The 115268-nt window shown below is 43.3% G+C and carries 90 protein-coding genes, 30 pseudogenes and 2 riboswitches; of the genes and pseudogenes, 52 read left to right on the top strand and 68 right to left on the bottom strand.

The genetic code is table 11. The features are described 5' to 3' along the window. From TT11_RS09220 to TT11_RS09200, 5 genes are all read right to left on the bottom strand, one after another. On the bottom strand, positions 1-372 hold a 372-nt coding region (locus TT11_RS09220; protein ID WP_261870157.1), incomplete at its 3' end, for a PD-(D/E)XK nuclease family protein. A gap of 36 nt (positions 373-408) precedes the next feature. Next, positions 409-861 (bottom strand): DUF1810 domain-containing protein, encoded by a 453-nt coding sequence (locus TT11_RS09215; RefSeq protein ID WP_261870156.1) that lies wholly within the window; start codon positions 859-861, stop codon positions 409-411. 38 nt (positions 862-899) lie between these two features. Then, positions 900-1586, bottom strand: coding sequence for a hypothetical protein (locus TT11_RS09210; protein WP_261870155.1), 687 nt, complete (start codon positions 1584-1586; stop codon positions 900-902). Positions 1587-1610: 24 nt separating this feature from the next. Continuing rightward, positions 1611-2705 carry a YafY family protein gene (locus TT11_RS09205; RefSeq protein WP_261870154.1) on the bottom strand — a complete coding sequence of 365 codons (1095 nt, stop codon included), beginning with the start codon at positions 2703-2705 and terminating at the stop codon, positions 1611-1613. 54 nt (positions 2706-2759) lie between these two features. Continuing rightward, entirely contained in the window at positions 2760-3539 is a 780-nt protein-coding gene (locus TT11_RS09200) for a PP2C family serine/threonine-protein phosphatase (protein ID WP_261870153.1), read from the bottom strand. Positions 3540-3852: 313 nt separating this feature from the next. Between TT11_RS09200 and TT11_RS09195 the strand changes: the two genes are divergently transcribed. The 8 genes from TT11_RS09195 to TT11_RS09165 all read left to right on the top strand — a co-directional run bounded on the left by TT11_RS09195 (position 3853) and on the right by TT11_RS09165 (position 10503). Continuing rightward, complete coding sequence (locus TT11_RS09195) at positions 3853-4458, top strand: hypothetical protein (protein ID WP_261870152.1); 606 nt, start codon at positions 3853-3855, stop codon at positions 4456-4458. A gap of 141 nt (positions 4459-4599) precedes the next feature. Continuing rightward, positions 4600-5670, top strand: a complete 1071-nt coding sequence (locus TT11_RS09190) for a WG repeat-containing protein (protein ID WP_261870151.1) — start codon at positions 4600-4602, stop codon at positions 5668-5670. Between the two features lie 221 nt (positions 5671-5891). Further along, positions 5892-6548, top strand: a complete 657-nt coding sequence (locus TT11_RS09185) for a WG repeat-containing protein (protein WP_261870150.1) — start codon at positions 5892-5894, stop codon at positions 6546-6548. Positions 6549-6561: 13 nt separating this feature from the next. Next, positions 6562-6846 (top strand): WG repeat-containing protein, encoded by a 285-nt coding sequence (locus TT11_RS17265; protein WP_370587832.1) that lies wholly within the window; start codon positions 6562-6564, stop codon positions 6844-6846. A gap of 91 nt (positions 6847-6937) precedes the next feature. Beyond that, positions 6938-7714 (top strand): hypothetical protein, encoded by a 777-nt coding sequence (locus TT11_RS09180; RefSeq protein ID WP_261870149.1) that lies wholly within the window; start codon positions 6938-6940, stop codon positions 7712-7714. Between the two features lie 35 nt (positions 7715-7749). After that, positions 7750-8418, top strand: coding sequence for a hypothetical protein (locus TT11_RS09175; RefSeq protein ID WP_261870148.1), 669 nt, complete (start codon positions 7750-7752; stop codon positions 8416-8418). Positions 8419-8514: 96 nt separating this feature from the next. Continuing rightward, positions 8515-9792, top strand: a complete 1278-nt coding sequence (locus TT11_RS09170) for a CAP domain-containing protein (protein WP_261870147.1) — start codon at positions 8515-8517, stop codon at positions 9790-9792. Positions 9793-10191: 399 nt separating this feature from the next. Beyond that, positions 10192-10503, top strand: a complete 312-nt coding sequence (locus TT11_RS09165) for a DUF1244 domain-containing protein (protein ID WP_261870146.1) — start codon at positions 10192-10194, stop codon at positions 10501-10503. 75 nt (positions 10504-10578) lie between these two features. On the opposite strand, the gene TT11_RS09160 is transcribed toward TT11_RS09165, so the two are convergent. From TT11_RS09160 to TT11_RS09115, 10 genes and pseudogenes are all read right to left on the bottom strand, one after another. Continuing rightward, entirely contained in the window at positions 10579-10998 is a 420-nt protein-coding gene (locus tag TT11_RS09160; RefSeq protein ID WP_261870145.1) for an SRPBCC family protein, read from the bottom strand. Between the two features lie 106 nt (positions 10999-11104). Further along, a complete protein-coding gene (gene rluF / locus TT11_RS09155; RefSeq protein WP_261870144.1) occupies positions 11105-12109 on the bottom strand; it encodes a 23S rRNA pseudouridine(2604) synthase RluF in 1005 nt (334 codons plus the stop codon). Positions 12110-12441: 332 nt separating this feature from the next. After that, positions 12442-12621, bottom strand: coding sequence for a hypothetical protein (locus TT11_RS09150; RefSeq protein WP_261870143.1), 180 nt, complete (start codon positions 12619-12621; stop codon positions 12442-12444). Continuing rightward, a complete protein-coding gene (locus TT11_RS09145; protein WP_261870142.1) occupies positions 12615-13148 on the bottom strand; it encodes a hypothetical protein in 534 nt (177 codons plus the stop codon). The genes TT11_RS09150 and TT11_RS09145 overlap by 7 nt, the downstream gene beginning before the upstream one ends. Positions 13149-13447: 299 nt before the next feature. After that, positions 13448-14562: pseudogene (locus TT11_RS09140) on the bottom strand (CaiB/BaiF CoA transferase family protein). Position 14563: 1 nt separating this feature from the next. Continuing rightward, the gene (locus TT11_RS09135) at positions 14564-15337 is read right to left on the bottom strand and encodes a 3-hydroxyacyl-CoA dehydrogenase family protein (RefSeq protein WP_261870140.1); all 774 of its coding nucleotides are present in this window, start codon (positions 15335-15337) and stop codon (positions 14564-14566) included. Beyond that, positions 15324-15638 (bottom strand): 3-hydroxyacyl-CoA dehydrogenase NAD-binding domain-containing protein, encoded by a 315-nt coding sequence (locus TT11_RS09130; protein ID WP_261870162.1) that lies wholly within the window; start codon positions 15636-15638, stop codon positions 15324-15326. Before TT11_RS09130 ends, TT11_RS09135 begins: the two co-directional genes overlap by 14 nt. Beyond that, on the bottom strand, positions 15544-16635 hold the full coding sequence (locus TT11_RS09125) for an enoyl-CoA hydratase-related protein (RefSeq protein WP_261870138.1): 1092 nt from the start codon (positions 16633-16635) through the stop codon (positions 15544-15546). Before TT11_RS09125 ends, TT11_RS09130 begins: the two co-directional genes overlap by 95 nt. 191 nt (positions 16636-16826) lie before the next feature. After that, a pseudogene (locus tag TT11_RS09120) lies at positions 16827-18036 on the bottom strand (acetyl-CoA C-acetyltransferase). Positions 18037-18099: 63 nt separating this feature from the next. Next, entirely contained in the window at positions 18100-19251 is a 1152-nt protein-coding gene (locus tag TT11_RS09115; RefSeq protein WP_261870137.1) for an acyl-CoA dehydrogenase family protein, read from the bottom strand. Positions 19252-19707: 456 nt separating this feature from the next. On the opposite strand from TT11_RS09115, the gene TT11_RS09110 reads away from it, so the two are divergent. After that, positions 19708-20055, top strand: coding sequence for a TetR/AcrR family transcriptional regulator (locus tag TT11_RS09110; protein WP_261870136.1), 348 nt, complete (start codon positions 19708-19710; stop codon positions 20053-20055). 11 nt (positions 20056-20066) lie between these two features. After that, on the top strand, positions 20067-20294 hold the full coding sequence (locus TT11_RS09105; protein ID WP_261870134.1) for a hypothetical protein: 228 nt from the start codon (positions 20067-20069) through the stop codon (positions 20292-20294). Positions 20295-20680: 386 nt separating this feature from the next. Here the strand turns inward: TT11_RS09105 and TT11_RS09100 are convergent, their stop codons facing one another. From TT11_RS09100 to TT11_RS09070, 7 genes are all read right to left on the bottom strand, one after another. Beyond that, positions 20681-21247 carry a hypothetical protein gene (locus tag TT11_RS09100; protein ID WP_261870132.1) on the bottom strand — a complete coding sequence of 189 codons (567 nt, stop codon included), beginning with the start codon at positions 21245-21247 and terminating at the stop codon, positions 20681-20683. Positions 21248-21643: 396 nt separating this feature from the next. Continuing rightward, positions 21644-21895: an alcohol dehydrogenase catalytic domain-containing protein gene (locus tag TT11_RS09095; RefSeq protein WP_305079977.1), complete on the bottom strand. Its 252-nt coding sequence runs from the start codon at positions 21893-21895 to the stop codon at positions 21644-21646. Between the two features lie 131 nt (positions 21896-22026). Beyond that, the gene (locus TT11_RS09090; protein WP_261870131.1) at positions 22027-22371 is read right to left on the bottom strand and encodes a TetR family transcriptional regulator C-terminal domain-containing protein; all 345 of its coding nucleotides are present in this window, start codon (positions 22369-22371) and stop codon (positions 22027-22029) included. Continuing rightward, positions 22358-22579 carry a TetR/AcrR family transcriptional regulator gene (locus tag TT11_RS09085; protein ID WP_261870130.1) on the bottom strand — a complete coding sequence of 74 codons (222 nt, stop codon included), beginning with the start codon at positions 22577-22579 and terminating at the stop codon, positions 22358-22360. Before TT11_RS09085 ends, TT11_RS09090 begins: the two co-directional genes overlap by 14 nt. A gap of 177 nt (positions 22580-22756) precedes the next feature. Next, positions 22757-23329: an alpha/beta hydrolase gene (locus TT11_RS09080; protein WP_261870129.1), complete on the bottom strand. Its 573-nt coding sequence runs from the start codon at positions 23327-23329 to the stop codon at positions 22757-22759. A 71-nt stretch (positions 23330-23400) separates the two neighbouring features. Then, positions 23401-24024 carry a hypothetical protein gene (locus TT11_RS09075; protein WP_261870127.1) on the bottom strand — a complete coding sequence of 208 codons (624 nt, stop codon included), beginning with the start codon at positions 24022-24024 and terminating at the stop codon, positions 23401-23403. After that, complete coding sequence (locus tag TT11_RS09070) at positions 24021-24314, bottom strand: hypothetical protein (RefSeq protein ID WP_261870126.1); 294 nt, start codon at positions 24312-24314, stop codon at positions 24021-24023. Before TT11_RS09070 ends, TT11_RS09075 begins: the two co-directional genes overlap by 4 nt. A 739-nt stretch (positions 24315-25053) precedes the next feature. On the opposite strand from TT11_RS09070, the gene TT11_RS09065 reads away from it, so the two are divergent. From TT11_RS09065 to TT11_RS09035, 7 genes are all read left to right on the top strand, one after another. Continuing rightward, positions 25054-26253 (top strand): sugar transporter, encoded by a 1200-nt coding sequence (locus TT11_RS09065; protein WP_261870124.1) that lies wholly within the window; start codon positions 25054-25056, stop codon positions 26251-26253. Positions 26254-26611: 358 nt separating this feature from the next. Next, positions 26612-26830, top strand: a complete 219-nt coding sequence (locus TT11_RS09060; protein WP_261870122.1) for a hypothetical protein — start codon at positions 26612-26614, stop codon at positions 26828-26830. A gap of 222 nt (positions 26831-27052) precedes the next feature. Further along, positions 27053-27601 carry an MFS transporter gene (locus TT11_RS09055; protein ID WP_261870161.1) on the top strand — a complete coding sequence of 183 codons (549 nt, stop codon included), beginning with the start codon at positions 27053-27055 and terminating at the stop codon, positions 27599-27601. Then, positions 27585-27890: a YbfB/YjiJ family MFS transporter gene (locus TT11_RS09050; RefSeq protein ID WP_261870121.1), complete on the top strand. Its 306-nt coding sequence runs from the start codon at positions 27585-27587 to the stop codon at positions 27888-27890. Before TT11_RS09055 ends, TT11_RS09050 begins: the two co-directional genes overlap by 17 nt. Positions 27891-28303: 413 nt before the next feature. Further along, a complete protein-coding gene (locus TT11_RS09045; RefSeq protein ID WP_261870120.1) occupies positions 28304-29575 on the top strand; it encodes an SGNH/GDSL hydrolase family protein in 1272 nt (423 codons plus the stop codon). Next, complete coding sequence (locus TT11_RS09040) at positions 29572-29838, top strand: autotransporter domain-containing protein (RefSeq protein ID WP_261870119.1); 267 nt, start codon at positions 29572-29574, stop codon at positions 29836-29838. The genes TT11_RS09045 and TT11_RS09040 overlap by 4 nt, the downstream gene beginning before the upstream one ends. Beyond that, positions 29774-30205, top strand: a complete 432-nt coding sequence (locus TT11_RS09035; RefSeq protein WP_261870118.1) for an autotransporter outer membrane beta-barrel domain-containing protein — start codon at positions 29774-29776, stop codon at positions 30203-30205. Before TT11_RS09040 ends, TT11_RS09035 begins: the two co-directional genes overlap by 65 nt. 150 nt (positions 30206-30355) lie before the next feature. On the opposite strand, the pseudogene arfB reads toward TT11_RS09035, so the two are convergent. The 8 genes and pseudogenes from arfB to TT11_RS08995 all read right to left on the bottom strand — a co-directional run bounded on the left by arfB (position 30356) and on the right by TT11_RS08995 (position 36761). Next, positions 30356-30767 (bottom strand): annotated as a pseudogene (gene arfB / locus TT11_RS09030) (alternative ribosome rescue aminoacyl-tRNA hydrolase ArfB). 357 nt (positions 30768-31124) lie between these two features. Beyond that, a complete protein-coding gene (locus TT11_RS09025; RefSeq protein ID WP_261870115.1) occupies positions 31125-31967 on the bottom strand; it encodes a CoA ester lyase in 843 nt (280 codons plus the stop codon). A 236-nt stretch (positions 31968-32203) separates the two neighbouring features. Next, positions 32204-32964 (bottom strand): annotated as a pseudogene (locus tag TT11_RS09020) (SDR family oxidoreductase). 174 nt (positions 32965-33138) lie between these two features. Beyond that, a complete protein-coding gene (locus tag TT11_RS09015; protein ID WP_261870160.1) occupies positions 33139-33744 on the bottom strand; it encodes an SDR family NAD(P)-dependent oxidoreductase in 606 nt (201 codons plus the stop codon). Beyond that, entirely contained in the window at positions 33695-33922 is a 228-nt protein-coding gene (locus tag TT11_RS09010) for an SDR family NAD(P)-dependent oxidoreductase (protein ID WP_261870114.1), read from the bottom strand. Before TT11_RS09010 ends, TT11_RS09015 begins: the two co-directional genes overlap by 50 nt. Before the next feature lie 3 nt (positions 33923-33925). Then, entirely contained in the window at positions 33926-34204 is a 279-nt protein-coding gene (locus TT11_RS09005; protein ID WP_261870113.1) for a hypothetical protein, read from the bottom strand. Next, on the bottom strand, positions 34165-34932 hold the full coding sequence (locus TT11_RS09000; protein WP_261870112.1) for an NADP-dependent oxidoreductase: 768 nt from the start codon (positions 34930-34932) through the stop codon (positions 34165-34167). The genes TT11_RS09005 and TT11_RS09000 overlap by 40 nt, the downstream gene beginning before the upstream one ends. A gap of 22 nt (positions 34933-34954) precedes the next feature. Beyond that, positions 34955-36761, bottom strand: a pseudogene (locus TT11_RS08995) (acyl-CoA dehydrogenase). Positions 36762-36942: 181 nt separating this feature from the next. Between TT11_RS08995 and TT11_RS08990 the strand changes: the two are divergent. Further along, positions 36943-37965, top strand: coding sequence for a GlxA family transcriptional regulator (locus TT11_RS08990; protein WP_101205632.1), 1023 nt, complete (start codon positions 36943-36945; stop codon positions 37963-37965). A gap of 110 nt (positions 37966-38075) precedes the next feature. Here the strand turns inward: TT11_RS08990 and TT11_RS17260 are convergent, their stop codons facing one another. Both TT11_RS17260 and TT11_RS17255 read right to left on the bottom strand, forming a co-directional pair. Next, positions 38076-38615 carry a hypothetical protein gene (locus TT11_RS17260; RefSeq protein ID WP_370587831.1) on the bottom strand — a complete coding sequence of 180 codons (540 nt, stop codon included), beginning with the start codon at positions 38613-38615 and terminating at the stop codon, positions 38076-38078. Further along, positions 38612-39259 (bottom strand): LD-carboxypeptidase, encoded by a 648-nt coding sequence (locus tag TT11_RS17255; protein ID WP_370587830.1) that lies wholly within the window; start codon positions 39257-39259, stop codon positions 38612-38614. Before TT11_RS17255 ends, TT11_RS17260 begins: the two co-directional genes overlap by 4 nt. 203 nt (positions 39260-39462) lie before the next feature. Here TT11_RS17255 and TT11_RS08980 point away from each other — a divergent pair, with 203 nt between their 5' ends. Next, a complete protein-coding gene (locus TT11_RS08980; RefSeq protein WP_261870110.1) occupies positions 39463-39942 on the top strand; it encodes a YkvA family protein in 480 nt (159 codons plus the stop codon). Between the two features lie 121 nt (positions 39943-40063). On the opposite strand, the gene TT11_RS08975 is transcribed toward TT11_RS08980, so the two are convergent. Together TT11_RS08975 and TT11_RS08970 are read right to left on the bottom strand one after the other, a co-directional pair. After that, complete coding sequence (locus TT11_RS08975; protein WP_261870108.1) at positions 40064-40231, bottom strand: hypothetical protein; 168 nt, start codon at positions 40229-40231, stop codon at positions 40064-40066. Between the two features lie 243 nt (positions 40232-40474). Continuing rightward, complete coding sequence (locus TT11_RS08970) at positions 40475-41020, bottom strand: hypothetical protein (RefSeq protein WP_261870107.1); 546 nt, start codon at positions 41018-41020, stop codon at positions 40475-40477. Positions 41021-41370: 350 nt separating this feature from the next. On the opposite strand from TT11_RS08970, the gene TT11_RS17250 reads away from it, so the two are divergent. The 10 genes and pseudogenes from TT11_RS17250 to TT11_RS08920 all read left to right on the top strand — a co-directional run bounded on the left by TT11_RS17250 (position 41371) and on the right by TT11_RS08920 (position 50648). Further along, positions 41371-41859 carry an RNase H family protein gene (locus tag TT11_RS17250; RefSeq protein ID WP_370587829.1) on the top strand — a complete coding sequence of 163 codons (489 nt, stop codon included), beginning with the start codon at positions 41371-41373 and terminating at the stop codon, positions 41857-41859. Next, positions 41757-43013, top strand: a pseudogene (dnaQ, locus tag TT11_RS08960) (DNA polymerase III subunit epsilon); the annotation flags it as partial. The gene TT11_RS17250 and the pseudogene dnaQ, both read left to right, overlap by 103 nt. Before the next feature lie 147 nt (positions 43014-43160). After that, on the top strand, positions 43161-44567 hold the full coding sequence (locus tag TT11_RS08955) for a hypothetical protein (RefSeq protein WP_261870106.1): 1407 nt from the start codon (positions 43161-43163) through the stop codon (positions 44565-44567). Further along, positions 44561-44842, top strand: a complete 282-nt coding sequence (locus tag TT11_RS08950; RefSeq protein WP_261870104.1) for a hypothetical protein — start codon at positions 44561-44563, stop codon at positions 44840-44842. Before TT11_RS08955 ends, TT11_RS08950 begins: the two co-directional genes overlap by 7 nt. 267 nt (positions 44843-45109) lie before the next feature. Beyond that, positions 45110-46048, top strand: a complete 939-nt coding sequence (nudC, locus tag TT11_RS08945; protein ID WP_261870102.1) for an NAD(+) diphosphatase — start codon at positions 45110-45112, stop codon at positions 46046-46048. Between the two features lie 257 nt (positions 46049-46305). Further along, positions 46306-47152: pseudogene (locus TT11_RS08940) on the top strand (RnfABCDGE type electron transport complex subunit B). Between the two features lie 120 nt (positions 47153-47272). Next, positions 47273-47969: pseudogene (gene nth, locus TT11_RS08935) on the top strand (endonuclease III). Between the two features lie 488 nt (positions 47970-48457). Next, positions 48458-49625: pseudogene (metK, locus tag TT11_RS08930) on the top strand (methionine adenosyltransferase). Between the two features lie 76 nt (positions 49626-49701). After that, on the top strand, positions 49702-50058 hold the full coding sequence (locus TT11_RS08925) for a DUF3144 domain-containing protein (protein WP_261870101.1): 357 nt from the start codon (positions 49702-49704) through the stop codon (positions 50056-50058). A 341-nt stretch (positions 50059-50399) separates the two neighbouring features. Then, a complete protein-coding gene (locus TT11_RS08920) occupies positions 50400-50648 on the top strand; it encodes a hypothetical protein (protein WP_261870100.1) in 249 nt (82 codons plus the stop codon). A 143-nt stretch (positions 50649-50791) separates the two neighbouring features. On the opposite strand, the pseudogene TT11_RS08915 reads toward TT11_RS08920, so the two are convergent. From TT11_RS08915 to TT11_RS08865, 9 genes and pseudogenes are all read right to left on the bottom strand, one after another. Continuing rightward, positions 50792-52442, bottom strand: a pseudogene (locus TT11_RS08915) (BCCT family transporter). Between the two features lie 243 nt (positions 52443-52685). Next, positions 52686-54335 (bottom strand): annotated as a pseudogene (locus TT11_RS08910) (BCCT family transporter). Positions 54336-54579: 244 nt separating this feature from the next. Continuing rightward, a pseudogene (locus TT11_RS08905) lies at positions 54580-56224 on the bottom strand (BCCT family transporter). Positions 56225-56390: 166 nt separating this feature from the next. Then, positions 56391-57675, bottom strand: a pseudogene (locus tag TT11_RS17245) (PQQ-dependent sugar dehydrogenase). 207 nt (positions 57676-57882) lie between these two features. Next, positions 57883-60480 (bottom strand): annotated as a pseudogene (gene clpB / locus TT11_RS08885) (ATP-dependent chaperone ClpB). A 309-nt stretch (positions 60481-60789) separates the two neighbouring features. Then, the gene (locus TT11_RS08880) at positions 60790-61371 is read right to left on the bottom strand and encodes a murein L,D-transpeptidase family protein (RefSeq protein WP_261870095.1); all 582 of its coding nucleotides are present in this window, start codon (positions 61369-61371) and stop codon (positions 60790-60792) included. A gap of 111 nt (positions 61372-61482) precedes the next feature. Further along, a complete protein-coding gene (locus TT11_RS08875) occupies positions 61483-62274 on the bottom strand; it encodes an SDR family NAD(P)-dependent oxidoreductase (RefSeq protein ID WP_165597207.1) in 792 nt (263 codons plus the stop codon). Between the two features lie 72 nt (positions 62275-62346). Beyond that, positions 62347-64050, bottom strand: coding sequence for an AMP-binding protein (locus tag TT11_RS08870; RefSeq protein WP_261870093.1), 1704 nt, complete (start codon positions 64048-64050; stop codon positions 62347-62349). Positions 64051-64457: 407 nt separating this feature from the next. Next, positions 64458-65498 (bottom strand): DNA topoisomerase IB, encoded by a 1041-nt coding sequence (locus TT11_RS08865; protein ID WP_261870092.1) that lies wholly within the window; start codon positions 65496-65498, stop codon positions 64458-64460. A 180-nt stretch (positions 65499-65678) separates the two neighbouring features. Between TT11_RS08865 and TT11_RS08860 the strand changes: the two genes are divergently transcribed. Beyond that, a complete protein-coding gene (locus TT11_RS08860; RefSeq protein ID WP_261870090.1) occupies positions 65679-66131 on the top strand; it encodes a GNAT family N-acetyltransferase in 453 nt (150 codons plus the stop codon). An 84-nt stretch (positions 66132-66215) separates the two neighbouring features. On the opposite strand, the gene TT11_RS08855 is transcribed toward TT11_RS08860, so the two are convergent. The 4 genes and pseudogenes from TT11_RS08855 to TT11_RS08840 all read right to left on the bottom strand — a co-directional run bounded on the left by TT11_RS08855 (position 66216) and on the right by TT11_RS08840 (position 69215). Next, positions 66216-66500, bottom strand: a complete 285-nt coding sequence (locus TT11_RS08855) for a pyrimidine/purine nucleoside phosphorylase (protein ID WP_102091166.1) — start codon at positions 66498-66500, stop codon at positions 66216-66218. A gap of 77 nt (positions 66501-66577) precedes the next feature. Then, positions 66578-67674 (bottom strand): annotated as a pseudogene (gene prfB, locus TT11_RS08850) (peptide chain release factor 2). Between the two features lie 124 nt (positions 67675-67798). Next, positions 67799-68499 (bottom strand): annotated as a pseudogene (locus tag TT11_RS08845) (HAD family hydrolase). A gap of 179 nt (positions 68500-68678) precedes the next feature. Then, positions 68679-69215: a gamma carbonic anhydrase family protein gene (locus TT11_RS08840; RefSeq protein ID WP_261870088.1), complete on the bottom strand. Its 537-nt coding sequence runs from the start codon at positions 69213-69215 to the stop codon at positions 68679-68681. A gap of 504 nt (positions 69216-69719) precedes the next feature. Between TT11_RS08840 and carA the strand changes: the two genes are divergently transcribed. From carA to TT11_RS08820, 4 genes and pseudogenes are all read left to right on the top strand, one after another. After that, entirely contained in the window at positions 69720-70961 is a 1242-nt protein-coding gene (gene carA / locus TT11_RS08835) for a glutamine-hydrolyzing carbamoyl-phosphate synthase small subunit (RefSeq protein ID WP_261870086.1), read from the top strand. Positions 70962-71114: 153 nt separating this feature from the next. Beyond that, positions 71115-74368: pseudogene (gene carB / locus TT11_RS08830) on the top strand (carbamoyl-phosphate synthase large subunit). Positions 74369-74721: 353 nt separating this feature from the next. Then, positions 74722-75197 (top strand): annotated as a pseudogene (gene greA, locus TT11_RS08825) (transcription elongation factor GreA). 471 nt (positions 75198-75668) lie between these two features. Beyond that, entirely contained in the window at positions 75669-76562 is an 894-nt protein-coding gene (locus TT11_RS08820; protein ID WP_261870085.1) for a hypothetical protein, read from the top strand. Positions 76563-76792: 230 nt separating this feature from the next. Here the strand turns inward: TT11_RS08820 and TT11_RS08815 are convergent, their stop codons facing one another. Further along, complete coding sequence (locus tag TT11_RS08815) at positions 76793-77026, bottom strand: hypothetical protein (protein ID WP_261870083.1); 234 nt, start codon at positions 77024-77026, stop codon at positions 76793-76795. Positions 77027-77554: 528 nt separating this feature from the next. On the opposite strand from TT11_RS08815, the pseudogene TT11_RS08810 reads away from it, so the two are divergent. From TT11_RS08810 to TT11_RS08775, 6 genes and pseudogenes are all read left to right on the top strand, one after another. After that, a pseudogene (locus TT11_RS08810) lies at positions 77555-78824 on the top strand (putative DNA modification/repair radical SAM protein). 76 nt (positions 78825-78900) lie between these two features. Beyond that, on the top strand, positions 78901-79773 hold the full coding sequence (locus tag TT11_RS08805) for a TIGR03915 family putative DNA repair protein (RefSeq protein WP_261870082.1): 873 nt from the start codon (positions 78901-78903) through the stop codon (positions 79771-79773). A gap of 151 nt (positions 79774-79924) precedes the next feature. Continuing rightward, a pseudogene (locus tag TT11_RS17240) lies at positions 79925-81276 on the top strand (glycosyltransferase family 4 protein). Between the two features lie 123 nt (positions 81277-81399). Continuing rightward, positions 81400-81519 carry an agmatine deiminase family protein gene (locus tag TT11_RS08785; RefSeq protein ID WP_261870076.1) on the top strand — a complete coding sequence of 40 codons (120 nt, stop codon included), beginning with the start codon at positions 81400-81402 and terminating at the stop codon, positions 81517-81519. 120 nt (positions 81520-81639) lie between these two features. After that, a complete protein-coding gene (locus tag TT11_RS08780) occupies positions 81640-82326 on the top strand; it encodes an aldehyde dehydrogenase family protein (protein ID WP_261870075.1) in 687 nt (228 codons plus the stop codon). Positions 82327-82328: 2 nt separating this feature from the next. Next, positions 82329-83015 carry an aldehyde dehydrogenase family protein gene (locus tag TT11_RS08775; protein ID WP_261870073.1) on the top strand — a complete coding sequence of 229 codons (687 nt, stop codon included), beginning with the start codon at positions 82329-82331 and terminating at the stop codon, positions 83013-83015. A gap of 79 nt (positions 83016-83094) precedes the next feature. Here TT11_RS08775 and TT11_RS08770 read toward each other — a convergent pair. The 3 genes and pseudogenes from TT11_RS08770 to TT11_RS08760 form a co-directional block, all read right to left on the bottom strand. Continuing rightward, positions 83095-84510 (bottom strand): annotated as a pseudogene (locus tag TT11_RS08770) (APC family permease). Positions 84511-84859: 349 nt separating this feature from the next. Further along, positions 84860-86122: a 4-aminobutyrate--2-oxoglutarate transaminase gene (gabT, locus tag TT11_RS08765; protein WP_261870071.1), complete on the bottom strand. Its 1263-nt coding sequence runs from the start codon at positions 86120-86122 to the stop codon at positions 84860-84862. Between the two features lie 201 nt (positions 86123-86323). Then, a pseudogene (locus tag TT11_RS08760) lies at positions 86324-87807 on the bottom strand (NAD-dependent succinate-semialdehyde dehydrogenase). Positions 87808-88009: 202 nt separating this feature from the next. On the opposite strand from TT11_RS08760, the gene TT11_RS08755 reads away from it, so the two are divergent. Next, the gene (locus tag TT11_RS08755; protein WP_261870070.1) at positions 88010-88780 is read left to right on the top strand and encodes an IclR family transcriptional regulator; all 771 of its coding nucleotides are present in this window, start codon (positions 88010-88012) and stop codon (positions 88778-88780) included. A gap of 53 nt (positions 88781-88833) precedes the next feature. Here TT11_RS08755 and TT11_RS08750 read toward each other — a convergent pair whose 3' ends face one another. Together TT11_RS08750 and TT11_RS08745 are read right to left on the bottom strand one after the other, a co-directional pair. Further along, entirely contained in the window at positions 88834-90039 is a 1206-nt protein-coding gene (locus TT11_RS08750) for a CaiB/BaiF CoA-transferase family protein (protein ID WP_261870158.1), read from the bottom strand. Positions 90040-90245: 206 nt separating this feature from the next. Further along, positions 90246-91431 (bottom strand): annotated as a pseudogene (locus tag TT11_RS08745) (acyl-CoA dehydrogenase). A 176-nt stretch (positions 91432-91607) separates the two neighbouring features. Here TT11_RS08745 and TT11_RS08740 point away from each other — a divergent pair. The 4 genes and pseudogenes from TT11_RS08740 (at position 91608) to TT11_RS08725 (ending at position 95327) form a co-directional block, all read left to right on the top strand. Further along, on the top strand, positions 91608-92435 hold the full coding sequence (locus TT11_RS08740; RefSeq protein ID WP_261870069.1) for an IclR family transcriptional regulator: 828 nt from the start codon (positions 91608-91610) through the stop codon (positions 92433-92435). A gap of 163 nt (positions 92436-92598) precedes the next feature. After that, positions 92599-94410 (top strand): annotated as a pseudogene (locus TT11_RS08735) (FMN-binding glutamate synthase family protein). Between the two features lie 105 nt (positions 94411-94515). Next, entirely contained in the window at positions 94516-95166 is a 651-nt protein-coding gene (locus tag TT11_RS08730; RefSeq protein ID WP_261870068.1) for a phosphodiester glycosidase family protein, read from the top strand. After that, on the top strand, positions 95163-95327 hold the full coding sequence (locus TT11_RS08725) for a phosphodiester glycosidase family protein (RefSeq protein ID WP_261870067.1): 165 nt from the start codon (positions 95163-95165) through the stop codon (positions 95325-95327). The genes TT11_RS08730 and TT11_RS08725 overlap by 4 nt, the downstream gene beginning before the upstream one ends. Positions 95328-95543: 216 nt before the next feature. Here the strand turns inward: TT11_RS08725 and TT11_RS08720 are convergent, their stop codons facing one another. The 8 genes and pseudogenes from TT11_RS08720 to TT11_RS08685 form a co-directional block, all read right to left on the bottom strand. After that, positions 95544-96014, bottom strand: coding sequence for a hypothetical protein (locus TT11_RS08720; RefSeq protein WP_261870065.1), 471 nt, complete (start codon positions 96012-96014; stop codon positions 95544-95546). Next, positions 96015-96074 (bottom strand): annotated as a pseudogene (locus TT11_RS08715) (hypothetical protein); the annotation flags it as partial. A gap of 7 nt (positions 96075-96081) precedes the next feature. Next, positions 96082-96738: a globin domain-containing protein gene (locus TT11_RS08710; RefSeq protein ID WP_261870064.1), complete on the bottom strand. Its 657-nt coding sequence runs from the start codon at positions 96736-96738 to the stop codon at positions 96082-96084. A gap of 311 nt (positions 96739-97049) precedes the next feature. Further along, a pseudogene (locus tag TT11_RS08705) lies at positions 97050-98273 on the bottom strand (VWA domain-containing protein). A gap of 146 nt (positions 98274-98419) precedes the next feature. Then, entirely contained in the window at positions 98420-99283 is an 864-nt protein-coding gene (locus TT11_RS08700; RefSeq protein WP_057760758.1) for a MoxR family ATPase, read from the bottom strand. A gap of 312 nt (positions 99284-99595) precedes the next feature. Next, the gene (locus TT11_RS08695) at positions 99596-99853 is read right to left on the bottom strand and encodes a hypothetical protein (RefSeq protein WP_261870063.1); all 258 of its coding nucleotides are present in this window, start codon (positions 99851-99853) and stop codon (positions 99596-99598) included. Then, positions 99835-100104: a hypothetical protein gene (locus tag TT11_RS08690; protein ID WP_261863157.1), complete on the bottom strand. Its 270-nt coding sequence runs from the start codon at positions 100102-100104 to the stop codon at positions 99835-99837. Before TT11_RS08690 ends, TT11_RS08695 begins: the two co-directional genes overlap by 19 nt. Positions 100105-100453: 349 nt before the next feature. After that, a complete protein-coding gene (locus tag TT11_RS08685; RefSeq protein ID WP_057760762.1) occupies positions 100454-100774 on the bottom strand; it encodes a YcgL domain-containing protein in 321 nt (106 codons plus the stop codon). A 249-nt stretch (positions 100775-101023) separates the two neighbouring features. Next, a riboswitch (glycine riboswitch) is annotated at positions 101024-101163 on the top strand. Positions 101164-101234: 71 nt separating this feature from the next. Further along, positions 101235-101382: riboswitch (glycine riboswitch) on the top strand. Between the two features lie 168 nt (positions 101383-101550). Here TT11_RS08685 and gcvT point away from each other — a divergent pair. The 5 genes and pseudogenes from gcvT to TT11_RS08660 all read left to right on the top strand — a co-directional run bounded on the left by gcvT (position 101551) and on the right by TT11_RS08660 (position 108218). Beyond that, positions 101551-102745 (top strand): annotated as a pseudogene (gene gcvT / locus TT11_RS08680) (glycine cleavage system aminomethyltransferase GcvT). A 117-nt stretch (positions 102746-102862) separates the two neighbouring features. Beyond that, positions 102863-103243 carry a glycine cleavage system protein GcvH gene (gcvH, locus tag TT11_RS08675; RefSeq protein WP_057760766.1) on the top strand — a complete coding sequence of 127 codons (381 nt, stop codon included), beginning with the start codon at positions 102863-102865 and terminating at the stop codon, positions 103241-103243. Positions 103244-103582: 339 nt separating this feature from the next. Then, positions 103583-104343 (top strand): annotated as a pseudogene (locus TT11_RS08670) (nitroreductase family protein). A gap of 85 nt (positions 104344-104428) precedes the next feature. Next, positions 104429-107319: pseudogene (gene gcvP / locus TT11_RS08665) on the top strand (aminomethyl-transferring glycine dehydrogenase). Positions 107320-107528: 209 nt separating this feature from the next. Beyond that, complete coding sequence (locus TT11_RS08660; RefSeq protein WP_261870061.1) at positions 107529-108218, top strand: triacylglycerol lipase; 690 nt, start codon at positions 107529-107531, stop codon at positions 108216-108218. 50 nt (positions 108219-108268) lie between these two features. Here TT11_RS08660 and TT11_RS08655 read toward each other — a convergent pair whose 3' ends face one another. The 6 genes and pseudogenes from TT11_RS08655 to TT11_RS08630 all read right to left on the bottom strand — a co-directional run bounded on the left by TT11_RS08655 (position 108269) and on the right by TT11_RS08630 (position 112186). Further along, positions 108269-108628 (bottom strand): hypothetical protein, encoded by a 360-nt coding sequence (locus TT11_RS08655; RefSeq protein WP_261870060.1) that lies wholly within the window; start codon positions 108626-108628, stop codon positions 108269-108271. Further along, the gene (locus TT11_RS08650; protein ID WP_261870058.1) at positions 108598-109212 is read right to left on the bottom strand and encodes a hypothetical protein; all 615 of its coding nucleotides are present in this window, start codon (positions 109210-109212) and stop codon (positions 108598-108600) included. Before TT11_RS08650 ends, TT11_RS08655 begins: the two co-directional genes overlap by 31 nt. After that, the gene (locus tag TT11_RS08645; RefSeq protein ID WP_261870057.1) at positions 109127-109624 is read right to left on the bottom strand and encodes a hypothetical protein; all 498 of its coding nucleotides are present in this window, start codon (positions 109622-109624) and stop codon (positions 109127-109129) included. The genes TT11_RS08650 and TT11_RS08645 overlap by 86 nt, the downstream gene beginning before the upstream one ends. Positions 109625-109751: 127 nt before the next feature. Further along, positions 109752-110354, bottom strand: coding sequence for a recombination mediator RecR (recR, locus tag TT11_RS08640; protein ID WP_261863152.1), 603 nt, complete (start codon positions 110352-110354; stop codon positions 109752-109754). Between the two features lie 117 nt (positions 110355-110471). Beyond that, positions 110472-110801 carry a YbaB/EbfC family nucleoid-associated protein gene (locus tag TT11_RS08635; protein ID WP_045445429.1) on the bottom strand — a complete coding sequence of 110 codons (330 nt, stop codon included), beginning with the start codon at positions 110799-110801 and terminating at the stop codon, positions 110472-110474. A gap of 111 nt (positions 110802-110912) precedes the next feature. Next, positions 110913-112186 (bottom strand): annotated as a pseudogene (locus TT11_RS08630) (O-succinylhomoserine sulfhydrylase). A 420-nt stretch (positions 112187-112606) separates the two neighbouring features. On the opposite strand from TT11_RS08630, the gene TT11_RS08625 reads away from it, so the two are divergent. Beyond that, a complete protein-coding gene (locus tag TT11_RS08625) occupies positions 112607-114241 on the top strand; it encodes a phospholipase D family protein (protein ID WP_261870055.1) in 1635 nt (544 codons plus the stop codon). 318 nt (positions 114242-114559) lie between these two features. After that, positions 114560-115003 carry an MFS transporter gene (locus tag TT11_RS08620; protein ID WP_261870054.1) on the top strand — a complete coding sequence of 148 codons (444 nt, stop codon included), beginning with the start codon at positions 114560-114562 and terminating at the stop codon, positions 115001-115003. Between the two features lie 82 nt (positions 115004-115085). Here the strand turns inward: TT11_RS08620 and TT11_RS08615 are convergent. Then, positions 115086-115268, bottom strand: a 183-nt coding sequence (locus TT11_RS08615; RefSeq protein ID WP_261870052.1) for a hypothetical protein, incomplete at its 5' end; no start/stop codon positions are given.

Below are 115268 nucleotides of genomic sequence, written 5' to 3'. Positions count from 1 at the left end.
GTAGCTGTGATCACCTACCTGACATCTTAAGTAAATATCCATACGACGCTGGGTATTACTTTTCCCCGTTATTTCTTCAAGAAAAACCTCTGTTTTCTCAAGGTTATTAAGAAAAACCTGCCAGTTATCATCTTTATATATAACAGGCAAACAATGCTCAACAAATAACCTTAAAAAGCTTTCTTGCTGAGCATGACTTCCTTTAGGATCAAGCAGAGCTGCCAAAATACGACTAAGTCCTAATTCATCGGTATTAATATAATCAAAAGTACTGAAGTCTGGAGAAAGTTGACGGCTATAGAGTGCTTGCGCTGTCTCTAATGCGTTAATCTTTTGGCTCACATCATTTATCAAACTTTGCACGATACTCATACTCATCTATCCTCTTAAAATCTCACTCGGTTTCATTCACTTATATTTCTGGTCATTGATTTGCTTTAGCATTTCTATAGTGCTTATATCGTAACTGCCCTCATAGAACTGGTATAAAAGCTGCTCAAATACATACTTATTACCAGCGGCAAAGGCAAACAACGTTAGCGAAGATTGCAGCTTCAGATTATCTGGTGAACCAAAGATATCTAAAGCACTTTTATCAGGATGCAGTTGCAATAATTCAGCGCACTCTATTAGCCGTGCTCCAAGCACCTCATGCTGCAAATACGCTTTCGCTTGCTCCAGACTCCCTATTGCAAATCGTCGAGACATTTTACTGTGCCCTAACCCTTTCACCTGTGGAAAAATAAACCACATCCAATGCGTACGCTTATGACCTTCGGTCAGCTCTTCAATCACTTGTGAATAGATAGTATCTTGAGCTTGGATAAAATCATCAAATAAATCTTTATCTATCGTTGTCATTTTCTACACTCCTTACGATTTAATTAATGAGCGTTTGCCTATCTGCCATGATAACCAGCCACATATATCGCCTTCATCCAGCAATAGTCAGGTTTATCAATTATCCTATTGCCGTAAAACACTTCTGAATCATCAGCAATTCGGTTTTCAACCGCAGTTGTGATACTAAAAAACTCATCAAGAGATAGTTTATGATCGCTTTCAATATCAAGCATCATATACTCGATACTAAGATCTTCAGGAATTTGATTGAGCAAATGATTAACGTTACTCTTTATTTGTTCTGAATCTGGTATGCCCGTTACCCTAGCTTGTATAAATTTAGCAGTCTTTTCAGCCCCGCAGGATCTTTTGATATCATTAACATCTATACCAACCTTACCCCGATCAGATAGTACCGATTCAAATACAGTTATTACCTGCCCGACTTCATCCGCTTTGCAAATAATAATCCCGTCTATTACTTCGAATCTATCAATTTGCTTATCTGTGGTTTGTAGCGCAAACAATGTGCAACCGACTTGTTGTTGTAGATTTAGCAATGACTGTTCATCCCAACCATCTTCGATAACGATAAACCCAACCTCAGACAAGAGGTAGCTATCTGATTGTGGCCTATACAAAGTAGCTAAAGGTATGGGCTCTATCTGAAGCTCATTATTACGTTCTTCGTTAATGTCGCTTTTTAGAGTCTGTTTATCTTTAACACTACTATCTACTGTCATACTCGGCTCCTTTTTAAAGTGAAATTATTCATCGGTTTTATAAAGCTGCACTCCACTTTCTAGACGCTCAAGAATAACTGCCTTTAGCTCTAATGGTTCAATGACGACGGACAATTGCGACATACTTACCAACCAATCTTGCAGACGAGTAGTATTAGCAACTGTAGCGCTGACTTGACGCCAAGTGTCGTCGATAATCGTAATCTTCTGATCTATTGATAATGGACGCTCATAAAGATGCTGACAGGCATATTTCTGTACTTTTAAAACCAAGTTGATTTTAATATTTTTACCAAACTCTAGCTTGCCCAGCTCCTGTAAGCTATCTAATGTAAAAATGTCACGCCCTACCCAGTCAGGTATTGGCTTATCTATGACTACTGCCTCCGTAATACGGTTGACCGCAAAGTTGCGATGCTCCTCTAGCAATACGTCATCATTGATATGATCATCAGTAGGATTAAAGCCTGCGAGATAGACCATATTGTCAATAAAGATCAGTCCTTTGGGATACACCATTCTTTGAACTGGTTTTTCTTCCCATTTGTTTTGATAACTTATTCGTAATTGACGATTCTGTAGCAGAGCCTGATGAATACTTTCAAGCACATCACTATCAAGCGTTGGTGCTTGCACGATACTAGGTAAGGTGATGAGATGATCTTGCCATTGCCCTAGCGGACTTTGATGAAAGTCATCTTTGTCCTGTCGACGTAATTGAGTGAGCTTGTCTGCGATTTCTTGTTTAAAAGATACTGGTAAGTAGTTTGCGGTATATTTATCCAGCATCTCCCAAAAGAACACGGTTTGCTCGTTAATGACATCGATGCTAAAGCTGGGGTCAATATAAAACCGTGCCGTCTTGCCACTGATATTCTTGCCCCATGCTGGCACCCGAATTAAGGCGTCACTATAGAAAATATCGTTAAATATTTGATTTAGGCCAATCAAATCGTTCTCTAAGTTTTTACGCTCATTTGTATAATTGTCATCATTATCACCATAGTTTTGCATAAGCTCTGTCAATGACACAGCATCAGCTTCACTCCGAGGCAGGCTTTGATATAAAGCAAATAGACGTGCTGACTTTGTATAGCTGGCAATTTGATGTGCTGGCATAGTATCTTCTCTATTAGACTGATGAAGTAATTAACTCGTTATTAAAATACAGGTTCAATCAAAACGAACCAAAATCGCGGTACCATTATCATAAGCATTGCCATCGGAATCATAAACTTGGTTCTTAAGAGAGATGAGCCAAGCTTGTAAATCGGTTTCATCATTGACAAGTTGCCATTCATGGCTTGGCACCAAGTCATGAATACCATCCGTACAGACCAAGATACAATCGCCGCTATTAACCTTAATGTTGCAAGAGTTGCCTTCTGGTGCTTCACTGCTTGTATAACTGTCATCAGCCGTTAATGCAAAGCATTCAGTAATACTATATAAACTCCCTGCCATACCTTCTCGGTTATAGTCAGCGAACTTCGCTTGGCTACCTTGCTCTTGTGCCCTTTGGTCAATAAGCTCATTCAATAGATTATGATCTCGAGTCAGGCACTGCCACTGTGACGTCCCTTTAGGCAGCCAGTACACACGGCTATCACCTACATGCATTATCGTCGCCTTTATGGTTCCATCGCCCTTTAACTCACAGGTAACCATCGCGAGGGTTGCCGCCGCGCCATGACGCTTAGATGAATGCTTGGTTTGATTAATCAGCTGATGAATAACCTCTGAAGTAACACTCTTCTGATTAACCCATAACCGTCTGACTGCTTTTACCACTGCTTTTGAGCAGTGCTGCGAGTGATTAGAGCTTGCCACGCCATCAGACACTGCTAAACTAAATGGTAATGCAACTGGTGTCACTACCATTACCCCTAAGTCTTCTTGATACCAATTATCTAAAAAGAAAAAAAGCGTCTTGCTGCAGGTTATTACTGGCATTTCCGAGAAAGGTAATTGCACAGGCCTGTGCAATAGAAGGAGTTTCTTTTAAAGGACAATGGTCAAGAGGAGCAGGAGCAGTCATGATGGTAAGCCTATATGTTTGTCATAGAGGCTAGTATATCTGACTACCTATAAAATAATTTTCTAAGTTACATTTGCTGAGGTTTTCGTTCAAATAAACTTCATTTTTATATTGAACTAATGTTTGTATATATAATATATTGTTGCTAATATGTAACCATTTTATTTCATCGGACATATGTTATGTATCAGAACAAATTTTTTTCTTTTGAGTGCTAGCTTAGTAGCCATGGCAAATTTATCAGGCTGTGCAGAAGTAAGCACATTAACAAAGGATTTTAGTACATCTGTTGGTCAAGGCGTCTCTACCATAGTTAGAGATATGAACACCAGTATAAACACATCTACTTCAGTACAGTCTCAAAATCAGAATGCTGCTTCGATTCCTCCGACAGATATCGTTTTTTTAATGGGTTGGATGGAAGATGGTTGTCAAGGTAGCATCGCACCATATAACAAAATTTCAGATCGTTATTATACCTTTAAAGACACCGTGATTGATATGGATAACTCACGTGCCCAGCCTTATTCACAATGGTCACCAGAATATCGTGATCAGATTCAAAATGTTATAAAAAGTACAGATGGATCCTATGTAACTTTCTCACTGCCATTGAAGAATGCCTATTATAGAAAACAACCCTTAAAAGCTATAGAGATTGGCTACCGTGAGGGAACTGAAGGCGCTCATGCAAAATTAGTCTTTGCTCAATCTGCGAACGTTACCGCAGTTGTCTCAAACTTTAAAACTCGCAAAGTCGAAGGTATGGGAGGTATGTACAATAGTGGCGCTACCTATAACGCTAAAGAAAGAAGTCTAAACTGTGAACTTTAGGCCAGTACTCATTAAAACATACAACAAGTAATTCTAATTTCTGACGTATCTTCATTAAAAATTTGTTTATTAAAACATATATTCCTACATCATTACTGTGTTTTGAACAAACAATATTAGAAAGTAAAAAGGACCACTAGGATGTTACGAAAAAAGGTGATTACCTTAACAGTTATAACAAGTCTCTTATTTATTGGTTGTAGTAAAAGCGAGTCTGTTCCAAATACTAGAAATGCTAACGACGATATCAGTATCAAATCAACCAACGTAGAAGATGCGTCAAATATAGAGCCAAATATAGAAGTAGCATCAGGAACGGAAGAGACATCAACCACAGATTCTGTTTCTAAACTGGTTCAATACGTAGTCCCCAATGGTGAGTACTCAGAACAATGCGGGTTCAAAAACAACGAAGGTAAAATCGTTGTAAAAGCAGAATATGATTTCTGCGGTACGTTCCATGAGGGCATGGCCTATCTACTCAAAAAGAATCTAAAGTCTGACTCTGACGGAGGCTATTACCTTGGATACAGTAATAGCTCAGGTGAGCTTGTGATTCCAGTGAATATTGAAGCAGATTATGGGTGGATGTTAGATGCTAGAAACTTTAGCGAAGGCTTGGTCGCTATTTTAAATAAAGACCAATGGGGATATATGGACAAAGAAGGCAAAACTGTAATTCCCTTTGACTTTGACAGCGCTAGTGACTTTATTAATGGCATTGCCACAGTATCCAAAGACTATAAATATGGTGCGATTGATCGTTCTGGTAAAGCGGTACTTGAGTTTAAATATAGCCACCTTGGTGACTTTAAAGAAGGCCTAGCATCCTTCAGTCCAATGAATTCAGATAAGCAAGGTTTCATCAATACGAAAGGTAAAGAAGTCGTTGCCCCAATTTGGGATCAAACAATGTATTTCTCTGAAGGACGAGCTGCTGTTGCTAAAGGCGACTATGAAAATGCCAAGTGGGGATTTGTTGATACCTTAGGCAAAGTCATCATTGAACCTAAATATGATGGCGTCTTTATTGATCCAGGTGGAGATTCTCCCGATGTCATCGGTGGCTACTTTGAGAATGGCACTATAGATGTTTATCAAGAGGGCGAAAATGGACAAGTAACGGCTATTACTATTGATAAGAATGGCAAAGAGCTGAAACGTAAAGACTATGCGAGCACCTTAGATGTACTAGAGTCAATGTATAACTAGACTACAAGAAAAACTCTAAAGTATTTAGTTGTTTAGAGCTCTATTCTCATTCAATAGGAATAGTCATCTAAACCTTTTCTGATTTAAGCCCTTATTTTCTAAGGTTTTATCAGAAACTACCGTTCGTCGGATCGATATTTAGAAGCTGAATTAGTCGATATAATTTCAAATACAAATCAAGTCCAATAAAAACTTTAATTTAATTACGAGGAACGTAATTCATGATTCTACCCCCTACCCGTTTGCTACCTGTAGCCGCTGTACTAACCTTTGCTACGTGTACCCTTCCTGCTCAGGCTTACGTAGATAACTGTAAACCGCCTAAGACAAATTATGCTGAAATTGCTTGTACCGCAGATAGCAAATACTTTGTCGGGTACAACTCTGATTACAGTGTTAGAACCTTATTAGATGAGCAAGGCAAAGCGCTAGTAAGCTCAAAAGGCTATGACGATGTAGACTACTACGGTATTAGTAATAGCGTCTTTGCAGTGATGAAAAATAATAAAGTCGGCTATATGAATACCCGAGGTAAGCTTGTGGTACCAACCATCTACGATACTATGCGAGACCCTAATGATAAATACGATGAGTCATGGTCTGAGCCCGTATCTGACGGTCGTATATTAGTCTCTAAAAACGGCAAACTGGGTCTTATCGATACATCAAACAAAATTGTCATGCCCTTCACGAATAAATATCCTTCTATAGAGTCATTTAGTGAAGGTATGGCACCAGTAATGTCAAAATCTTATAAATGGGGCTTTATTGATAAAGATGGTAAGGAAGTTATTAGGCCTCAGTATGACGGTATAAATGGTAATTTTGGCGGCGTCTATGGTTTTTCTCAAGGCTTAGTTGGCATGAAAAAAAGGTAAGAAATGGGGCTATATTACTAAAACTGGTAAAGTCGCTGTACCTTTCGTATACGATGAAATACGTCCGTTTAGTGAAGGTCTCGCCGGGGTATTAAAAGATGGTAAATGGGGGTTTATTAATGGTGCAAATAAAACTGTGATTCCTTTTAAATACTCTGATAGTAATGTCGAACGATATAGTTCTAACTTTATGGGGGCCACTTATTTTATCTTTAATGAGGGTACAGCCCAAGTTGCGACCATCAATCAGAAACAAATATGCATCAATAAATCAGATAAAAAGATAGCCTGTCAATAGATTGATACTGCTTTAGCAGCCCAAACCACTTCTATCAATCTGTGTCTTTAGCATCACTATTTAACATCTTTTTAATTTTAAGGAACTTTGCATGCAGGCCAATCATATTTTATCTATATTCGCAATAAGTAGCTTAATGGCTATAACGGGATGTTCTGAAACCACTTCAGTAGAGGAAACGACAAAGGTCACTACTCCTGAAGAAATAGCTCCTACGACAGTAGTCGCCACTGATTCAACGGCTATTGCTGAACCTGTAGTAGAGACTGAAGAAATAGAAACTATCGAAGCTATTGACGAAAATCCTCCTAGATTTGCTAACGTTACTGACTATTTAGCATTGAAATCTAATACAGACTGGAGTTGGGAATCGCTAGCAGATACTCCTGATATTAAAGAGTGGTATAGCAAAGCGCCTACCAAAAACGAATACTCACCCGAGGATCCTAGTTACTCTATTAGAGGAGGTCTTGACGATTATGGTGGCATGGTAGTTTATGGTACCAAAAAGCAGCCAGAGATAATAACTATTGGTTCAGGTCAAGCGGTTATGGAAGATGAGACTGGGAGTGCTGTATATAAACTCGGAGACATATTTAGAGCCAGCGAGCTTACCCGAGTGAAATCGAACTGTGATACGGGCGAAAACGAGCTATTCTCACAACAGTTTTATAAATGGCAAAAGCCAGGGTATCAACCGCTTTATATCTACTCAATCATAGATCATGCAAATGCAGGTACTTCAAGTAATGTTGGTATTGCCAAAAGCTTGGATAAGTTCTTTGAATCTGATTATAGTAGCGCCCTTATGGACTTAAGAGCTTTAGATGCTGACTATAAAGATATTACTTGCACCTTTGATCTTTAATATTTTTTTTAATTTTAAACTTAACGGAATGAACTATGAAATCAAAGAATACGTTATCTGTGTTGGTTATTAGCAGCTTTATAGCCTTATCTGGCTGTGCCGAAAGCAAAACGATAGGTAGTACCGTAGGGAAAGGGGCCTTGAGTCTTGTTGATAGTTTTGCTACAGGTGTACAAAAAGGTATCGATGAATCCTTCTTAGGTAACAACAGTAAAGCAGCAAACTCTACTAACAAAGTCAAAACCGCTACCACCATTGCCACAAAAACATCAAATGCTATTACAGGTAAGGATATGGTTTACTTATTCGGCGGGATGGAAGATGCTTGCTCAGGTGAAAACCCAGCTTACAACGGTGTAAGGAAAAACTTGTCTGCATTTACCGAGAGTTTTCAAGGTCAAAAAGGCTATGATAATTTCGTCAAACCTAGATCTGAATGGTTACTAGAATATCGTGACATGATCAAAGAGATTAAATATAGAGATTTTTACGATAACGAACTGTCCGGTGATTTCGGTGAGTACAAAGTGATATTTGAGAACGGTGTGAAATATCGTGGTCAACCTTTAGAGCAGTATATTTACAAATATAGAAGGGAGTCACACGGCAGCGTTGAAAGCCTTAAATTCTCATCTAGCGCCAATATGATGCTATATGGCCAAATTTCAAAAGTCGCCCATTTGATAGTTATGGCGATATCATAGATATGGGCGCAGTCTATACACCACAAACAAGAACTATTGCCTGCGAATTTGAATAATTGTAATTTGAAAAAAACTGTTTCTATTAAGGATAGTATAATGAAAAAGATTTTGGCAGGCAAAGGTTTAAGCAGTGTTGTATTCCTAAGTTTATTCCTTGCGGCTTGTGGCGGAGGCGGTGGTTCTGATAGTGATTCTGATAGTGATGCTGATAAAAATACGACAACGCCACCGCCAGTAGTAGAAACTCCAACTGACCCAGCGCCGACCAATCCAAAACCCATTGATCCCTTACCTACGGATCCAGTTGACCCAAAACCTACTGACTCAATTGATCCAGTTGAAACGGATTATACGCAGGTGACTATTAGCTCTTTAGGCAACCAAGAGCAGTTGGGTGCTAGTTTATTAGCATCTAATATGATTAGCCTTAACCGTCAATCGTGTGGTCTTGGAGGTGTTTCTCATGATGAAGAATTAGCAGCCATCTCTCGCAAACATGCGATGTATTTACAATACTTGTATTCAAATGGCAAAGTAAATTACAACCCACATTACGAGCACAAACTGGTAGGATTTGAATCAATATCAGGTGACGCTAACCCTTACTTTACAGGCGGTACACTTACTGAGCGCATCAAAACCGCTGGTTACACAGCGCCAGGTCTTATAATCGCTGAAAATATCACTCAGAAAGAGTCGTTTAACTCCAATGGCATGGTTAACACGCCAAATCGAGAAGCTAAAGACTTTATCAAGGCTTTGTTTGCTGCACCTTATCACTTGCAATCGCTCGTTAACCCGAGCTTTGATAAGACAGGCACAAGTGTTATCACTTATACGCCATTTGGAAAAAGTCCGGCTTTGAATAATGGATTTATATTAGTCAATAGTTCATCTGGAACAACAGCCAATACAAACTACCCTAAAAGTGGGTTAATAACATATCCTTGTGAGGGTGTTATAGACACCTCTACAGCGTTATGGACTGAATCCCCAAGTCCAGTAGCAGGTACAGGTCGTAACTTGCGTACAGACCCTATTGGGCAACCAATTTATATATTCGCTCCAGAAGCAGACAAAATCAAAGTTAGTAATATTAAGTTTTATGACACCGTTCGGAAGACTGATGTGCCTATTGATTTGATTGACGATGAAAATGATCCTCAAAAAGGCACGGTATACGATCTTCCAGAGAACAAAGCGTTCATTTTACCGATTACCGATAGCTTGAATAGTTGTGGCGTTACCTCTTCTAAAACAAACTGTGGTCTTTATGCTAATACCAAGTACACAGTAAGCTTTGACTTATTGGTCAATGACAAGACTTTGCAAAGGAAGTCATTCAGCTTCACAACAGGCGATACAAATTACTAAAACTGCCACTGATAAAAAACAGGTACTAAAGAGCACCTGTTTTTTGGCAAAAGAATCGGCGAATAATCTTTTCACCATTGCATGATGTTTAGCTATGCTGAAGAAACCATATAGATAGAATTTATAAACTAACGACTTGCTGAAGCGTTTAGTATGACTAAAAAAAGCAACGCTATAGTACGAAAACCAAAGGAAAAACTGACTCATTCTTGACGACAGAATATATAGAAATAAAGCATGGTTTAATATTATGATTAGGAAATTTTAAGATGATAAATTATTACTATGCTTGAGTTTGTTGTACGCGTTTTTAATATAGAACAACATCGGTTGCGCAATATTTATGTCGTTAGTATCATGTTGGTTTAGAAGTAGCTCAATTACAATTAGGAAAATATTATGGCAAAATTAGAATCAAATATTGAATTAGAAGCAGCAGCATTTCGTCGCTTACTAGCTCATTTAGACGAGCGTAAAGATGTACAAAATATTGAACTGATGAACCTTGCTGACTTTTGTCGTAACTGTTTATCCAAATGGTATAAAGCGGCTGGTGAAGAGCGTGGTATTGAAATCGAATACGAGGATGCGCGCGAGCTTGTTTATGGCATGCCTTATGCTGAATGGAAACAGAAGTATCAACAGAAAGCAACGCCAGAGCAGTTAGCGCGTTTTAACGAGATTGAAGCTGCTAAGAATAAAACGGATTAAAACTGACAGTGATAGCTCAAATAAAATAAGCCATCACTAGAGAGTGATATCAGAAAATCCAACATTGCCGCTAGATTAGCGGCTTTCTATAGATTTGAGTATGCTACTAAACCCTATGGTTCCTTGTTTCTGCATTTGACGGTCAAACAGGCGACCGACTAATGGCAATGGTACCGTCAATCGACCCTCAGACACCCAAGTCACGTGTGTGGTGCCATCGCCCAAGTCTTTTAAATCAATGATGCCTTTATCATGCTGCATTTTGATAGGCTTAGATTTTTCGATTTGGTATTGCATATGAGTAGGACGTTCAAACGCTGTAATCCGCTCCCAGAACTTAACGGGTCCCGTTTGAATGCTACGTAAAGCCCCGACGCCATTGCGCTCTTCGTTACCTTCGGCTACTAACTTAGCAACCCCCACCGCTTTAAATGAGCCATAACTGGCATGATCACTCAGTGCTTCAAATACCTCATCAATCGGTTTTTTTGACAATGCGCTCTACTTTTATTTTAAACATAATATGATCTCATTAAGACTAAAGTTATTTAGCTTACGGCTATTTCAGCAATAAATATAGCCGTCACATTGTGAAAAATCATTACCGTGAAGAGCCGCGTCCCTTTGAAGGACGCCTGCCATTGGTAGCAGGTTTGCCACTGCCTCCAGACTTACCATTACCCCCTGACGGCTTACCACGACCAGTAGGACGTCCATCCCTACCTTTAGAACCTGCTGGTTTTCTAGCATCATCTTTGGCGTATTTGTTACGCCCCTTTGCTGCACCTGCTGATTTTGTAGATGGTTTTGACTTTGATGAAGCGTCCGCACGAGGTTTCTTTCGTGGCGCATTGCGGGATTTCTTGTTTGAGTGATTATCTTGCGAAGAGGAATCTTCTACAGATTTAAGCAACACAGACAGCTCTTTTGGGGTTAAGTCTCGCCAGTCACCAACGGGAAGACCTTTGAGACTTACATTCATAATCCGCGTACGTTCAAGCTTGACGACCTCGTAGCCAAAGTGCTCACACATACGGCGAATTTGACGGTTTAAACCTTGAACGAGCGTGATGTTAAATATATTAGGCGCTACTTTAGTCACTGGGCATTTTTTGGTCATCTTGCCAAGCATCGGCACACCGCCCGCCAAACCTTCGATAACACTATCAGTTAACGGCTTATTTACTGTAACTAGATACTCTTTCTCGTGATTATTGCCAGCACGTAGTACCTTATTGACCAAATCACCGTTATTAGTCAAAAAGATCAAACCTTGAGAATCTTTGTCCAAACGGCCTATCGGAAAAATACGCAAACTATGTCGCACAAAATCGACAATATTATTCTTCTCAGAGCTTTCCGTGGTGCTCACAATGCCCACTGGCTTATTTAATGCAATAAAAATAAAATCATCAGGCTCTCGTGGCTCAATAAGCTGCCCGTTGACTTTTACCGCATCACCAGCGACCACCTGATCACCGACCGACGCACGTTTGCCATTGATGTATACATTACCTTGTTCAATAAAGCGGTCAGCGTCTCGCCTAGAGCAAATACCACTTTCGCTGATGTATTTATTTAAACGAGTCGAGGAAGCGTTGAACATAAAGCACCGTTTTACCTGATAAGAAGCGTTTTTTTTGCTAAGAAAAAAGCCTAAATTGAATGGATCAACAATAACGAAATAGCTCACATTATATATGAAATCGACTGACCCTTTGAGGAGAGATGGGTAAAAACCTAGAAATGTATCGCGTCATGTAATTTTGGATGATGTCGAAAGAACTTATTTATGAGGTTGTAAATTTAAAAAGCCTCACCATTCATCATACGAGCAGTGGGGCTTTTTTTCTAGTTTTTCAGCTATATAATTTTTCAAATCTGTTCTTTTGCTGATTACTCACTACTCACTACTCACTACTCACTACTCACTACTCACTACTCAGCATCATCCAACAGTTTATTAAGCTCGTCCACCATGGGATCGTCAATGATACTGCCTTCTACATAGCTAATTATCTCATCTACAGTCGTTAGATCCATTTCACGAATACCTAAACTGGCCAGTTGCGCATTAATCGATTCTAAGCTGTCGTTATCTTCAGCGTCATCTAGCAAATCCTCTTCAAATCTACCTCTGACAAACCAGTACATTTTTTTCTAGTACAGTTTCTTTTTTTGGTTAAAGTAGAATAACCATCACCATAAATGAACAGATTGAAATGATAAGGTATTTCTACGTCATTAATGAAGAAAGTACGTTGGCACTCTAATGTATAGGCTTGAATCTCTTCATTTTCCGCGCTTTCATCACTTTTGTTGTCTTCATCATATTCAATCGCCTCTTCTATCAACTCACCTAATATTTGATAGTTACCGACTTTGATTTTATGATTATAAATGATAGCAGAGTCTGCGATTGCATCAAAAATAATAGCACTGACATCTAAGGTATGGTTATCGATATCATAAAATGCTTTTAACGCTGGCAAAAACTCGGTTAGCTCTTCTTCTGGCACTTGAATGAGAAACTGCTGCTCGTATATTTTAATCATATCTTCAGGAGCATAGGTATTAGCAGTATTGGTCTCGTTTCTACCTGTTGGCTGCAAAGGTAAAAAATTATACGGGTTATGTTTGGTCATTCAGAACTGCCTTTTTACTTAAGTTGAATTTATTAAATGTCTGTGTTGCTCAATCTCTAAGGGTCTTTGAACGTACTACTATTTTTCAGTACCGTAAGACTTTAAGATTTATGGGCGTATTGTCTCTTATTCAGGCAATTTTAGATAGACAGTTATAAATATACAAGTTCAATCTACTTTAGACAGGCAGTCAGAATAATACAGACTAAAGAGACGATACTAGCCAGTAGCAGCTTGGTATCGCCTTCAAGTGCTAATCCAATTTTCACTCTTCTTCAGAGCTAATCACATACCAATTATCAACTTACTTGCTGCCACCCTGACGTCGCGTGATGTTCATCTTGATGTGCAAATAAAGGGTGAACTTTGGCTTCATGTAAACTCAACACAGGGGTCACACAGACATCCGTTGCTGCAAATACACGTTGCCAATGCTCAAGCGTTTGACTGGCGAATTTTTCCGCGATTGTGTTGGACGCAGCTTCACTCTCAGGTCTATTGGGCATGATACCAAGTTGCCAGTGTATTTCTTTAAGCGACGGTAGTTCCAATACCTCACATAGCCCTTGCCAAAATTTTAGCTCTAAGGAACCAACGGCCATATGCCGCTTATCAGCGGTTTGGTACAATCGATAGCATGGCAATGCACCGCCCAAAAAGTCATGCTGCGGCAGTAGAGTGTCGTTTAAGCCATTTCCTGAAAGGCTATTAATCAGTTTGCCTGTGACCTTTGGCATGACCATATGATTATAAAGGCTGTGCGTCATACTAACAGCAACGTGTCGTCCCCTGCCCGTAGCTGCGCGGCAAATACGGCAGCCAACAGTGCTATCACTGCTGTATCACTACCACCTGCCAAATCCGCAAACTGGATATTAGGCATGGCCTGCTCACCCTGCGCTGTTTTTAGCTGGTCAAGCACACCACTCATAGCCATAAAGTTAATATCGTGACCTGCCTTATTGGCCCAGTCATGATTCACTTGAGAGCCATCTTCTGAGTCAGCATCTTCTGTTGAATGACAATCTGCTACGCCATAGCCAGTGATTGACACTATTACTAGTTTTGGGTTGATGACATGCAAGGTCTTAGCATCTAGTCCCATTTCTGCCAAGACACCTGGGCGAAAGCTATCTAGCATCACATCAGCCTTTTTCAGATGTGCTTTTATCGCCTCAATCGCTTTGGGATCATGAAAGTCATGCTTTTCGGTCATCTTACCGTGGTTTAGAGCTGCGAAGAGCTCACCAAATACTCGAGCAGGGTCACCCTGTTTGGGTTCGATTTTAAGGACGTCTGCACCCAAGTCCGCAAGCAAACGCGTAGCAAAAGGCCCAGGTAGATTACGAGTCAGATCGATCACTCGTAACCCTTGTAGACAGTCTGCCATTTGATCATGATTTGATAAATGCATGTCAGTCATCGGAGAACGCCTCGCCTTTGGCTGCCATATCTAGCAAGATTTGAGCAGGCTCAAAACGCTCACCATATTTCGCAGCCAGCTCACGGCTACGCTCAACAAACGCACTCACGCCCATTGCATTGATAAACTGTAGCGTGCCCCCGTGCTGCGGAGCAAATCCCCAACCAAAGATAGAACCTATATTGGTATCGGCAACTGAGCGCACGACATTTTCCTCATAGCATTTGGCAGATTCATTGGCTTGAATAAACATTAGCCGATCAACCAAATCTTGCTGCGACGGTTGCTCTGATTTTGGCGGATATAGATTTATCAGCTCAGGCCATAGATGCTTATCACCCTCTGTTGGATAGTCATAGAATCCTTTGCCATTTTTCTTACCTTCGCGCCCATGCTCATTGACCAGTGTTTTTAGTATCTCGTAAGAAGGACGCACTACGATTGGCTTACCTTCGGCTACCATATCCGCTTGCTGCTGTTCGCTGACATGCAATGCGAGGCTTAATGACACTTCATCTTGCAATGCTAAGGGCGGCATCGGCATACCTGTTTTCAGTCCGGCAACTTCAATGCTACGCGGATGCACACCCTCTCCTAGCATCGCAATGCCCTCTGAAACATAGGTACCAAATACCCGCGAGGTATAAAAGCCATGACTATCATTGACGACGATAGGCGTTTTACCTATTTGCACAACATAGTCGAAAGCTTTGGCCAATGTCGCATCGTCGGTTTGCTCGCCCATGATAATTTCAACCAGCGGCATCTTGTCTACTGGCGAGAAAAAAATGCAGACCGATAAACTGGTTTGGTCGCGTACTGGCTTTTGCCAATCCAGTAATCGGTAGCGTTGAGGTATTAGAAGCATATACGGCCGTGTTTGAAATCACTACTTCACTTTGCTGAGTACACTTGGCTTTAATTTCTCGGTTTTCAAACACTGCTTCGATAATAAGATCACAATCTGACAAATCATCGTAAGAAACTGTTGGCGTGATACGTTTTAGGAGAGCTTGTTTTTTTCTCTTCGGTAGCGCGCTTTCGGCTGATCGCTTTGTCCAAAATATTGGCAGAGTACGCTTTGCCTTTTTCAGCGCCTGCCATGTCAGTGTCTAGCAGAACGACATCGATACCAGCTTTGGCAGTGACATACGCAATGCCAGCACCCATCATGCCAGCGCCCAAGATACCGACTTTCTTGGTGGTTGTTCGTTCAAACCCTTGAGGACGAGACTGACCTTTTTTGATGCTATTCAGCTGAGTCCATAAGGTGTTAATCATGTTTTTAGATTCAGTCGACAGCACACAAGCGGCAAAATAACGCGACTCGATTTCAAGTCCCGTATCGATATCTACCAAGCAGCCCTCAAACACACAAGACATAATGTGAGTAATCGCTGGATAGTTGCCATGAGATTTTTGATTGGCCATGGCTGGGGCGATAGAGAATATAGGCACTACTTTTGGATGCTTACTATCGCCGCCAGGGATTTTAAAGCCTTTCTTATCCCATGGCTGCTGCACGCTTGGATTATTTTGAATCCAGTCTTTTGCTTGCTTCAGCATATCCGCTTGAGCAGTGGCCGTTGCATCAATAAGTCCAATGTCTTTTGCAACTGCTGCGCGAAGCTCCTTGCCTTGCGTCATCAACTCCAACGCCACCTGAATACCGACCAATCGCGGTAAGCGCTGAGTACCGCCGCCACCAGGTAGCAAGCCCAGTCTCACCTCAGGCAAACCAAGCTTGGTCTTCGGCGTGTCAATGACAATACGATAATGACATGCCAATGCAAGCTCCAAACCGCCACCTAATGCGGTTCCTGTCATAGCAGCGACGACAGGTTTACCTGAGGTTTCAAGCTTACGCAAACTACCTTTTAGTTCTTCGGTCAATGCAAACGCTTGCTCGGCTGTCTTTATCTGGTTCAATTGATCAATATCTGCGCCAACCACAAAGGTTTCTTTGGCCGATGTAAGAATTAAGCCTGTGACTGCGTCATCATTGATGAAACTATCGACTATTGTGGCGAACGACTCTGTAAAGCCATCACCGATGACATTCATTTTGCGTTTGCTTTGGTCAATCGTGACCGTGACGATACCATCGTCATCACGTTGGGCAGAGAAGTTTTCTAATTCATTAATGGCTGTTACGCATCTGCTGTCTGGTTATTTGTCATCATTTTTATCCCTTAAATGATTCTTTGTATATTGCGTTTTAGTCTAATTGGTTTTCAGTCTATTTTAGAGAAAGGTTAAATACGCTCGATAATAGTGGCAATTCCCATACCACCGCCCACACATAGCGTAATCATAGCAGTCTGTAAGTCGCGGCGTTCCAACTCATCAAGGACTGTCGTCATGAGCATCGCGCCAGTTGCCCCAAGCGGATGACCCATAGCGATTGCACCACCATTGACATTGACGATATCAAGCGAGATGCCAAAATCATCAGCAGTATTCATCGGCACAGCAGCGAAGGCTTCGTTAATTTCCCAAAGGTCTATATCAGAAGCTTGCATGCCCGCTTTATCAAGGGCTTTTTGGCAAGCTGGCGTTGGACCTGTGAGCATAATGGCAGGCTCTGAGCCAATGACTGAGGCCATTGTGATCTTGGCGCGTGGTTTTAACCCTGCTTTTTGACCAGCCGCCGCGCTGCCAACCAAACAGATAGCTGCCCCATCAACGATGCCTGAAGAGTTACCCGCATGATGCACATGACTCACGGTTTCTATCGTGGTGTATCTGTCCAAGATAACGCTATCAAAGCCCATTTTTCCCGGCATGATAAAGGAAGGTTTAAGACCCGCTAAGGTCTCGACATTGGTATTAGATCGGATAGTTTCATCTTTATCTAACAGCATCATGCCATTGATATCGGTAACAGGGACAACAGACTTATCGTAATAGCCTTTCTCCCAAGCCTGTGCCGCGCGGCGATGCGACTCGGTGGCAAAGGCATCGACATCACTACGACTAAAGCCTTTGAGCGTCGCGATGGTATCCGCGCCCACGCCTTGCGGTACGAAATGCGTGGCTTCATTGACCCGTGGATCCATGTACCAAGCACCACCATCAGATCCCATCGGCACACGGCTCATAGACTCCACACCGCCTGCCACCACCATGTCTTCCATACCTGACATGACTTTGGCCGCCGCTAAATTGATAGATTCTAAACCAGAGGCACAAAAGCGCGACAAGGTAAGACCTGCCACATTTTGTGCCCAACCAGCATCAATCACAGCGATACGGGCAATATCAGAGCCTTGCTCACCCACCGGTGTTACGCAGCCAAGTACCACATCATCTACCAAACTGGTATCCAAGTTGTGGCGCTGTTGCATCTCCTGTAATAAGGTGCGTGTCAGCCAAATTGGTGACGCTTGATACAAGGAGCCGTCCTTTTTTTCCTTTGCCCCGTGGCGTGCGGATAGCATCATAAATATAAGCAGTCTCAGTCATAAAAAAATCCTTTTTTTATTTTTTAAATAAACAATAGTTATTGTAGTCTTATAATATAAGCATCTATATAAAGCGTGACGCCAGCTCTTTCATAATTTCATTGGTGCCGCCATAGATTTTTTGCACACGGGCATCGGCATATAAACGGGCGATAGGGTATTCTGTCATATAGCCATAGCCACCAAATAGCTGCACGCATTCGTCGATGACTTCGCACTGTTTTTCGGTAACCCAGTATTTGATTAATGAGGCATGCGGTACTGATAATTTACCCTCAAGCATCGCATCGACTGCCGCATCACACATGGTACTGGCAGCGAGATAATCGGCATAGCATTCCGCCATCTTAAAGCGGGTATTTTGAAACTTCCAAATAGGTTTGCCAAAGGCTTCGCGCCCTTTTACGTAGTCTAGCGTTAAGTTGATAGCAAGCTTCATCGAGCCAACTCCTGATAGCGCAATGATTAAACGCTCACGCGGCAACTCCTGCATCATTTGGATAAAGCCCATACCTTCTACCGTACCCAGTAGATTTTTTTGTGGCACACGTACATTGCTAAAGAACAACTCTGAGGTATCCTGCGAGGTCAGACCAATCTTGTCGAGATTGCGTCCACGCTCAAACCCTTCTACTTTGTCCGTTTCTACGATGATAAGTGAGACGCCTTGTGCGCCTTTTTCACGGTCTGTTTTGCATGCTAATAGGATAAGATTGGCGTGTTGACCATTGGTGATAAAAGTCTTAGAACCATTGATAATGTAGTCATCACCATCTTTTACCGCATAGGTTTTGATGTTTTGTAGGTCGGAGCCAGTACCAGGCTCGGTCATGGCGATAGCGCCGATATATTCGCCCGTTGCCATTTTGGGTAGCCACGCTTGTTTTTGCTCTTCAGTACCGTGGTCTAAAATATAAGGCGCGACAATGCCTGAATGCACCATACCGCCAAATCCCGATTGATTGGCTTCGGTCTGTGCGTAGATAAGCGCCGCTTCGTGACCGAAATCGCCGCCGCCGCCGCCATATGCAGCTGGTATCGCCGCACACAAAAACCCCATCTCGCCCGCCTCTTCCCACGCAGCACGATCGATCATGCCGTTTTTGCGCCACTGCTCATCTTTAGAATCCCAAGATTGAAACATTTTTAAGGCGCTGTCATGCACCATCTGATGCTCTTCGGTCATCCAGTTTGGGGTAAGTTTTTCGATACTCATGATGTCTATCCTTGACAAGGTGAAGTGAAGAACAACTATATAGTCAAGTCTATATAAATCCGCTACATCGTCATCCTCGCTAAGCATACTAATGTATAACTTGCACTCGGTTTCCTTGTATCGAAATTATATTAACTGACTATAACTAAGTCGTTTTAAAAAAAATTATGGTAATATATATTACGTTATAGATATGCCATAAATTCTTTATATCTATTAATATACGAGTCTTATACTAGGCTATGAAAAACCACTTCGCAATCTATTAAATAAAAATGGTAATTCAAATTACTCATTAATTTAATGATGAGAATTAGTCAGCAATTTATTCAATTGGTAGGACGTATCAAATAACCAATACTTTAAGAAGCAATAAATATGAAAACCTTTAGTCAGTCAGATAGCCTCATGCAAACTCGATCTCTAGCACCCCTATCCGATATGCGGCCCGCAACTTTGGATAAAATTGAACAGGCCGTTCGCAAAGTCTTTGCAGGATTTGACGCTAACGAGGTGACGATGGCGCAGATTGCAAAGTCTGCAAATGTCTCTTTGCAAACGCTCTACAAGTACTTCGGGGATAAGCAAACGCTGTTTTATACCATTATGGATATTGTGCTCGGCAGATTAGCCGCTCGCATCATGGATCATCTGCAAGGGATTGATAGCGTACAAGATCGTCTACGTAAGACGCTGTGGGTATGCTTTGATTTTGTAGACTCGCATCCAGATGCGGTGATGGTGCTGTCTTCTGTGTCGGCCTCGCGTATACGTAATATCGCAATCTATGAAACAAAGAGTTAATTGGCGCGTTTTTGGCGGTATTAGAAGATGGTCAAAATCGTGGGGTGCTCAATGACACTGTCCCTCTGCACATACTCTTCGATGTGTTTATGGGATTTATCAGTCGACTTGGCTTAATGCATACCATTCGCCAGACAGAAACACCGTTAAATGCAGAGTTTGACGCGCTATTTGTGATTTTATGGCGCGCCATCTCTAAACCTGAGGCCCAAAATGAGTTTCATAAAACTGACATTTAGCAGTATCTGACTCTTACAAGAAAACATAACGTAAAAAACCAAAAAGCCCCACGATAAAGTGAGGCTTTTTTTATATTTTTTTTAGGGCGTGTCCTCATTTTAAAAATGGTGATAAAAATGAGATAAATCGCAGTCAAACAAGGAAAATAGCGCAGATAATATCGAGATATTAGTCAGCTATTTGACGCCATTTGGCAAGATTTAGCCATTTTTAACCCATTTAGATGACTATCGATTGAATTGAAGACACGCCCTAGTCAATATGATTATTCAATCAATGTAATTAACAACTCGCGCTACTTACCTATTTAAAATATTTTAGATACTGCTGGATTTTGGTAAGCCATAATCTGCATGATCAACCACATGGTTATTTTGCTCAATAGTCAATCGATAACCTTTGATAACACCATCGTATGGCAAACTGCCTCATACTGCTGATAATGCTCGCAGATGCTGTCTTGAATCGCTGATTTACGGGCAGCATCGTCTAATTTGGCAAAACCGCTAGGTAAATGCACTTGGGCAAAACGTGAAGCCGCGCCACGAGACATCCAATTATCAGCACTCGTAAATGCAAAATCTACTTCCGCTCGTAAGCTATATCTAGGTAGCGTATTAGAGTGATTCGCCAAGTCGTATTTAATCTGCGCAATATCTTCTGCGAATGGCTGATACGGTATTTCAAGCACGGCAAACAATTTTGCTAAAAACTCATCAGCGGTAAAGTGTTTATCCATATAGCTACCATCAAGCCCAAGGAATTTGCTTGACAGTACATGGCGCAGGCGGTCATAGGCAGGTATGGTGTGTTTAAGAGGATAGCCCATTTGCTTGACGATATCTTGCGGGCGCAGCTCAAGCGACTCTATTTGATTGATAATATATTGCGCTAGAGAATGGCGTGGGTGATAACGACGGGTATATTTAGATGGGTTAGCAATGTGGCTCATGATATTGAACACCTTAGACTCCTGTAACTCCGACGAAAAAGTATGATATACGCCCAAATAGGCAAAAAAATCAGGCACAAATGAGGTTGTCGGAGTACAGGCTCATGCGCTTTACCAGAGTTGTTTTATATCGTGCTGGAAGTTGCAAGGTTTGTCACGCCGCCATTAGACTATTGTCATGGTCGGCAATAACAAAACTGTTAAACCCACGATAGTTCGTTCAATGATGATAGCACATCAGATGACAAAAAATAAATACCGATATTTGTGACCGTTTGTGAATAATTCTTTTTCACGTTGCCATTCAATCTTAGACGTTTCGATGCACCATTTATTCATGTGCTAACACGAGGTTCAACATTGAAATATTAAGGTTGAAGTCTTAAAAATTAACGCTTAGCGATTGACATCAACAACTATTCGACCACGAACCTTGCCATCCAACAACACTTTGTCGCCAGCTTTGTAACGCGGATGGCTGCTTGTTTCCACAGTTCCCGCTAAATCAATCCCTGGAACCATAGGAAATGTGCGTACCACAGGGCTACGACCCGTGATGGCCAATCCATCTTTGTAGTTGAGCGTGCTATATGCCACACGAACCGTAACGTCCCCTTCTGGCAATTGCGTGTCCTGTATCTCAGTCAAATTGGACTGATAAACATCGTCATTTTTTTCAATTAATATTGCATTAAACATAGTAGCTCCTATTTAGACCAATCGTCTATAAATGAGTAAAAAATAATTTAGACCGGTCGTCTAAAAATATAAATAAAAAATTACTTCTGTATTCCTGCTACAAAACCTCGGAAAAAAGTATCTAATGGACCGACATCTTGCACCAACTTAGCACGCAAAACCGCACCTTCCCAACCAATCCAAAAGAAAGCAGCCAGCTCATCACAATCACTATGAGAAGGTATTTGTTCTTGTTGTACTGCCAGACGCAAGCAAGCCGCTAAGCGCTCTTGCCAATCAAGCAATATATTTTCTAACTCACAACGAAAACTGTCAGGCAACACGACAATCTCTTGACCCAAGTTACCTACCAAACAACCGCGGCGAAATTCATGCTTGATCATTCCCGACTTAGCATCTTCAACAAAGTCACTAATACGCTGCATAGGAGACACTTGCTCGTTTAAAAAAACAATGATCTAGCTTGCGAGCAAAATATAACGCGTACTGCCGTAATACTTCCTGGCCAAACGCTTCTTTGTTTTTGAAGTAATTGTAGAAAGAGCCTTTAGGCACATTGATACGTTTGAGTATGGCATCGATACCAGTAGTCGCAAAGCCTTGCTCTGTCAGCATCTCCATCCCAGATCTCAAAAGAGCTTCACGGGTATCCGTAAACTCTCGTTCAACATTAGGTGGACGCCTCGACGGGCTTTTGGCTTAGTAATCGTCATGCATAGATATTATGACCGATCGTCTTTAATGTCAATCAATTGTTTTAAGCGGTTTATTTATCCATCAGTCGCGACGGTTTTTTTGACTATCCTGCTATCAGTCTTCACCATGATACGTTGCCTCATCCATCCAAACGATGGGATCTTCGCACAGATGAGTTACGTGATACCAGATATCACTGCTACGGGCGATACGATGATGGCCTCCTTCGAAATAATCGACTTCCCAGCTATCAGGTAGATTCACTAAGGTTCGTCTAGCCACTGCCACATCTAAGCTTTCATCATCGACTTCTACCATAACTCGTACTATCTCGGTATTGGTCGTGGGAAAAGACAGCTTCATATCAACTACGTCAGGGATACGGTCCGCCAATACCTCATTTGGATAGATACAAGGCGCAATCAATAGCGCGCGCAAGTTGTATTTATGGGCAAAATGATTGGCAAACCAACCACCAAGCGAATGCCCTGCCAACACCACTCGTGGGTACTGTGCGATTTTCTCGCGAATCAATGCATCATAAATCGCAAATATTTCTGCAAAACTCTCGCGGTAATTGACCGCTTGACAGTATTTGGGCTCACGCGTGATACACGTATATTTACTGGTCTCATTGCTTGAATCGAGACCATGAAAAAAACAATAAAAACGTATCGTTGTTTTCAATAGGAAACATCATAAGGTTCTCCTTTTTTTAATTGTTATTTAGGCTTATTCTTGGTAATTTAGTTTATGAATTAAACCGATTTTTGACTAGCAACCTGCGCTTGGTACAAGCTTAAAAGCTCCTCACAAGCCTGCATTGAGATATTTTTTGCAAAGCCTTCGTTAAACCAAAAGTCATAAACCGCTTGGACAATAGCTTTCACCGCTTCTGCATTTTCTGGCTTTTGTTCTGTTAGTTTCATCCCAATGTCTTGCGCTTGTATATCCGACTCACTATAGGGCGCGCTCCAACCCACACCATAACGATAAAGCACATCATTAATCGCCAGTATGAATATGGCATTGGACACCCCAAATGAACCGATAAGCCTGTCAAGCATTGCACAGCGCTCTTCATAAATACTGACCTCTATCAGCATATCAGCTTGCTCAAACAGACAATCACAACTCACCATATGCGAGGGTTGACTAAAATCATCCCATAGCAATGGATAAGTTCCGCGAATTCCGCCTTTTTCCACTACATTAAATTGCCAAATCGCATAATGAGTATCTGGCCCCTTATAAGGCACATGTATAAACCACTGCATCATCGCATCACTGTCATACATAATATGAGTGCTACCAATCCGCACGCCCTGCTTAGGCAGTACATCCTGATATGCGCTATTTATATCATCACTATAGAGCGTCACTTTACGTAAGTTTCATCACTGGTATCGCCTAGCTTTGCTCTGGCTTCTTTCATGCTTCGATAGGGTTTAAATGGCGCTACCCATCTGAGCATCTCATCGGTATTGTTCACGAAGTAAATATCATCTTCATAACTGTCTACAGAAACCGTTTCGAGGTAAAACAATGGCTGTTTTCGTATTCGGCCTTTCTCATCATTTGCTAGTGCCTTTATACCAGATAGCTTTGAGCCACCCGACCACTCGAAATTATCTATACGCTTTTGTTCAAACTGATATGTTAATATCGTCATATTTATATCCTTATTATTTTGACTGGTTGTTTAGCTGCAGTTTTTCGTTGTTGTTATATTCTAAATTCCGATTTTAAGCCAACCGAGCCTATTCGCCATTGTTTAAATGACGTCATTATCTCTAAAGTTAAGTAAATTAATCGACTTGGTAAGGTAGTAGCTTTTAATTCTGATAGACTTTTTAGCCACAGTTTTTCGCTGTCACATCACTAATATTTTTGCAATGCTAACGAGCTTTTTTTCTGCTAGGTTTTTTGTTTATTAATAAATATAGTTTTTTAGGTTTGTACAGGCGTAGAAGTTTAAGATTAAACGTAAATAACACTACTAGAAAGACTTCGCTAAAATAGCGCTTTAAAAACTTAGTTAAAAAGTGAAGCGTTGCGCTCCGAGGGTTAACTGGTTTTTATCTCATGTCATTTTGCCTGACCTAATAACTATAGTATAAGCTCACATAAAAATAAAGCTGTTTAAAACCTTCTACGACAACTGGTGTCGCTTCTTTTTAAATGAATTGTAGTTTAGTCGTTAGCAAGTATCCCAACGCATTAAGTATAATTAGCGACAGTTTCATATTGCTTAAGTATCCTCAATAAACGTCCAATTAACAATCCTTATCAAAAAAACACCTTTCACGATTGACGTGGGCTTGCTATCTTGCCCCGCAAACCTTGTATTCTAATTAAGCCTGCCCCACTTTGACCTATCACACGTAATATTCGCATCTGTATTGGATTTTATGACACATAACCTTGAGGCCAGCTCAAACGCTCGCCGAACTCAGTATTTTCAAGTATTTTTGATGGGCGTTAGTGCCTTTATTATGAACACCACAGAATTTGTCCCTGTGGCGCTGTTGAGCGACATTGCCCAAGACTTCTCTATTACGACGGCAGAAACTGGCTGGATGTTGACACTCTATGCTTGGATTGTCGCAGCGATGTCATTACCACTAATGCTACTGACCAGTCGATTTGAGCGTAAGCGCTTGCTCTTGGGTCTTTTTGCCGTATTCATTGCCAGTCACGTACTGTCCGTATTTGCATGGAGCTTTGACGTGCTGCTCATTAGCCGAGTTGGGATTGCGTTATCGCATGCGATATTTTGGTCCATCACAGCTGCAATCGCGATACGCGTCGCGCCTGAAGGCAAAAAAGCCATGGCGCTTAGCGTACTGGCAACGGGTACGTCGTTAGCAATGGTACTGGGTGTGCCGCTAGGACGCTTAGTTGGACAATGGTTTGGTTGGCGTGCGACCTTTGGCGGTATTGGCGTCATCGCCTCAATTGTATTTATTCTACAAGCGAGACTCTTACCAACGCTACCTAGTATGTTTGAAGGGTCTTTTAGAAAGATTCCAGAACTACTTAAAAACCCCCTATTAGTCTGTTTGTACCTGCTTATCTTATTGGTCTTTACAGCGCACTACACGGCTTATTCTTACATAGAACCATTTATGCGCCAAGTTGGCAATGTCAGTGAAAACGCTGCGACTTTTGTACTGTTGCTATTCGGTGCAGCAGGAATTGTGGGCAGTGTGATTTTTAGTCGTTGGGGCGATCGATTCAATACTAGATTGATGCTGATATCGACCATACTGATGCTCGTATCTATGCTTGCGCTGTTGCTAGCAGTGACCTCTGTATGGGCGCTCAGCTTTATCGCCTTACTGTGGGGCGCGGCACTCATGCTACTGATTATCTCAATGCAGGCCAAAGTCATCATGGTCGATGCCAATGCGCAAGACATGCTGATGTCGATGTTCTCAGGTATTATTAATTTGGGAATTGGTACGGGTGCGCTATTCGGTGGTTATGCCGTGACGCATATTTCACTATCTAGCGTAGGGTACACAGGTGCGGCTATCGCAGTTGTGGCGTTACTCTTAATGCTATTTATGATCAAGCGTTTTCCTGAATTGAGTAAGCGACTTGGCTAGCTGATAAGTCGCTATTAAAGGATAGCCAAAAATAGCAGTCGGGAAGGAACCGTTAGAAATAATAAGCAGAATGCCAGCCATATAAATGGGCTGGCATTTTTTGTTATGATCTATGAAAGCTTTACGAGGATTGCTTATATACTCATTGAACGAACGTTCAGGTGCAGTTATACTAATTTTATTGGACATGAGTATGCTTAGGCTATAAGTATATTTAATAAAGGACTGATAGGGATTTAGCACAAAAGGATGAGTGTGAAATGGATACTATTCAAAACAAGGAAATGGCTCGCTATAATCTACAATTAAAATCAATTACGATAGTTATTATGAGTTCTCGAATTATGGGAGATTTATGATGCCTAATGGAATAAACCAACAAGACAGTCAGGTTCAAGGAAATCAAGATAACACTGCGCCCCTTAGATTGGGTAAATTGCATTACGCTTGGATAGTCGCAGCGACAGGTTCTGTGGCCATGTTCTGTGGGCTTGGGTTAGGTCGATTTGCATTTGGTATGTTACTACCTTCCATGTCATCTTCTTTGGGATTAAGTTATACCAAAGTGGCTTATTAGGCTTCGCTAACCTGATAGGATATCTTGTTGCAGTTATGCTTAGCCCATTAGTTCTACCTCGATTGGGTACTCGTAATACTGCGACGGTAAACCTTGTTTTGATTGCTGTCTCGATGCTCGGCATGGCTTTTACCACGAGCTTTCCTGTACTGTGCGCACTCTATGTGTTGACGGGTATCGGTAGTGGTGGCGTGGTCTTACCAATGATGAGCGTCATGTCACATTGGTTTTTTTCCTTCACACCGCGGGCTTGCTCTAGGGCTAGTCATGGCTGGTCCTGGATTTGGTATCATTCTATCAGGCTTTGTCGTACCCAAACTCTTACCTATCTCTACCCTACTGTCTTGGCAGACAGGCTGGCTAATTTTTGCCGTGATTAATATTGCGGTAGCTTGGCTTACTTTTACTTTAATTCGCAATCATCCAGACGATGTTAGTCAAAATCCTTTAGGGCGCGCACCCACCTTACCTGTTAAAAATAAGAAAAAACTAGAACGTAGTAATATTAAGCTGCTCGTACATTTGGGTGTCATCTTTGCCATTTATGGCGCCACTTACATGGTTTACGTCACCTTCATTGTCACCAGTATGGTTGGCTCGTATCAACTGAGTGAAGCAACTGCGGGTGGGGTTTGGGCATGGATTGGCCTACTCAGCATGTTCTCAGGTATATTATTTGGCTGGATCTCTGACCATATTGGTAGACGCCTTGGTCTGGCGCTGGCTTTTTTTCTTCCTTGCCATCGCTTATCTGTTGGTCGGACTGACTGACTGGGATTTCGGACTGTATTCGTCCATTATTCTGTTTGGCTTAGTGGTTTGGAGTGTTCCTGTCATTATGTCTGCTTCGGCGGGAGACTATTTTGGACCCGCTGCAGCGGCAAGTGCGCTTGCGGCGCTAACTTTTGCCTTTTCAGGTGGACAAGCTCTCGGACCAGTGGCCGCAGGCTATCTTGCAGAAATCACTGGGGATTTTAGTATCAGTTATATGATATCTGGTATCGCAGCTTTTGTAGCACTTGGACTGGCCTTATTATTGCGTCCACAAAAACAAGCTTAATTTCAGTTTCTATAGTATTGATACTGCTAGCTATACTTTGCTATTGCCGCCAGTGACATCTTTATACGCATTTAGTCTGACTATCTTATTGTGGAGTGCTGCTTTGATACTATTTACGATTGGGCAGTTAGTTGAGTTAAACAAGCAATGTCGACAGATAAGCCTTATACTTTTCAATAAAAATAACTGAATAGAAATCAGGTGCTTACAGCATAATTACATAGAAGGAAACAAAATATTATGTGAGCGAGACAGTATGATTTTTTAATACTTGCTCCCCCCTTTTTATGCTCTAAAAACTTACTTAAATCAGGCAATATTCTTGCAATTTTGCAATCAAAACGATTGCTAGCTTTCTAAAAAGTGGTTACACTCGGTTGACAAACTATTACATTGATGACAAGGAAGTCGCTATGCCTCGTAATACTTCACGTTCTAAAATTAGCCATACCACTCTCAAAACTTTTACCAAAAGCATACTGGCTGTCAGCCTATCTATCGCTGGTATTGCTCACGCGAATGCTTATGACAGTGTCACCTTTTTTGGTGATAGCCTGACCGATGGGGGATACTTTAGTCCTCTAACTCAAAATAATTTTGGGCTTCCAGATTCAGGTCAGTTTACTACCAATCCTGATAATACATGGGCGACCTCATTCGCTGAGCAATTGGGTACAACCTCTGTCGCCAATACTTATGACGGTAGTCAAACTGGGGATAATTATGCCATTGGCGGTGCAAGAGCTGGCGTAGATGTTGCTGCTTTCGGTATTCCAGTAGCTTCTGCCAATAGCCAAGTGAATAGTTATCTCGCTAATAACAAAGTAGACCCTAATGGACTCTATGTCGTATGGGCAGGGGCAAATGACCTGCTTGCTGCAGGTGAAGCTGAAAATCCTGCTAGTGCCCAAGCGACCATCCTAGGTGCAGTAGCTAGCCAAACCGAAACGATTAAGGCACTAAAGGACAATGGTGCCAAATATATCTTAGTACCCAATATTCCTGATGTCGGTCTGACGCCTAGGTTTGTTCCAGACCCTGATCTAGAAGGTCAAGAACTTGCAGAGGCTTTGGCAGCCCAAAGAGCGGCAACTGATGCAGCCAGTCTCTACAATCAGTTTATGCTTAGTGGCGTCGCAGGTACTGGCGCTAATATCATACCGCTAGATATGTTTAGCTTAACTCAGGAGATCATTGCGTCGCCTGCTCAGTATGGTTTCACTAATGTCACCGATGAAGCTTGCGGTGACAACAATAGCTCTCTAACTTGTGGACCTGATACTCTTGTAGAAGCAAATGCCAACGAAACCTACTTCTTCGCTGATGGCATACATCCAACAGGTGCTACCCATCAACTGATTGCTGACTATGCAAATGCTGTAGTCACAGCGCCTAGCTTAATCGGCGTCTTGCCACATATTGCAACGACAACCGGACTTGCAACCAATGAGCGCTTACAGTCACACGTCAACCAAATCCAGAGCAGTGAGCAAAAACCTGATCGTACACTATGGGCTGTCGGTGAAGTCGCTAATCAAGAAATTGCAGGGTTTGATGGTGATAATAATACCCAAGTATTGCTTGGTGTAGATTTTGCTCATCCTAATTCAGCCAATGCAGTGACAGCTTATACGGTAACATCACTCAGAAGGACTTTGAAAACTCAGATGTCGGTACAGGTTTGAGTGATATTAATCTGGGAGAAGTTGGTTTTGGTGTCTATCATAGCAACAAGTTTGGCGGTTTACAGATCAATGGTGCTGCAGGATTTAGCAACATGGATGTCGATGTCACACGTGCTGTCACACTTGGTAGTAACCAACAGCAGTTTAAGTCAAATGCTGATGGCAAGCGCTTTTATGCCAACTTGCAGGCAGTACCCAATGCAAGTGAGCAATATTGCCGTTACGCCTTATATCGGTGCCACAGCGAGCCGCGTAAAAATTGACGGACTCAAAGAAAAAGAGACGTCTGGCATTGCTATGCAGTTCGATGAGCAGAAATACTCTACGACATATGGCAAGCTTGGTCTCAAAGCCAATCATAGCTTGATGGAGAACCTCAACTTATTTGGTGATATTCATTACCAAAAGCAGCTGAGTGACAATCGCGAAGCGGTAACCGCACGTTTAAATACGCTACCAAATATCAGCTTTGAAACGCCTATGGTCGAAACTGATGATGATAACGTTGCTATGACACTTGGCCTATCTAGAAGCTTTGGCCTATTGAATGCCAATGCTGGTGTCACACATTCACAAGGTAATGACGACGACTCGACCAGCCTATTTATTGGACTTAATGGTGCATTCTAAATAAGTCGTTAACTTAGAAGAATGGTATAGGTGATAGTTAATTGCCTATACCATTATAAATTCGAAAATTGCCATAACCTCTACGATTTTTGTTCTATAAGTTTTCTGCCGCACAACTTCTCAACGACAAAACCTACTATCACAAACTCTCTAAAAATCTACTTTACCGCGTAAAGCCTTTGTCTTACCGCGCTGGGTCTTTTTATCTACGTTTACGTTTGGCATTTCTGCTTGGCTTGGTAGGCCTTCTGGTTTTATTAACGTAAGTGGCTTTGGTGATAAAACTTTGTAAACGCTCAAGCGCATCTATTTTATTGCGCTCTTGCGTACGAAACTGCTGCGCCTTGATAATTAGCACACCTTCCTTGGTTATTCGGCTATCTTTGCTATTTAGCAGTCGCTGCTTGTACTCATCACTCAGACTTGAGTTGTTAATATCAAAACGCAGGTGAATGGCAGAAGATACTTTATTGACATTCTGGCCACCTGCGCCTTGCGCTCGTATGGCGCTGATCTCTACCTCATTATCATTGAGGCTGATATTATTATTAATGAAAATCATAGTTTGCTTTTATCGAATGTGAATGGATATGGTTTGTGATAAAGCATTATATAGTCAATCCTCTATAAATTAGGTACGGTGTCAGTCTCGCTTAGTATACTACTTGTAATACTTTCACTCGGCTTTCTAGGGTGTGTCCTCATTTTAAGAATGGCGATAAAAATGAGATAAATCGCAGTCAAACAAGGAAAATAGCGCAGATAATATCGAGATATTAGTCAGCTATTTGACGCCATGTGGCAAGATTTAGCCATTTTTAACCCATTTAGATAACTATCGATTGAATTGAGGACACGCCCTAGTATCTGAATTATATTGAACCGATTACTTATATTTAACTGAATACGGATTGGTCTGCTACTTTGCCAACAGTTGACGACAACGCTCAATCACTGGTGCATCGACCATCTCTCCATCTATTTCGAATACTGCCTGCCCGCTGCGCTCGTACTCCTCGACTACACGCTGTGCAAATAACAAAGTCTCATCTGTTGGTTGCAATGCTTGTTGGACGACTACCACTTGCTTGGGATGGATACACAGCATTCCAGACATACCCATCTGTGACCATAATTGCACTCGGGCGCTTAGCCCTATTTCATCATTGAAATCAGGATAAATGGTATCGATGGGCGGCGATAATTGATGCACTGTTGACGTCAGGATTAGTTGATAGCGAATTCGATTGGCTATGATATCTGCAGCAGGCGTTCCTACTTGTACTTGCAAATCATTGCACAAATCTAAAAATCCATAACTAAACGCGGCCAAGCCGACTGCTTTTGCCATACTATCGATTTGATACAATCCTATCGCACTCTCAATCAGTGCAATCACTGGTAAATTGGTAAGCTGATGTACGTTATTAATATCTTCTGCTTGCTCGGCTTTAGCCAATAACACGCCAGCCAAATTAGGCATCTTCTGACAGAGCACTATATCTTTAAAGAATTCTTCGCTACCTGCCTTATTAATACGTACCCAAATCGGCTGATAATCTGCACTGTCATAATATTGCTGCAATGCTTCGCGTGCGAATGCTTTATCTTCTGGCGCAACGGCATCCTCTAAATCTACAATAACCGCATCTGCACCACTAGCAAAGGCTGTCGCCACTCTATCGATGCGAGTCGCTGGCACAAACAGCCATGTTTTATTTTGAGAAATCGTTTTTATTTTATTGTTGATAACTGAATTCATGCTTAATTCCTATATTGTCCAAGTAGCTATTAGCATATTTATTATGCCACTATACAGTTGTTGCTCATTTAAAATTAGCAATTTATTCGATAGTGAAAAACCAAGATTACTTAGACATTCTATTAAAAAACCAAGTCAAAAAAACCGCATGAAAATTAATCTCATGCGGTTCTTGAGTCTCATGCAGTTTTAAACAATTACTTTCTTATCTAACCTATGTCTTATAGATTGTCTAATTAAGCTAGCATGCCACCATCGACAACGATAGTCGCGCCTGTGGTATAGCTTGAGGCGTCCGACACTAGATACAATACGGTACCAGCCATTTCATCAGGCTCAGCCACACGTCCTAGCGGAATCGAATGTAGCGCCATTTTTAAGACTTTATCATTGGTCGTCAATGCAGAGGCAAACTTAGTATCCGTTAAGCCTGGCAATAGCGCATTAACACGGATGTTAAGTGGGCCACATTCTTTAGCAAAGGCTTTGGTCATGCTAATGACTGCCGCTTTGGTAATTGAGTAGATGCCTTGCTTATCGCCTGCTACTAAACCATTGACCGATGCGGTATTCAATATGACACCGCCGCCCTGCTCTTTCATCATTTTGCCAGCGGCCGTCGACATAAAGAAGTAACCACGGATATTAACTTCAACCGTTTTATCAAAAGCTGCTAAATCTGTATCTAAGATATGGCCATAGTAAGGGTTGGCTGCAGCGTTATTAACTAAGATATCGATTTGACCAAATTCACTTTTGATATGCTCAAAAATTGCGTCAATTTGCTCCATGTCTCCTACGTGACAAGCAAAAGCACTGGCCTTATGACCGTCAGCTTTGATGCTATCAGCGACTGCTTGGCAAGCATCAATCTTACGACTAGAGACAATCACATGTGCGCCTCTTGATGCCAATAAACGAGCAATAGACTCACCAATACCACGCTAGCACCAGTTACTAGAGCCACCTTACCGGTTAAATCAAATAAATCTTTCATCGTTGTTCCTTATATTTTTATAAACTTTATATTTTCGATAATTTTTGAGCGCTAAATTCATGTATCTAAAACGTGTATCTAAAATCAGATAACTAAACGCAGATAATCGCTGTCAAAACTAACAGCGATTATCGAGCACTAATAAACTGAACAAAGAGCGCTCAACGATCACGGTTACGCTAGCATACCACCATCTAAGGTGAAGGCATGACCATTCATAAAGCTGCTTTCATCGCTGGCAAGCCATGCAATTGCACTAGAGATTTCACTGACGTTTCCTAGGCGGCGCAGTGGACTGGCCTTAATTGTTGCTTGCTGCGTACGCTCATCCATCGTTGCCATGGTATTGCGTACCATTGGCGTATCAATGAAGCTTGGGCATACCGCGTTAAAACGGATATTGGCACGGGCATACTCATGGGCAGCAGATTTAGTCAGACCCATAACCCCATGTTTAGCTGCACTGTAGGCTGAAATCATAGGCGCTGAACGAAGACCAGCAATAGAGGCGACGTTGATCACATGACCACCGCCATTAGGCAGCATACAATTGACCGCAGCACGCATACAGTGCCACACACCTTTTAAATTCACGGCGATATTACGATCAAAATCATCATCGCTTAGCTCATGCATTGGTGAAGGCTTGTGGTCGATACCAGCGTTATTCACCACAACATCTAGGCCACCAAGCGTTTCTACTGCAAAATCAAACAACGCACGTACTTCATCACCACTGGTCACGTCTACTTTTTTTAAAGACGATACTGTTGCCAGCATCTTGGCCTTGTTTAGCAACTGCTTCGCCCATTTCTTCTGCCATATCACCAATGACGACTTTTGCGCCGCGACTGGCTAGCAATAATGCGCTTGCTGCACCGATACCTGACGCACCGCCCGTGATCAAAATTCGTTTGCCAGCTACATCTGATGCAATTCCATTTGTATTCAGTGTCATGATCTATCCCTCTACCTTAAGTACTAGTTTGCCGAAATTTTCACCGTTAAAGAGCATCATTAGAGTATCAGGGAATGTCTCGATACCCTCAACGATATGGTCTTTCACTTTCATATCACCTGACTGAATCCAGCCAGCGATATCTTTCATTGCGATTGGATATTCTTTGATATTATCGAACACCACGATGCCTTCCATGCGAGCACGATTGACCAATAATGATAGATAGTTCGATGGGCCTTTTACTGCTGTGGTGTTGTTATATTGCTGATAGCCCCGCAAATAACGATACGCGCATGCAGATTAATCTGAGTAAGCACGTCATTTAAGATATCACCGCCTACGTTGTCAAAGTACACATCGACGCCGTCTGGACAGGTTTTCTTTAGTGCTTTTTTCACATCTTCGTTTTTGTAATCAATCGTCGCATCGAACCCAAGCTCATCGACTAAGAACTTACATTTCTCAGCGCCGCCCGCGATACCAACGACTCGGCAGCCTTTAATTTTGGCAATCTGACCGACCAAGCTACCAACCGCACCAGCAGCTCCTGATACCACTACCGTCTCACCAGCTTTTGGCTGACCCGTTTTTAGAAGACCGAAATACCCTGTCATCCCCGGCATACCGAGTACGCCCAAGTAGTAAGACAGCGGCGCTAGGCTTGGATCAACTTTATGCAGGCCTGTACCATCGCTGACCGCATATGACTGTACGCCGTCGTGACCTGCGACATAATCACCTACTGCAAATTTCTCATGCTTACTTTCAATCACTTCACCCACAGTACCGGCGCGCATCACTTCACCAATTTGTACTGGCGCGATATAAGATTTGGCATCGTTCAGCCAACCACGCATCGCGGGATCGATAGAGATGTATTCAACCTTAATCAGTAGCTGACCATCGATAATCGTCGGTATTTCTGTCTCGGTATAGTCCCAAGTTTCAGCACTTGGCTCGCCTACTGGTCTTGCTTTTAGACGCCATTGTTTATTTATCGTTGTCATGTCTCTTTCCTTAGAGTTGTCTTTAGAACCAGTCCGCTTGCATATCAGTGCAAACTGAGTTGGTGTTGGTTAATAATTCGATGTCGCGTTTAACTAATGGTAGTTCCCAATCGATGAAGTATTTGGCCGCTTGTATCTTGCCTTTGTAGAAGTTTTGCTGCTCGACATCTTGCGTCGTACTTAGTAGCTGCTCGGCTTTACTGGCTTGGCGAATCCAAATCCAGCTCAGTACAATTGAGGCAAAAATATTCATCAGTGCTTGAGCATTACCAGTCAATGTCAGTGCTTCTTCTGTCTGCAACACTTTGCCCAAATGCACGAGCACTTCATGCAACTGACCCATATAAGGCATCAGCTTGCCTGCAAGTTGCGCGCTTTCAGGCGTAGTGATGCTTTCTAAATCTTTTGTGATTTCACGTTTTAGGATTTGGATGCCTAACCCACCTTTTTGCCATAACTTGCGGAATGACAAATCTAGCGCCTGCACACCGTTTGTGCCTTCATGAATAGGATTTAGACGATTGTCACGCCAAAATTGCTCAGCTTGATATTCACGCGTATAGCCTGCGCCGCCCAATACTTGAATACCCAAATCATTGGCTTTTGGCCCATATTCAGATGGCCATGCTTTTAGCACTGGCGTTAGCAAATCCAACAACTCTGTTAGCTCATTTTTTAGCGTTTCGTCTTCACAGGTATTGATACGGTCAATTAGGTTTGAGCCATATAAGCACAATGAGATGCCACCTTCAGAATAGGCTTTTTGTGCCAATAGCATGCGCTTTACGTCACCATGCTGAATAATAGCCGTTGCATCATCTTCAGGCTTATTGTTTGGTGCAATGCGACCTTGTGTACGATCTTTGGCATAATCTAGCGAATACTGATAGCCGCGATAACCAATCATAGAAGCGCCAAAACCGACAGCGATACGTGCTTCATTCATCATCTTGAACATATAGCGCAAGCCAAAATGCTCTTCGCCGATCAAATAACCATGACAATCGCCCTCATCGCCGAAGCTCAATGCTGTAGAAGTCGCACCTCTATAACCAAGTTTATGAATCAGTCCAGTCAGATGTACATCGTTACGCTCGCCAACAGACAAGTCATCGTTCAAGCGATACTTAGGCACGGCAAATAAAGAGATGCCTTTTACGCCACCTGGGCCACCTGGCACTTTGGCCAATACCAAATGCACGATATTATCAGACAACTCATGATCACCTGCTGAGATATAAATCTTGCTGCCTTTGACGCGGTACGAGCCATCATCCTGTTTTACAGCGATGGTTTTGATATCGGCAAGCGACGAACCTGCATGCGGCTCAGTCAATGCCATGGTGCCGGTGAATTCACCTGTCAGCATACGCGGCATAAAGGCTGCTTTGATATCATCACTAGCAAAATGCGAGATGACGTTGATTGCCGCAGTGGTCAGAAATGGATAGGCAGTCGTTGATGGATTGGCTGCCATAAAGTAGCCTGCCACAGCTGTCATCACTGTCTCAGGTAACTGCATGCCGCCGTCTTCGAAGCTATAACGACCTGCGATAAAGCCAGAATCACGGAACGCATCAAAAGCGACTTTTACATCGTTTATCATGCTGACTTTTTTTACCATCGAACTGCGGCTCGTTCTTATCTGCGATATGGTTGTGCGGTAAAAATAAATCTGTCGCAATCTTGTTTGCCGTCTCTAGCACAGCATCAAATGTCTCACGGCTATGTTCTGAGAACTTTGCGTGCTCGGTGAGTGATTCTGTGCCTAGTACATCATACAACTGGAAAGGTAATTCGAAATCGTTTAGGAGGGTATCTGCGGCCATAGTATTCTCGTTAACTGATTAAATGTGGTTATCAATTGATATTAGTCTAATTTGATACATCTCCGTATTGTCATTTATGACATAATTATGGTCAAATAAGACATAAACAAAGTATCTAACCGGCTAAAATCAACCAAATAATGACTATTTTGGTCAGTACAGCAAAGGAAACGAATGACTTATGCCCTATTTCAAACCTTTTAAAATGATTATTCTTGGCTTCGATGGTGTGCTCGGCAGTGTACTCTCTGGCGCATTGGACTTGTTTTCATTCACCGGGGTCAGTTGGCAGCGCTTTTCAAATGAGTCTGTAGAGCCACGATTTAATGTGCAGATCGCAAGCTTAGGTGGCGGCGATATCAGGTGCAGTAACCGCTTAATCATGCAGGCTCACTGTGATATTCGAGACGTGACAGAATGCGATTTATTGCTCGTACCCACTATTGGCGATTCTATTGATAAGGTGTTAAAGCAAAACAGTGAGCTGCTGCCACATTTAGTACGGCTTGCGAATACTAAGGCTGATATAGCAAGTAACTGTAGCGGTGCATTTTTTTTGGCAAAGGCAGGATTATTAGATCATAAGATAGCCACTACGCACTGGGGCTATGCCAATAAGTTTAAGGCAGATTTTCCACTCGTAGATTTACAAGAGAATCAGTTTGTGACCCATTCAAGAAGCGAGTCCACAAATCAGTCGGGCAATATATTTTGTGCAGCTGGCGGCAGCGCCTTTTATGATTTGGGGCTATTATTGATTGAGCGGTACTGCGGACGTGAGATTTCTACGCAGGTAGCAAAAACCCAAATCATCGATAGTAAAAGAGGCAGTCAAAATAGCTATACCAATGTGACCCTGCACAAGCCGCATTCCGACCATTTGATTAAACAAGTCCAAGAATATATCGAAGAGAACTTTCAACATTCTTTGCAGGTCAGTAGTTTAGCCGCTATGGTAAATATTACCCCGCGCACTTTAAATAGACGTTTCCAGTCCTGCGTAGCAATGCGACCGATTGAGTATATTCAGGCCGTTAGAATTGAACAAGCCAAACGCTTACTTGAATTAGGCGATGTATCAATAAAGTCGCTTGCCGATCAAGTAGGTTATGATGATATCTCTTCATTCACGCGTCTATTTAAACGTGCGACAGAGCTGACGCCTAAAGAGTATCAAGATAAGTTTTCGCGGTTAGCTATTTAAAAAGGACAGTGATTAGCGTTTAAGCAGTCTGCCACAAGCCTTCTACTTGGATGGCATCAGCCTTGATGGTTGGATAATCGGTAAATGCCAACTGATAGCCGCCATTTGCATTAGGACTCAGCTGGCAAGTCGCTCCCAGCGGAAAGCTGTATTTTTTTGCCGATATGACCAAAAGGCATACCACTATATATCGGCAATCCTGTTAGTTCATGCAGCTGACGAATGACTGTGGCGACATCATAACGTTTGTCATAGCTGTCCTCGCCCGTACCAGACAATGCCCCAAATATAATCGCTTGCTGCCCTTTGAACACACCTGCGAGATATAAGTCATATAACATGCGCTCAATACGATACGCCTGCTCGCCGACATCTTCTAAAAACACAATGCCGCCATCGATACGCGGTAAATACTCACTACCTGCCAGCGCCGATACGACACTTAAGTTACCACCAATCGTGCCAGTGATGGTTTTTGGCTCACCTTTTGTCAGTATGGCAGGTAGCTGCTGACTGGTTAATGAAGCATCTTGTATGCTGATAGTTAGATTGGGATTGGTTAACACTTCAACAAACTGCTGACAGCTGACCTTATCAGGCGTAGTTTTGCCAAACTCGCTATAGAGCATCGGTGCGGCAAGCGAGCTCATTGACCCTTTTGCAATAGCGCACATTGGATAGCCGTCACATCGCTAAAGCCTGCGAGTATCGTGCCACGCTCCTTCATAATCCGTCCTAGCGTCACCCAATCCACCATAGGCAATATACGCATGGCACCGTAACCACCGCGCACACCTAGCAGCAGCTTTGGCGCGGCTATTGCCCCAGTGGCAAGGTTTTGAAAATCGCTAGCACGCTGTGAGTCCGTTCCCGCAAAGCGTAAATACTGACGATTGGTAATAGCAGGATTTTCTACTTTAAACCCAGCACAAGCCACTCGATCTAATGCCAACTGATTACGCTCATCATTACCACCAACGTTAGAGCTAGCAAAAAGTCGCGTCTCAATCGTAGCCGTGATACAACCTGCCTGCGTCAGTGATTCCTGTGACGTTTGTAAGGACGACTTACCCTCTAACAACGAAGTTGGCAGATCATCCTTGGTCAGTTGCGAGTTATTACCAGACACGATAGGACTGGCTGCAAACGCTTGAGAAATACCTTGGCTCGCTAGTACTGCTGTGCCTGCACTCACACCGATTCGACGTAAAAACTGCCGACGGTTTAGCTTAGATGTTGTTTCAGTTGCATGACTATTTTTATTATCTATCCATGCCTGACGCTTAATCCCCATATTTTACTACTACCTTATCACTTTTATTTTTATGACTTGTGTTTTTAGACCTTGTAGCAGCATATTGTAGACGCTTTTCTGACACTGATGGTTGCCTAATCTTTACCGATATTTACTTTTTCGCTACTGAGACACACAATATAGGTCGACTAGATTTGTTACTGTAAATACAAATTCATTGCAAAAAATAAAAGGTAATAATTATGTTTAATAAAAAAACCGATAAAAACAAGTCACTTGACTCTAATTTAGAATACTTGCTGGGCAAAGAAGATAAGCTGAAAGAAAAGTTAGAAGATAGCGGCTACCTTGAACCGTTTAGTGATGATCTAATGCTATTTATGAGTCTTGTCAAAGACTATTATAAAGGTGACTACCGTAAGATTCCTTTCAAAACAATCTCAGCTGGCGTTATTGGTGCGCTCTATGTGCTAAATCCAATTGACCTCATTCCTGATTCTATTCCGTTTATCGGCCATATCGATGATGCGCTAGTACTTAAGTTCTGTCTAAAGCAAGCTAGAAAAGATCTGCAAAAATACAAAGAGTGGAAGCAGGAACAATCAGCTACTAAGGATAAATTAGAAGATAAGAACGACACGGATAAGACTGATAACGATAAAACTAGTACTGATGAGAAAGACAGCGACGAGACTGGTACTAATCTTAAGAAAGCCTCATAAATATTAATACTTTCAGCGATTAAAAAAAGTGGTTCATAATCACAGTATTAAAAAAGCCACGACCGCGAATTAATATTTCGGTCGTGGCTTTTGTTATTTACAATTCATTCAATACTGTATTTTAATCAGGTACTTCATAATTAGCTTTTTCTGGATTAAGACCAAACGAGTAGACGAATGTCGCAACGAGACTATTGATAATAATGAAAGGTAAATCAATCGCAGCATGACCAAGTGCATAGCGACCAAGCAGCCACGAGACGATCAACATGATAATAAAAAAATGCACCCAAATATGCCAAAATCGCAGGGTGTTTTAAATTATAAGGCTGCTCAGGCGTCGGTTGTTTGTCTAGTACATACGTCCTTACCGCCCAACCAGCTGCATAAGAGAACCCACCTAACACTACGTAACTGAAAAAAATTCATATCGCTTAACTCTAATGGTATGGCTGTTTATAACAAAATACTGTCTATGCAAATATCATCGACCAACAATGATATTTATCTAAAGACTATTATCAATGCTTATTTAAATACTGTCGTCGACATTATCGATAACAAGATTGGCATGTGGATTGGCTAAAATATCAGTATTCACCTCATCACATTCCACGCGGTAGATCGTATTCGCACCTCGGTAGATATACGACAAGTATTCACTGTCTAAGAGCGGATCAATATTTGCGTAGGCTGGTTTAACATGAGCCAGTACAAGCACTCGATCAGGACGACCAATAACCGCATCGACATTGTCTGGATCGATAGAGAAAAACTGCGGTATATCGCTATTTTCAATCACTTCTAACGGCTCTGGAGTATCCCAGACACGCTTAGCAGTGACGGGTTCTTTCATCTGCATCACCCAAGTGTCATTTTGCTGGCTGACCTTTATCTGTGCAGGCTCATCTTGACTCACCGTATAACAACCCTCAAAGACAGACAGATCTGCCGCAACTTTAGCATCTGCTTGAGGGCTAGTATCATTACAAGCACTTAGAAAAATCGCGCTGCTGGCAGTCACACTGAGCATCAGATACGTCAGTCTCTTATTAAATAAATTCGAGCGTAAGGACATAATGGGGTTATCCTGCAATCATGCATTAAAAACTTTTATTAAGTGTACTTTTATCAAAAAACCATCAAATAGCAGATACGAAAAATGCGCTTGGGCATCTTTGTATCAAAGGCAGCTCTGTCATTAAAAAACCAGAGACTTTCAGCGAGTTTCGCTATTTTAACAGAAAACCAAGACGTTACTATTATGTTATAAGTTACCGTAACGGTTTTCTGACTTTGTGCGTCACGACTGCCCATATTTATGATAGATTTGCTATACTCACAACGTCATCATCGTCGTTCGAATAACGTAAACGAGATGCTCTAGTACTACCCTATGCTTACCAATTATCAGGTCCATACTCTTTTATGTCAGACAACCGTAATTCAATGCCAAACACTCATAAAGACAACGCGATTGATCCATTGGCTGCTAAAACAAATACCACTGTGGCCTATACCGATGGTGCTTGCAAAGGCAATCCTGGCGCTGGCGGCTGGGGCGCACATCTTATATTTAGTGATGGCAGCACGCAAGATTTATACGGCGGCGACAAAGAAACCACCAACAACCGTATGGAGCTAATGGGTGCGATACAAGCCCTGACCCATAGCCCGCATGAACATACTCTTGAGATTTGGACTGACTCCAGTTATGTCAAAAAAAAGGCATCACTGAATGGATTGAGGGTTGGAAAAAAAAGGGCTGGAAAACTGCCAGTAAAAAGCCAGTCGCTAATCAAGACCTATGGCAACAATTGGATAAGCTCTGCCAACAGCGTGATATTAGCTGGCATTGGGTCAAGGGTCACGCTGGACATGCTGGTAATGAAAAAGCAGACGAGCTGGCAAACTTAGGTGTCACCTCAAAAAGCGGGCATTCAGCTATAGTCAGTGAAGCAGATACGACTAAAAAAAAAGACCACATAGCGACTGATATTGATACTAATCTTGACACTGATACCTTGCAAAAATCGTCTAGCGCTGACTGGCTGAGTTTCGATCCATTGGGTCTAGATATGATGGACGATGAGTTTGATGAAGAGCTCTTAGAAAATAAGCCGCTAAGAGAAGATAGTCAGAGTACAGCTAACACCCTTAAGATAGATGAAGACATTGCTGTAGAATCTAACAGCCATCAAGACAATACATACAACCCGACGAGTACCAAAGCTATGCCAGATATTCAAACGCACCTAGATGACACCGTCGACAATGATATGTTGCCAAGTGTAGAATCTGATGCCCCTAAGTTCGATGGGGATACTAGCCGTGCCAACCCATATTTCAAGCCACTACTACCAAAGCCGATACACCGCCATGAAGCAGATCGCCAGCTTATCATGGATACAGAAACCACAGGGCTTGATGCTCTAAAAGGCGATCGTATTATCGAGGTCGGTATTGTGGAGCTGGTCGGACGTAAGTTTACTGGTGAAAAGCTGCACGTTTATATCAATCCGCAGCGCGGTATGGATGATGAAGTCATTCGTATTCATGGTATCTCTGAAGCATTTTTGACTGACAAGCCGACCTTTGATCAAGTGGCTCAGTCTTTGTACGACTTTATGGATGGCGCTGAGATTATCGCTCATAACGCTACTTTTGATATGAACTTCTTAAATATGGAGTTTGCAAAAGTTGGTCTGAATGACTTTGCCAATCGAGTGCAAGTAACCGATTCACTGGCGATGGCCAAGCAGCAATACCCTGGGCAAAAAAACACGCTAGATGCCCTCGTGCGTCGCCTAGATGTTGGTAAGCAAGACCGTACTTTTCACGGAGCATTACTTGACTCAGAGATTCTAGCCGAAGTTTATTTGGCGATGACTGGCGGACAGGTCACGCTTGCCATCGAAGAGGACACAGATACCGATGGCGGACAAACCGCTCATGCAAGTTTCGCCAATTTAGCAAATTTATTACTGGCTTCAACATCGGATGAAACTGCTGACCAAAGCTGGTATACCGCTTTGGCAGAAGATTATCCTGCCCTAAAAGCTAGCATGTAATTGTCATTTGAATTTTTATTGAACCGACATTTGTATAATTTAGTCTTGATTATTATGATAGAAAGCGTTAAAACATCACTAGCTAATACTTTCTGAATCAAATTTATAATATTGCTATTCTCATCAGTACATTATGGAAAAATACTTATGGACCAGTCTGCGCAAATGAAGCTAACCGCCCCAACGCTTAGTGTTACTGATTTTAACCTACCATCACTCCATTTACTGCATGATGAGGTTATAGCAACGCTTAAGGATACCGAGATTCATCTGGGTGAGTTCAATGATGATAGTAGCCAAGCTCCTTTGTTGTCAGATTCTATCGAAGTATTAAAGCAGCTTTCTTGTATTTTTAAACTGATTTCTTTGGTCGGTGCAGAAGCATTGAATGATGCCATTGTTGGTGGTCTACAGAGACTTTATGACAATGGTGATAACAACGATACCGACTTGATCATGGATCTATCAGAAGCCATCATGACCTTAGATCGTTATGTCGAGTTTGTCCTCTTGACTGAATCGGTAGAGCCTACTCTACTCATACCTGTCATTAACAAGCTTAATGCACATAGTCAAAAACTTCCTATTACAGCAGACTATTTTTCTGCATTTGGCAGCAGTAGTGTCATCATCGCCAATCCTGAACAAAACTTTGAATCTCTAAGCACGCTTAATCTAGACACAGAGCTGCTGACCAACGCGTATCGTAGTGGCCTTAGCATTGCACTACTCAATCAAGATGGCAAAATTGACTCAGCAGATCAGCAAAAGCTGGATGCTATGAGTGCAGCTTGTGCATTAATTGCCTCAAATACTGATAGCTTATTTTGGCAAGCGGCGACTGCTGCTGTGACTGATATCGCAGCAGTATTACCATTAAACTTGAGTCAAAAACACACACTTATCTATTTAGAGCAGCAATTTCAAAGCTATTTACCAGTCATGGATACCCGCTTTGCAGATTTAGTGAGCTTTGCCTGTCAACGTGATAACGAGCAAGCGCAGCAATTACGTGAACAGTATGCCAGTAACCATTTAGAAGGTGCTCAGCTAGAACAAATGAAACGCTTTTTATTCGGTCCTAACCGCGAACTTACCGATACGTTAAACACAATTATTCAAAATCAGATCAATAATATTAAAGAACACGTCGATAGTTATGCACGTGGCGATTCAATCAACCCTATTGATATGCAGACCGCGCAAATTATCGAAGAGCTGACTGAGCTTAGTTCAGCATTACGTTTATTAGGTCTGTCCAACGCAGCCAATAGTCTTAGCGAAGCAGCAGAAGCTGTGAGCCATTGGCAAGCACCTTCCCCTGACGATTTTGATCATTTGCTACTAGCGTTAATGCATGCAGAGAACGCCGCCATTGCCATGGCAGAGATGCATACACCAGGGGCAATCTATCTGCCACTGAATAACCCGCATATCTCATTGCATCAGCTTAATACGGCTAATGATACCTTGATACAAGAAAGCCGAACTGCTATTGCTAGTGCCGAGCAAGCCATCAATGATTATTTGGCGGAGCTGAGCGCGATATGCTAAATATCCAAAATATTCCTGGGATGATGCGTCAAGTAGCAGGCGCAGTACGCTTCTTACAACTGCCCACACCTGCCAGCATGCTGAGTCAGCTAGCCAACTACATTGAAAAGCGTATCGAAGGCGGACGACGTATCGAAGACAGTACGTTAGCCTGCATCGCTGATGTTATCATGGCGGTCGATCATCACTTAGATGGTTTTGAGAATAATCGCCCTGTCAGCAAACAAGCGCTTGATGTGGGGCAGCAAAGCTTAAGCCACCTACTTGCTGCTTAACTTTTCTTATTGTCATGGCATGGTTATTATCTCTTAGCCATGACATCTCATTTACGTATAGATAATTCAAGATAATGTAGGTACGAGTCAGGCACGTGAAAGCGCTACAGTCATTAGGTTGAACTAGCCTGGTCATGAGGCTGAACCAGCCTGACAACATGTATAGATATCTGGGTATCTGGTTTACATAGAATTGATGATATTTTACTCTAAAACAGTCTGTGTCTACGTCGATGCGGACTTACTTTATAATGTTTGGAATTTTATATGGCCCATGCTTTTGTATTAAGTGATGACAGTATCTTATGCCGTCAAATGCCAGATGGTTGGTGGCCTTTGCAAGTTCAGCTATCGCCCGATAGTAATGACTTAAGCGAGCAAGCTTATCAGGTTGGTCACGTAACGCTGCACGAGAGCCTAGCACCAAATCATTGGTTATCAGACGACAGCACTGGTAACGATGCAGATGATACGGTTGATGCCAATATGGCTCATAGCTTTACCGCTCATGCCACGAGCGCCATGACTTATGACTATGCAGTTGCTCATAACATGACGCTACCAATTATTGCTGAAAGCAGTGGTAACACTTTTGTTCCTTATCGAAAACTAATGACTCATTTGCCAGTCGCTTTGTCAGATCAGATTAGCCAAGCAATACAACTATTAAGCTGGCAAGCAGATACGCAGTTTTGTAGTCGCTGTGCTAGTCCTACTGTACATGCTGACCAAGGCGAACGTGCCATGGTTTGTCCAATATGTCGATTGCGCCAATACCCTCGCGTACAACCTTGCGTCATCACTGCTATTACTCGGTCAAATCCAGTGACGGGTGAGATGCAAATCTTACTGGCTCACCATCACCGTCATGGACAGCAAAACCTGCCGCCAATGTATGGTTTGATCGCAGGGTTCGTAGAAGTTGGAGAGAGTCTGGAGCATGCCGTAGTACGTGAAGTCGCAGAAGAGGTCAATATCAGAGTATCAGATATCCGCTATGTGAGCAGTCAGCCATGGCCATTCCCCTCTAATTTAATGCTTGGTTTTCGTGCATCGTATGCCAATGGCGATATTATCTTGCAAGAAGATGAGCTAGCACATGCTGATTTCTTTGATCTCTCAAACCTACCCAGAATTCCACCAAAGGGTAGTATCGCTCGCGATTTGATTGACCAAGTGGCTAAAGAACAAAATATAGATTTATAATCAGTCCTTATCTACAAATACCACATTACGCTATAGTATTGTATTTTCAATCTCATCTCTTTAAAATCGCTGCTTCTATGATAAACATTTTACTTTAAACTTTATTTTTTAATAAGTAACACGCTAACCTGAGCAGTAAAACGCTGACAGAGCAGATGCTCTTATAGATACTGTTTTACAAAGACCGCTTTCTCAACCTTTTATCTCTATTTATACTAATACCAATTCTTACGACTGGTATTAAGGTCCTTAATTAAATGCAAAGTAGCACCAATATACGCTTAGTCAATCTACCTATCTTATTCGATGCATTACACATTGATACCTTGCCCGCTGACATACAGGCAAGAATTGCACGTGTGGATGCTTGTTTGCCACAGACGCAATGCGGACTATGTGAGCATCCAGATGGTTGCCTGCCATATGCCGCTGCGATTGTATTAGATGGCGAGCAGTACAATAAATGTGTGCCCGGTGGTCAGCCAGTCACCAATGCGATTGCTCAGACTCTCGATATAGATACTCCTAATACTACGCTGACGGCGGTGCCTTCACAATGGCCAATAGATGCCACCTCTGAACGCCCGACCGAGGTTCGTGCGGTTATCCGTGAAGATGACTGTATCGGCTGCACCAAATGCATTCCTGCTTGCCCAGTCGATGCTATCGTTGGTACTGGTAAGCATATGCATACGATTTTTACAGATTTGTGCACGGGCTGTGAGCTATGTATTGCGCCCTGCCCTGTTGATTGCATTGACTTAGTTACGATTGAGCGGGAAATATCTGAGCCTGAGCGAATAGCAGAGCAAGAGGATTTGAGACAACGCTACCACACCCATTTGAAACGCGTCACAGAACAGCTTGCCGATACGAGCAATAGTAGACCTGTCGTTAGTATGGTAGAAGCTAAGCTCAATAATGCAGCAAGCCAGTCTCTAAACATCAGTGAGTCGCAAGCGAAAAACACCATTGCAGCTGCCAAGCTCCGTACCAAAATCAAAAAAACTGGAAAAGCAGCTAAGTGTGCGTGCAAACGATAAGAAACAAGCCGAGCTCGAATCCTTACAAGCCGAGCTTGAGTCATTGCAAGTAGCGCTATAACGGTAATAGCTGATTACGCAGTTAGTTCGTTAATAAATTGATACTTTAATCATCAACATGAATGCTAGCGCTAGCATATAATTTGGCACCATCATTCATCAAAATAATAGTCAAAATGCCATGAGTAAAACGGTCAAACATAAAACAGCTGACACGCCGCCCTCTAGACGAATGCCCAATCGTGACGTGCGTCCATTCTTTGAAAAGCTAGCAGCGACTATTGATGAACCTGTCACCGAACTCAATTATGACAATAATTTTGAGTTACTTATCGCAGTAATTTTGTCCGCACAAGCGACTGATATCAGTGTCAATATTGCCACCAAGCAATTGTACCCTGTGGCCAATACGCCTGAGGCAATACTGGCACTAGGCGAAGACGGTCTCAAATCTTATATCAAAAACATTGGTCTATATAATGCCAAAGCAAAAAAACGTCATCAAAACCTGCCGTGATTTGATTGAGAAATTTGATAGCACTGTTCCTAATAACCGCAAAGACTTAGAATCACTGGCAGGTGTCGGTCGTAAAACTGCCAACGTTGTATTAAATACTGCTTTTGGCCAGCCGACCATGGCCGTTGACACGCATATCTTTCGGGTGGGCAATCGTACTGGGCTTGCCACTGGTAAAACCGTACTTATCGTCGAAAAAAAGCTGGTCGAGCGCATCCCAGAAGACTTCATCGTAGACGCCCATCATTATCTTATCTTACACGGCCGCTATACCTGTCAGGCTCGTACACCCAAATGCGGCGCTTGTCCTGTGTATGAAGAATGTATGTTCAAAGATAAAGCTGCATTTTTAGAGTTGTAACGTATTGTTCATTTCAAGCAAACGCTACTGCTAGCTAATCACTCAGCTAGATAAACCGCTATCTAGTAACCACCTTTGATTGCAGTGAACTGCTTGTTGAGCGTTTCTTATAGTAGAGCAAGTGTTGCTCACTAGAGTTTTATAACGTTTCAAGGTAGAATAACCCTATTTTGCGTTAAGAGATTTTGGCCATTACCCTGCTTCTGATAAGGCAATCTGCACATTAGCGTTGTCTATTAGGCAAGTACTGACCCAACTCGTTACCGCCAAGACCATATTAGAGCGAGGCAGTATCATTTTATATATTGATTGAATGATAGTCCGCTCACCCTTTGGTCATATTTATTAGCAAAGATTTTAGTCAAAACCGATTTTAAATTAAGAAATACCAATTATCTGCCGCGTGAATGCGTGGTCAAAATTAATTAGAGCAGCACCCAGATGTGCTGCTTTTCCTACCCTTATTGATTCAATTAAGCGATCCCATTATGCGTGAATACAACTTATTTACCTCAGAATCTGTGAGCGAAGGCCATCCTGACAAAATGGCTGACCAAATATCAGACGCTATCCTTGACGCTATCTTACGTGAAGATCTGCACGCACGTGTGGCATGCGAAACCTTAGTAAAAACAGGCGCAGTCATACTTGCAGGTGAAATCACTACAACGGCAAATATTGATTTAGAGCGTCTGGTTCGTGACACCGTAAATGGCATTGGCTATCACCATTCAGACCTAGGCTTTGATGGCGAAACTTGTGCAGTCATCAACATGCTAGGCAAGCAATCTCCTGAAATCGCGCAAGGCGTCGATCGTAGCGACCCTGAAGAGCAAGGTGCAGGCGACCAAGGTTTAATGTTTGGTTATGCAAGTAATGAAACCGAAGTATTGATGCCAGCGCCTATCGAATATGCCCATCGTTTGATGGAGCGTCAGTCGGAGCTGCGCCGCGCTGGCGAGTTGCCTTGGTTACGTCCAGATGCCAAAGCGCAGGTGACCTTGAAGTATGACGGCAATCGTCCTGTTGCCATCGATGCTGTTGTATTATCAACACAGCATGATCCAAGCATCTCGCAGTCAGATCTACAAGAAGCCGTGATGGAATCTATCATCAAGCAAGTGCTACCAGCTGACCTATTGCACGCTGGCACACGCTATCATATCAACCCAACTGGTAAGTTTGTGATTGGTGGTCCTGTTGGTGATGCTGGTTTGACTGGTCGTAAAATTATTGTTGATACTTACGGCGGTATGGCACGTCATGGTGGCGGTGCGTTCAGTGGTAAAGATCCTTCAAAAGTCGATCGCAGTGCTGCTTATGCGGTACGTTATGTGGCCAAAAACATCGTCGCAGCAGGTCTTGCTGAGCGCTGTGAAGTACAGGTCAGCTACGCAATTGGTGTCGCTGAGCCGACCTCTATCTCTGTCAATACCTTTGGTACTAGCAAAATCAGTAACGATGAGATCATTCGCTTGATTCGCACTCACTTTGATCTACGTCCTTACGGCATTACCCGTATGTTGAACTTACTACAGCCAATGTATCAGCAGACTGCTACCTTTGGACACTTTGGTCGTCCAGGCTCAGAGACTGCCTTTACGTGGGAAAAAAACAGACAAAGCTGATATCTTAAAAGCAGACGCTGGTTTATAAGAGTCACTACTTTAAAACGTTTACCAACCATTTTTATATACTAAAAACTACTGACACTTATTATTAGGAGTTGCTTATGTCTCAAGACAATATTCAAGACCAAAACGCTGATGCTAACATCGAAATCACCCCTGAAATGCAGGCGTTCTATCAACGTGCTGACGCTATCATCGGTATCGCAAACAGCCAGTTAGGCCCTGATGCCCATTCAGGACAGGTAGGTGCTTCTTTATTGTATGCTGCAGCACGCTATAGCGCGTCAGTTGCCTCTATCGGCTTCGTAAAAGGCGATGATTTCGCCAAAGAAAAAGACGATATCGTCGAGTTTTATGTCAAACAGTATCGCCAAATGCTGAGCGATAATTTAACTGATTATGCTCAAAACTTTGACAAATACGTGCAGCTAAATCAAGACGACAAACCAGCTGAATAAGCGAATCTCGTCAGTCTAGATGTCTTTCATTTAGACATACTGTCGTAAAATCAGTATTTGATGGCAGAAAATAAACCCCCAAGCTTAACTAAGCTTGGGGGTTTTTGTATGATGCTTAGGTGGATAGCTACTGACAAATGAGCTACCATAAATGCTTAAGCATTTAGCCTCAGTAGGCAAATACATCAACGATAACAGGACATTATCGAATATTATTAATAAGGACATTTCTTATGAAACAAACTATATCTACTCGTCGATTTTCCACAATTAATCAATCTTCGTTCAAACCATCATTACTGATACTGACTTTAGCCTTAGTTTTAAATGGCTGTAGCTCTATGTCTGATGTAGGCACGTCTGGCCAAACACCTACCCCATCCAGTCCTGATCTCAGTCAGCAATTTGAAGGTGCTCTTACTCAATGTCCACCCACTAACCCTGCCAATAATATCTGTACGGCACAATATGAACCTGTCTGTGTAAAAACGAAAGTTGGATCAGTTGTCAGCTACCGAACGGCTAGCAATGCTTGCTCAGCCTGTAATATTCCTGAAGCCGTTGGTTATACAAAAGGCGAATGTAGCTGATCTATAAAGTGGTTGTATCGAGATCTGCTGTACTGAAAGCTGCCGTGTTGGAAGCTTTTTTATTAAAAATATTGAACATCCATAAAAATACCCAGCTTATGACAAGCTGGGTATTTTTGTAGCTAGAAAATAAAATCTAAAGCTTAAGCATCTTTCTCAAGTGCTGGTGGACCTTTTAGTAACTCTTCATCACGGAATTCATTGGCTGAGTTATGCTCTGCTGACTCTTCTGTGGTGAACCATTGCTGATTACGATACAGTATCAAACGATCTCGACTGAGACCGCGCAATAGAGAATACATCATCACGACGATCACAATAGCAAAAGGAAAGCCTGAGACAATCGATGCCGCTTGTAATGCACTTAAGCCGCCTGCTGCTAGCAATACAGCGGCGATAACACCTTCAGAACCTGCCCAAAATAAGCGCTGAATCTTTGGTGGATTGGTATCACCACCTGATGTCAGCATATCGATGACAAAACTGGCTGAATCTGACGAGGTAACAAACCATAATACAATCATCACCACGATGAGCAAGTTGACCGCACCCGTTAATGGGTAAGACTCCATCAATTTAAAGATAGCGCTACCTGTATCGGCTTTGACCGCCTCGATCAGACCTGGGCTAACTATGTTAGGGTCTGCTGCTGCCACCAGCTCCATATTTACTGCAGAACCACCAAAAGCAGTAAACCATAAGAACAATATCGTAATAGGAATTAATAACACCCCTAATATAAACTCACGGATGGTACGGCCACGAGAGATACGTGCAACGAATACCCCAACGAATGGTGACCAACTAATCCACCATGCCCAATAGAAAATCGTCCAAGAAGCTTGCCAATTTTCTTCGCCTCTATAAGACTCTGTCCATAGACCTAATGGCACGATTTGATGCAAATAGTTGCCGATGTTTTCTACGAAGCTGTTAAAGATAAACTGCGTAGGCCCAAAGATAATCACAAAACTTAGCAATATCACAGTGAACAATATATTGGTATCACTTAGACGCTTGATGCCTTTATCCAACCCCATAAACAGAGATAACCCTGCAAGCATGGTGATAAGGCCAATCAAAATAATCTGCACCGTAATATTATTGGGTATACCAAATAACGTCTCAAGGCCTGAGTTAATCTGTAAGACGCCAAGACCTAACGTGTCACTACCCCAAACATCGTACCAAATACGGCAAGCGTATCTACCGTATGTCCCCAACCGCCGTAGATCTTTTTACCCAATATTGGTAAAGTGTCGAACGGATAGCCAGTGGCAAACCTACTCGATAATGAAAATATGCGAGCGATAGCGCAACCATGCCATATAGCGCCCATACATGTAGACCATAATGTAGGAACGAGATATTCATCGCTTGTTTGGCAGCGGCAACTGTCTCCGCCTCGCCTAATGGTGGTGCCATGAAATGATACAGCGGCTCAGCGGTGCCCCAATAAAGCAGCCCGATACCGATACCTGCTGAAAACAGCATACCAATCCAAGAAACCATATTGTACTCTGGCCTCTCATTCTGATGACCGAGTCTGATATCGCCGTAGCGGCTAAATATCATATAAATACTCATGACCAATGTTAAATTGACCACGACAATAAAGAACCAGCCAAAGCGTAAAGAGACAAATGCTTTTGCTTGGTTAAATACTACTTCTGCTTGTTCGTTGAATAAAGCGCCAAAAATAATGAACGCCAGTATCAAGATTGCTGAAGTCAAAAATACAGGTTTACTTACCCGCGGAAAAGGGCCTAATCGGCCAACTTTTACATGATCCATAGGTATATCCCCAAAAAAAGTGCGTAACCATACCAAGGTATGAACGAATTATCAAATATAACACCTTGTAAATACTACCGAATGTATAGAAATGGTAGTAACATTTCGGTAATAATTTTCAACAAACCTAATTTGTCCTGAATAAATTTAAGTATCTTCTCCCAATAAAGAAGCCCCAACTTAAAAATAAATTGGGGCTTCTTCTATTAAAAGCTTAAGTAGCTGTCTTACTTTTACCTGCTTTTAGTCACCTTTAACAATCTTGGGTGGTCCTTTTAGTAGATGCTCATCAGCAAATTCATCTGCCGAGTTGTGATCTGCTGACTCTTCAGTAATATAGTGCTGCTGCGCTCTATATAGTATTAGTCGATCGCGACTCAAACCACGCAGTAGCGCATACATCATGGCAAATATAACCAAAGCAAATGGCAGTCCTGCTACGATAGCAGCTGCTTGTAACGCGCTCAATCCACCAGCAGCTAACAAAACAGCAGCAATGACGCTTCAGTGCTTGCCCAAAATAAACGTTGAATCTTTGGCGGATTGGTATCACCACCTGCGGTCAGCATATCAATGACAAAACTTGCTGAATCTGATGAGGTCACGAACCACAATACAATCATAATCACAATCATAAATGTGATGGGCTGCGCCAAGGGATAGTACTCAACCAATTTAAAAATGGCACTACCAAAATCTGTTTGTACCGCCTCGACCAGTCCAGGACTAACCAACGCTGGATCAATAGCAGCGAGCAGCTCCATATGAATAGCAACACCGCCGAAAGTTGAAAACCAAAAGAACAATATGGTCATGGGGATAAGTAATACCCCAAGTACGAACTCTCTAATCGTACGACCACGCTGATACGAGCAATAAACACGCCGACAAATGGTGCCCAACTTACCCACCATGCCCAATAAAATATCGTCCATGCTGACTGCCAGTTTGCCTCACCTTCATAAGACTCTCCCCACAGACCTAATGGCACAACCACTGAAAGATAGTTGCCGATATTTTCTAGGAAGCTATCAAAAATGAAAAGCGTCGGCCCTAAGACGACCATAAAGCCAAGTAGAATAGCCGTTAGACCGATGTTTACATCGCTTAGACGCTTGATACCCTTATCCAAGCCCATCATGACAGAACAGGCGGCTAAAGCAGTAATAAAGGCAATCAGAGCAATTTGTATTGTGAGATTATTAGGAATACCAAATAACTTCTCAAGCCCTGAGTTAATTTGCATAACACCAAGACCGAGTGACGTCACCACACCAAACATCGTACCGAATACGGCTAAGATATCAACGGCATGACCCCACGAGCCATATATTTTTTTACCCAATATAGGATAAAGGGTTGAGCGAATCGATAGTGGTAAGCCACGGCGAAAATGGAAATAAGCTAAAGATAGCGCTACAATTGCGTACAATGCCCAAGCATGCAAGCCCCAATGTAAAAAGGTAATATTCATCGCCTGTTTGGCGGCTTCTATCGTTTCCTTTTCACCGAGTGGCGGTGCCATAAAGTGATATAAGGCTCTGCTGTACCCCAGTAGACAAGTCCAATACCGATGCCAGCAGAGAACAGCATACCGATCCACGAAAATAGACTGTACTGTGGTGTCTCAGTTTGAGCACCAAGACGAATATCGCCATAACGGCTCATAGACAAATAAACACAAAGTCCTAAGGCCACATTAACGAGAATAATGAAAAACCAACCAAATTTATCGGTAATAAAGCCTTGTAGAAAACTGAACAACGTACCGGCAGATTCAGTAAAAAAAACGCCAAGAACAATAAATATAATAATAAGTAATGCTGAAGTTAAAAAAACCGGTTTACTTACCCGCGGGAAAGGGCCTAACCTGCCAACTTTTACATGATCCATAGGTATATCCCCAAAAAAAGAGCGTAACCATACCAAGGTATGAACGAATCACTAAATATAACACCATGTAAATACTGCCGAATGTATAGAAATCGCAGTAACATTGCAGCAATAATATTTCAACAATCTGAATTTTTCCTGAATAAATTTAAATATCTTTAGCCAATAAGAAGCCCCAATTTAAAAGTAAATTGGGGCTTCTTCTATCAAAAGCTTAAGTAGCTATCTGGATGCTACCTACTTCTTAGTCACCTTTAACAATCTTAGGTGGTCCTTTTAACAGATGCTCATCGACGAACTCATTCGCTGAGTTATGGTCTGCTGATTCATCCGTAATAAAGCCTTGTTGCGCTCTGTATAGAATCAGACGATCGCGACTCAAACCACGCAGTAGCGCATACATCATGACAAAGACCACTAAGGCAAACGGTAGTCCCGCTACGATGGCAGCTGCCTGCAAAGCAGACAATCCACCAGCCGCTAACAATATGGCAGCGATAACGCCTTCTGTGGTTGCCCAAAACAAACGCTGAATCTTTGGTGGATTGGTATCGCCACCAGCGGTCAGCATATCAATCACAAAACTGGCCGAATCTGACGAAGTCACAAACCAAAGCATAATCATGACAACAATCATTAACGTAATCGGTTTGGCTAGTGGGTAGTACTCAACCAGCTTAAAGATTGCGCTACCAGAATCCGCTTGTACTGCTTCAACCAATCCTGGGCTAACACCTGACAGAGCAGAAGCAAGCTCCATATGAACAGCAACGCCGCCAAAGGTGGTAAACCAGAAGAACAAAATCAGCATTGGAATCAGTAGTACACCAAGCGTAAATTCACGGATAGTACGGCCACGAGAGATACGAGCAATAAAGATACCAACGAATGGTGCCCAGCTTACCCACCATGCCCAATAAAATATCGTCCAACTACTTTGCCAATCTGTACCGCTATAAGACTCACCCCATGTACCTAGAGGTACAATCACAGTCAGATAGTTGCCGATGTTTTCGATAAAGCTATCAAAGATAAATAGCGTTGGTCCTAAGATGACCATAAACGCTAATAAGACGATAGTGAAACCAATATTGATATCACTTAAACGCTTAATACCTTTATCCAAACCCATCAAGACTGAAGCTGCTGCTAGCGCTGTGATGAAAGCTATCAAACCGAACTGTACAGTGAGACTATTCGGCATGCCAAATAGTTTCTCAAGTCCCGCATTGATCTGCATCACTCCAAGCCCGAGTGAGGTGACCACACCAAACATCGTACCAAACACGGCCAAGATATCGACCGTATGCCCCCAGCGGCCATAGATTCTTTTGCCAAGTAAAGGATACAAGGTTGAGCGAATCGATAAAGGCAAACCGCGACGAAAATGAAAATACGCTAACGACAGTGCCACAATCGTATAGATGCCCCAAGCGTGTAGACCCCAATGCATAAATGAGATATTCATCGCTTGCTTTGCGGCTTCAACCGTTTCGGCCTCGCCCATTGGTGGTGCCATAAAGTGATACAACGGCTCCGCTGTACCCCAATAGACGAGACCAATACCAATACCCGCAGAGAACAACATGCCAATCCAAGAAAACAGATTGTACTGCGGTCGCTCCGTTTGATTGCCTAAACGAATATCACCATAGCGACTCATTCCTAAGTAAATGCAAAGCCCGAGCGCTGTATTCACTAAGATAATAAATAACCAACCGAACTTATCGGTAATAAAATTCTGTAAAAAAACTAAAAACTGCCCCTGCTGTTTCAGTGAAAAGCGCACCGAAAATAATAAATCCAACGATCAACAGTGACGATGTAATAAACACAGGTTTACTCACCCGTGGAAAAGGTCCTAATCTGCCTACTTTTACTTCTTCCATGTGCAAGTCTCAAAATTTAAGGAATATTACCTTAACAAAATAGGCTTTAACTATCAATCAATTACAAAATAAAACTTGATAAAACCTTTAACTTATTCTAATAAGATTGATAGTTTTTTTAAAATGTCTACATAAATACAGATGTAAAAGCAGCTTTATCATGATGTTACTTAGGCAATAATCTGAGTAATCGTCCACCATCACCATCTTCCAATGCCCAGACCTGCCCATCAACAGCCAGTACGCTGCGGACACGCTCACCCATGTCATAACGATAGCGTTCAGTAGCACTATCATCTTCATCGATACTTACGACAATAAGCGCTTTTGAAGATAAACCACTGATTAAAAAAATCGCCTTGTAATGCTGGAAAGTCATTGTGGCTACCAGCCGTATATAAACTCAGTGATGACGGTGAAATAACGGGCGTCCATGTGATTTTGGGCATTTCAAAATCAGGACGAGTGTCGTGATCTGGGATTGGTGTGCCTGAATAATTACGACCATTTGATACAATCGGCCAGCCGTAGTTTTTGCCTTTTTAATCAGATTAAATTCATCACCGCCCTTTGGCCCCATCTCGTTTGCCCAAAGCCTGCCGCTTTCATCAAATCTTATGCCGAGCACATTGCGATTGCCCATTGTCCAAAACTGAGAGGCAATGTCATTGCTATCATTGACAAATGGATTGTCTTTTGGCACCGAGCCATCAGCATACAATCTAATAATCTTACCTAGATTCATGCTCATATTTTGTGCAGGCTCTTTTTTTCTGGCGTTCTCCTGAGCTTATATATAGATACTGTCCATCAGGTGAAAACAATAAGCGATGGCTATAGTGACCTTGCCCCGTGACTTTTGGAGATTGCTCCCAAATAGGCGTGATATCTTGCAACGTAGGTGTGGTTGTCTCTAATCCTGAGAGTGTCGCTTTGATAACTTTAGCGCCAAATCTATTGCTATCAACTCCTGCCCCTGCTTCCACGTAGCTAAGATAGACGGTATTGGACGTCGCAAAATCTGGAGCCACGATGATGTCGCCTAAGCCGCCTTGACCACCGTAAGCGACTGTAGGCACGCCTTCGATTTTGGTCTTATTACCCGTCGCTGTATCTACGATAAATAGCTCACCTGTTTTTTGTGTCACCAGTAATTTTGGTGCTTGACTACCTGTATTGGGTAAGGCTGTCATAGCCCAAGGCTCATCAAAGGTAGCGATTGCTTTAGTCGTAAAAGCAGGCTTGCTAGTCTTTGTTTGTGTGGTCGTTTGTGTGGCGGTTTGAGTATCGCTATCTGAAGCTGAAACTTCTTTAGACTCTGTTGCGGTACTTTTATTATTGCTAGTACTTACTGCTGAAGGATTGGAGCACGCGGCGGTGCTAAACAGCAATGCTGCAATGATTAGTGGCGAAGTTAAAGGTATATTTATACGTTCGATATGGGCTGTCATCGTTCTGTTTCTCCATTCAGTTGATACTTATACTATTATTCATTGATTTAGTTATAGCATAGTCCTAAGACTTAAGAGATATTGAAATGGTAAAAAAACAGTAACGTAAAACGCTCCTTATAAATAAAAACCCCTTACCTACGATTGTAGATAAGGGGTTTATTTTAAACATACAGTTGGGTCATAAAGACATCGATGCCAATGTGATTAGCTCATTCTAAGCTTATCAAAAGTTAGCTTGTCATCGGCACCCACATCGACTTTGATAATATCACCAGCGACAAAATCACCTGCCAATAGTTTCAATGACAATGGGTTTTCGATCTCTTGTTGAATGGCACGCTTTAAAGGACGAGCGCCATAAACAGGGTCATAACCCACGGCAACCAATTTATTCATCGCATCTGCTGACAGCTCAATATCCATCTCACGCTCTTGGATACGCTGACGTAATCGATCCAGTTGAATATCCGCAATACCTGCCATCTGCGACATACCAAGCGGATGGAAGACTACGATTTCATCAATACGGTTGACGAACTCTGGACGGAAATGCTGCCCAACAGAATCCATTACTTCCGCTTTAATATCCTCGTAACTTTCGCCAACCATTTCCTGAATCTTGTGCGAACCCAAGTTACTGGTCATGATAATGACGGTGTTTTTGAAATCTACCACCCGACCTTGCGAATCGGTTAAGCGACCATCGTCCAATACTTGTAGCAAGATGTTGAACACATCTGGATGCGCTTTTTCCACTTCATCGAACAATATGACGCTATATGGCTTACGGCGTACCGCTTCAGTCAACGTACCGCCTTCTTCGTAACCAACGTAACCTGGAGGTGCCCCTACAAGACGACTGACACTGTGTTTTTCCATATATTCACTCATATCGATACGTACGATCGCATCTTCAGAGTCAAATAAGAAGTTCGCTAGTGATTTGGTCAGCTCTGTCTTACCAACGCCTGTAGGTCCTAAGAATAAGAACGAGCCTGAAGGACGGTTGGGATCAGATAATCCTGCACGGCTACGACGTACCGCATTGGCCACCGATTCGACCGCTTCGTTTTGACCAATGACACGCTCATGGAGCTTTTCTTCCATTGCGATCATCTTGTCACGCTCGCCTTGCATCATTTTGCTGACTGGAATACCAGTCGCGGCCGCAACCACTTCGGCGATTTCGTTGTCTGTCACCTTATTACGTAGTAATTTCACACCGCTACCTTCACCTGTCTGCTCTTTTTGCTCTGCCAAGTCAGACTCATGAATACGTCGTTCTAACTGCGGAATGGTTTCGTATTGCAGCTTACTCATGGTCTCATAATCGCCTTCGCGGCTAGCCTTGTCATACGCAATACGGGCTTTATCTAGCTCGTCTTTTAGCTGTTGACTGCCTTTGACCAGTGCTTTCTCTGCCTGCCAAACCTCGTTGAGATCAGCGTATTCTTTTTCTAATTCTGCTATTTGCGCATCGAGCACTTTACGCTCGGCTTGCGCGCCAGCATCCTCTTCATTTTTGAGCACTTCACGCTGCATTTTTAATTGAATCAAACGGCTATCAAGCTTACCTAATGATTCAGGTTTACTGTCCATCTCCATGCGCAGACGACTGGCCGCTTCATCAATTAAATCAATCGCCTTATCTGGTAGCTTACGGTCAGTGATATAGCGATGGCTCATGCGCGCAGCAGCGATGATGGCACTGTCTTGAATATCGACGCATGATGCAGCTCGTAACGCTCTTTTAGACCCCGTAATATCGCAATGGTATCTTCGACCGTTGGCTCATCGACCAGTACCTTTTGGAAGCGACGCTCAAGCGCGGCATCTTTTTCGATGTACTTACGATATTCATCAAGCGTTGTCGCCCCGACACAATGCAGCTCACCACGTGCCAATGCAGGTTTTAGCATATTACCTGCGTCCATCGCGCCTTCAGATTTACCTGCCCCGACCATCGTATGTAGCTCATCAATGAATAGGATGACATTACCTTCTTGCTTAGCCAAATCACTCAATACGCTTTTGAGACGCTCTTCGAACTCACCGCGGAATTTCGCCCCTGCAATCAGTGCGCCTAAGTCTAACGACAGCACTTCTTTACGGCGCAGACCTTCTGGCACGTCACCATTGATGATTTTTTGCGCCAAGCCTTCAACGATAGCCGTCTTACCGACACCCGGCTCACCGATGAGCACAGGGTTATTCTTGGTACGGCGTGACAGCACCTGAATGGTACGGCGAATCTCTTCGTCACGGCCAATCACTGGATCTAGCTTGCCAAGCTCCGCTTGTTCAGTCAGGTTGATCGTGTATTTATTGAGTGCATCACGCTGATCTTCTGCGTTTTGGTTATTTACCGTATCATCACCACGCAATTGCTCAATCACAGCTTTTAGCTTGCTTGCCGTTACGCCTGCACTTTCAAATATCTTTTTGGTTTCGCCCTGTTCAGCAAGTGCCAACATCACCCATTCCGTCGCGATAAAATCATCGCCTTCTTTTTGCGCCTGACGATCTGCCAAATTCAAGATTTTGACCGAGTTTGGGTTTAGGTTGACGTCACCTGTCGGTTCCGAAATGGTCGCTTGGTTATCTAAAGCTTTAGCAACGCCATTTTTTTAGCGCTGGGATAGAAGCACCTGCTTGTTGGCAGATAGATAAATTAGACTCATCTTGTAGCAACACGGCGAGCAAATGCACAGGATCGATACCTGTATGATCGCGACCTAATGCTAGGCTTTGTGCTTCTTGAATGGCGGACTGCAGTTTTTGAGTAAACTTCTCAAATCTCATGTCTATATCCTTTTATAATTGGTATTCTCAATAGCACCTCTAAGGATTATCTTAGTCTAGTGCCTACTGTTATCTGTCACTTATATAAGGTATATATACATCTATTTCAAGACAACTACTAAATAAAACCTTACTTAAAGCAATGATATTTATTATTAATAATATTTAAAGGGGCTGTTAATATTAGTTAAAGGTAGTTAGTAGATCAGTTGTGCCATTTTATTATTGCAAATGAAAGATAAACCTCCATTAAATACGTTAATGAATAATGCACTTACTTAGTATAAATTAGATAATAATCCGACTATGCTACTCCACGATTTCAATAGGAGTACCAAGTGTCACCGCTGCCATAATCTCATCCATCTCGTCATTGGTGACAGCGATACAACCATCGGTCCAATCGCGTCGTTGATTAAACAATGCCAAATACCCAAAGCCATTCATTTGCCCATGAATCATAATATCGCCACCTGGATTGACCCCTAATGACTTTGCTCGTGCCTTGTCCTCATCATTGGGATAGCTAATATGAATAGAGCGATGCGCAATAGAGTTCTCATTCTTATAATCTAATGTATAAACCCCAACGGGCGTACGCTGATCACCTTCTTGTTGCTTATGACCTACTGGACTACCCCCTAGCGCAATACGATACGACTTAATGGCTTTACCATCGCTCATCAGTTTTAAGACACGATCTGATTTGTCGACGAAGACTCGATCAATCACTATAGAAGGAGGAATATGATTCTTGGGTTTTGAGGTGCTTTTGACATAAGCAATAGCGCTGGTGCTGACAATGGCAGCAAGACTAAGACCAATGATAATGGTCAGCCAAGGCGTACGCTGCTCATTTGATGAGTAATATTTTCTATAAAAAAATGGCATAGACTTTGGTTCCTATAATTAATTTCTTGTCATTAATCATATGTATCAAAGCACTATGCCAGATTCTGTAGATACGTTTTGTGCAAAAGTGATGAATCACTCACGAGACTGTTACACCATGCGAATCGCACCATCTAAGCGAATAACTTCACCATTTAGATAAGCATTATCGATGATATGAGTCACCAATTTGGCAAACTCATTGGGATCGCCCAAACGTTTAGGATATGGCACGCCTGCTTCTAACTGTTCGCGTGCCTTTTCAGGAATACTGTCCATCATCGGCGTAGCAAAGACACCTGGTGCGATAGTCATCACGCGGATGCCATGACGTGCCAGCTCGCGAGCAAGTGGCAAGGTCAGACCAACCACACCTGCCTTGGACGAAGAATAGCTGGCTTGACCTACTTGACCGTCAAAGGCAGCGATAGAGGCTGTATTAATAATAATACCTTGATCTACATTCTTCTCTACATGGTCGCCTGCACTACCATCACTCGCTATGCGCTTGGCAATGCTAGCAGCGACCAAACGGGCAACGTTAAATGAGCCGACCAGATTGATATTGACCCCACGGCTAAATGCCTCAAGGTCTGCCGGATTGTTATCACGATCCAGTAGCTTTTGTACCACTACGATACCAGCACAGTTGATTGATCCTTGCAGGCCACCGAAAGCTGATTCTGCCATTTCGACCGCTGATTGCACTTCATCACCGTTAGTGATATCACAGCGTACAAAGCGCGCACTATCACCTAACTCGGCGACCAGAGCTTGTCCAGCAGTTTCATTTAAATCAGCGATAACGACGTTGCCACCTTGACCTACAATCGCCCGAGCCACTGATTCGCCCAAACCTGATGCACCGCCTGTGACTAAAAAGCTGTTTTCTTTAACTTGCATGATTATTCCTTTAAATTTTTGCTTCTTATTAGATATTTTTCTATTATATTTATAGACACTTTACCAATTCACTTATGCAGCAGACAGACTACGCAACAAAAAGCGTTGAATCTTTCCACTCGGCGTTTTCGGCAGTTCTGTCACAAACTCGACCTCACGCGGATACGCATGAGTGGATAGGCGTTTGCGTACCAGCTCTTGGATTTCTTTGGCGATTTGCTCACTGCCTTCGATACCATCTTTTAGTACCACATAAGACTTAATAGTGTGACCGCGCACTTCGTCTGGCACGCCTACTGCCGCAGACTCTGCCACTGCTTCATGCTCTAAGACAGTATTTTCGACATCAGTAGGCCCTACGCGGTAACCTGCGGTAATAATAATGTCATCATCACGGCCTGAGAACCAGTAGCTGCCGTCACTATGACGCTCGACCACGTCGCCTGTCAGATAGTAATCATCCACAAAGGCTTGTTTTTCATTCCAGCTATAACCACGGAAATAAAACGCAGGTGACTGACTGACCACGACCGCTAACTGCCCTTGCTCACCATCAGGCAATACTTGCATGTCATCATCTAATACGACAAGCGTATGCCCCGGTAGCGCCATACCCATCGAGCCAACGGGACTCTCATGTACCAGTGCATGATGTGCACAGCAAGTCATACCCGTTTCTGTCTGTCCATACTGGTCTTTCACTTGACAACCCAAATAGGTTTCTAACCAGCTGACCACTTCGGTATTGAGTGTCTCTCCTGCTGAATTCGCACAGCGTAGAGATAACTTCGCGTTGGCATCGTTATGTGAATGCTCAAACACACCGCTAGATTTCATCATACGAAATGCGGTTGGTGAAGAGGCCAAGTTGGTAATCTTATGGCGCACCATAAAGTCACGCGTATGGGTCGCATCAAAGCCCGCTTCATTGAAATAAGTAGTGACACCTAATAGCAAAGGCCCAGTGATTGCATAGTACAATCCATACGCCCAACCAGGATCGGCCATATTCCAATAGTGATCATCGTCGCGCAAATCAATCGCGTAGCGCATGTAGAGATAGAAAGCCGATAACGCCCCTAGTGGTACACTCACGCCTTTTGATTTGCCCACGGTACCTGAGGTAAACATTTGCAAGAATGGCACATCCGTATCGAGCGTCACTGGTTCAAACGTTTGCGGCTGTGCTGCCATAGACTGGCTATAGTGATCGTCACCCCATGTCTGGGCATCTTCCACACTGCCGACCAATACCATTTTGGTTTGCTCAGCCAAATCTTCAAACTTGCCGCGATTTTCTAAATTAGTAAAAACAACTCTGGTATTAGCCTTGTCCATTCGATACTTAATCGAATCATAACCAAAGGCAGTAAATAGCGGCTGATAAACTGCGCCAATCCGCCAAGTTGCTAGTACAACGGTGAGTAATTCAGGTGTGCGCGGTAGCATGGTCGCTACCTTATCGCCCGCTTTTACCCCATACGACTGTAGCAAGTTAGCGATTTGAGCACTTGCTTTGTCAAGCTCACCAAAACTCATGCGCGTTATATTGCCTGCCGTGTCTTCGTGTACTAGCGCGGCATTGTCAGCGCGGCCGTCACGTACATGACGACCACAGCAAGCCATATAAGCATTTAGTCGATCACCTACCTGCTCGCCAAATATTTCTGACAGCAGTGTATCCATATCAAAATTATTATAATAATCGGTATAGTTTTTGGGCGTGACGGTAGTATCTGTATCAATATTCGTCGGGGTTTGAGAGGCGGTGTTCATAAGCTAATCCTTTAGCAATAGCAGGTAACTGGTAAAATGGTAAAATGGTATTTATAATTGAAAAACGGCCACATCCTATAGACCGTTTCATAGGTTCGTATTTATTATGCTCTATTAGTAACGCATTTTTACGTTTATTTCAATACATAACGTATCATTTTTATTTTATAGAAATAAAGATAATCCATAACTAATTATCATTAATTCGCTATAAGTCCGCGAAGACACCTACAATCAATAGCCAAAGTACTGCCACATACTTTCGATTTCCTATTAAAGAATTAACACCTCAATATTATTATCTAAAACCTCACACCTAAACATCAGCTCTTAAAAACCCTAACAACGCTTTCTCTTCACAGCTTTGGTATTTCTTAGTTCGTCCACGGCGTGCTTGTTTGTAAGTCTCAAAGAACTGTCCTGCCAAAAAAACGCTCAATAACAATGGGATGAATATAAGAAGCACGGCAGACGGTTGGTGTATTACCCAGCTCTGCTGCCACACTTTTTACCATATCAGTGACTAATTGCTGTCGCTCAGCGCTTTCTGGCGCACTGGCAAGTATGCTAGCGCCTGCAGTTGTTTGTAGCTCATCATAAAGGTAGCTTGCTGCGAGTACACTTGCCATCCATGTACGAAAGTCCTTTGCGCTGTATAGTTTGCTTTCACAGTCCATGCCGCACGTATGCATCCGTAAGTAGTCATTGATATCGCTACTGTCAACGACTTGCTTATGCCCATTATCATCTAAGTATTTGAATATCTGATAACCTGGTAGCTCAGAACAGGCCTGCACGATGTCAATCAATCGCTCGTCTTGTAGCTCAATATGATGCTCTTTTGCGCTTTTTCCGACGAAATCAAACGCCAGTCCATTGTCGGTTTCGCTGACATGCTTACTACGTAACGTACTTAGACCATAGCTTTTATTTTGTTTGGCGTAGCGGCTATTACCAATACGAATCAAAGTGGTCTCTAGCAATTTAACAACGGCAGCAAGTACGTTGGTGCGCGATAAGGACTCTGCTTCCAAATCTGCCTCCACCTGCGCGCGTAGATTGGGCAGTGCCTCTGCAAATCCTATCATCGCATCAAACTTTGCTTGGTCACGGATGTTGTTCCATGAGGGATGATACAGATACTGTTTACGCGATTTTTCGTCTCGGCCTGTTGATTGCAGATGGCCTCTTTCATCTTGACATATCCAGACCTCTGACCACATGGGCGGTATCACCAATGCATCAAAACGCTGACGCAATGCTTTGTCTTTGACGGTGTTGCCCGTTGCATCACGATAAGTAAAGCCGCGACCCCAACGTCTACGCTCGTAGCCTGGTTCATTGTCACTCACATAACGCAAATTAGCGCGGCGTGCGAGATGCTCGTAATCATGACGCACATCTTTGGTCATTGTCTGCTGGCTAGTCTGTAATTTTGCCTTTGTCATAAACCTATATACCTTTGAGAATTCATGGTTTTAGCATAATTAATGACGGTAGTTTTTGCTGTTTGTTTGGCACAGACAAAGTGTAATGCTGTGTAAAACGAAGCAGGTGACAGGGTTCTCAACTATTGAATTTTAGGGCATAATTTAATAACTCTCAAAACTTAAGTTGTATAAAACACAATGAAAAACACTTCTATCGAAATAGCACCGCTCTCTAAAGCCGACTATGACTTTTGGTTGATGTTGTGGCAAGACTATTTGAATTTTTATGAGACCAGTTTGCCAATGAGCACGATTGATACGACATGGCGCAACTTGATAAATAATGACGTCGCTACCTATGGAACTGGGGCGTGGAAGGATGATATTTTGGTAGGTTTTACTCATGTAGTAATACATCTAACGACTTGGAGTAGTACGGCATGTTGTTATCTACAAGATCTCTATGTCAATGAGTCTGTACGTGGAAAGGGTATCGGACGGGTATTAATTGAAGCGGTATACAACTTTGCTGATGAAAAAGGCTGTAATCACGTTTATTGGAAAACTCAAGAAAGTAATGCTGATGCACGCCAACTGTATGACAAAGTCGCAAGCTTAACGGACATGGTGCAGTACCGTAAAAACTTATAGTTTTTTATAGTTCAGAAATAAAAAAACGCCAAGCATAAAATACTTGGCGTTTTTCGTTTTGATACTGCTATAACTTAGAAGTCGTTATTTACCGTATACACATAAGTAAGCGGTTTCGACGTCTACTTTTACCTGAAACTTTTGGTTAGCTTCAACCGTAAACTGCTCGCCAGCGTTAAACGTTTTCCACTCATCACTCTCTGGTAGCTTAACAGTCAATGCACCGCTCACCACACTCATGGTTTCGAATTCACTAGTGCCAAACTCATACTCACCAATTTCCATGACGCCGACAGTCGCAGGCTTGGTAGCCGTTTGAAAAGCAATAGAAGTCACTTTATCATCAAAATAATTATTAACGCTTGGCATAATTTTCCTTAATTAAATGTTAGTTGCTATTTTAATTAGTTACTATTTTAAAACGGTTGCTTGTTTAAAACGGCTGCTTACAATCCTGCTTTTAGACTCGCTTCAATGAACTGATCGAGGTCACCATCTAGCACAGCACCAGTGTTAAAGGTTTCAACACCCGTACGCAAGTCTTTGATACGTGAGTCATCAAGTACGTACGAGCGAATTTGACTGCCCCAGCCGACATCAGATTTACCATCTTCAACTGCTTGCTGTGATTCCATACGTTTTTGCATTTCTAGCTCATAGAGCTTAGCACGTAGCATCTTCATCGCCGTGGCCTTGTTACCATGTTGACTACGCTCATTCTGACAGGTCACTACTACGCCCGATGGTTCATGAGTAATACGTACCGCAGAATCTGTCGTGTTTACGTGCTGACCACCAGCCCCAGATGAGCGATAGGTATCGATACGCAAATCTGCTGGATTGATATCAATCTCGACATTATCATCAATCTCAGGCGAGACAAACACCGCCGCAAACGAGGTATGACGACCATTGTTGCTATCAAATGGTGACTTACGCACCAAACGGTGGACGCCAATCTCGGTACGCAACCAACCAAACGCATAATCGCCTTTGATCTCAATCGTTGCCGACTTAATACCAGCCACGCTGCCTGAAGATACTTCAATCACATCTACTTTAAAGCCATGAGCTTCTGCCCAGCGCGTATACATGCGTAGTAGCATTTCAGCCCAATCTTGCGCTTCAGTACCGCCACTGCCCGACTGAATATCTAAGTAGCAGTTATTTGGATCCATCTCACCGCTAAACATCCGGCGAAATTCTAAATCAGCAACGCGTTTCTCAGCGCTATCTAGCTCGCTCTGCACATCGGCTAGCAATGACTCATCTTCTGCTTCGACTGCCAACTCTAGCATGGCAGACGCGTCTTCTAGTGTCGTCTCAAGAGAGACCACCACATCGATAACACCATCAAGGTGACTTTTTTTCTTTATTAATCTTGGTCGCGCGCTCTGGATCATTCCATAGCTCGGGGTTTTCTAACTCTAAATTAACTTCTTCTAAGCGTTCTTGCTTACCATCGAAGTCAAAGATACCTCCGCAAATCCTGCCCACGCTCTGATAAATCTTTAATTTGTTCTTGATACGGATTGATTTCCATGAATATTCCTGTTTTTCTAATAAAATAAATAACGCATGTGGCGCTATTTTAAATGAGATTGATACCAAATGGTTCGCTAATTATCACTATTGCTAATGTTGTTACTGTTACTAGATTGGACAGCCTAGATCGACCAATCTTCTACTGCCCAGCGATGGGCCAAAGCATGGGCATGTAACGCGTCATCAGGTGACACGCAAACGGCCACATCAGCCATTCGAGTAACGGAATATCATTTTTAGAATCTGAATACGCGTATGTTTTTTCAAACGTGATGCCAGAGGCTTGCTGTTTATTTAGCCATTTATCTAAATGGTATATCTTGCCCGCTTGAAAGTTTGGTCTATCAGTTAGCTTACCTGTATAGCGATTGTCTTTGATCTCTAATGGCGTTGCCAATACGTTGGCTTCTTCTACACCAAAACGCTTGGCAATGGCGGATACTACAAAATCATTGGTCGCAGAAATAATCACCACATCGTGCCCTTGCTCAATGTGCTGACACAATGCTTCCATCGCTTTTGGGCGAATATGTGGCTCGATTTCGCTTTTGATATAATCTTCTCTTAGCTCATCCAGTCTATCAAGCGGAAGACTACTTAAAAACTGCGCGACGAATTCATTGTACTCTGTCGCGTCCAGCGTACCTTCAATATAGTCATTATAAAATTTCTGATTGGCAGTGCGGTACTGCGCCTCATCGACAAGGTCATGTTTTACGATATACTCACCCCAGAGATAATCGCTATCGACATCAAGTAATGTATGATCTAAATCAAATAGTGCCAGTTGTTTTTTTTGTGTTTTTGCTTGATTTGCCTGCATGGTGAGACCTTATCGTTGGTTGCGAAAAAAATATGAATTGTTTAATAAAATTGGGTAGGTTATGTATTAAGGCTGACGGTATTAATTGAATAGTGTATCAATGAAACAAATATGATCCCTATCGTCTATCTATTCAAACTTGTAGCTTGTCCGTTTAAAATCAACTCGTTTGCTTACCCTTAGTCAGGCATCGCTATTGCTGTTAAGCCTGTTTTAAATTTCTGGCAACGCTCAGCATAATGTAGCGCTGACATTTTTAGCATCGCTGCTTGCTCATCTGTTAGCGTCTTGACTACTTTTGCAGGTGCGCCCATCACTAGCGAGTTATCAGGAATAACCTGACCTTCAGTAATCAAGGCTTTTGCCCCTATCAGACAGTTTTTGCCAATTTTGACATTATTAAGTACCACAGCACCAATACCAATCAGGCTATTATCACCGACTTCACAGCCATGTAACATAGCCAGATGACCGATAGTCACGTAATTACCAATAGTCACTTTGATACCTGCATCAGTATGAATCACACTGTTTTCTTGCACATTACTATAGTCACCGATATGGATACGATCGTTGTCACCGCGTATCACTGCACCGAACCAAATATTGGCCTGATGGCCTAAATATACATCACCCATCACTTGCGCTGAGTCTGCTACCCAACCGTTAAATGGTGCGGCAAAATCAGGGGTTTTGTCTAAATACTGATAAATCATAACGACTCCTTGTCATCTTCATTATTGTTATAACAAACGATCATAAAAATTGGGTCTAGTGCTTCGCTGTCCATTGTGGCAAAGCCAACTGCGAAAATCCAGTGCTATTGATACACGCTGGATGTTGATTTTGATAAAAGAGAAAGGAGTTAATATCCGCTTAGGCTATTTTTATAGAATCAATATCTTTATAAAGACCTCATTATTAGCCATGAAATGACTATTAATCCAGTAAATCGGCTAGCTATAACCGTCTATTTTGTATATAATACGCAAAATCTGTGCCTAAGCGAGCGGACATGATGCAAGTTACCTATTCACTATCTAGTGGGTTTTGTAGTTTTCATCAATAATGTCTTCTCGCTTTTTTTGTGGAAAATTTTTGTGTATCGCCCTTTTATTGCTTCGGTTTGACACCTGTCAAACGCCGTAAATAAAAGGATACGGAGCAATTTTAGTCTAACAAAACACGATGGCACTCACCAATAACAGCGGAGGCAATCCTTGAATTCATCGGCAGAAATACAAGCAATTTTGGCACTAGCAGACGGTACAATCTTTCGCGGTGTCAGTATCGGCAGCCTAGGTCATCGTATTGGTGAAGTGGTATTTAACACAGCCATGACAGGGTATCAAGAAATCCTAACCGACCCAAGTTATGCCCGCCAGCTGGTGACTTTGACTTACCCTCACATCGGTAATACAGGCACCAATAGCGAGGACACAGAATCTGGCAATGGTCACAAAGTATGGGCAGACGGTCTTATCATCCGTGATGCCACCATGGCAACCTCTAACTTCCGTAACTCAGAGTCACTTAGCGACTATTTACAGCGTAATGAGACAGTGGCTATCGCTGAAATTGATACCCGTCAGCTAACACGTCTATTACGTGATAAAGGTGCACAGAACGGCTGTATCATGACTGCTTCAAACGGCGAGACGATCAGCGCTGCTGATGAGCAAAAAGCGATTGAGTTAGCGAAAGGCTTTGCAGGTCTAAAGGGTATGGACTTGGCAAAAGAATGCTGCACTACAGAGAACTTTGAGTGGACAGCAGGTACCTGGGATTTATCAGACACCCTACTCAACCGTGATATTCATGGTAGTCATGATAGCGGTACTGGCGGCTTCTTTAAGCAACTTGGCACTCATATCGATGCTAAATACAACGTCGTCGCTTATGACTTCGGTAGCAAAACAAACATCCTGCGCATGCTCGTCGACCGCGGTTGTCACGTAACTGTCGTGCCAGCACAGACCCCTATCGCAGACGTGCTAGCGATAAATCCAGATGGCATCTTCTTATCAAACGGCCCTGGTGATCCTGCAGCTTGTGATTACGCTATCGATGCGGTACGTCACATCATTGAACAAACTGACGTCCCAACGTTTGGCATCTGCTTAGGCCATCAGCTGATTGGTCTAGCAAGCGGCGCAAATACCATCAAAATGAAAACTGGCCATCATGGTGCCAACCATCCAGTACAAGACTTAGCGACTGGTACGGTTATGATTACCAGTCAGAACCACGGCTTTGCGGTTGATGAAGACACGTTACCTGACAACGTTAAATCTACTCATCGCTCACTGTTTGATGGTACTAACCAAGGTATCGAGTTGACCGATAAGCCTGTATTTAGCTTCCAAGGTCACCCAGAAGCCAGCCCTGGTCCACATGACTGCGCGCCATTGTTTGATAAGTTTGCGGATATGATGGCACAGTCTAAAACTGCCCAAGCGTAAACGGTTGATTATAACTACATAATAAGTAAACGCTTGAATCGCCCATAGCGGTTCAAGCGGCACTAAATAAAGCACTGCAAGTATCAAACGCCATAAGCGTTATCAAAAATAAAGATTACTCAAATTATCACCCAAACGAAGGTAGCTCTAACTATGCCAAAACGTACCGACATAAAAAGCATTCTTATCATTGGCGCAGGCCCTATCGTCATCGGCCAAGCATGTGAGTTTGACTATTCAGGCGCACAGGCGTGTAAAGCACTAAAAGAAGAAGGCTACCGCGTCATCTTGGTCAACTCAAACCCTGCGACCATCATGACTGATCCTGTCATGGCTGACGCGACCTATATCGAGCCGATTACTTGGCAAACGGTTGAGCAAATCATTGCCAAAGAACGTCCAGATGCAATCTTGCCAACGATGGGCGGACAGACGGCGCTAAACTGTGCGCTAGAGCTAGATAAGCACGGCGTATTGACCAAGTATAACTGCGAGTTAATTGGTGCGACCAAAGACTCAATCGAGATGGCAGAAGACCGCAACTTATTTGATAAAGCCATGAAGCGTATTGGCCTTGAGTGCCCTCGCGCTGAAACGGCTGAAACCATGGAAGAAGCCTTTGCGACTCAAGAAAAAAATGGGCTATCCGTGTATCATTCGTCCATCATTCACGATGGGTGGCTCAGGTGGCGGTATCGCTTATAACCGCGATGAGTTCATTGAAATCTGTGAGCGCGGTTTTGATTTGTCTCCAAACCATCAACTGCTTATCGATGAGTCACTGATTGGTTGGAAAGAATATGAGATGGAAGTGGTTCGTGACAAAAACGACAACTGCATCATCATCTGTGCCATCGAAAACTTTGACCCAATGGGTGTGCATACAGGCGACTCAATCACCGTCGCACCAGCACAAACCCTGACCGACAAAGAATACCAAATCATGCGTAATGCGTCATTAGCAGTACTGCGTGAAATCGGTGTTGAAACAGGCGGCTCAAACGTACAGTTCGGTATCAACCCTGATACCGGTCGCATGGTCGTCATCGAGATGAACCCACGCGTATCACGCTCGTCTGCCCTAGCCTCAAAAGCCACTGGCTTCCCGATTGCCAAAATCGCAGCGAAACTGGCCATTGGTTACACGCTAGATGAATTGCAAAACGACATCACTGGTGGCAAAACGCCAGCTAGCTTTGAGCCTGCGCTTGATTATGTCGTGACCAAGATACCTCGTTTTAACTTTGAAAAATTCCCACAAGCAGACAATATCTTATCGACTCAGATGAAATCAGTCGGTGAAGTGATGGCAATCGGTCGTAACTTCCAAGAGTCTATGCAAAAAGCATTGCGCGGTATGGAAACAGGTGCGGATGGTTTCGATGAGCAAATTGACTTATCAAAAGTAAGCGCCGAAAAAGCACGTAGCGAAATCATCAACCGCCTAACCATTCCAACACCTGAGCGTATCTACTACGTTGCTGATGCATTCCGCGTCGGTATGAGTGTCGATGAAGTGTTTAACTTTACCAAGATTGACCCATGGTTCTTGGTACAGATCGAAGACATCGTCAAAACAGAAGCTACCGTAAAATCACTTGGTTTTGGCGGCTTGAACGAGAAAAATCTACGTAGCTTTAAACGTAAAGGTTTGTCAGATTTGCGCTTGGCTAAATTGCTTGGCATCTCACAAAAGCAACTTCGCAAAAAGCGTTGGGATCTAAACGTTTATCCAGTCTACAAGCGTGTAGATACCTGTGCCGCAGAGTTTGCGACTAGCACGGCCTATATGTACTCGACGTACGATAGCGAATGTGAAGCGAACCCAACAGACAAAAAGAAAATCATGGTTATCGGTGGCGGCCCTAACCGTATCGGCCAAGGTATTGAGTTTGATTACTGCTGTGTACATGCAGCGCTTGCCATGCGTGAAGATGGTTACGAGACCATTATGGTCAACTGTAACCCTGAAACGGTTTCAACCGATTATGACACTTCTGACCGTCTATACTTTGAGCCAATCACGTTAGAAGACGTGTTAGAGATCGTCCGTATCGAAAATCCAGATGGCGTGATCGTACAGTTCGGTGGTCAAACGCCATTGAACTTGCTCGTGCACTAGAGTCAGCAGGCGTTAAAATCATCGGTACTAGCCAGATGCAATCGACCGTGCCGAAGATCGTGAACGCTTCCAGCACATGATTCAGCAGCTAAACCTAGTACAGCCATCAAACGCACTAGCAACCAGCTTGGAAGATGGCTTGGTTAAAGCAAAAGACGTAGGCTATCCATTGGTTGTACGTCCATCTTATGTATTAGGTGGCCGCGCGATGGAAATCGTCTATAACGAAGACGAGCTAAGACATTACCTACGTACTGCGGTACAAGCATCGAATGAAGCGCCTGTCCTACTAGATCGCTTCTTAGATGATGCTATCGAAGTCGACGTAGACTGCGTATGTGATGGTACTGATGTCGTTATCGGCGGTATCATGCAGCATATCGAACAGGCTGGCGTTCACTCAGGTGACTCAGCATGCTCACTACCACCATACTCACTGTCTAAAGAGTTATGTGACGTGATGCGCGCACAGACAGTTGCTATGGCAAAAGAGCTAGGTGTTATCGGTCTAATGAACGTACAGTTCGCGGTAAAAGGCGAAACCGTATATATCCTAGAAGTGAACCCACGTGCTGCACGTACAGTACCGTTTGTTTCTAAGTGTATCGGTACTTCGCTAGCACAGGTTGCTGCTCGCTGTATGGCTGGTACTTCGCTTAAAGATCAAGGCTTTACCACTGAGATTGTCCCGGCATTCTATGCGGTCAAAGAAGCGGTATTCCCATTCGCTAAGTTTCCAGGTGTTGACCCAATCTTGAGTCCTGAGATGAAATCAACGGGCGAAGTTATGGGCGTGGGCAAAACCTTTGGCGAAGCATTCTACAAGGCCATTATCGGTAGTAATGAGCGTCTGCCAGGTCTACCGACTGAAGGCGAGACAAAAACCGTCTTTATCTCAGTTCGTGACAGCGACAAAGCCCAAATCGCTCCGATTGCTCGTCAGCTTGCAGACTTTGGCTTTAAGATTGTCTCGACCACTGGCACGCAAAAAGTACTGAGCGACGCTGGTATCGAAAGTCAGCAAATCAACAAGGTCACTGAAGGTCGCCCGCATATCGTTGATGCCTTGAAAAACGGCAAAATCGACCTTATCATCAATACTACTGAAGGTAAGCAAGCTCAAGAGGATTCGTTCTCTATTCGCCGTAGTGCACTACAAGGCAAAGTATTCTACGTCACCACGTTAGGTGCCGCTGATGCCGTCTGCAAATCTTACGCGATTGACTTACCGTTTGATGTCTATAAGTTACAAGATTTGCATGAGCAAGCAAAGTCTATTGGCTAGTTCTATTGACTTGGCTGAATAATTTCAGTAGATTAAGCATAACCGTTAGGCTTGCCTAAAAGCTCACTCAAGTATCGTTGTTTGCTTTAAATATAGCCAACCATGCTTGAGGAACGATACCTTTACCGTGATAGACCTAAAAAGCATAGTGGCTAAATTGCGACTATGCTTTTTATTACGTAAGCTTAAGTGCGCCTATGCTTGAATTGAGATGATATACACTCATAAATGATAGCCAACTTATTCATTACATCGTCTTAATTATCACTCTTTTATATTTTATATCCATTGCAACAACACTGACACCATCTCATTATGAGGTGGTGTGGTGTTATTGGTTTAAGGAAAAAAACATGCAACGTTACCCAATGACTCCGCAAGGACACGCGCTCTAGAAGCCGAATTAAAACAGCTAAAAAGTGTCGACCGTCCACGTATCACAGCATCGATTGCTGAAGCACGCGAACACGGCGATTTGAAAGAAAACGCTGAATACCATGCTGCCCGTGAGCAACAAGGTTTTTGTGAAGCACGTATTCGTGATATCGAAGCCAAACTTGGTGGCGCTCAAATTATCGATCCTTCGACACTGCCAAAAGAAGGTCGTATCGTATTTGGTGTCAGCGTCGTGATTGAAAACATGGACACTGAAGAAGAAAAACAATACAAAATCGTTGGCGATGATGAGGCTGACTTTAAAGCTGGCAAAATCTCAGTCAACTCACCAATTGCTCGTGGTCTGATTGGTAAGTTCGAAGGCGATGAAGTACGCATCGAAACGCCTAAGGGTGTGGTTGAATATGAAGTCATGAAAGTTATCTACGACTAATAGCCACACTGCGTTCTAATCTAGAGCTTTGATACTCTCCATTGTAGATAGTTTGAAAAATGACTTTTAGATAATAGTCTTTATGACAATGATTGTGACTAGCGACTTAGTTATGCGACTCCATAGATGAAAGCCGTACTACACATAAATAGCATTTATACCATTTCGGTTACACAATGCTGCTTTTATCCCTGATTTGTTTTGGCGCATAATTATTTGAGTTTAAGGACACGACAGCTTTAGTATTCAGTCTATTCAGTAAGAAATAGTTAGGATTGAATAGATTTTATATAAGTTAGCACTGCTGCGCTTTTACTAAAAATAATGATGGTCTGATCGCACGCATAGGCTAATATCAGCACTACTACCTCGTTATTTGGCATATTTTTCGGTGTCATTTGGCGGGGGTTTTGTTTATCTAAGCATTCTTTTTTTGTTGTATTACTTACTATTATTTTTGAGGAGTCCTTTATGATTACGAACGATGGTTTTCAAGCGTCAACTGCTGAAGCAACTATGGCAAAAAATGCAGCTATGTCTGCATTGCTAGTAGGTATCGTGTTGGCCGCATCATCGGCCAATGCTGCCCCTGAGATTGCTATTAGCTCCTCTGCGAGCGGTAGCACCACGGTGGTCGAGCAATACTCTGATGGCAAAACTGCTACGATTACGGCGACGCCAAACGGTATCACCATGCAAGACGGCATGCCGTACGCGGTAACTCAGGTGACCACTGTACCACGCTACGTCGTGCGTCAGTCTCCTGTTGTCCAAGGTATGACGACCGTTACTAGCGTACCGGTGATTAACTCTATTACCAATAAAGTCACTAAAGTAGATGTGATTACCACGCCTGCCAGCAGCGTGACGCAAGTACTACCTGTCGCAACCAACGTCACCCCGCCAGTGATTATGCAGCAGCCAGTGACCAATCAAGTAACGACCACGACGACAACTTTGGATACGTTGCAACTGACTCCTACCTTTAGTACGCCTGGCGTGGTCAATGCAAATACCAAAGTCATGAAAATTCTAAAAAATGCTGATGGACGTGAAGTTGCGGTGCCTGCCAACCATATTGCCCCAGGCGATGTCATTGAGTATCACACCACATACACCAACACCACGGCACAGCCAGTTAATGACATCAATGCTATGGTTTCATTGCCAAGCGGCGTGCAGCTGGTATCGTTAAATAGCCCACTACCAACGTTTGCCACCACTGGCGGCGACACCTATCAAACCATTCAGCAGGTTGGCAATACGGTGGTTGTCCAAGAAAACTACTCTGGTCTAAAATGGAACTTGGTGAACTTTGACGCCAATGCGGCCAAGACTGTCGTCATACGTGCCAAGGTTCAATAAACATTAAACTGTCGCATACTATTATTTAACGGTTATCGGCATATGTAAAAGGTCTTGTGGACTAAGTATTTAGTCCATAAGACCTTTTTTTGTGTCGGCGGCTTGGTTTTGAGTGTGGTAAAGCACTTCTTTAAGCTTAGGATATAAATGCTTGATGCAGTGGCAGAAATAGCTGAGCTTTTAGAGAAGATCATTTTTCTTTATACAGAATAGGCCGATTAATTAGATTATTAAGTTTTGTCATAAAAAAAGATAAAACCAAAACCAAAGATTGACGTAGTGAGCACTCTTATCATGTTTTGATTGAACATTAGGTTTTTGGTATCTTCGTAAGTTATTTGCAGATCCTCATCTGATCCTCTAATGTCTAAGCTGACTAATTGCGGTAAATTATTCGATACGCCTAAAAAAATTGGGCTGATAGTACCAACCAACTCTTGCGTACTTGCCAAGCCTAGGTTCAAGGTATGTAGGACCCATACATGACCCAGTATTAATAAAGCCAAATACATTATAGCTACAGCCGTAAAGCGTTATTTGTTTAGGATTTTCGATAGATTGCAAGGCTATACTAAATCCCGTATCAGTGATAATGCCTTCACTGTATTGTAGCTCTGACTCCTGCGGAAAATCTCTACCCTGCCATTCCAAAAAAAATTGAGTGCAATGAAAAAAAGATATAAACGAGACATTTAGAAACGTATCGAACTTTTGAGACGCTGATTTTTCTTTAAATTTTTTGAGCATAAAATTTCTCTAAAAGACCCTTTTATGGAATGTTTGAAAGAATCTATATTCGCACTTAAAAGATAGATATATTAAGCTACAGAGTTTAGCCTTTAAATAAACCTCAAACTACTGTTTACTATATTAGACACGAATCATACGACACTATTTGTCGTGTTGTTTTTGGGATTCTCCTATAAATACAATGACTTAGCGATAATTTTGGTAAAATAGTCTTTCATCAATTAATTGGTAAAACGCGACTTATGGCAAACATCAATTATGAAAGATTACAGGGCAAACTCAATATTTTGGCTGATGCTGCCAAGTATGATGTTTCCTGCTCATCCTCCGCTGGTACTCGAAAAAAACCAAGGCGGCGGACTAGGCGATGCCTCAGCAACGGGTATCTGTCACAGCTATACCGAAGATGGTCGCTGCGTCAGCCTATTAAAGATTCTTTTGACCAATCACTGCATTTACGACTGTGCTTATTGCACCTCACGTAAAAGCAATGACACGCCGCGTGCTGCGTTCAGTGTCGAAGAAGTCGTCGACTTAACCATGCAGTTTTATCGCCGTAACTATATCGAAGGGCTATTTCTTAGCTCTGGTATCTTTAAAAGTGGCGATTATACGATGGAGCGACTGGTCGAAGTTGCCAAACTCTTACGTACGCGTGAGCGCTTTAATGGTTACATCCATCTAAAGACCATTCCAGGTGCGTCAAAAGAGCTGCTGCTAGAAGCAGGATTATATGCGGATCGTTTGAGCGTCAATATCGAGATTCCGACCAAATCAGGGTTGGCTTTGCTTGCGCCAGAGAAATCACATGACCAATTAAAAGCACCGATGGAAACGGTAAAAGAAGAAATCATCACCATTCGTGAAAGCCGTGAGACTCACAAGAAAGCGCCTAAGTTCACGCCAGCAGGTCAGACCAGCCAAATGATCGTTGGTGCGAGTAACGAGACTGACTTGCAAGTGATTCAACTATCGAGTCACTTCTACAAAACGTATGATCTCAAGCGGGTCTATTACTCAGGTTATGTACCTATGCTCTCTGATAATCGCTTGCCTGCGATTGGAACGCCTGTACCGATGGTACGGGAGAATCGTCTGTATCAGGCAGATTGGTTAATGCGCTTTTATGGTTTTGGTGCGCATGAGATTGTGGAGCCGGAGTCACCATTCTTAGATTTAGACTGCGACCCAAAGCTTGCTTGGGCAATACGCCATCGTGAGCATTTCCCAGTCAATATCCAGACAGCGACTTATGAAATGATAGTGCGTATCCCAGGTATCGGTACAAAGACTGCCAAGAAAATCGTCAAAGCACGTAAGTTCAATCAATTAACGCTATACCATCTAAAAAAGATGGGCGCTGCGGTCAATCGTGCTAAATACTTCATCGCAACCACTGGCAAAAACGAACACCTTGCACATCTAACGCGCGATAATTTTCGTCAGTATGTATTGGCTCAAACGCAGACCAAGTTTAACGATCAACGTACTGGGCAGTTGGCTTTATTTTAAAATGGCTCTAGATAGCACGTGTTAAAAAAACCTGCTATCTCGCTACTGTATTTATGATAGAAATGTAGGATAAAACATGTCAGCACTTATGCAAAATGACTCTTACGCTGTCGGTCAATTGACACCTAGCATTGTACTGTATGAGCCTAGCTTTGAAGGGTGGCTGAGTGCTGTGTTTTATGTCTATGCCAATCGTCTACAAAACGATATGTCACTGAAGCTAACCGCGCAAGATTGCTATGTGCCCTCACTCATCGCTCAGGCGACTAGCGTGGCAACTGATGAGGATAAAGCCGAGCGTGTGTTGGTCAAATTAAATACCCTATTAGGTCGCTCAGGCATGCGAAATATCTTATGGGGATTTTTATCCGAAAAGGACGATATCGGTACGACTTTGTTCCGCGTGGTCAAATATGCCATCGACTACCCTAACCGTCAAATCATGCAGGATTTGGGTAATTTAGATGTTCTCGAGTTAGTCCAGACAGTCAAATCGGTTGGCCGTGAGAAACATCGTATGGAGGCATTTGTACGTTTTGAGCATACCACTGATGATATTTATTTTGCACGTGTAGAGCCTGATTTTAATGTACTGCCACTCATCGGAGAGCACTTTCGGCAGCGTTATCAGGATCAACATTGGGCAATCTATGATCTGACTCGGGGCTACGGTATCTATTATGATAAAAGTAATAGCACGCCATCACGTCCAGCAAAGCTGCAAACCATTACTGATCTCGATGATGCGGTACTACGCAATCCTGCCAGCATCCATAGTCCTGATGAGCAACGCTATCAAAAGTTCTGGCAAGGTTACTTTACCAACGTTAATATCAAAGAGCGCAAAAATCCTAAGCTGCATAAACAATATCTCCCGCAGCGCTACTGGAAATACTTGAGTGAAAAACAAGTACTGCCCAATGCTGAGCATTTACAGAAACGACGCTAACGGCTTCTGGTGTTTTTTTAATCCACATCTTACACTCATATAGTCTAAAAACCCCCTATCTGACTTCATCTTTTTATCTTGATGGTTGAGTTTTAATCGCTTTTAACTGACAATAGCAAATTGATATTACTAACCGGTGACCAACGCTATTATGAAAGTTATGCGCTTACTGTCGTCTCTAAAGCATGATGAATCCGAGCGCGGTATTTTTCATCTTGGGCGAGCATTGGTCAAAAATGAGCATACCTCTATCATTGTCTCTAGTGCCGATGAAGACAATGACTTGGTTAGACGTCTCAAACGTGATGGCAATATTTACCATCAGCTACATGTGAATAAAAAGTCTTGGCTATCGCTATTGCAAGTCTCTGCCCTACGGCATTTGATAGAAAAATACGAACCTGATGTCATTCATGTACATTCGCGTACCCCTGCATGGATATTGCATTTGGCACTGCGCCGCGCACGTGTCAGACGTTTTCCCAAACTGGTCTCGACCATGTATGGGTTTTATCCTATCAATAAATACTCTCAAGCCCTACTCAATGTTGATACGATAATTACCGTATCTGATAGTGTCACTCAATACTTAAAAAAAGGACTGCGCATCGAAGACGTAGATCCTAAGGTCATCACGCGTATCTATCGTGGTATCGACACTCGGCGCTACCCTTATCGTCATAATCCTTCGGTCTATTGGTTACGTCATACCTTTGCTGAATACCCTGAGCTTGAGCACAAAAAAATGGCTCGTATTCCCAACCGTCATCGGTAACGAGTATGGGCAAGAATGGCTGATAGATATTTTGGGTAACCTGCAAGAGCAGTTCCCCAATATTCACGTCATTATTATGGATGAAGACTATAAAGACGGTGATGTCGCTCATGAAGATTTTCGCCAACGTACCAACAGCTTGGGACTGGCGGAGCGCATTACCTATGTGGGCAGCAAACGTAACGATATGCGAGAATGGCTATCGGCGGCCAATATTGTCATGGCACTTGCCAATGAACCCGAGTCAATCGGTATCAATGCCCTACAAGCCATACATCTAGGTACGCCAGTCATTGGCTGGGATCAAGCTGCCTTTAGCGAAATTTTACAACCACTCTACCGCAAGGACTGGTAAAAAAAAGTACAATGCCAATGCGCTTTGTAAAGCCGTTAGAAATCAGCTAGAAAGTGTGACGCGTCCTGAAATGACCAACAAATTCACCATGCGTGAGATGATTGAAAAAACGCTTGAAGTATATCAAAGCTTACATGATGCGGCGCTTGCCGAAGAACAAGCCGAAGCAGATGCTATCGCAGTTCGACGGATCAAACGCAGTCTGAAAAAAGCGTCTAAACCTGCCCTTAACGTCGCTGTGAAAAATATTGAGCCTGTTGCTAAAAATCCAAAAATAAAGCTAACCAAAGAAAAATCGAAGACAACGGATAATGTAGATACGACAGAAACAACTGAAGACAATCAACACTGTAAACACTCATCAATCTCATGATGCCAAACCTCGCCTAACGGGTGATGTTTGTATCGCCTCCTATGCCAATTTTTTTGATTTGTAATGACGCGGTCATCGTACCGCAATATGATGATATAAATGATGCACTCGCCATCGAGCAGCTTGAAAAAAATCTTTCCGCAGCATCAAGTAGTGGGAGTACGCACAAAAGAGATTGTCTATGGCGGCGGTAATATTCATTGTATTACCCAGCAACAACCTGTAACCAAAGCGTCACTCTAAAACACGCCGCTTGGTATAGAGTGAACCATAATAAATCGCACTTATTAGCAACTGAAAGTATAAGCATAAACCCAAAAATGGATTTTAAACCCAAAAACACGCTAAAAATAAGGAAAAAGTATGAGCGATTATCAAATCAACAATCCAGCCACTGGCGAACTAGAAGCCACTTACCCTACCGCCACTGAACAAGATATCCAACAAGTCATTGAGCAGGCTGACAACGCCTATCAAGACTGGCGTAAAGTGCCATTAAATGAGCGCAGTGCATTACTGCATAAAATCGCTGATATCTATCTTGAGCGTCAAGACGAGCTATCACGTATCGTGGCGGGTGAGATGGGTAAACCCGTTGCACAAGCCAAGGGTGAAATCGGTCTGGTCGCTGAGATCTATCGTTACTATGCAGACAATGCTGAGCAGCTACTCGCGCCGAATACCATTGACGTTGACTTAGGATCAGCTTCGGTAGAAAAACGTCCTGTTGGCGTTCTACTCGGTATCATGCCGTGGAATTATCCGCATTATCAAGTGGCACGTTTTGTCGCGCCAAACTTTATGGCAGGTAATACAATTATTCTAAAACACGCACCGCAGTGTCCAAATACAGCAGAAGTTATCGTCGATATCTTTAAAGATGCAGGCGTACCTGAAGGTGTTTATAACAATATCTTTGCAACCAATGAGCAATCAGCGACCATTATCAATGACACACGCGTACAAGGTGTCTCGCTAACAGGTTCTGAACGCGCTGGACAAGCCGTTGCAAAAGAAGCTGGCGGCGCACTCAAAAAAAAGTCGTTTTAGAATTGGGCGGTTCAGATGCCTTTATCGTCGCAGCCGATGCCGATATCGAACAAGCAATACAAGGCGCTATCTCTGGTCGTTTTGGTAATACTGGACAAGCCTGTAACGCAGCCAAGCGTTTGATCGTCATTGAATCAGTCTATGACAAATTCGTCGAAGGTTTTACCAATGCGGTCAGTAACATGACTTTGGCCGACCCGCTTAAGGAAGATACGTTTATTGGCCCAATGTCATCAAAAGCCGCTGCGGTCAACTTGCAAGCGCAGCTAGATAGTGCCATTCAAGCAGGAGCAACCGTGCTCGTAGAGGGCGGTATGGTAAAAGACAAGCCGGGTGCTTGGTTTGCGCCTGCTGTTCTGACAGATGTGACTGAATCAATGGATGTGTACCGTGAAGAATTGTTTGGTCCTGTCGCAGTCGTCTATAAAGCAAATGATATCGACCATGCTATCAAGATTGCCAACGATGTGCCTTTCGGTTTGGGTGCGTCTATCCAAACGCAAGATGCGGCACTGGCTGCTGAAATCGCTGACAAATTGGAAGTGGGCATGGTCACGATCAACGCGCCGTCTGGTACCGAAGCCAATACCCCATTTGGCGGCGTTAAACGTTCAGGATTTGGTCGCGAGCTTGGTACGCTTGGTATCACTGAGTTCTTAAACTATAAGCTGATTCGTGATAAGTCTTAATAGATTAAAACCTTAGTTAAATAAAAAAAAGCCTAACGTTTGACGTTAGGCTTTTTTATGAAAGGTAATTAAAGTAAGTCTACTTTTTATATGGATTTTCTTTTAACCACTGCTGGTTAGCCGTTTTTAGCTCGCGCAGTTCATGATCCATAATGTCTTTACTCTTACCAGGATTCTTCATCGTAGCATAACCGTACAATACCCCACCAAGTACGATCCAGCCAAGGAAAATCCACCACTCAATAGCGACAAGTGCTGATGGCATACCTGGTAGATATAGTGCCAACATACCAAGACTGAGGATAATAGTGATAATACCAACCAATTTACCTGCTGGTACTCTAAACGGACGTACCATATCAGGCTCACGGTAATGCAGCACTAAGAATGAAAGAGCCACACAAGTATAAGCAATAACGATACCGAACCCGCCAGCATCTACAATCCATACCAGCATTTTACGACCAAATAATGGCGCAAGTGTCGCGAGACCACCGATCAATAAAATCGCATTGACGGGCGTATTATATTTCGGATGCAGCTTGCACAAAAACTGTGGCAACATGTGCGTTTTGCCCATAGCATATAGCAGACGACTACCACCGATAAGAAACGCATTCCAGCTCGATAAAATACCCAGCACACCGCCAATAACTAGCAAGGTACCTGCCCATTTACCATTCCAAGCATTGGTCATCGCATCAGCAGTAGCCAATGTTGAGTCTTGTGCTTGTAATAGCGGTAAAGTCTTGCCCACACTCCAGGCGACTGCTACATACCACAGTACAGCGATAATAATAGAGACGATCAAAAACTTACCGATGTTCGGACGAGATAGATTGATTTCTTCTGCCGCTTGGGGAATGACATCGAAGCCAACGAACAAGAACGGTACCATTACCATCACCGTCATGATGCCACCCATACCGCCAATAAAGTTAGGCGCTTGTACGGTATTAGAAGTTTCAGGACTGAACAGTAACGCCCCTACGAACAGTAATATACCAACTAGAAAGATACCGACGACTGCTGTTTTTTTGAAACCACGCGCTGACTTCCATACCGCGTATGTTCAGCCAAGTAACAATCACTGAGCCAAGCATCCCGACGCTACCCAAGTGGCGTAAACATCCCAGCCAGCAACATTCCAAAGATACCCTTGGCTATAATTAGGAATAATGTATTCGACGACGGTGGGCAGTGCTACTGCTTCAAAAGCAACGACGGAAAAATAACCAAATAAAATACTCCATGAGCAAATAAATGAGACATTGACCCCTAGTGCTCGGTGGGTATAGGTATGCTCACCGCCAGTAATTGGCATAGAAGCCGCAAGTTCAGCATACGTCACACCAATCAATACGACTACCAGACCACCTATCAAAAAGGCGCTAATTGCGCCCCATATACCTGCCGAGATGATCCAACTACCTGCCAGTACAACCCAGCCCCAACCGACCATTGCACCGAATGCCAGTGCAATGATATCGAACACCCCTAGCGACTTTTTAATTCAGACATAACCTACTCCTTGTCTGTGTTTCATCCATGTGAGCCTGTTACAGTTACACTATTTTTGTTTCATGGGATCATACCCATCATGTTTGTTGTGTCTGTCGCGTCGCCGCAAAGTTTAACTTTGCTATCGGTATAGTATTCAAACAGCAAATACAAAAACGGCGTCTTGACTTGCAAGGCGCCGTTAAAAAACTCACTCAAAGCGAGTGTTATAAGGCAACCTTGCCGTTATCTTTCATACAATCTTTTAACCAATATTGGTACTTGAACTAGCTGTACTTGGTTAAAAGCGCTCCATCGCTAAAGTAAATAACACTCAGTATTGCTTATGCCGTTAGAATACCTTTGATAATATCAAGGCCTTCTTGTAGCACTTCATCTTCAACCGTCAATGGCACCATCACACGAATGGCATTGCCATACATACCACAAGACGCTAGTAGCAAACCTTGCTCAAATGATTTTGCTTTTAGATTGGCTGCGGCGGCTGCATCAGGTTTGCCTTCGCTATCAATCAATTCAAACGCTAACATCGCGCCCTTATGACGGATATGACCGATACTGCTTAGGTTCAAGCCTTTTAAGAACGCGGCAATGGTATCGCCAATCTCGATACTACGCTCAAGTAAGTTCTCTTCTTCGATCACTTCCATAACAGCAAGCGCCGCCACACAAGCAAGTGGGTTACCAGAATAAGTACCGCCCAAGCCGCCTACTTGCGGCGCATCCATGATGTCAGCACGACCGATGACCGCAGAGATAGGATAACCACCTGCCAAACTCTTGGCAGCAGTCATTAGATCAGGCTCAACACCTAGCTGCTCACCTGCAAACAAGGTACCGGTTCTCGCAAAACCACACTGTACTTCGTCAAAAATAAGCACGATGCCATGCTCATCACAAATCTCACGCAATGCTTTAGCAAATGACGGCGTTACCTGATGGAAACCACCCTCGCCTTGGACTGGCTCGATAATCATTGCAGCCACTTCACTAGGATCGATATCTGCTTGGAAAATCATGTCAAGGCTATGTAGCGCTTGCGCTTCTGTTACGTTCAACTCTTCTGCAGGGAACAACGCATGGAATACAGGTCCTGGCATAGGGCCAAAATTCTTTTTGTATGGTAGTACTTTGCCTGTCAGGCTCATACACATCATGGTACGACCATGCCAGCCACCAACAAAAGAAATTACGCCTGGACGACGGGTTTTAGCACGAGCAATCTTGATGCAGTTTTCAACGGCTTCTGCGCCAGTGGTCAAAAAGAATGCTTTGGTATCGCCGCTGATTGGCGCTTTTTCGCACAGCTTTTCAGCCAAGTCCACATAGCATTCGTAGTTAATCATTTGCGCCGCAGTGTGCGTAAATTTGTCTAGCTGCTCATGCACACGTTGGGTAATTTTTGGATGGCTATGACCCGTGTTCAATACTGAGATGCCACCGACAAAGTCGATATAGCGCTTGCCTTCGATGTCCCAGATTTCTGAGTTCTTTGCTTTTTCTGCAAAGATAGGAAAGGCAACCCCAAGTCCTGTTGGTAAAACAGCTTTGCGGCGCTCAAGTAATGATTGATTGGTAGTCGTCATGGGAATGTCCTTTTCTTTGTTCGTAACATAAGTGCCATCTAGTGAATGGCGGTTTATTTGATGTTTGTCTTTGTACTTAGTAGATATCAAATGGTGCTTGGTTGACCCAAAACACCATAGATATCTAAAAACTTGCGCTAGTTAATGCTTTGCTAATTGTTACTTTGCTAACCATTAGGCCAACTCATTAGGTTATAACTATTAGGTAATGTCAGAGCACCAGTATTTGGTCGTGATATAGTCTTCGATACCATATTTTGAGCCTTCACGGCCAAAGCCAGATTGCTTCACACCACCAAATGGGGCAACTTCTGTAGAAATCAAACCAGTGTTGTGACCGATGATGCCGTACTCAAGACCTTCGGTAACGCGCCATGAGCGGGCATAGTCGCTACTATAGAAGTAAGCGGCCAAGCCATAGATAGTATCGTTAGCAGCACGGATAACTTCTGCTTCGTCTTTAAAGGTAAAGATGGTTGCAATTGGTCCAAAGATTTCTTCAGAAGCGATGTCCATATCACTACTAATATCTGTGATAACCGTTGGGTTATAAGTCAGTTCTGAAGCGTCATTGACACTACCACCAGTGACCAGTTTTGCGCCTTTATCTAGCGCGTCTTTTAGCAAGGCTTGAACTTTATCTAACGCTTTTTTTTGTTGATAAGAGGACCGATATCTACGCCTTCTTCTAAGCCGTTACCTACTTTTAATTCAGCGACTTTTTTGACAAAGACATCTAAGAATTTATCTTTAATGCTGTCTTGAACGTATACGCGGTTGGCACAGACACAGGTCTGACCAGCATTACGATATTTAGAAGCGATTAAACCAGCAGCGGCTTTCTCTAGATCGGCATCATCAAAGACGATAAACGGCGCATTGCCACCCAACTCTAACGATAGCTTCTTAATAGTTGGCGCGCATTGTGCCATCAGCGTACGGCCTACTTCTGTAGAGCCTGTAAATGATAGTTTATGGATGCGTGCATCACCCGTTAGGATGTCGCCGATGACAGAAGACTTACCGGTTACGACCTGAATGACGCCAGCTGGAATACCCGCTTGCTCTGCCAATACACCTAGTGCCAATGCAGAGTAAGGTGTCTCGGTAGCAGGTTTGACGATAATCGTACAGCCTGCTGCTAGTGCAGGAGCAACTTTGCGCGTGATCATCGCAGCTGGGAAATTCCAAGGCGTGATAGCGGCGCAAACACCAACTGGCTGCTTAAGAACGACATGACGTAGCTGTGTGCTGTTGGCAGGAATCACATCACCATAGACGCGTTTGCCTTCTTCGGCGAACCAACGGATAAAGCTGTTGGCATAACCCACTTCACCACATGACTCAGTCAGCGGCTTGCCTTGCTCAGCGGTCATGATAATAGCCAAATCTTCTTTATTGGCATCGATTAGATCAGCCCATTTTTGCAATAACTCTGCACGTTCTTTGGCTGTTTTTGCTGCCCAATCTGCTTGGACGTCATGAGCATAAGCAACGGCTTCGTTGACATCTTCTGTGGTCAGGCTGGGTACAGTACCAATGAGCTCGCCATCAAAAGGGTTGTTGACATCAAGTACAGCTTCATCACTAGCAGCATGCCAGCCGTCTTTGATAAAGCAAGATTGTTTGAGTAAATCTGGATTTGATAACTGCAGCGCGTGTGACATGTTGACGCTCCTTGTCATATAGGATGTATTTATAAGAATGGATACAATGGTAAGTCGTAAATAATTATTGATAACTCGTTATTTGTTCAATATACTGAACAAGTATTCTATATACGAGACGTCATTATAAGAACGATATGACGCGATTTGCAACCCTTAATCTCATTATTTTAAAAATTATCTTGTACTTCTTTCTTTTATTTCACTTTATAGGTTATTTATGAGCTCGACTGCCGTGCCTGCGCTAGACAAAACATTTCAGATTTTGGACTTGATTACCGATAGCTCACAGCCTCTGACCGCGGCTCATATCGCAAAAGAGCTTGAGCTACCGCGTAGCTCCACTCACAACATTTTGCAAAGTCTATTGTCCAAACATGTCATTTACAAAGACCCTGAAAGCCGTTTTTATTTGGGTTCATACTTGATGTATTGGGCAGGAAAATACGAACAGCAGCAAGGCGTGGTGCAGTTGTTTAAAGATTTGATTGTGCAGTATCCGGTACTTCTTCAGCACACGGTTACCTTGTCAAAGCTTGATTTGGGCGAAGTGGTATTTTTGGCTTGTCATGAGTCCCCTGCGCCGCTTGGCTTTACTTTTCGAGCAGGCGTTCGCGTACCTGCCGTATTTTCTGCGACAGGCAAAGCCATGCTATCCACGTTGTCGATGGACAGCATCAAATCATTGTATAAAGATACGTTTCCAATGCCGATGACCCAGCATGGGGTCAAGAATTTTACCGATTTGGCAACTGAGCTTGCGGTGATACAAGAAAGCCGAGTGTCTCTCGATGATGGACAATTGCGCGATGGAATGTACTGCTTGGGCACTTATATTCGTAATGCGTCAGGCAATGCGGTTGCTGGTATGGCGGTGAGTTTTTTGCAAGGAGAGTATGAGTCTAAACGGGCTGAGGTCAGTGCGGTATTGATTGAATTGGCGGAGCAAATTGAGCAGCATTTAGGCTTTAATCCTAACGCTGAAAGGTAGCGTTAGGACTAAATACCAGTGCAGGTCTAAAAAATATAATCCAAAAAATTCTGTTAGACAATCCCATCGGCTTTTAGCTTTGCGATCATCTCGCTGTCATAGCCCAGTTTAGCAAGTGTGCTATCAGTATGCTCGCTTAACTGCGGTGGCGGCGTGCGATAGCTGACTGGTGATGCGGATAACTTGATAGGGTTACCAAGTGCGCGTACTGGACTGCCTTGCTCGGTGAAATTAACAATCATATTCCTTGCTTGCGCTTGCGGCATGGCCAGGGCTTCAGCTACGTTATGAATCGCGCCGCATGGAATACCTGCTTGATCTAAAACCTCTAGCCAATAAGTACGTGGCTGCTTGGCAAATTGCTTAGTCAGGTCACTACACAGCAGTTCGCGATTGGCAACGCGTTGTGGATTGGTCGCAAAGCGCTCATCGGTATGCCAATCGACTGCGAGCATGGTGCAAAGTTTGGCAAACTGACTGTCATTACCGCAAGCTAAAATAAAGTGCTGCTCGCCCTCGCCAGCAAACACTTGATACGGCACAATATTAGGATGCTGATTGCCCAACCTTGGCGGTATCTTATCGGATGCCAAATGATTCATGCCGACATTGGCCAGCATGGCGAGCGCGCTATCGAGCAATGCCACATCGACATGTTGACCAACACCCGTATTTTGACGCGACAGCAGTGCCGCTTGAATACCAATCGTCAGCTGCAAACCTGCAAATAAATCGACCACTGCCACGCCAACTTTGTGCGGCTCGCCATCGCTTGGACCGTGATACTCATCAGCTGACAATCCTTGGATAATATAATCATAACCAGGACGCGCCGCATCAGGACCTGTCTGACCAAACCCTGTCAATGATGCATAGATCAGACGCGGATTGGACTGTTTTAGGCTGTCATAATCCAAGCCATATTTTTTCAGACCACCGACTTTGAAGTTCTCAACCAAAATATCACTGTCAGCGATTAGCTGCTTAATAATGGTTTGCCCTGTCGGCGTAGTGATATCAACTGTCAGCGATTTTTTATTGCGGTTAATGGTAGCGTAATAAGCGGAGGTGTCATCGCTGAATGTTGGCGGTGCCCAATGACGCGTTTCATCACCGATATGCGGACGCTCAACCTTAATGACTTCGGCACCAAGATCAGCCAGTACTTGTGTACAAGAAGGGCCAGCCAGCACTCTCGATAAATCGAGCACCTTGATGCCATGCAATGCGCCCTTTGGCATATTAGCCATATCAATCATATCTGTCATGAGATTCCCTTACTCTATGGCGTATTTTTTTGACTTTTTAATCATAAAATTGTTCTTCAGGATGTAATTACAAAGTAGTTAAATCATGAAGAACAACTGAAAAACGTACGCTACTGCTTATATATGCTTCGTAAAAAGCCAAACAATAACGTACGTCAGGGCATGTTCCAAATCTGAACATTTAACTTGAATTCAGTCTAAAAGAACGCTTGAATGCCTGTCTGTGCACGGCCTAGGATAAGCGCATGAATATCATGTGTACCCTCGTAAGTATTGACGGCTTCCAAGTTCATCACGTGACGGATAATATGGAACTCATCAGAGATACCGTTACCGCCATGCATGTCACGAGCGATGCGAGCGATATCAAGCGCCTTGCCGCAGTTATTACGCTTAATAAGTGAGATCATTTCAGGTGCTGCATTGTCTTCATCCATCAAACGACCCACGCGTAGCGCCGCTTGTAGACCTAAGGTGATTTCTGTCTGCATATTGGCAAGCTTTAGCTGTACCAACTGCGTTGCCGCTAGCGGACGACCAAACTGCTTACGATCGAGCGTGTACTGACGCGCCGCTTTCCAGCAAAACTCAGCTGCGCCCATAGAGCCCCATGCGATACCATAACGGGCTTTGTTCAAGCAGCCAAAGGGCCCTTTTAGACCACGGATATCTGGGAAAGCATTGGCTTCAGGAACGAACACTTTGTCCATGACAATCTCACCAGTGACTGATGCACGTAATGAGAACTTGCCCTCGATTTTCGGCGCAGATAAGCCTTTCATGCCTTTGTCTAAAACAAAACCACGAATCTCGCCAGCATCGTCTTTTGCCCACACGACAAACACGTCAGCGATAGGACTGTTGGTAATCCACATTTTATTACCCGTCAGCTCATAACCGCCATCCACAGCGCGCGCACGAGTAGACATCGACGAAGGATCAGACCCCGAATCTGGCTCAGTCAGACCGAAGCAGCCAACATACTCACCTGTGGCAAGCTTTGGCAAATACTTTTCTCTTTGCTCTTCTGTGCCATACGCCCAAATAGGATGCATAACCAAGCTTGATTGTACGCTCATCGCTGAACGGTAGCCCGAATCAACGGCTTCCACTTCCTTGGCAATCAGACCGTACGCAACACTCGATAAGCCAGCACAACCATAGCCTTCAATCGTGACACCAAGCAGACCCATTTCACCCATTTTACGCATGATATTACGATCAAAATTCTCGTTGCGATTGGCCTCGATAATGCCAGGCATCAGCTCTTTTTGAAAAAACTGACGCGCGCTGTCGGTGACCATGCGCTCTTCTTCAGTGAGCTGGTCACGTAGTAAAAAAAGGATCTTCCCAATCAAAGCGTGGGCTAGTAGATGTTGCCATGTGGATCTCCTTGGTATCAGTCATCCTGACTGACGAATAGTGATTGATACATCATTTGGTCTAACAAGTCATTGACTTCATTATTCCGCTGTGCGAAACTTAGTTTCATAATTTAAAACCATTTAACCAAACTTTCGCTGCCCTGTAAACCTTTATCAAAAAAAGATGAGTATAAAATGACGAAACCCTTATCAACAGCTACTCCGCTACTCGAACGCATGCATGCAACAATGAGTCAAAACAAGGAAGAGAATGACCGACAGTTTGTGACGGCATTGGGACGGGGACTGATCATACTGGCGGCTTTTGAGCATAATGAGCGGCTCACCCATCAACAGCTATGTCAAATGACCGAACTACCAAAAGCAACCATTACTCGCCTTATCCATACTTTGACTACGCTTGGGTTTTTACGTGTCACTGAGCACGGACAGTATCAATTGGGCAGTAGTGCGGTACGTCTCAGTGCGACTGCATGGAGTCGCCACGATATGGTGGCAGCGGCTGAGCCACTATTACGTCAGTTCGCCAGTGAGAATGAAGTATCAGTGAATTTGGCGACCGAAGTCGAAGGAGAAATGCGCTATCACGCTTGCTGCCGTAGTCCTGCTCGTCTATCGGTCAACTTACAGGTTGGCTCCGCCGTACCCGTCGCACGCACTGCTATTGGAAGGGCTTTTTATGCGGTAAGTACGCAAGCGAGACAGGCAGTTATCATTAATAATCTCCAAGAGAATTTACCTGTTGAAGAATATAACCATGCGCAAACTGCCCTAGCTAGCGCAGCAGAGCATTATGAAAAATACGGCTATACCGTGTCTGATGGGGAATTTTCTACTGATATACTGGCAGTCGCGGTCGGGGTCTATGATGTTGCAACAGGACAATACGCGTATTCGCTGAATGCCAGTGTGCCAAGTGCTAATTGGGAAGCGGATGAGTATGCTGCGATGATCGTGCCAAAATTACAGGCGTTAGCGGAGCGGATTGGTGGTGGTACATAGAGCATATTAAAACGAATAAAATCAAGGTTTAGGCTGGATAAACGAAAACACCATCTATAACCCTGTTACCCATTGATACCGACGTAATGACGTCATGCGTGTATGATGTACGCGACAAATGTAAGCATCTTATCTATATCAATCATTACTATTGAGCCTCGCTATGCCTGAATCTCGTACCAATCTAAACCCTGAACCCAAAACCAGTTCGCCGTACTTTATCGGATTATTACTTCGCTATAGCACGTTTGGCGCGGCGATTTTAATTCTGTTAGCGGGCTTATTATTGGTAAGTTGGTGGCTGATTGTGATCGGTGGTTTGGCTGTGGCACTTGGTATCTATGATTTGATTCAGTCTAAGCACGCCATATTGAGCAACTACCCTATCGCTGGACATATCCGCTATGTATTGGAGGACTTTCGCCCTGAGATTCGCCAGTACTTGCTTGAGGACGATAAAGAACAAGTGCCGTTTTCACGCCAGCAGCGTGCGCTAGTCTATCAACGTGCTAAGAACGTCAGTGACACCAATGCCTTTGGTACGCTAGATAATTTATATACTCATGGTAAAGAATGGTTTTTGCAATCCACCATCAGTGCACCACTAGAGAACAAAGACTTTCGTATTATGGTAGGCGGTGAGCGTTGTCAGCAGCCACACGATATGTCGGTATTCAATATCTCTGCGATGAGCTTTGGCAGTCTGTCAGCGAACGCTATCATGGCACTCAATCAAGGCGCAAAACTCGGCGGATTTACTCATGACACGGGCGAAGGCGCGATCAGCTTATCATCGTAAGTTCGGTGGTGATTTGATTTGGGAATTGGGTACAGGCTACTTTGGTTGCGTGATAATGATGGTAACTTTGATCCACAGTCTTTCGCTGAAAAGGCCGTCGATCCTCAAGTTAAAATGATTGAAATCAAGCTTTCACAAGGCGCTAAGCCTGGTAAAGGTGGCGTCCTTCCCTCTAGCAAAATCACGCAAGAGATTGCAGACACACGTCAAGTGCCTACGGGTCAAGACTGTATCTCGCCCTCTTCGCATACCGCATTTAGCACCCCGCGTGAGTTAGTCGCCTTTTGGCAGCAGCTGCGTGAGTTATCTGGTGGCAAGCCAGTTGGCTTCAAGCTATGTATTGGTCAGCCATGGCAGTTTATGGCGATTGTCAAAGCGATGATAGAGACGGATAACTATCCTGATTTTATCGTTATTGATGGTGCAGAAGGCGGCACAGGTGCAGCGCCTGTCGAGTTTATGGACAATGTCGGCATGCCAATGGTTGAAGGGTTTTTGCTCGTACATAATACCTTAGTCGGTGCAGGTATTCGTGACAAAATTAAGCTTGGCGTCAGTGGCAAGATCGTATCAGGCTTTGATATTGCGCGCATGATTGCGCTAGGTGCCGATTGGTGTAACTCAGCACGTGGCTTTATGTTTGCGGTTGGCTGCATTCAGTCGCGCTCTTGTCATACCAACACTTGCCCAACGGGTGTAGCTACCCAAGATCCATATCGTCAAAAGGCGCTCGACGTCCCTAGTAAAGCTGAGCGTGTTGCAAGTTTCCATAAAAACACGCTAAAATCGCTTGCCAGTATCGTAGGTGCGGTTGGTTTACAGCATCCTAGCCAATTACAGCCGTATCATATTGCACGCCGCTTAGACGATGGGCAGATTAAGCTGTTATCCAAATTCTTCTACTTTACTGATAAAGGCGCATTGCTCGATCATAGTGCCCGTGCCGATGTATTTAACCAGATGTGGGTCATGGCAAAACCTGAGAGCTTCTTAGCCAATAATGACGCACTCATTGCTTATAACAAAGACTCGCGTGATAAGGGCAAGGAAACTGGCGCGCCAACAGAACACAGCGCTGGGTATAATTCTGAGCACTTGACCAATCTCACCGATGGTGGACGATTAATTGGTAATGTGAACAATACAATCCGTGACTTTCCGCCTACTAATGACTGAATCAGTGCCTAAATCGTTGTATTTAAAAAGTAGTGATGAAGGAGTAATTAAGCGGTAGATAGTAACCAAACTCAAATAATTTACACATTAAAAGACGCGTGATTGATGCCAAGTTCTATTTTTAACTTATTCTTATCAACGATAGTGCTTGCGCTCGGTCTGAGCGCTTGCCAGCAGACAAATACCAATGCGACTAGTAGCGATACCGATAGCTGGTCATGTCAGACTAAAGACACGCCCTTTGCTTATAGTGTTTGCCGTGTCGATGCTACCGCGTTAGCGAGCGAGCGTTATTCATTACAACTGTTTTGGCAATCCTCTGATAACAATGAGCCTCTGCTGACCTTTGATGCGTTATTGGCCACATTACCGAATCATGAGACCCTCAAATTTGCGATGAATGCAGGCATGTATAATGAAAACTATGCGCCGATTGGCTATACCGTCATCGAAGGCAAAGAACTCAAATCGCTAAATACAAAAGAAGGTGGCGGTAATTTTCATCTATTACCTAATGGGGTTATGTGGTGGGACCAAGCTGGCAACGTGCAAATCACCGAAAGTAATGCGTTAAATGAGCAGCTAAACAATGGTGATGTGCAGCCTTGGTATGCGACGCAATCGGGCCCTATGCTGGTCATCAATGACGAGATACACCCACAGTTCAACCCCAATAGCAGCTCAATCAAACTGCGTAATGGTGCAGGCGTTTGCGTGATGGCAGTATACAGCTCGTTAATAGCGATGAGCCTGTGACTTTTTATCAGTTTGCAGAGCTATTTAAGGATGAACTGGGTTGTTCAAACGCGCTGTTTTTAGACGGTGGTATTGCCTCAGCATTGTATGCGCCTAGTATCGATAAGCAAGATAAAAAAGAGATGGGCGTGATGATTGGATTCGTTGAAAATAAAGAGTAATGTACCCTGATACTCTTTATTTTCAACTAAGATTAAAAAAGCACTTAGCATGATTATTTCATACTAAGTGCTTTTTTATAAACGTTTATTTTGAATATTATAGTCAAAGAACTCTAAAATGGGTACAAGGCAGCCGACTGCTGCTTGTACAAATAGTACATTTAAGGAGGGTAACGCCGTAGCGGTTTAGTAGTTCACCGACTATATGTTAAAAACTTAACCACCCAAGCTCATCTTAGGGCCAAACGGTTCGTAGTGGACACTATCGACCCCATGATCTAATGCTACTAACCCATCAATCATGCTTTCCATAAACGGCATCGAGCCGCACACATAGATATCAGCAGGCTTAGGCAAGGTAGCAAGCCATGTCTCATCTAATAACTGCCCAGACTCAAAGTAAAATATATGCTTTTCTACACTCTCAGCCTGTTCGAGTAATTTATTAACTTGATCAGAAAAAGCATGATGAGCGATATTTTGACAAGCATAAACCCAAATAATAGGTCGTTTAGGATTGGCTAATACTTGCGCCTCTAGCATAGACAGTACAGGCGTCACCCCGACTCCTGCACTCATCAATACCAATGGAATATCATTTTGCTGTACCAAATCTTGATTGAGCGCGAAGTCACCAGCTGGTGCCGATAATAAAACCGTGTCACCGACTTCTAGTTGATCATGCATATAGTTAGAAACCAACCCATGATGCTCATTACGGTTATCACGTCGAACAGCAAACTGAATGCCTGCATCAGTACTGGCAGAGTATAAAGAATAATGACGTAAGTATATGGTCGCTGTCTTTTGGGTCTGTTTTCACCGTGATGTATTGACCAGCGGTTAAGGTCAATTTGCTCAGGTCAATATCTTGATTACTATCTTCATTGTCGTTCACTGGCACTACTGTAAAGGCTGCGATATCCGTAGCAGCCGCTACCTTTTCGGTCACTTTAAAAGGCGCAAACCCCTGCCACATTGCTTCTTCATACATGCCATGTTCAATCTGGATAAACACGGAGGCGATCTCATCATAAGCTTCTGTCCAAGCGGTAATGATGTCGTCAGTGGCTGCCTCTCCTAGCACTTCTTTTATCGCCCCAATTAGATGTTTGCCGACGATAGGATAATGCTCAGGTAATATCTGTAAGGCTCTATGTTTATGGCTAATCTGGGTCACTTGTGGCAATAGCGTAGCCAGTTTGTCCAAGTGCTTGGCAGCGGCCAATACTGTCGTTGCTAGCGCCGTCTGCTGTCTTCCCAATTTTTGATTGGTTTCATTAAAAATATCTAACAGCTCAGGATGCTCATTAAACATATTTTTATAAAACACAGTGGTAATCGCAACGCCATGCTCTTCGAGTACAGGAACAGTTGCGGTGACGATTTCTAACGTTTTTGGTGAGGCCATGTTGTTTCTCTTAGTCATTAACTGCATTGATAAATTGAGATGTTAAAAATAATCCGTCTAAACTGGCAATAATGAGCGGACCTTTTTACAGTGTCATCAAAATTTTTAGCAAATCAATTCAGAATATTGATAACATTCATTTAAAATGAATGTTATCACACTTTACTAGGCATACCAATATACAATCAATATAGAGTTCATCTGCATCAATAAAAAAAACAGCCGCTATGTTGTCATAACGGCTGTTGTTATAAGAATTCACTCTATGTTAACAGGCTTTATTTATTCATCAATCGGGCTGAATATCAAAATTACCGTGCCATATATTGAGTCATTTCTTCAACACCATGTAGCGTCATCGGATACATCTTATTTTCAAACAGTTTTTTAATTTCAACGATGGTTTGCGTATATTGCCAATACGACGGGTTTTCAGGATTGAGCCAAGTGACTTTATCAAAATGCTCCAGTACACGCTTTAACCATACGATGCCCGCTTCATTATTCATATACTCTACGCTGCCGCCTACTGTCATCAACTCATAAGGTGACATCGATGCATCACCGACGAAGATAACGCGATACTCTCGGCCATATTTATTGAGCAGCTCAAACGTTGGCATCGGTGCACTATGACGACGATTATTGTCCTTCCACACATAGTCATACAAGCAGTTATGGAAATAAAAGAACTCTAAGGTTTTAAATTCATTTTTTGCCGCAGAAAACAGTTTTTCGAGCGCTTCGACATGGATATCCATACTGCCGCCCACATCAAACAACATCAGCACTTTGACGCGGTTACGGCGTTCCGCCTGCATATGTATATCGAGCACACCTTTTTTTGCCGTACGCTTAATCGTCTCATGAATATCAAGCTCATCAGCACTGCCAGTCCGCGCAAACTGACGCAGATTGCGTAGCGCCATCTGAATTTGGCGTGTACCCAGCTGATTGTCATCATCAAGATTGCGATATTTACGCTGCTCCCAGACTTTTGCTGCGCTACGTTTGCGAGACTCGCCGCTGACACGCACGCCTTCTGGATGATCGCCATAGGCACCAAATGGCGAAGTGCCGCCCGTGCCTACCCATTTACTACCACCTTGATGACGTTCTTTTTGCTCTTTTAATCGTTCCTCTAGCGCCTTCATCAGCTCTTCAAGCGAGCCATATTTTTTTCAGTAATCGTCTTTGCTCTTCCGTTAGATTTTTGGGATCGAGCTTCAGATCCAGCCACTCTTTGGGCACGTCCGTTAGCTTGGCCAACAGCTCATCCATATCGAGACTATCGACACCTTCAAAATAATCCGCCATGGCCCGATCGAACTTATCAAAATGGCGCTCGTCTTTGACCATGCACAGTCGAATCAGCCGATACATATCTTCGCGGCTAGCAAAAGTAGTCAGTGCTGGATCTTCAGGATGCGTCTGCATCATCAGCCTTTATCTAACGCGGCATTGAGATCGAGCAGCTCGCGCGTACTGACTGGCACGCCATAAGTACGCAAGGTATAGAATAGTTTGATAAACATAAGAGTCGTATCACTTATTGGCTGATATTATTATCTGGTGATATTGCTGATATCATTAATTGGTACAGTCACAGGTTGAGCGCTTTCGTTGACTTCTACATCAGATATTGGATATAAAAGGTTAAAGCCAACGCAAGCGGCAAACATTAACGACGCATCATATTGGCAAAACGCTGTAATAAACTCACATCTGCCTCGTTTTTGAGCAATGCGCCATATAGAGGTGGAATAGACTTTTCGCCGCGCAGATTTTCTTCTAGCTCGTCCTGAGCCATATCATCAGCAAGTAACAAGGTTAACCAATCAACCAATTCAGACGTTGATGGCGGCTTTTTAAGACCTTGAATACCACGCAGTTTATAGAAGATATCCAATGCATCATTGACCAGTTTTTCTTGAATATCTGGAAAATGTACTTCGATGATTTGGCGCATGGTTTCTTCTTCTGGGAAGTCAATATAATGAAAGAAACAACGACGCAAAAACGCATCTGGCAGCTCTTTTTCATTGTTTGAGGTAATAATAACCACTGGACGCTGCGCCGCTGTAATAGTTTCGCCCGTCTCATAAACATAAAAAGACATCTTATCAAGCTCATGTAGCAAATCATTTGGGAACTCGATATCGGCTTTATCGATCTCATCAATCAGCAGTACGCTACGCTCTGTACTGGTAAAAGCATCCCACAGCTTACCTGGCTTAATATAGTTGGCAATGTCATAAACCTTGTCATCACCCAACTGTGAATCCCGCAGGCGTGATACCGCATCATACTCGTACAGTCCTTGCTCAGCCTTAGTCGTCGATTTGACGTGCCAAGTAATCAGTGGCATGCCCAAACTTTCAGCAACTTCTTCGGCAAGCAATGTCTTACCTGTGCCAGGCTCACCTTTAATCAGCAATGGCTTTTGTAAGGTCATAGCGGCATTTACGGCCAGTTGCAAATCATCGGTAGCAATATAACTACTGGTACCAGTAAAGTTTTGCTTAGTATTGTCAGCTGTGGTCATAATCAGATCTCGATTGTTGTTATAGATGAGTTGTTATAGATGAGTTGTTATAGATGCATAGGTCTAAAACATAAATGACTAATAAAGGATAAATTAGTAAAGAATAAATTAGATTAGCACAGCCTGATGCATTGCCAAAATACTCATGCGTTCGCATTTATTAACAATTGTTATGTGCAATGTATAGTGAGCAATTATTTATATGCCTAATAAACAGTCGAGCACAAAAAAGACACGCAGCGGTGTCTTTTTATTCAGGTATCAAATAACTTTTAAGACAGTAATTTTGTCTCAACGCCTAGCCTATTTTTATCACTTATCAGATGTATCGCTATTCGTTTTCTTATCCAACGTACTGTCTTTTTTTAAGCTTACGTTAGTATCAGGCTGTTCGGTTACGGTAGCGCCTTCTAGCAAATAACTGCCTGTGGTCATTTGTAACGTGGCCTGTGTATCTTCTGCGCTGCGGCTACGGGCTTTATCCAAGCTTGATGCAAATGCGCTGCGTATCAACTGCCATACAAAACCAACAAACAACCCTGCGACCAGTATCACCAATATCGGCAACATATTGCAACCGCGCCTGCGTAATCTTTCATCATCACAGCATAGACGACGCTAATGCTGGCTGGTGCAAGCTCGCTCGGATCGCCAAGTGCAGTACCTGGTGCTAGTAATACCGCAAACAGAACCATCCAGCTCATACCGCCCAATGGTTTTGGCAGTACACGAGCAACGAGTATCCATAGCACTAGTACCAAAACAGCACCGCCAAGATAAGCATACATCGGCAAATCAGCGGGCGGGACATCCTTTACCATTTGCCCCCACCAAATAGCAATCTCACCGAGAATGTCACTGATAGACTCTAGCGGTAAGCTATGTAAGATATTTTTTTAACCAGTCCATGCGTGTTTATTTACCTGCGTTTATCGCCGGTGACACAATCTGTGTCTAGCGGTATATGTGCGTTCTGTAGAACCAGAATGAGGCCAAATACATAATGAACTTGTGCATTATGTAGGCTTATATATGCATTGCGTAGGGTGTCAGTTTATCACGACTTTCTACTCAAATGCATGTGAGCAAATGTGTCGTAGGTTTTTATCAACGCTGTTTTCAAGGTAGCGTACTGATATGTCCTACCACATTTACTCGCTGACAATTCCATTAATTATAGATGCTGTCCTGCGATTCACGAGCGCGCAGCTCTGCTTGGCGGCGCATCACATCTTGCGGCGGCAACTGCACAAAGTAGCCTTGAGACTGTAGTTTTGCCAGTACTTCTTCTTTGTCGACACGAGCGAGCTTATCTTTAGTTGATAAGTCCAAATGCATGACGAACTTACTACGGCCTAAACCTGCACGGAAATCTTTTGGTAATACACCAAGCCAGTCTTTGATTTCATCAGTATCATCAGGATAATCAGGACGCGCAATGTAGATATACATGTCGTCGTGTTTGGGAAATTTATAAATATCGCAATGCATAAAAACCACCTATCAGAAACTATGGGCGTAGGTTAGCATATTTCAGGCAAATACCAGTAGTCGCTTTGCGTTTTGCTATGGTAATTTTTGTCAAAACACACAGATAAAACGCTGATATGAGCGATAAAAATATCGTTGTAAAACATAACCTATTTCATAGACTGCCCTATCAAAACATTATTTCTGTCAAATTTATTTATTTTAATGGCTTTGATGACTTGTAAAAGCGCTTTGAACCTTTCATAATAAAAGCGTTTTTCAGGAGAGAGTTTATCAGCATCGTTTTTGTATTGAACCCTATTGGTTATACAACTATCGCAATTGCTAGATAACCACCGAAGGCGCATCCACCCTGCCAATCGCTCAGGTAAAAGGACTGAAAAACGCATGTCACTGTTGTTTGATAATGTTTAGTAGTATGACGCTCATAGCGCACTACTTTTTTTTATCAAACATAAGGCATAACAAATCTGGAGAGTGGTAAGAACGGACGACGTCTTACCCACCGAAGGGGAGAAAATACGCTATCATCGACGATAGGCTCATACAACTGCCCAAAAATGATGGTTCGTGTTGAAAATCTCAGGTCACAGGACAGATAGGGCTTTAGCTCAAACTGACGTATAGCGTCTGTTTGGCTTACGTCTTCATCTTTGCTTTCTGTGTCACCCTTTGATGTGATATTTGCACCTTGCAATATTGCTTCTCGCTACTTTTACGTTGCGCATCACTCCTTACTCTGCCGAGTACGACTGATGTACACATAAGGATTTGTTATGACTGATACCCATTCTCAAGACATCACTTCTCAAAACGATCAAAGCCAAGCTCCTCAGCGCACCCCTTTTTACCAGTCTCATATTGATAGTGATGGCAAACTGGTCGATTTCTCTGGTTGGGAATTGCCAATTCATTACGGTTCACAAATCGAAGAGCACGAAGCAGTACGTACAGATGCAGGTATGTTTGATGTCTCACATATGGTTGTGACTGATATCAAAGGTGCTGATACCAAAGCATGGCTACAAAAGCTGCTCGCAAACGATGTCAACAAACTCACCACCACTGGTAAAGCGCTATACTCTGGCATGCTCAATGAGCAAGGCGGCGTCATCGATGATTTGATCGTCTACCTGATGAATGCAGAAGAAACTGAGTACCGTATCGTCTCTAACGCGGCCACTCGTGACAAGGACTTAGCACAGTTTAATAAAGTCGCCGAAGGCTTTGATATTACGATTACCGAGCGTCCTGAGCTTGCGATGCTTGCCGTGCAAGGTCCAAATGCTATTGCAAAACTGGCTCAGGCCAAACCAAGCTGGGCAGATACCTTAGCAGCACTAAAACCTTTCGTTGGTGCTGACTTGACCGATATCGAAGGCACCGATTGGTTTGTAGCTCGTACCGGCTATACTGGTGAAGATGGCGTCGAAGTCATTATGCATGCCGATGATGCCCCTGCTTTCTTTGAGCAGCTAAAAGCAAATGGCATCAAACCTGCCGGTCTTGGCGCACGTGATACCTTGCGTATGGAAGCAGGCATGAACCTTTATGGCCATGACATGGACGAGACCATCAGCCCTTACGAGTGCAACATGGGCTGGACGCTAGCGCTCAAAGACGACCGCGCCTTTGTCGGTCGTGAAGCATTGGTCAGCAAACGTAAGCAGTCAAAAGAAGACAACACCGCTATGAAGCAAGTGGGCTTGCTATTGACCACGCGCGGCGTATTGCGTGAAGGCATGACAGTGACTATCAATCAAGGCACTGATAACGAGCAAACTGGCATTATCACCAGCGGTACATTCTCCCCTAGCCTAAAAAAATTCAATCGCGATTGCTCGTGTACCTACCAGCTTATCAGAAGATGACAGCGTACAAGTCGATCTACGCGGCAAAGGTAAATTCGTCGATGTACGCGTACTAAAGCTACCTTTTGTCCGTAACGGCAAGCAACAGTTTGACTCTTAGGTCTTATAAATTCTATCATTAGAGCGCGTTGTCATTTTGCGCGCAATTATAAAAATGGCAACACGCCTAGCCTCCATTATTTTTGTTAATTAACCTCTATCACTTAGGAGAGAGACCATGAGCAACATCCCAGCAGAGCTAAAATATATTGCTAGTCACGAGTGGCTACGCCTAGAAGACGACGGTACGATCACTGTTGGTATCACTGACCATGCTCAAGATCTATTGGGTGATGTGGTATTCGTTGAGCTACCAGATGTGGGTGATATCATCGCTGTTGATGACGAAATCTCAGTTGTTGAATCAGTAAAAGCGGCTTCTGACGTTTATGCGCCTATTTCAGGTGAAGTGATCGCTATCAATGAAGCACTAGAAGATGATCCTGAAATCATCAACTCTGACCCATACGGCGAAGGTTGGTTCTTCAGAATGAAGCCTGACAACATCGCTGACTACGAAGCACTAATGACTGCTGACGAGTACGAAAGCGACTTATAAGCTAAGCATGCTCTCGCAAGACATTAGCATTTGTAAAACTTTAGCTTATACAAAGCACTAGCCCCGACTAAACATCATAGATACTGGCAGCAGCTGGTATCTATACTCTCTATTTAAACGATTTAAAAACCTTTCTTATTAAAAGTATTGGCTCATTGACCATGCTTATTATTTGAAAGCAGCTTTATATGTAGATCTCCAACAATCATTATCCTCCGATGTTATTGCTACCAAGCGTTATCTCATTGACTCGTATTGATCACCTATTCGAATCCCAATGAATACGTGCTATCAATAACGACGCAAACTGATAACCCAATTCTCAGCATGGATCCTAATATGAATGCCAACACCGATAATAAAGACCCCATTGCCACACCAAACCATACACCGCAGCTACAAGCCTTTCGCGATATCGTAGAATCACGCCGTTCCGTGCGCCGTTTTACTGACACGCCCATCCCTGACGACGTACTGGCAGACTGTCTGCGTTTGGCCATGCTAGCACCAAACTCTAGCAACTTACAGCCGTGGGAGTTTTATGTTATCGATGATGCTGACAATCGCAAACGCGCCATCAAAAACTGTATGAACCAAAACGCGGCAAAAACATCGGCGCGCTTAATCGCTATCGTTGCTCGTACCGACATCTGGCATGAGCATGCTCAGCAAATATTGCGCGAATACCCTGATCAGCCAGTTCCTAAAAAAAAGTGAAAGACTACTATAACAAAGTCGTTACGATGGACTTTTTGCGCGGCCCAGCCAACGTGGTTTCGGCTGCAAAATGGGGCGCAACGCAAGTGGTCAGACGCGTAAAAGGCCCAATCAAATCGCCTTATTATACCTTTGAAGACACCAAAAACTGGGCAACCAATAACACCGCGCTTGCCGCCGAAAACCTAATGTTGGCACTACGTGCTCATGGTTTTGATAGCTGTCCTATGGGCGGCTTTGATGAGCCTGCCATGAAAGCGTTGCTCAATCTTAGCGACGACCATCATATCATTATGATGATTGGCGCAGGTGAGCGTGCTGACAATGGCGTTTACAACACCCAGTTCCGCTTTGATCAAAAACAGTTTGTGCATTACGTATAACGTACCGCTCACAGTGTTTCCTTAACTGCTCACAATGTTTTCTTAATTGCTATTTTGTTTATTACTCCCTTAACCAAGGATTGTCATGACTATCTCTCAAAACCCATCGTTTGATACCTTTCAAGGATTGTTCAACGAAGCTGAATTTGTCTATCGCCACTTAGGTTCGAACGAGACCAAGCAAGCTGACCTACTCAGCGCTGTTGGTTATAAAGATATGCAAAGCTTTATCAATGACACTGTGCCTGAGCCGGTACGTTTACACAAAGAGCTGGATTTGCCAGTAGCGATGAGTGAGCATGCGGCACTTGCCAAACTACGCACGATGCAGATGACATCACCGTCAATAAGAGCTATATCGGTCAAGGCTACTCTCCTGTTCGTATGCCTGCCGTCATTCAGCGCAACGTCCTTGAAAATCCAGGCTGGTATACCGCTTACACGCCTTACCAAGCGGAAATCGCTCAAGGTCGTCTAGAAGCACTGCTGAACTTCCAACAAGTATGTATCGATTTGACTGGTCTTGAATTAGCTGGTGCATCATTGCTTGATGAAGCAACAGCAGCGGCAGAAGCGATGGCAATGTCAAAGCGTGTGAGCAAAAGTAAATCAACACAGTATTTCGTCGATGAGCGCGTCTATCCACAGACGCTAGATGTTATTAATACTCGTGCGAAATACTTCGGTTGGGAAGTGGTCGTTGGTGATTTTGAAACGGCTAAATCAGGCGATTATTTTGGTGCACTATTCCAGTATGTCGGTGCTGAAGGTGACGTTAAAGACTTAACAGACGTCATCGCGGCCGTAAAAGAAAACAAAACTTACGTCAGTGTTGTCAGTGACATCATGAGCTTGGTGTTATTGAAATCACCAGCCGATATGGGTGCTGACGTAGCGCTAGGTAGTACGCAGCGCTTTGGTATACCAATGGGCTTTGGTGGTCCGCATGCCGCTTATTTTGCGTTTTCTGATAAAGCCAAGCGTTCAGCACCTGGTCGTATCATTGGCGTATCAAAAGATGCACAAGGCAATACTGCATTACGTATGGCTCTACAAACGCGTGAGCAGCATATCCGCCGCGAAAAAGCCAACTCAAACATCTGCACCTCACAAGTATTACTAGCTAACCTCGCTGGTATGTACGCGGTATACCATGGTCCAGGCGGCGTGAAGCGTATTGCCACTCGTATTCATGCGTTTGCCACTGCGTTTGCTGATGCTATCACAGAATCTAATGACAGCAGCTTGAGCGTGGTACATGATCAATTCTTCGATACAGTCGTCGTTGATTGTGGTTCAGAGAAGCTTGCTACTCAAATCTTTAAAAATGCAGACAACGTTGGCTATAACTTATGGCGTCTAAGCGACACCAAATTAAGCGTTGCCTTTAGTGAAACCAGCGATCAGCAAGATTTCAACACGTTGACTCAGCTATTCGTCAACAAGTCACACGATCTACCTGAAACAGCGCGCGTCTCTCTAGATAGCGCACACCTACGTACGGATGACATTTTGACTCATCCAGTATTTAACTCGCATCACACCGAGCATGAAATGCTACGCTACCTAAAGTCGCTTGAAGACAAAGATCTAGCGATGAACCGCAGCATGATTTCACTGGGTAGCTGTACCATGAAGCTAAACGCCACCAGTGAGATGCTACCGATTACTTGGCCTGAGTTTGCAACGTGCATCCTTTTGCACCGCGCGATCAAGTCACTGGCTATATCGCGATGATCGATAGCTTGCAAGATCAATTAAAAGCCATTACTGGTTTTGATGATGTCTCTATGCAGCCAAACTCTGGCGCCTCTGGTGAATATGCTGGTCTGTTAGCGATTCGCCGTTATCATGAGTCATTGGGCGAAACCAATCGCGATGTTTGCTTGATTCCTATGTCGGCGCACGGTACCAACCCTGCTACTGCATGATGATGGGTATGCAAGTAGTCGTGGTCAAAACTGATGAAAATGGCAACGTTGATATCGATGATCTAACGGCCAAATGTGAAGAATATAGCGACCGCTAGGTGCTCTAATGATCACTTATCCATCGACGCACGGTGTATTCGAAGAAGGCATCCGTCATATCTGTGATTTGACCCACAAGCATGGTGGTCAGGTCTATATGGACGGCGCGAACATGAATGCTCAGGTAGGCATGATGCAGCTGCAGACGTTGGTGCTGATGTACTACATATGAACCTGCACAAAACCTTCTGCATTCCGCATGGTGGCGGCGGTCCAGGCATGGGCCTATCGGTATGAAAGCGCATTTGGCAACGTTTATGGCCAATCATACCTTGAGCCTGTACACAATGCACAAAAGGACTGCTCAGCAGTATCAGCAGCACCTTATGGTTCAGCGAGCATCTTACCTATCTCATGGATGTACATTGCTATGATGGGCCGTGATGGTCTATTAAAAGCAACGGAGTTGGCACTACTAAACGCCAACTACGTGGCAGCTGAGCTAAAAGGTCACTACCCTGTCTTGTATGCAGGCAAAAACGGCCGCGTGGCTCACGAATGTATCATCGATATTCGTCCGTTAAAAGAAGAAACTGGCATCACGGAAAGCGATATCGCTAAGCGCTTGATGGATTATGGTTTCCATTCACCAACGATGAGCTTCCCAGTCGCTGGCACGCTTATGATTGAGCCAACAGAGTCTGAGTCAAAAGAAGAGTTGGATCGCTTTATCAGTGCGCTAAAGTCTATCAAAGCTGAAGCTATGAAAGCCAAAGCTGGTGAAGATAACTGGACGCTAGAAAACAACCCATTAGTCAATGCACCGCATACGGCAGCTATGATTACTAGCGAAGAGTGGACGCATCCATACAGCCGTGAGACTGCTGCATTCCCACTGCCGTACATCCGTGCAAACAAGTTCTGGCCAAGTGTCGCGCGTGTCGATGATGCGTATGGTGATAAGAACCTAATGTGCTCTTGCCCAAGTATCGAAAACTATATGTAATTATTATTTTCGATATTTATTCTCTGTAGTAAAAAAAACCTCCAAGTCAGCAGCTGACTTGGAGGTTTTTATTTGTCTGACTTTTTATCTATTACGTTAGCAGGTAATATTATCAATAAAATAAACGATAAGAACTCAATGTAATAAAAGCTTATATTGATAATAAGCTATTCATCCTAAATTTCTGAAGCAATCATTTGGACACTGCTATGCAACATAAAGCGCCTAAACAAAAAACTCGCGTTATTCTAATACATGGACTACACCAAACCCCATGGATCATGCGACCATTAGCCAAGCGCCTGCAAGCAGCAGGATTTGATACCCATCAGTATGGCTACCGTAGTATGCGTGATGGTATCAAAACCAATAGCGCGCGCCTAAATAGCTGGCTAGAAACAAACCATCACCCAGATCATCCTATAGATTTGGTCGGGCATAGTTTGGGTGGTTTGATCATTCGTGATTTTGTTGCTCAGTATCCAAAATGGCAAATTGGACGTTGTGTGACTCTAGGGACACCGCATATAGGAAGTGTTTGTGCAGATTATATCTGGCGATTGACTCCTGTTGTCGTAGGTCGCTCGTATGTCGACGCACTGGACGGTACAGTCGCGCCATTGCCCAAACATGTGACGCTAGGCGTCATCGCTGGCAACCGACCTTATGGTCTAGGTCAGCTGTTTTTGCAATATCATAATCGCAAACTGCGCAAATCTGACAAGCCACCCCTTAACGAGCAGCTTGCACATGACGGGACAGTATATATAGAGGAGACGAGGATAGAGGCAGCAGCTGATCATATCATCATGCCAGTCTCACATACTGGCATGCTAGTGAACCCAGAGGTTGCCGAGCAGACTCGATACTTTTTAGAGCATGGACGATTTAAACGCTAAGAGCTGTATGAATACTTGAGTGTCAGTTTTCAGTCTTATTAAACGCTGTTTTATTGAACACGAATACCCATGCCCTGCTGCAGTTCAATTTTATGCTTTTTGATGACTGGAATTAAGGTTTTAATAACCCAGTCGTTACGCCAACCTTTTAGCCCTTGTGGCAGTTCGCTCACATCTTTATCAAGAGCAACCACTTCATACAATTGCCCTAGCCATTTTTTACGCATCAATACACTGGCAGGTATACCGATTTCGCGCGCATGCTCATCAATCGCTTGCTGCACTGCTTTTGATAATACTTTATTTTTTGAGCGATATGGTGGCACTAGACATTCTGGATGCTCTGTAGGCGGTAGACTTTTGGCATCTCTGATTACTTTCAGCAGCTCTTCGCCATATAGTCGCAGCATACTACGGTGCATGGTTGTTTTATGTGCCAGCTCTCGCATGCTGTTTGGCTTTTCAGTGACAATCTCTCGTACTGCTTGTTTTTTATCACAAAGGTACGCGGTTGATTGGTCGCACGAGCCAGCTCTTCTCGCCACGTAGCCACACCTTTGAGTATCGCCATTTGCTGTGAGTTATAGCGGTAATCTGCCATCGTTAAATACATCGCTTCATCTTCGACGTGCTGCGTGTCATACAAATCACTGGCATAGAGCTGACAGTCGGCCCAAACATAATCATACAACCCTTGAGCCTTAAGCGCATGTTCAATACTGAGATATAGCGCTGGCAAATAACGCACATCGTCGATGGCATATTGCTCTTGCTCATCTGTCAACGGACGCTGGAGCCAATCAGACTGACTATGTTCTTTATCGATATGCATATCTAGCTGATCGGCCAGTGCCTGCTGATACCCCATTTGCAATTGACCCGTTAGATAAGACAACGCTATTTGCGTATCAAATATATTGGTCAATGGCGGACAACCAGACAACAGATAAAAAAATGCCCAAATCTTCGCCGCAAGCGTGCCAGATAGCCACATCTACTTTGCGTAGCACTTCCCACAGCTCAGTTAGTTGTAGCTGCGGTGCATCCAGTAGATAAACATGATCGCCAGTATTCAACTGCACCAGTGCCAAGCGCGGATAATAAGTATCACGCTTGATAAACTCAGTATCTAAGGCTACGCGTCCGCAAGTCGCTAAGGCATCAATAACTTCATCTAAATCGCCTTGCTTACGTACCCAAGTAATAGCAACGTCATCGGCAATATCCAACAGTGCATCAATATCTAGCACCTCAATATCAGATACTTCAACATCTGGATTATTAGCAGCTGACTCAGATGAAGTGGCTGCTGACATTGGCTCAGTATTAGCGGCTTCTTGTAATAAGCCATCATTGGTATCAGAAGCATTTGATTGAGCTGAGGCGTTTGAAACGTTATTGGACACGGGCAGATACCTGCATTAATAGGAGAAAATAAAACGCTAAACCGCGCCTTAATAAAATTAAAAGATAAACAATAATAAAGTAATTATAGCAATTCCAAGAAATGAATTGGGTAAGACTTTGAAGCAATCAAAACATTATAAAAAAAGAACGATTTTGCATGGCTTGACCAAGCGTCATACTATCCAAATATTCAAGCTCGCCGCCCATCGGGACGCCTTGTGCTAAACGCGTCACTTTATTGACATGGCGACTGACAGCCTCACTAATAAAGTGCGCCGTAGTCTGACCTTCGACAGTCGTACCTGTTGCCAGTATCAGCTCTTCGACAGGTTCTTGCTTCACTCGCCATACGAGCTGATCAATATTTAAGTCATCGGCGCTGACACCATCAATTGGCGATAGATGCCCACCCAACACAAAATAACGACCACGGTAACCAGCTGTCTGTTCAATCGCCATTACATCTGCTGCTGTCTCGACCACGCATAGCAGACTGTCATCACGTCTAACATCTTGGCAAAGCGGACATACAGCCTCATCACTAAAGCTATGGCAACGTTGACATTCAACAATATCACGCATGGCTTCATCTAGTGCTTGGGCGAGTGCCATGCCTTGTGGGCGTTTTTTACTGAGCAGATGTAACGCCATTCGTTGGGCACTTTTTTGACCGACGCCTGGCAATATACGCAGCTGTTTGACCAGCTGATCAAATTTGGCTGTAAGCAAAGTAGCTTCCTTTAGTTGACTTTATCTAACTGAATTTATAAATCGTAGCTATAAAAATGGGGTCGTATCGTATCGATAACAACCCCATTTTTGTCTTCAGTATGAAGTATTTAATGCTTAAAACATGCCTTGCATACCTGGTGGCAGACCCATGCCCGAGGTCGCGCCAGCCATCGTTTCTTCATATAGTGCATCTGCTTGACGAACCGCATCATTGATAGCAGCAGCGATAAGATCTTCGATCATATCTGGCTCATCTTCTAACAGACTTGGATCAATAGTCAAACGCTTAACCACATGACGACCAGTCATCGTTACTTTAACTAGTCCACTGCCCGCTTCTGCTTGCACTTCTTTGTTAGCAAGTTCTTTCTTAGCGTTTTCAACGTTCGCTTCTACTTTCTTTTGCATCGTTTGTGCTTGTTGCATCAATGCTTGAATGTTCATAGTTGCCTCTTTTGTTATTTATGGTTTGTATTTTATGCTAGTGCGTATAGTAATGAATAATTAATAACGTAAAGTTAATGCAATGCGTTAATGCAGATTATACCGTTATCTTTACAAACTGTCTAAACCACGTGCCAAGTCTTTGATAATATCTTCCACATCTTCTAGACCTACCGATAGACGAATCAGACCGTCTTTGACACCAGCTTCGGCACGAGCCTCAGCAGTTAGACGGAAATGCGTGGTGGTTGCAGGATGAGTAATCGTGGTTTTGGCATCGCCCAAGTTATTGGTGATAGAGACCATTTGTGTTGAATCAATCACATGCCACGCCGCTTCTTTGGTATCACGGCTATCAGATGCCTTGACTTCAAAACCCATGATAGCACCATAGCCATCTTTCATATGATGCTGACGTGTGGCAAGCTCGTGTGCAGGATGATCACTCAAGCCTGAAAAGTGTACGGTACTGACATTAGGATGATTGACCAAAAATTCTGCCACTTGATTGGCATTTTGGCAATGCGCTTGCATACGTAATTTGAGTGTCTCAAGCCCTTTGGTAAATACCCAAGCGTTAAATGGCTCATACTAATACCGCCTGAACGTACCACGGTAAAGGCTTCTTGCATGAGCTTGTCGCTACCAACTAGCGCACCGCCAAGTACTCGACCTTGACCATCTAAATATTTAGTTGCAGAGTGAATGACCACATCCACACCCAAGTCTAGCGGGCGCTGCAATGCTGGTGTCGCAAAGCAGTTGTCAACGACGAGTAATATGTCATTGGCCTTACATAGCTGACTCAGATAACCGATATCGCAAATCTGTGCCAATGGATTACTTGGGCTTTCGCAATAAATCACCTTGGTATTTGGTTGAACGGCATTGGCCCATGCTTCATTGTCGAAGCAATCAACGTAGCTGACTTCAACACCAAACTTGGCCATATAATTATTAAACAGACCGATAGATGAGCCGAATAACTGGTTGGCCGCTAGCAAATGGTCGCCCGCTTTTAGGTATGCCAAGCACATGGTTAGGATTGCACCCATACCAGAGGCCGTTGCAACCGCACGTTCACCGTTTTCTAGTGCAGCCAGGCGACGCTCAAAAGTACGTACGCTTGGATTGGTATGGCGAGAGTAAACATTGCCTGTTTTTGTACCGTCAAAATGAGCAGCGGCATCAGCGGCTGAACGATAAACGTAAGAGCTGGTGGTAAAAATAGGCTCTGAATGCTCGCCTTCGTCTGTACGGTGTTGACCTGCCCGCACTGCGATGGTCTGCATGCCATAATCAAGCCCTAAATCTAAGGCATCGTTGCGCCAGTTTGGATCTAACTTGTTCAAACTGCTCTCATCATGGTTTTGCGACTGACTCATAAACTTTCCGTTACTTTGGTTGGTATTTTAATTGAAATAAAATGACTGCTTATTCTTCTGATTATCGACCGAATTTATCAGCGTTATCATATCATGTCGACTTATTCCGCACAGCTGGTTTCAAATGGCCACTAAATATTATTTTCGAATACCAAAGATGTATCAATTCTACTGCTTAAAATATGCCACAGATATAATTAAACACTACTTAAAAAAACAATGGTTTCGTGCGCTAAATCTAACAAAAATAACGTATTTATAATAGGCAGATATCACAACAGCTGTTAAGCTAGCGACGATTTGGACGCAGCCTTAATTGATATTAGGGTAGAACCGTCACCATTGTCATGTTTGAAAATTGCGCAAACCCTTTAATAAGTTGTTTATCAGTATGTTTAGGCTCACTAAGGTAAATTTGTTATGTCACTGTTCAGTCTAGAATCAAGCCACTTATTATTGAGTCTAACACTAGGGCTGACCTTGGCCTTGAGTGCATGCCAAAGCTTGCCCAAGCAGCCGCATCTGCCTGAAAGCCAAGCGTTATCAGAACGTGTACATGAGCTATATTCAGACGAGCAAACGACGCAAGGTGAGACGATTAAGACTAGCAGCACTGACTTGGTCTCTGCTATTAGTGCACAGAACGATATTCATCCTGACTTGTCTGGCTATCACCCAATCGTGACCGGAGCGAATGCTTTTGCGGCACGTAGCATCTTGACAGATATGGCCACGCGCAATATTGATGCGCAATACTATATTTGGCATAACGATCAGGCTGGCCAGCTTCTGTTAAAAGATTTATGGGACGCAGCTGAACGCGGCGTAATCGTGCGCTTATTGTTAGATGATTTTAATAACAGTGCCAAGTTCGATCAGCATTTATTACGCTTTGCCAGTCATCCCAATATCGCGGTGCGCATTATCAATCCTTTGATGCATCGTAAGTTTCCGACGTTGAACTATGTGACTGGTTTGCCGCGTATAAATCGCCGCATGCACAATAAAAGCATGACCTTTGATAAGCAGATTACTATCATTGGTGGGCGTAATATCGGCAACGAATACCTTAGCAATGACCAAAGCAGCCAGTTTGCAGATTTGGATGTCTTACTGATTGGTAAAGTCGTCGCAGATATTGATAACAGTTTTTATGACTATTGGTCATCGCCTTTATCATTCGATATCGAGACCCTAGCGAAATTTGATAATGACGTTACGCCTGATTTTTTAAAGGCCTTAGATAAACTCGGCCTGGATGAAGAAAACAACGAAGGCAGCAGCTTGACGGTTTATAAAGCTGCGATCAAAGACTCTACGATTGATAGTGACTTGATTAATAAGCGTGTGCCCTTTCGTTGGACCGACATGCAGTTCTTGAGTGATGATGTTGGCAAGCTGTCCAAAAGCGTCTCATCTGAGACCAACTTGGTGCATCAACTGCGTACGTTACTCGGTAGCCCAACCAAAAAACTGACAATCATCTCGTCTTATTTTGTACCGACCAAAGATGGCGTCGATACGTTGGTTAAACTGGCTGAAGCTGGTGTCGATATTAAGATATTAACCAACTCATTTGATGCGACCGATGTGACTGCCGTTCATTCTGGTTATAGCCAGTGGCGACCTCGCCTGCTTCGTTCAGGCGTCAAAATATATGAGCTTAAATCGACCGCTGCTGAAGAAAAACGTGACAACAAACTGTGGCGGGCCCGTAGCCAATCTTCGACCAGTTTGCACGCAAAAACGTTTGCAGTAGATGATTATCAAGTCTTTATCGGTTCATACAACGTTGACCCACGCTCTGCCAATATCAATACCGAAATGGGTGTAATCATTAATGATGATGAACTAGCAAGGCAGCTGCATGGTGCTTTGAGCGACGATCTATTAAATCAAGCGTATGAAGTCAAGCTACTAGAAAATGGTAACCTGCAATGGCACACCATGGAAAAAGGCGAAAAAGTAGTTTATGACTCCGAGCCACGAGTAGACATGGGTGACCATGTTTGGCTAACCATTATGTCTTGGTTGCCCATTGACTGGCTGTTGTAGATACATAACTTATTAATTTCGACAGTTCTAGAACATTTAGTTTTGCGACTCAGTTGTATTAAGTAAACAAAGTACCATTCAAAAACTTCTATTTTAAACACCCAACTTATTGTTTCGGCAAATCATCTTTTATATATCTTGATTTGCGTTTTTACCATGGCCGGTTATCCAAACGATGATCGTCTTAATGACCACTTTACTCTGTGGATATGTGATCTATTATGCCGACTCGTTCTCAATACGCCTGATGTCTAAAAAAAAGACAAAAATACAGTCATATTCGTAAGCTTTATCAGCGCTGTAATCTTTTTTGATTTTTTGATTTACTTGTATATCTCAGATATTGTTTCAGCGGCGATTTTTCCTGCTAATGCTGACCCTAGAGTTGCTAAACTGCAAGGAATGGGGCTTTTTGTTATCGGTTATTTAGCACGTCCAATCGGAGGTGTTCTCATCGGTCGTTATGGTGATATAAAAGGTAGAAAGCCAGTTTTATTGCTAAGTATAATAGTTACCGCATGTAGTCTCCTAGCAATGGCATTTTTACCCACTTATGCACAATGGGGGGCTGCTGCGCCTGCCTTATTTATATTGTTAAGAATCATACAGGGTATGGCGTTTGGTCTTTATGTACCGCTATCTTGGGTATTTGTAGCAGAGCATGTGCCCAGACAATATCTGTCAGTTGCCTGTAGCTATGCGACTGCTAGCTTCTTTGTAGGTGTGCTGTTTTCAAATGCCTTTTTTTATGTGGTTATCTAGCTTTATGACGACGACTGAGCTAACTGATTATGGTTGGCGTTTACCATTTTTAGTAGCGGCGGCTCTTAGTTTCTTACCACTCTTATTTTGGCGATTCATCGGAGAAACACCCTTTTTTTCTGGCACTTACAAAATTAAATGCCGGCAAAAACTCAGGCAAGCCGCTTACCATACTCTTTAAACACTGCAAACACTCTGTGTTTGTCGGCATGGTGCTGACGTTAGTGATTTCTAGCATTACCTCTGTGGTTGTTCTACTATTGCC

Origin of the sequence: Psychrobacter sp. JCM 18901 (assembly GCF_000586435.1) — a bacterium.
GTDB lineage: Bacteria > Pseudomonadota > Gammaproteobacteria > Pseudomonadales > Moraxellaceae > Psychrobacter.
Note: the sequence above shows the minus strand (reverse complement) of the source record. Positions and strands in the feature narration are given on the sequence as shown.

Excerpts from the sequence above, each read along its gene's own strand:
- TT11_RS09215 (WP_261870156.1), bottom strand. The coding sequence starts at position 861 with ATGACAACGATAGATAAAGATTTATTTGATGATTTTATCCAAGCTCAA.
- TT11_RS09210 (WP_261870155.1), bottom strand. The coding sequence starts at position 1,586 with ATGACAGTAGATAGTAGTGTTAAAGATAAACAGACTCTAAAAAGCGAC.
- TT11_RS09205 (WP_261870154.1), bottom strand. The coding sequence starts at position 2,705 with ATGCCAGCACATCAAATTGCCAGCTATACAAAGTCAGCACGTCTATTT.
- TT11_RS09200 (WP_261870153.1), bottom strand. The coding sequence starts at position 3,539 with ATGCCAGTAATAACCTGCAGCAAGACGCTTTTTTTCTTTTTAGATAAT.
- TT11_RS09195 (WP_261870152.1), top strand. The coding sequence starts at position 3,853 with ATGGCAAATTTATCAGGCTGTGCAGAAGTAAGCACATTAACAAAGGAT.
- TT11_RS09190 (WP_261870151.1), top strand. The coding sequence starts at position 4,600 with ATGTTACGAAAAAAGGTGATTACCTTAACAGTTATAACAAGTCTCTTA.
- TT11_RS09185 (WP_261870150.1), top strand. The coding sequence starts at position 5,892 with ATGATTCTACCCCCTACCCGTTTGCTACCTGTAGCCGCTGTACTAACC.
- TT11_RS09180 (WP_261870149.1), top strand. The coding sequence starts at position 6,938 with ATGCAGGCCAATCATATTTTATCTATATTCGCAATAAGTAGCTTAATG.
- TT11_RS09175 (WP_261870148.1), top strand. The coding sequence starts at position 7,750 with ATGAAATCAAAGAATACGTTATCTGTGTTGGTTATTAGCAGCTTTATA.
- TT11_RS09170 (WP_261870147.1), top strand. The coding sequence starts at position 8,515 with ATGAAAAAGATTTTGGCAGGCAAAGGTTTAAGCAGTGTTGTATTCCTA.
- TT11_RS09165 (WP_261870146.1), top strand. The coding sequence starts at position 10,192 with ATGGCAAAATTAGAATCAAATATTGAATTAGAAGCAGCAGCATTTCGT.
- rluF (WP_261870144.1), bottom strand. The coding sequence starts at position 12,109 with ATGTTCAACGCTTCCTCGACTCGTTTAAATAAATACATCAGCGAAAGT.
- TT11_RS09145 (WP_261870142.1), bottom strand. The coding sequence starts at position 13,148 with ATGACCAAACATAACCCGTATAATTTTTTACCTTTGCAGCCAACAGGT.
- TT11_RS09135 (WP_261870140.1), bottom strand. The coding sequence starts at position 15,337 with ATGCCGCTGGTTGAAATTATCATGGGCGAGCAAACCGACGATGCGACA.
- TT11_RS09125 (WP_261870138.1), bottom strand. The coding sequence starts at position 16,635 with ATGAATGTCATCGGTGATGGCTTTACAGAGTCGTTCGCCACAATAGTC.
- TT11_RS09115 (WP_261870137.1), bottom strand. The coding sequence starts at position 19,251 with ATGAGTATCGAAAAACTTACCCCAAACTGGATGACCGAAGAGCATCAG.
- TT11_RS09100 (WP_261870132.1), bottom strand. The coding sequence starts at position 21,247 with ATGAGCCACATTGCTAACCCATCTAAATATACCCGTCGTTATCACCCA.
- TT11_RS09090 (WP_261870131.1), bottom strand. The coding sequence starts at position 22,371 with ATGCAGCGTATTAGTGACTTTGTTGAAGATGCTAAGTCGGGAATGATC.
- TT11_RS09070 (WP_261870126.1), bottom strand. The coding sequence starts at position 24,314 with ATGACGATATTAACATATCAGTTTGAACAAAAGCGTATAGATAATTTC.
- TT11_RS09065 (WP_261870124.1), top strand. The coding sequence starts at position 25,054 with ATGACACATAACCTTGAGGCCAGCTCAAACGCTCGCCGAACTCAGTAT.
- TT11_RS09060 (WP_261870122.1), top strand. The coding sequence starts at position 26,612 with ATGCCTAATGGAATAAACCAACAAGACAGTCAGGTTCAAGGAAATCAA.
- TT11_RS09045 (WP_261870120.1), top strand. The coding sequence starts at position 28,304 with ATGCCTCGTAATACTTCACGTTCTAAAATTAGCCATACCACTCTCAAA.
- TT11_RS09035 (WP_261870118.1), top strand. The coding sequence starts at position 29,774 with ATGCAAGTGAGCAATATTGCCGTTACGCCTTATATCGGTGCCACAGCG.
- TT11_RS09025 (WP_261870115.1), bottom strand. The coding sequence starts at position 31,967 with ATGAATTCAGTTATCAACAATAAAATAAAAACGATTTCTCAAAATAAA.
- TT11_RS09015 (WP_261870160.1), bottom strand. The coding sequence starts at position 33,744 with ATGCTGGCAACAGTATCGTCTTTAAAAAAAGTAGACGTGACCAGTGGT.
- TT11_RS09010 (WP_261870114.1), bottom strand. The coding sequence starts at position 33,922 with ATGACACTGAATACAAATGGAATTGCATCAGATGTAGCTGGCAAACGA.
- TT11_RS09000 (WP_261870112.1), bottom strand. The coding sequence starts at position 34,932 with ATGACAACGATAAATAAACAATGGCGTCTAAAAGCAAGACCAGTAGGC.
- TT11_RS08990 (WP_101205632.1), top strand. The coding sequence starts at position 36,943 with ATGCCCTATTTCAAACCTTTTAAAATGATTATTCTTGGCTTCGATGGT.
- TT11_RS17260 (WP_370587831.1), bottom strand. The coding sequence starts at position 38,615 with ATGAGCTCGCTTGCCGCACCGATGCTCTATAGCGAGTTTGGCAAAACT.
- TT11_RS17255 (WP_370587830.1), bottom strand. The coding sequence starts at position 39,259 with ATGGGGATTAAGCGTCAGGCATGGATAGATAATAAAAATAGTCATGCA.
- TT11_RS08980 (WP_261870110.1), top strand. The coding sequence starts at position 39,463 with ATGTTTAATAAAAAAACCGATAAAAACAAGTCACTTGACTCTAATTTA.
- TT11_RS08970 (WP_261870107.1), bottom strand. The coding sequence starts at position 41,020 with ATGTCCTTACGCTCGAATTTATTTAATAAGAGACTGACGTATCTGATG.
- TT11_RS17250 (WP_370587829.1), top strand. The coding sequence starts at position 41,371 with ATGTCAGACAACCGTAATTCAATGCCAAACACTCATAAAGACAACGCG.
- TT11_RS08955 (WP_261870106.1), top strand. The coding sequence starts at position 43,161 with ATGGACCAGTCTGCGCAAATGAAGCTAACCGCCCCAACGCTTAGTGTT.
- TT11_RS08950 (WP_261870104.1), top strand. The coding sequence starts at position 44,561 with ATGCTAAATATCCAAAATATTCCTGGGATGATGCGTCAAGTAGCAGGC.
- nudC (WP_261870102.1), top strand. The coding sequence starts at position 45,110 with ATGGCCCATGCTTTTGTATTAAGTGATGACAGTATCTTATGCCGTCAA.
- TT11_RS08925 (WP_261870101.1), top strand. The coding sequence starts at position 49,702 with ATGTCTCAAGACAATATTCAAGACCAAAACGCTGATGCTAACATCGAA.
- TT11_RS08920 (WP_261870100.1), top strand. The coding sequence starts at position 50,400 with ATGTCTGATGTAGGCACGTCTGGCCAAACACCTACCCCATCCAGTCCT.
- TT11_RS08880 (WP_261870095.1), bottom strand. The coding sequence starts at position 61,371 with ATGCCATTTTTTTATAGAAAATATTACTCATCAAATGAGCAGCGTACG.
- TT11_RS08875 (WP_165597207.1), bottom strand. The coding sequence starts at position 62,274 with ATGCAAGTTAAAGAAAACAGCTTTTTAGTCACAGGCGGTGCATCAGGT.
- TT11_RS08870 (WP_261870093.1), bottom strand. The coding sequence starts at position 64,050 with ATGAACACCGCCTCTCAAACCCCGACGAATATTGATACAGATACTACC.
- TT11_RS08865 (WP_261870092.1), bottom strand. The coding sequence starts at position 65,498 with ATGACAAAGGCAAAATTACAGACTAGCCAGCAGACAATGACCAAAGAT.
- TT11_RS08860 (WP_261870090.1), top strand. The coding sequence starts at position 65,679 with ATGAAAAACACTTCTATCGAAATAGCACCGCTCTCTAAAGCCGACTAT.
- TT11_RS08855 (WP_102091166.1), bottom strand. The coding sequence starts at position 66,500 with ATGCCAAGCGTTAATAATTATTTTGATGATAAAGTGACTTCTATTGCT.
- TT11_RS08840 (WP_261870088.1), bottom strand. The coding sequence starts at position 69,215 with ATGATTTATCAGTATTTAGACAAAACCCCTGATTTTGCCGCACCATTT.
- TT11_RS08820 (WP_261870085.1), top strand. The coding sequence starts at position 75,669 with ATGATTACGAACGATGGTTTTCAAGCGTCAACTGCTGAAGCAACTATG.
- TT11_RS08805 (WP_261870082.1), top strand. The coding sequence starts at position 78,901 with ATGTCAGCACTTATGCAAAATGACTCTTACGCTGTCGGTCAATTGACA.
- TT11_RS08780 (WP_261870075.1), top strand. The coding sequence starts at position 81,640 with ATGAGCGATTATCAAATCAACAATCCAGCCACTGGCGAACTAGAAGCC.
- gabT (WP_261870071.1), bottom strand. The coding sequence starts at position 86,122 with ATGACGACTACCAATCAATCATTACTTGAGCGCCGCAAAGCTGTTTTA.
- TT11_RS08755 (WP_261870070.1), top strand. The coding sequence starts at position 88,010 with ATGAGCTCGACTGCCGTGCCTGCGCTAGACAAAACATTTCAGATTTTG.
- TT11_RS08750 (WP_261870158.1), bottom strand. The coding sequence starts at position 90,039 with ATGATTGATATGGCTAATATGCCAAAGGGCGCATTGCATGGCATCAAG.
- TT11_RS08740 (WP_261870069.1), top strand. The coding sequence starts at position 91,608 with ATGACGAAACCCTTATCAACAGCTACTCCGCTACTCGAACGCATGCAT.
- TT11_RS08730 (WP_261870068.1), top strand. The coding sequence starts at position 94,516 with ATGCCAAGTTCTATTTTTAACTTATTCTTATCAACGATAGTGCTTGCG.
- TT11_RS08720 (WP_261870065.1), bottom strand. The coding sequence starts at position 96,014 with ATGCATGATCAACTAGAAGTCGGTGACACGGTTTTATTATCGGCACCA.
- TT11_RS08710 (WP_261870064.1), bottom strand. The coding sequence starts at position 96,738 with ATGGCCTCACCAAAAACGTTAGAAATCGTCACCGCAACTGTTCCTGTA.
- TT11_RS08700 (WP_057760758.1), bottom strand. The coding sequence starts at position 99,283 with ATGACCACAGCTGACAATACTAAGCAAAACTTTACTGGTACCAGTAGT.
- TT11_RS08695 (WP_261870063.1), bottom strand. The coding sequence starts at position 99,853 with ATGTTGCCGATATTGGTGATACTGGTCGCAGGGTTGTTTGTTGGTTTT.
- TT11_RS08690 (WP_261863157.1), bottom strand. The coding sequence starts at position 100,104 with ATGGTAAAGGATGTCCCGCCCGCTGATTTGCCGATGTATGCTTATCTT.
- TT11_RS08685 (WP_057760762.1), bottom strand. The coding sequence starts at position 100,774 with ATGCATTGCGATATTTATAAATTTCCCAAACACGACGACATGTATATC.
- gcvH (WP_057760766.1), top strand. The coding sequence starts at position 102,863 with ATGAGCAACATCCCAGCAGAGCTAAAATATATTGCTAGTCACGAGTGG.
- TT11_RS08660 (WP_261870061.1), top strand. The coding sequence starts at position 107,529 with ATGCAACATAAAGCGCCTAAACAAAAAACTCGCGTTATTCTAATACAT.
- TT11_RS08655 (WP_261870060.1), bottom strand. The coding sequence starts at position 108,628 with ATGCTGCGACTATATGGCGAAGAGCTGCTGAAAGTAATCAGAGATGCC.
- TT11_RS08650 (WP_261870058.1), bottom strand. The coding sequence starts at position 109,212 with ATGTGGCTATCTGGCACGCTTGCGGCGAAGATTTGGGCATTTTTTTAT.
- TT11_RS08635 (WP_045445429.1), bottom strand. The coding sequence starts at position 110,801 with ATGAACATTCAAGCATTGATGCAACAAGCACAAACGATGCAAAAGAAA.
- TT11_RS08625 (WP_261870055.1), top strand. The coding sequence starts at position 112,607 with ATGTCACTGTTCAGTCTAGAATCAAGCCACTTATTATTGAGTCTAACA.